102 protein-coding genes and 1 tRNA gene (2 of these 103 only partly in view) are annotated in these 114,326 nt (G+C 72.2%); 33 read left to right on the top strand and 70 right to left on the bottom strand.

Translation table 11 applies throughout. The annotated features are described in order from the left end of the window. From ACMCNK_RS27965 to ACMCNK_RS27900, 14 genes are all read right to left on the bottom strand, one after another. Window positions 1-727 carry the 5' portion of a ComF family protein gene (locus ACMCNK_RS27965; protein WP_412739322.1) on the bottom strand. The gene continues 104 nt to the left of window position 1, outside the view, so only the first 727 of its 831 coding nucleotides appear in the window; the start codon lies at window positions 725-727; its stop codon lies off the left edge, out of view. A gap of 1 nt (window position 728) precedes the next feature. Continuing rightward, window positions 729-2,552 (bottom strand): LpqB family beta-propeller domain-containing protein, encoded by a 1,824-nt coding sequence (locus ACMCNK_RS27960; RefSeq protein ID WP_412739321.1) that lies wholly within the window; start codon window positions 2,550-2,552, stop codon window positions 729-731. Beyond that, a complete protein-coding gene (gene mtrB, locus ACMCNK_RS27955; RefSeq protein ID WP_412741020.1) occupies window positions 2,549-4,369 on the bottom strand; it encodes an MtrAB system histidine kinase MtrB in 1,821 nt (606 codons plus the stop codon). Before mtrB ends, ACMCNK_RS27960 begins: the two co-directional genes overlap by 4 nt. A 78-nt stretch (window positions 4,370-4,447) precedes the next feature. Continuing rightward, a complete protein-coding gene (gene mtrA / locus ACMCNK_RS27950) occupies window positions 4,448-5,137 on the bottom strand; it encodes an MtrAB system response regulator MtrA (protein WP_412739320.1) in 690 nt (229 codons plus the stop codon). 66 nt (window positions 5,138-5,203) lie between these two features. Further along, window positions 5,204-6,487: an iron uptake transporter deferrochelatase/peroxidase subunit gene (gene efeB, locus ACMCNK_RS27945; protein WP_412739319.1), complete on the bottom strand. Its 1,284-nt coding sequence runs from the start codon at window positions 6,485-6,487 to the stop codon at window positions 5,204-5,206. A gap of 8 nt (window positions 6,488-6,495) precedes the next feature. Continuing rightward, window positions 6,496-7,629, bottom strand: a complete 1,134-nt coding sequence (gene efeO, locus ACMCNK_RS27940; protein ID WP_412739318.1) for an iron uptake system protein EfeO — start codon at window positions 7,627-7,629, stop codon at window positions 6,496-6,498. A 27-nt stretch (window positions 7,630-7,656) separates the two neighbouring features. After that, entirely contained in the window at window positions 7,657-8,607 is a 951-nt protein-coding gene (gene efeU / locus ACMCNK_RS27935) for an iron uptake transporter permease EfeU (RefSeq protein ID WP_412739317.1), read from the bottom strand. A gap of 202 nt (window positions 8,608-8,809) precedes the next feature. Further along, the gene (locus ACMCNK_RS27930) at window positions 8,810-9,061 is read right to left on the bottom strand and encodes a DUF397 domain-containing protein (RefSeq protein WP_412739316.1); all 252 of its coding nucleotides are present in this window, start codon (window positions 9,059-9,061) and stop codon (window positions 8,810-8,812) included. Window positions 9,062-9,081: 20 nt separating this feature from the next. Next, window positions 9,082-9,927 (bottom strand): DUF5753 domain-containing protein, encoded by an 846-nt coding sequence (locus tag ACMCNK_RS27925; RefSeq protein ID WP_412739315.1) that lies wholly within the window; start codon window positions 9,925-9,927, stop codon window positions 9,082-9,084. A 601-nt stretch (window positions 9,928-10,528) separates the two neighbouring features. Further along, the gene (gene manA, locus ACMCNK_RS27920) at window positions 10,529-11,719 is read right to left on the bottom strand and encodes a mannose-6-phosphate isomerase, class I (protein ID WP_412739314.1); all 1,191 of its coding nucleotides are present in this window, start codon (window positions 11,717-11,719) and stop codon (window positions 10,529-10,531) included. Window positions 11,720-11,772: 53 nt separating this feature from the next. Further along, window positions 11,773-12,753 carry a cation diffusion facilitator family transporter gene (locus ACMCNK_RS27915; RefSeq protein ID WP_412739313.1) on the bottom strand — a complete coding sequence of 327 codons (981 nt, stop codon included), beginning with the start codon at window positions 12,751-12,753 and terminating at the stop codon, window positions 11,773-11,775. Between the two features lie 46 nt (window positions 12,754-12,799). Next, the gene (locus tag ACMCNK_RS27910; protein ID WP_412739312.1) at window positions 12,800-14,023 is read right to left on the bottom strand and encodes an SIS domain-containing protein; all 1,224 of its coding nucleotides are present in this window, start codon (window positions 14,021-14,023) and stop codon (window positions 12,800-12,802) included. Further along, on the bottom strand, window positions 14,023-14,223 hold the full coding sequence (locus tag ACMCNK_RS27905) for a Trm112 family protein (protein WP_412739311.1): 201 nt from the start codon (window positions 14,221-14,223) through the stop codon (window positions 14,023-14,025). The genes ACMCNK_RS27910 and ACMCNK_RS27905 overlap by 1 nt, the downstream gene beginning before the upstream one ends. Window positions 14,224-14,268: 45 nt before the next feature. After that, complete coding sequence (locus ACMCNK_RS27900; protein WP_412741019.1) at window positions 14,269-15,648, bottom strand: phosphomannomutase/phosphoglucomutase; 1,380 nt, start codon at window positions 15,646-15,648, stop codon at window positions 14,269-14,271. A 206-nt stretch (window positions 15,649-15,854) separates the two neighbouring features. Here ACMCNK_RS27900 and ACMCNK_RS27895 point away from each other — a divergent pair, with 206 nt between their 5' ends. From ACMCNK_RS27895 to ACMCNK_RS27880, 4 genes are all read left to right on the top strand, one after another. Further along, window positions 15,855-17,153, top strand: a complete 1,299-nt coding sequence (locus ACMCNK_RS27895; RefSeq protein WP_412739310.1) for a GAF domain-containing protein — start codon at window positions 15,855-15,857, stop codon at window positions 17,151-17,153. A 66-nt stretch (window positions 17,154-17,219) separates the two neighbouring features. Next, the gene (locus ACMCNK_RS27890; protein WP_412739309.1) at window positions 17,220-18,743 is read left to right on the top strand and encodes an aldehyde dehydrogenase family protein; all 1,524 of its coding nucleotides are present in this window, start codon (window positions 17,220-17,222) and stop codon (window positions 18,741-18,743) included. Further along, a complete protein-coding gene (locus tag ACMCNK_RS27885) occupies window positions 18,743-19,099 on the top strand; it encodes a DUF779 domain-containing protein (protein ID WP_412739308.1) in 357 nt (118 codons plus the stop codon). The genes ACMCNK_RS27890 and ACMCNK_RS27885 overlap by 1 nt, the downstream gene beginning before the upstream one ends. Window positions 19,100-19,221: 122 nt before the next feature. Continuing rightward, a complete protein-coding gene (locus ACMCNK_RS27880) occupies window positions 19,222-19,773 on the top strand; it encodes a DUF3455 domain-containing protein (protein ID WP_412739307.1) in 552 nt (183 codons plus the stop codon). A 3-nt stretch (window positions 19,774-19,776) separates the two neighbouring features. Here the strand turns inward: ACMCNK_RS27880 and ACMCNK_RS27875 are convergent, their stop codons facing one another. From ACMCNK_RS27875 to ACMCNK_RS27860, 4 genes are read right to left on the bottom strand one after another with little or no spacing between them, the layout of a single operon-like run. Next, the gene (locus ACMCNK_RS27875; protein ID WP_412739306.1) at window positions 19,777-20,571 is read right to left on the bottom strand and encodes an ABC transporter permease; all 795 of its coding nucleotides are present in this window, start codon (window positions 20,569-20,571) and stop codon (window positions 19,777-19,779) included. After that, the gene (locus ACMCNK_RS27870; protein WP_412739305.1) at window positions 20,568-21,461 is read right to left on the bottom strand and encodes an ABC transporter permease; all 894 of its coding nucleotides are present in this window, start codon (window positions 21,459-21,461) and stop codon (window positions 20,568-20,570) included. Before ACMCNK_RS27870 ends, ACMCNK_RS27875 begins: the two co-directional genes overlap by 4 nt. After that, window positions 21,458-22,591 carry an ABC transporter ATP-binding protein gene (locus tag ACMCNK_RS27865; RefSeq protein ID WP_412739304.1) on the bottom strand — a complete coding sequence of 378 codons (1,134 nt, stop codon included), beginning with the start codon at window positions 22,589-22,591 and terminating at the stop codon, window positions 21,458-21,460. The genes ACMCNK_RS27870 and ACMCNK_RS27865 overlap by 4 nt, the downstream gene beginning before the upstream one ends. Further along, entirely contained in the window at window positions 22,588-23,802 is a 1,215-nt protein-coding gene (locus tag ACMCNK_RS27860; protein ID WP_412739303.1) for a spermidine/putrescine ABC transporter substrate-binding protein, read from the bottom strand. Before ACMCNK_RS27860 ends, ACMCNK_RS27865 begins: the two co-directional genes overlap by 4 nt. A 177-nt stretch (window positions 23,803-23,979) precedes the next feature. Here ACMCNK_RS27860 and ACMCNK_RS27855 point away from each other — a divergent pair, with 177 nt between their 5' ends. Continuing rightward, window positions 23,980-24,891, top strand: a complete 912-nt coding sequence (locus ACMCNK_RS27855; RefSeq protein ID WP_412739302.1) for a polysaccharide deacetylase family protein — start codon at window positions 23,980-23,982, stop codon at window positions 24,889-24,891. Window positions 24,892-24,919: 28 nt separating this feature from the next. On the opposite strand, the gene ACMCNK_RS27850 is transcribed toward ACMCNK_RS27855, so the two are convergent. Beyond that, window positions 24,920-25,285 carry a DUF3499 domain-containing protein gene (locus tag ACMCNK_RS27850; RefSeq protein ID WP_412739301.1) on the bottom strand — a complete coding sequence of 122 codons (366 nt, stop codon included), beginning with the start codon at window positions 25,283-25,285 and terminating at the stop codon, window positions 24,920-24,922. A gap of 333 nt (window positions 25,286-25,618) precedes the next feature. Here ACMCNK_RS27850 and ACMCNK_RS27845 point away from each other — a divergent pair, with 333 nt between their 5' ends. Next, a complete protein-coding gene (locus tag ACMCNK_RS27845; protein WP_015619225.1) occupies window positions 25,619-25,972 on the top strand; it encodes a metallopeptidase family protein in 354 nt (117 codons plus the stop codon). Between the two features lie 34 nt (window positions 25,973-26,006). Here the strand turns inward: ACMCNK_RS27845 and ACMCNK_RS27840 are convergent, their stop codons facing one another. From ACMCNK_RS27840 to ACMCNK_RS27830, 3 genes are all read right to left on the bottom strand, one after another. Beyond that, window positions 26,007-26,267: a WhiB family transcriptional regulator gene (locus ACMCNK_RS27840; RefSeq protein WP_412741018.1), complete on the bottom strand. Its 261-nt coding sequence runs from the start codon at window positions 26,265-26,267 to the stop codon at window positions 26,007-26,009. Between the two features lie 285 nt (window positions 26,268-26,552). Next, the gene (locus ACMCNK_RS27835; protein ID WP_412739300.1) at window positions 26,553-29,054 is read right to left on the bottom strand and encodes a bifunctional FO biosynthesis protein CofGH; all 2,502 of its coding nucleotides are present in this window, start codon (window positions 29,052-29,054) and stop codon (window positions 26,553-26,555) included. An 845-nt stretch (window positions 29,055-29,899) separates the two neighbouring features. Beyond that, complete coding sequence (locus tag ACMCNK_RS27830; RefSeq protein WP_412739299.1) at window positions 29,900-31,012, bottom strand: hypothetical protein; 1,113 nt, start codon at window positions 31,010-31,012, stop codon at window positions 29,900-29,902. Between the two features lie 118 nt (window positions 31,013-31,130). Between ACMCNK_RS27830 and cofD the strand changes: the two genes are divergently transcribed. Both cofD and ACMCNK_RS27820 read left to right on the top strand, forming a co-directional pair. Then, the gene (cofD, locus tag ACMCNK_RS27825) at window positions 31,131-32,087 is read left to right on the top strand and encodes a 2-phospho-L-lactate transferase (protein ID WP_412739298.1); all 957 of its coding nucleotides are present in this window, start codon (window positions 31,131-31,133) and stop codon (window positions 32,085-32,087) included. After that, entirely contained in the window at window positions 32,087-33,130 is a 1,044-nt protein-coding gene (locus ACMCNK_RS27820; protein WP_412739297.1) for a coenzyme F420-0:L-glutamate ligase, read from the top strand. Before cofD ends, ACMCNK_RS27820 begins: the two co-directional genes overlap by 1 nt. Here ACMCNK_RS27820 and ACMCNK_RS27815 read toward each other — a convergent pair. Both ACMCNK_RS27815 and ACMCNK_RS27810 read right to left on the bottom strand, forming a co-directional pair. Next, window positions 33,127-34,242: a mannose-1-phosphate guanylyltransferase gene (locus ACMCNK_RS27815; RefSeq protein ID WP_412739296.1), complete on the bottom strand. Its 1,116-nt coding sequence runs from the start codon at window positions 34,240-34,242 to the stop codon at window positions 33,127-33,129. The two genes, ACMCNK_RS27820 and ACMCNK_RS27815, sit on opposite strands and share 4 nt — an antisense overlap. Window positions 34,243-34,287: 45 nt before the next feature. Continuing rightward, complete coding sequence (locus ACMCNK_RS27810) at window positions 34,288-35,436, bottom strand: glycosyltransferase family 4 protein (protein ID WP_412739295.1); 1,149 nt, start codon at window positions 35,434-35,436, stop codon at window positions 34,288-34,290. A gap of 172 nt (window positions 35,437-35,608) precedes the next feature. On the opposite strand from ACMCNK_RS27810, the gene ACMCNK_RS27805 reads away from it, so the two are divergent. Beyond that, window positions 35,609-36,328, top strand: coding sequence for a TIGR03089 family protein (locus ACMCNK_RS27805; RefSeq protein WP_412739294.1), 720 nt, complete (start codon window positions 35,609-35,611; stop codon window positions 36,326-36,328). Between the two features lie 42 nt (window positions 36,329-36,370). Here the strand turns inward: ACMCNK_RS27805 and ACMCNK_RS27800 are convergent, their stop codons facing one another. Both ACMCNK_RS27800 and ACMCNK_RS27795 read right to left on the bottom strand, forming a co-directional pair. Further along, on the bottom strand, window positions 36,371-38,329 hold the full coding sequence (locus ACMCNK_RS27800; RefSeq protein WP_412739293.1) for an acetoacetate--CoA ligase: 1,959 nt from the start codon (window positions 38,327-38,329) through the stop codon (window positions 36,371-36,373). A 97-nt stretch (window positions 38,330-38,426) separates the two neighbouring features. Continuing rightward, window positions 38,427-38,939 carry an acyl-CoA thioesterase gene (locus ACMCNK_RS27795; RefSeq protein ID WP_412739292.1) on the bottom strand — a complete coding sequence of 171 codons (513 nt, stop codon included), beginning with the start codon at window positions 38,937-38,939 and terminating at the stop codon, window positions 38,427-38,429. Window positions 38,940-39,025: 86 nt separating this feature from the next. Between ACMCNK_RS27795 and ACMCNK_RS27790 the strand changes: the two genes are divergently transcribed. Next, a complete protein-coding gene (locus tag ACMCNK_RS27790; protein WP_412739291.1) occupies window positions 39,026-41,248 on the top strand; it encodes a hypothetical protein in 2,223 nt (740 codons plus the stop codon). A 55-nt stretch (window positions 41,249-41,303) separates the two neighbouring features. Here the strand turns inward: ACMCNK_RS27790 and ACMCNK_RS27785 are convergent, their stop codons facing one another. The 3 genes from ACMCNK_RS27785 to ACMCNK_RS27775 are packed head-to-tail and all read right to left on the bottom strand — an operon-like array spanning window position 41,304 to window position 44,586. Then, window positions 41,304-42,659: a dipeptidase gene (locus tag ACMCNK_RS27785; RefSeq protein WP_412739290.1), complete on the bottom strand. Its 1,356-nt coding sequence runs from the start codon at window positions 42,657-42,659 to the stop codon at window positions 41,304-41,306. Between the two features lie 14 nt (window positions 42,660-42,673). Next, window positions 42,674-43,108, bottom strand: a complete 435-nt coding sequence (locus ACMCNK_RS27780; protein WP_412739289.1) for a hypothetical protein — start codon at window positions 43,106-43,108, stop codon at window positions 42,674-42,676. Continuing rightward, window positions 43,105-44,586: an APC family permease gene (locus ACMCNK_RS27775; RefSeq protein ID WP_412739288.1), complete on the bottom strand. Its 1,482-nt coding sequence runs from the start codon at window positions 44,584-44,586 to the stop codon at window positions 43,105-43,107. The genes ACMCNK_RS27780 and ACMCNK_RS27775 overlap by 4 nt, the downstream gene beginning before the upstream one ends. A 278-nt stretch (window positions 44,587-44,864) precedes the next feature. Here ACMCNK_RS27775 and ACMCNK_RS27770 point away from each other — a divergent pair, with 278 nt between their 5' ends. After that, a complete protein-coding gene (locus tag ACMCNK_RS27770) occupies window positions 44,865-46,403 on the top strand; it encodes a two-component system sensor histidine kinase NtrB (RefSeq protein WP_412739287.1) in 1,539 nt (512 codons plus the stop codon). Between the two features lie 84 nt (window positions 46,404-46,487). Here the strand turns inward: ACMCNK_RS27770 and ACMCNK_RS27765 are convergent, their stop codons facing one another. Further along, the gene (locus tag ACMCNK_RS27765) at window positions 46,488-47,642 is read right to left on the bottom strand and encodes an acyl-CoA dehydrogenase family protein (protein WP_412739286.1); all 1,155 of its coding nucleotides are present in this window, start codon (window positions 47,640-47,642) and stop codon (window positions 46,488-46,490) included. A 181-nt stretch (window positions 47,643-47,823) separates the two neighbouring features. Between ACMCNK_RS27765 and ACMCNK_RS27760 the strand changes: the two genes are divergently transcribed. Continuing rightward, entirely contained in the window at window positions 47,824-49,263 is a 1,440-nt protein-coding gene (locus ACMCNK_RS27760; RefSeq protein WP_412739285.1) for a UDP-glucose dehydrogenase family protein, read from the top strand. Window positions 49,264-49,423: 160 nt separating this feature from the next. Then, window positions 49,424-54,874, top strand: coding sequence for an SCO7613 C-terminal domain-containing membrane protein (locus tag ACMCNK_RS27755; RefSeq protein WP_412739284.1), 5,451 nt, complete (start codon window positions 49,424-49,426; stop codon window positions 54,872-54,874). Window positions 54,875-54,915: 41 nt separating this feature from the next. Here ACMCNK_RS27755 and purE read toward each other — a convergent pair whose 3' ends face one another. From purE to mca, 6 genes are all read right to left on the bottom strand, one after another. Then, window positions 54,916-55,413, bottom strand: coding sequence for a 5-(carboxyamino)imidazole ribonucleotide mutase (gene purE / locus ACMCNK_RS27750; RefSeq protein ID WP_412739283.1), 498 nt, complete (start codon window positions 55,411-55,413; stop codon window positions 54,916-54,918). After that, window positions 55,414-56,559: a 5-(carboxyamino)imidazole ribonucleotide synthase gene (locus ACMCNK_RS27745; protein WP_412739282.1), complete on the bottom strand. Its 1,146-nt coding sequence runs from the start codon at window positions 56,557-56,559 to the stop codon at window positions 55,414-55,416. Between the two features lie 28 nt (window positions 56,560-56,587). Beyond that, complete coding sequence (locus ACMCNK_RS27740) at window positions 56,588-58,579, bottom strand: thioredoxin domain-containing protein (RefSeq protein WP_412739281.1); 1,992 nt, start codon at window positions 58,577-58,579, stop codon at window positions 56,588-56,590. 21 nt (window positions 58,580-58,600) lie between these two features. After that, complete coding sequence (locus tag ACMCNK_RS27735) at window positions 58,601-61,153, bottom strand: putative bifunctional diguanylate cyclase/phosphodiesterase (RefSeq protein ID WP_412739280.1); 2,553 nt, start codon at window positions 61,151-61,153, stop codon at window positions 58,601-58,603. Between the two features lie 283 nt (window positions 61,154-61,436). Next, window positions 61,437-61,685 carry a hypothetical protein gene (locus ACMCNK_RS27730; RefSeq protein ID WP_412741017.1) on the bottom strand — a complete coding sequence of 83 codons (249 nt, stop codon included), beginning with the start codon at window positions 61,683-61,685 and terminating at the stop codon, window positions 61,437-61,439. Between the two features lie 86 nt (window positions 61,686-61,771). Beyond that, window positions 61,772-62,653, bottom strand: coding sequence for a mycothiol conjugate amidase Mca (gene mca / locus ACMCNK_RS27725; protein ID WP_412739279.1), 882 nt, complete (start codon window positions 62,651-62,653; stop codon window positions 61,772-61,774). Window positions 62,654-62,777: 124 nt separating this feature from the next. Here mca and ACMCNK_RS27720 point away from each other — a divergent pair, with 124 nt between their 5' ends. After that, window positions 62,778-63,197 carry a DUF4307 domain-containing protein gene (locus ACMCNK_RS27720; RefSeq protein WP_412739278.1) on the top strand — a complete coding sequence of 140 codons (420 nt, stop codon included), beginning with the start codon at window positions 62,778-62,780 and terminating at the stop codon, window positions 63,195-63,197. Window positions 63,198-63,316: 119 nt separating this feature from the next. After that, the gene (gene greA, locus ACMCNK_RS27715) at window positions 63,317-63,811 is read left to right on the top strand and encodes a transcription elongation factor GreA (protein ID WP_412739277.1); all 495 of its coding nucleotides are present in this window, start codon (window positions 63,317-63,319) and stop codon (window positions 63,809-63,811) included. Between the two features lie 19 nt (window positions 63,812-63,830). On the opposite strand, the gene ilvA is transcribed toward greA, so the two are convergent. From ilvA to ACMCNK_RS27700, 3 genes are all read right to left on the bottom strand, one after another. Next, window positions 63,831-65,051, bottom strand: a complete 1,221-nt coding sequence (gene ilvA, locus ACMCNK_RS27710; protein WP_412741016.1) for a threonine ammonia-lyase — start codon at window positions 65,049-65,051, stop codon at window positions 63,831-63,833. A gap of 63 nt (window positions 65,052-65,114) precedes the next feature. Then, window positions 65,115-66,479: an amidase gene (locus ACMCNK_RS27705; RefSeq protein WP_412739276.1), complete on the bottom strand. Its 1,365-nt coding sequence runs from the start codon at window positions 66,477-66,479 to the stop codon at window positions 65,115-65,117. Between the two features lie 25 nt (window positions 66,480-66,504). Then, a complete protein-coding gene (locus tag ACMCNK_RS27700) occupies window positions 66,505-67,656 on the bottom strand; it encodes a cystathionine gamma-synthase (RefSeq protein WP_412739275.1) in 1,152 nt (383 codons plus the stop codon). A gap of 23 nt (window positions 67,657-67,679) precedes the next feature. Here ACMCNK_RS27700 and ACMCNK_RS27695 point away from each other — a divergent pair, with 23 nt between their 5' ends. The 8 genes from ACMCNK_RS27695 (at window position 67,680) to ACMCNK_RS27660 (ending at window position 75,787) form a co-directional block, all read left to right on the top strand. After that, on the top strand, window positions 67,680-68,093 hold the full coding sequence (locus ACMCNK_RS27695) for an HIT family protein (RefSeq protein WP_412739274.1): 414 nt from the start codon (window positions 67,680-67,682) through the stop codon (window positions 68,091-68,093). Between the two features lie 48 nt (window positions 68,094-68,141). Next, complete coding sequence (gene msrA, locus ACMCNK_RS27690; RefSeq protein ID WP_412739273.1) at window positions 68,142-68,804, top strand: peptide-methionine (S)-S-oxide reductase MsrA; 663 nt, start codon at window positions 68,142-68,144, stop codon at window positions 68,802-68,804. A gap of 410 nt (window positions 68,805-69,214) precedes the next feature. Then, entirely contained in the window at window positions 69,215-71,452 is a 2,238-nt protein-coding gene (locus tag ACMCNK_RS27685) for an ATP-binding protein (RefSeq protein WP_412739272.1), read from the top strand. A 159-nt stretch (window positions 71,453-71,611) separates the two neighbouring features. Further along, window positions 71,612-72,085 (top strand): hypothetical protein, encoded by a 474-nt coding sequence (locus ACMCNK_RS27680; RefSeq protein ID WP_412739271.1) that lies wholly within the window; start codon window positions 71,612-71,614, stop codon window positions 72,083-72,085. A gap of 163 nt (window positions 72,086-72,248) precedes the next feature. Continuing rightward, window positions 72,249-72,587 carry a hypothetical protein gene (locus ACMCNK_RS27675; RefSeq protein ID WP_412739270.1) on the top strand — a complete coding sequence of 113 codons (339 nt, stop codon included), beginning with the start codon at window positions 72,249-72,251 and terminating at the stop codon, window positions 72,585-72,587. A gap of 40 nt (window positions 72,588-72,627) precedes the next feature. Further along, complete coding sequence (locus tag ACMCNK_RS27670) at window positions 72,628-74,082, top strand: CHAD domain-containing protein (protein WP_412739269.1); 1,455 nt, start codon at window positions 72,628-72,630, stop codon at window positions 74,080-74,082. A gap of 306 nt (window positions 74,083-74,388) precedes the next feature. Continuing rightward, entirely contained in the window at window positions 74,389-75,318 is a 930-nt protein-coding gene (locus ACMCNK_RS27665) for a ribonuclease Z (RefSeq protein WP_412739268.1), read from the top strand. Beyond that, on the top strand, window positions 75,290-75,787 hold the full coding sequence (locus ACMCNK_RS27660; RefSeq protein ID WP_412739267.1) for an N-acetyltransferase family protein: 498 nt from the start codon (window positions 75,290-75,292) through the stop codon (window positions 75,785-75,787). The genes ACMCNK_RS27665 and ACMCNK_RS27660 overlap by 29 nt, the downstream gene beginning before the upstream one ends. A 280-nt stretch (window positions 75,788-76,067) precedes the next feature. On the opposite strand, the gene ACMCNK_RS27655 is transcribed toward ACMCNK_RS27660, so the two are convergent. Beyond that, window positions 76,068-76,454, bottom strand: coding sequence for a hypothetical protein (locus ACMCNK_RS27655; protein WP_412739266.1), 387 nt, complete (start codon window positions 76,452-76,454; stop codon window positions 76,068-76,070). A gap of 134 nt (window positions 76,455-76,588) precedes the next feature. Between ACMCNK_RS27655 and ACMCNK_RS27650 the strand changes: the two genes are divergently transcribed. Beyond that, window positions 76,589-77,587 (top strand): S1C family serine protease, encoded by a 999-nt coding sequence (locus ACMCNK_RS27650; RefSeq protein ID WP_412739265.1) that lies wholly within the window; start codon window positions 76,589-76,591, stop codon window positions 77,585-77,587. Between the two features lie 19 nt (window positions 77,588-77,606). Here the strand turns inward: ACMCNK_RS27650 and ACMCNK_RS27645 are convergent, their stop codons facing one another. Further along, window positions 77,607-78,965 carry a cystathionine beta-synthase gene (locus ACMCNK_RS27645; RefSeq protein ID WP_412739264.1) on the bottom strand — a complete coding sequence of 453 codons (1,359 nt, stop codon included), beginning with the start codon at window positions 78,963-78,965 and terminating at the stop codon, window positions 77,607-77,609. 19 nt (window positions 78,966-78,984) lie between these two features. Next, window positions 78,985-79,341, bottom strand: coding sequence for a YkvA family protein (locus ACMCNK_RS27640; protein WP_412739263.1), 357 nt, complete (start codon window positions 79,339-79,341; stop codon window positions 78,985-78,987). A gap of 277 nt (window positions 79,342-79,618) precedes the next feature. On the opposite strand from ACMCNK_RS27640, the gene ACMCNK_RS27635 reads away from it, so the two are divergent. The 3 genes from ACMCNK_RS27635 (at window position 79,619) to ACMCNK_RS27625 (ending at window position 82,906) form a co-directional block, all read left to right on the top strand. Continuing rightward, window positions 79,619-80,728 (top strand): SGNH/GDSL hydrolase family protein, encoded by a 1,110-nt coding sequence (locus ACMCNK_RS27635; protein ID WP_412739262.1) that lies wholly within the window; start codon window positions 79,619-79,621, stop codon window positions 80,726-80,728. A 64-nt stretch (window positions 80,729-80,792) separates the two neighbouring features. After that, on the top strand, window positions 80,793-81,599 hold the full coding sequence (locus tag ACMCNK_RS27630) for an SGNH/GDSL hydrolase family protein (RefSeq protein WP_412739261.1): 807 nt from the start codon (window positions 80,793-80,795) through the stop codon (window positions 81,597-81,599). Between the two features lie 62 nt (window positions 81,600-81,661). Further along, window positions 81,662-82,906: an acetyl-CoA C-acetyltransferase gene (locus ACMCNK_RS27625; RefSeq protein WP_412739260.1), complete on the top strand. Its 1,245-nt coding sequence runs from the start codon at window positions 81,662-81,664 to the stop codon at window positions 82,904-82,906. A gap of 103 nt (window positions 82,907-83,009) precedes the next feature. Here the strand turns inward: ACMCNK_RS27625 and ACMCNK_RS27620 are convergent, their stop codons facing one another. The 11 genes from ACMCNK_RS27620 to ACMCNK_RS27570 all read right to left on the bottom strand — a co-directional run bounded on the left by ACMCNK_RS27620 (window position 83,010) and on the right by ACMCNK_RS27570 (window position 91,573). Then, complete coding sequence (locus tag ACMCNK_RS27620) at window positions 83,010-83,324, bottom strand: hypothetical protein (protein WP_412739259.1); 315 nt, start codon at window positions 83,322-83,324, stop codon at window positions 83,010-83,012. Between the two features lie 88 nt (window positions 83,325-83,412). Next, complete coding sequence (locus tag ACMCNK_RS27615) at window positions 83,413-84,234, bottom strand: Bax inhibitor-1/YccA family membrane protein (protein ID WP_412739258.1); 822 nt, start codon at window positions 84,232-84,234, stop codon at window positions 83,413-83,415. Between the two features lie 107 nt (window positions 84,235-84,341). Then, window positions 84,342-84,423, bottom strand: a tRNA-Leu gene (locus ACMCNK_RS27610). A 134-nt stretch (window positions 84,424-84,557) separates the two neighbouring features. Beyond that, window positions 84,558-85,913 (bottom strand): NAD(P)/FAD-dependent oxidoreductase, encoded by a 1,356-nt coding sequence (locus ACMCNK_RS27605; protein ID WP_412739257.1) that lies wholly within the window; start codon window positions 85,911-85,913, stop codon window positions 84,558-84,560. A 180-nt stretch (window positions 85,914-86,093) separates the two neighbouring features. Further along, on the bottom strand, window positions 86,094-86,657 hold the full coding sequence (locus ACMCNK_RS27600) for a hypothetical protein (RefSeq protein WP_412739256.1): 564 nt from the start codon (window positions 86,655-86,657) through the stop codon (window positions 86,094-86,096). Window position 86,658: 1 nt separating this feature from the next. Further along, window positions 86,659-88,017, bottom strand: coding sequence for a DUF58 domain-containing protein (locus ACMCNK_RS27595; protein ID WP_412739255.1), 1,359 nt, complete (start codon window positions 88,015-88,017; stop codon window positions 86,659-86,661). Further along, window positions 88,014-88,991, bottom strand: a complete 978-nt coding sequence (locus tag ACMCNK_RS27590) for an AAA family ATPase (protein ID WP_412741015.1) — start codon at window positions 88,989-88,991, stop codon at window positions 88,014-88,016. The genes ACMCNK_RS27595 and ACMCNK_RS27590 overlap by 4 nt, the downstream gene beginning before the upstream one ends. Before the next feature lie 38 nt (window positions 88,992-89,029). Continuing rightward, window positions 89,030-89,617 carry a hypothetical protein gene (locus ACMCNK_RS27585; RefSeq protein WP_412739254.1) on the bottom strand — a complete coding sequence of 196 codons (588 nt, stop codon included), beginning with the start codon at window positions 89,615-89,617 and terminating at the stop codon, window positions 89,030-89,032. Continuing rightward, on the bottom strand, window positions 89,614-90,339 hold the full coding sequence (locus ACMCNK_RS27580; RefSeq protein WP_412739253.1) for a DUF4129 domain-containing protein: 726 nt from the start codon (window positions 90,337-90,339) through the stop codon (window positions 89,614-89,616). Before ACMCNK_RS27580 ends, ACMCNK_RS27585 begins: the two co-directional genes overlap by 4 nt. A 46-nt stretch (window positions 90,340-90,385) precedes the next feature. Then, complete coding sequence (locus ACMCNK_RS27575) at window positions 90,386-91,120, bottom strand: uracil-DNA glycosylase (protein ID WP_412741014.1); 735 nt, start codon at window positions 91,118-91,120, stop codon at window positions 90,386-90,388. A gap of 99 nt (window positions 91,121-91,219) precedes the next feature. Further along, window positions 91,220-91,573, bottom strand: a complete 354-nt coding sequence (locus ACMCNK_RS27570) for a VOC family protein (protein WP_412739252.1) — start codon at window positions 91,571-91,573, stop codon at window positions 91,220-91,222. Between the two features lie 239 nt (window positions 91,574-91,812). Here ACMCNK_RS27570 and ACMCNK_RS27565 point away from each other — a divergent pair, with 239 nt between their 5' ends. Continuing rightward, the gene (locus ACMCNK_RS27565; protein WP_412739251.1) at window positions 91,813-93,435 is read left to right on the top strand and encodes a methyl-accepting chemotaxis protein; all 1,623 of its coding nucleotides are present in this window, start codon (window positions 91,813-91,815) and stop codon (window positions 93,433-93,435) included. A 94-nt stretch (window positions 93,436-93,529) separates the two neighbouring features. After that, entirely contained in the window at window positions 93,530-94,885 is a 1,356-nt protein-coding gene (locus ACMCNK_RS27560; RefSeq protein ID WP_412739250.1) for an ABC transporter substrate-binding protein, read from the top strand. A gap of 28 nt (window positions 94,886-94,913) precedes the next feature. Here ACMCNK_RS27560 and ACMCNK_RS27555 read toward each other — a convergent pair whose 3' ends face one another. The 3 genes from ACMCNK_RS27555 to ACMCNK_RS27545 form a co-directional block, all read right to left on the bottom strand. Continuing rightward, window positions 94,914-95,171 carry a hypothetical protein gene (locus ACMCNK_RS27555; RefSeq protein WP_412739249.1) on the bottom strand — a complete coding sequence of 86 codons (258 nt, stop codon included), beginning with the start codon at window positions 95,169-95,171 and terminating at the stop codon, window positions 94,914-94,916. Window positions 95,172-95,194: 23 nt separating this feature from the next. Beyond that, window positions 95,195-95,545 (bottom strand): hypothetical protein, encoded by a 351-nt coding sequence (locus ACMCNK_RS27550; RefSeq protein ID WP_412739248.1) that lies wholly within the window; start codon window positions 95,543-95,545, stop codon window positions 95,195-95,197. Between the two features lie 216 nt (window positions 95,546-95,761). Beyond that, window positions 95,762-96,556, bottom strand: a complete 795-nt coding sequence (locus ACMCNK_RS27545; RefSeq protein WP_412739247.1) for a helix-turn-helix domain-containing protein — start codon at window positions 96,554-96,556, stop codon at window positions 95,762-95,764. A gap of 169 nt (window positions 96,557-96,725) precedes the next feature. On the opposite strand from ACMCNK_RS27545, the gene ACMCNK_RS27540 reads away from it, so the two are divergent. Further along, a complete protein-coding gene (locus ACMCNK_RS27540) occupies window positions 96,726-96,869 on the top strand; it encodes a hypothetical protein (RefSeq protein ID WP_412739246.1) in 144 nt (47 codons plus the stop codon). A 2-nt stretch (window positions 96,870-96,871) separates the two neighbouring features. Next, a complete protein-coding gene (locus tag ACMCNK_RS27535; protein WP_412739245.1) occupies window positions 96,872-97,063 on the top strand; it encodes a hypothetical protein in 192 nt (63 codons plus the stop codon). Window positions 97,064-97,144: 81 nt separating this feature from the next. Here the strand turns inward: ACMCNK_RS27535 and ACMCNK_RS27530 are convergent, their stop codons facing one another. The 9 genes from ACMCNK_RS27530 to eno form a co-directional block, all read right to left on the bottom strand. After that, a complete protein-coding gene (locus tag ACMCNK_RS27530) occupies window positions 97,145-98,038 on the bottom strand; it encodes a hypothetical protein (protein ID WP_412739244.1) in 894 nt (297 codons plus the stop codon). Further along, window positions 98,035-98,418 carry a PadR family transcriptional regulator gene (locus tag ACMCNK_RS27525; RefSeq protein WP_412739243.1) on the bottom strand — a complete coding sequence of 128 codons (384 nt, stop codon included), beginning with the start codon at window positions 98,416-98,418 and terminating at the stop codon, window positions 98,035-98,037. The genes ACMCNK_RS27530 and ACMCNK_RS27525 overlap by 4 nt, the downstream gene beginning before the upstream one ends. Window positions 98,419-98,475: 57 nt before the next feature. After that, window positions 98,476-99,423, bottom strand: a complete 948-nt coding sequence (locus ACMCNK_RS27520) for an HAAS signaling domain-containing protein (RefSeq protein WP_412739242.1) — start codon at window positions 99,421-99,423, stop codon at window positions 98,476-98,478. Then, window positions 99,420-99,749 carry a PadR family transcriptional regulator gene (locus ACMCNK_RS27515; protein WP_412739241.1) on the bottom strand — a complete coding sequence of 110 codons (330 nt, stop codon included), beginning with the start codon at window positions 99,747-99,749 and terminating at the stop codon, window positions 99,420-99,422. Before ACMCNK_RS27515 ends, ACMCNK_RS27520 begins: the two co-directional genes overlap by 4 nt. Window positions 99,750-99,830: 81 nt before the next feature. Then, window positions 99,831-100,739 (bottom strand): exopolyphosphatase, encoded by a 909-nt coding sequence (locus tag ACMCNK_RS27510; protein WP_412739240.1) that lies wholly within the window; start codon window positions 100,737-100,739, stop codon window positions 99,831-99,833. Next, a complete protein-coding gene (locus tag ACMCNK_RS27505) occupies window positions 100,736-101,239 on the bottom strand; it encodes an amino-acid N-acetyltransferase (protein ID WP_412739239.1) in 504 nt (167 codons plus the stop codon). Before ACMCNK_RS27505 ends, ACMCNK_RS27510 begins: the two co-directional genes overlap by 4 nt. A gap of 9 nt (window positions 101,240-101,248) precedes the next feature. Continuing rightward, window positions 101,249-101,749, bottom strand: a complete 501-nt coding sequence (locus ACMCNK_RS27500; protein ID WP_412739238.1) for a DUF501 domain-containing protein — start codon at window positions 101,747-101,749, stop codon at window positions 101,249-101,251. Window positions 101,750-101,754: 5 nt separating this feature from the next. Next, entirely contained in the window at window positions 101,755-102,399 is a 645-nt protein-coding gene (locus ACMCNK_RS27495) for an FtsB family cell division protein (protein ID WP_412739237.1), read from the bottom strand. A gap of 124 nt (window positions 102,400-102,523) precedes the next feature. Further along, window positions 102,524-103,807, bottom strand: a complete 1,284-nt coding sequence (eno, locus tag ACMCNK_RS27490) for a phosphopyruvate hydratase (protein WP_412739236.1) — start codon at window positions 103,805-103,807, stop codon at window positions 102,524-102,526. A gap of 169 nt (window positions 103,808-103,976) precedes the next feature. Here eno and ACMCNK_RS27485 point away from each other — a divergent pair, with 169 nt between their 5' ends. Then, window positions 103,977-104,597, top strand: a complete 621-nt coding sequence (locus ACMCNK_RS27485; protein ID WP_412739235.1) for a hypothetical protein — start codon at window positions 103,977-103,979, stop codon at window positions 104,595-104,597. Between the two features lie 12 nt (window positions 104,598-104,609). Here the strand turns inward: ACMCNK_RS27485 and ACMCNK_RS27480 are convergent, their stop codons facing one another. The 4 genes from ACMCNK_RS27480 to mfd form a co-directional block, all read right to left on the bottom strand. Next, a complete protein-coding gene (locus tag ACMCNK_RS27480; protein ID WP_412739234.1) occupies window positions 104,610-106,226 on the bottom strand; it encodes a DUF885 domain-containing protein in 1,617 nt (538 codons plus the stop codon). Between the two features lie 9 nt (window positions 106,227-106,235). After that, the gene (locus ACMCNK_RS27475) at window positions 106,236-107,366 is read right to left on the bottom strand and encodes a MazG family protein (protein ID WP_412741013.1); all 1,131 of its coding nucleotides are present in this window, start codon (window positions 107,364-107,366) and stop codon (window positions 106,236-106,238) included. A 29-nt stretch (window positions 107,367-107,395) separates the two neighbouring features. Next, window positions 107,396-108,121: a hypothetical protein gene (locus ACMCNK_RS27470; protein WP_412739233.1), complete on the bottom strand. Its 726-nt coding sequence runs from the start codon at window positions 108,119-108,121 to the stop codon at window positions 107,396-107,398. 118 nt (window positions 108,122-108,239) lie between these two features. Further along, window positions 108,240-111,854, bottom strand: coding sequence for a transcription-repair coupling factor (mfd, locus tag ACMCNK_RS27465; protein WP_412739232.1), 3,615 nt, complete (start codon window positions 111,852-111,854; stop codon window positions 108,240-108,242). Between the two features lie 210 nt (window positions 111,855-112,064). On the opposite strand from mfd, the gene ACMCNK_RS27460 reads away from it, so the two are divergent. Further along, a complete protein-coding gene (locus ACMCNK_RS27460) occupies window positions 112,065-113,840 on the top strand; it encodes a hydrogenase maturation protein (RefSeq protein WP_412739231.1) in 1,776 nt (591 codons plus the stop codon). 85 nt (window positions 113,841-113,925) lie between these two features. Here ACMCNK_RS27460 and ACMCNK_RS27455 read toward each other — a convergent pair whose 3' ends face one another. After that, window positions 113,926-114,326: the 3' portion of a lysyl oxidase family protein gene (locus ACMCNK_RS27455; protein WP_412739230.1), read on the bottom strand. 1,258 nt of this gene lie beyond the right edge of the window; the window shows 401 of its 1,659 coding nt (coding positions 1,259-1,659); its start codon lies beyond the right edge, outside the window; its stop codon occupies window positions 113,926-113,928.

The following is a 114,326-nucleotide window of genomic DNA, read 5'->3' as shown; positions in this document are numbered from 1 at the left end:
CCGATCGACGCAGCTGCGTCGCGGCCAGCACCGCAGCGCCCGCAACCTGCATGTTCGCCTCCGTGAGCCGAGTTGCCACCGCGGCGAGCGTGGCGCCTGTGGTGACGATGTCGTCCACCACCACCAGCGTGCCTCTCATCGTCGGTCGCCGCTGCAAAACGCCGATCCGGGTCTGGCGGATTCGCAGCGAACTCTCAGCCGCGACGGCCCGCTGCGCCGCGCTCAGCCCGGCGGAGTCGGGGCGTGGCATGGCCTGCAGCGGCCTGCGCAACTCGGCGTCCCAGCCCGCGGCCCGCAGCCGCCGCGCCGCGTGCCCGGCCAGCCGAACCAGATGGTCCCCCTGCCGCCTCCGGGCCGCCTTCGCGGTCGACGGCACCGGCACCAGAAGCAGCGCAGCGCCCGGCTGTGCCCCGGCGCGGACGGCCGCCGCGGCGGCCGCACCGGCCAGCAGGGCGCCGAGCGGCCGGGCCAGCCGGTGCCGGCCATGTTCCTTGTACGCCAGCAGCATCGCCCGCAGGGCACCGGCGTACGGGCCGACCGCGGTGCACGGCGGCAGGCCCCGCGGTGGCGGCACCGGCGCGGCCGGGTACGGGCTCAGCGCCTCCAGCTCGGCCACACACCGGGCGCACGCACCCAGTCGCAACGGCACCCGTACGGCGTCGCACCCCGCGCACGCCGTGGGCAGGATCAGATCGGCGAGCGCACCCAGCAGCTCGGGTGCGGGCATGTCAGTCGAGGAAGAACGGGGCGGTCGGGGCGACCCCCGCCGGCGGATTCTGCACCGGCTCGGCGAGGTCCGCCACGGTGATCCGGACCGCCTCGAACAGGGCGTCGTAGGCGGCCCCGTCCGCGACGTAGCTGACCGAGTCGGAGGTGGGCCGCCCGGTCGCCGGGTTCGCCGGGTACGCCGTCAGGTAGGTGACCTTCTCCGTGCCGAGGTCCTGCAGCCGGTCGTACTCCAGCGCACCGTCGATCGACACGTCCACGATCGCCACACGCCGGGTGTCCGCCCGGACGCCGGCGACCACCAGCCAGCCCTCGCTGCTCCAGTCCACCGCGGTGACCTCGCGCATCGGCGTACGGATCTGCCGTGGCGCGCTCAGCTGCGGCGCGTCTCCACCGGTCGCGAACACCGTGAGGTACAGCCGTCCACCCGCAAGGAACGCGACCCGGTGCCCGTCCGGGGCGACCGACACCGCGGTGACCGGGCCGGAGTCGACCGAGGCGTCGACGCGCCGGGCCGTGCCGCCGCCGGAGCCGAATGCGTACAGCGCGCCGCCTGCGGGGATCAGCCCGAAGCGCTCCGCATGCTCGTCCGCCGGGGTGACCGCCCAGGACGGGTGGCCGAGCTGGCCGGGCAATGCGACCCGGCGCAACGGGACCTGCGCGTCCGTACGGCTGACGCCCACCTTGAGGGTCGGTTCCTTGCCCGCCTCGCCGACCACCACAGCGGCGTAGTCCTCAGTGTCCGACCTGCTCATCGCGGCCCCGCGGACATTGCGGTTGTCCGCCCCGGTCAGCACGGGCAGCGGCTCCGTGGCCGCGGACGAGCCGGACAGCCGGCGGATCCGCCCGTCGTACACGACGAACCGCTGCGGACGGTCCGCCAGCCGGTACGCGAAGTTGCTGGTCAGGTAGTCCGTTCCGGTGTAGTCGATGGGGTCCCCGTGACCGATCCGCAGTTCCAGTACGCGCGGCAGGTTCGGCCGCAGCGACCACATGAGCTGGCGCCGGAGCCGGTCCACCGCGCGCTGGTCGTCCGGCGGGACGGCCTGGTCGCTGAGGGTGATCTGGAGCTTGTCGTTGCTGACCGCGGGTACGTTGCCGATCGCGGCGGTGCCCTCGGGCAGCGCGTCCACCGCGTCGGTGAGCCACGGCGCCGGCCCGGCGCTGAGCCACTTGAGGATCTCCGTTGGCTGCTGCTCGCTGGGCACGCTCAGCGGCATGTACCGGACGTCCGGCACGAGGCCGCTGTGCTCCGTGTTCCAGAAGTAGATCGTGCGCTGGATGTAGTAGTTGGTCAGCGCTTCGTCGCTGAGCATCAGCTGCGGGGGTGCCTTCTGCACGAACAGCCCGGACCGGCCGGGGACGTCACCGACCACGAGGTGGTGCTCGACGACCGGTTCGTTCGGGGTGGGTTCGAGGATGCCGTTGCGGCCCAGGATCCCGATCTGCTGCACCTTCACGGTGACGTCGTCACTGCCTGGGTTGACCAGCGGTTTCTCGATCTGGCGCACCACGTGGATGTCGGGTGACGGCTTGAACGTGATGGCGGCGGCCGGGGACAGGAACTGGCGGACCCGGTTCGTGGCGTCGTCGAACACGCCGGCCGCGGCCTGCAGGTAATACTGCACGAACAGCGACTTGTCGAGGGTGGCGTCGCGGTCGTTGCGGGTGGGCGGGACGTCGTTGCCCGACGACGTGCCGGTGGACGGGCCGGGGCCGATCGGCAGCACGGCGCTGTTGGCCGGAATACCGCACCCGCCGAGCAGCAGGGCGGCCAGTCCCGCGCCGGCCAGCAGCCGGCGCAGCGGACGCTGTCGTCGCCTCATCCGGTCACCTCGGCAGGGTCGGCCGACGCCGAAACCACCGGCGCCGGAGCGGAGACGGGATCCGGCTCGGGTGCGGGAGCCGGCTGGTCCGCCGCGGCCGCACCGGTGGCCGCCGCGGGTGAAGCAGGGACCGCCGTGGGCGCGCCGGCCGGCTCGGGCGGATTCGCGCGACCCGGCGACTCGGCCGGATCCGCGGACTGCGGGCCCGGGATGCAGTCACGGGGGATCAACGGCAACGGCGCGGCGACCAGCCGGTCCCCGGAGCGCACCGGCAGCGTGAGCCGGAACTGGGCGCCGCCGCCCGGGGCGCCCCACGCCTCCAGCCAGCCGCCGTGCAGCCGCGCGTCCTCCACGCTGATGGACAGGCCCAGGCCGGTGCCACCGGTCTGCCGGGCCCGGGAGGGGTCGGCGCGCCAGAACCGGTTGAACACCAGCCGCTCCTCCCCCGTTTTGAGACCCACGCCGTGGTCGCGCACGGTGACCGCAACGGCCGCGTCGTCGCAGGCCAGGGTCACCTCGACCGGCTTTCCTTCGCCGTGCTCGACCGCGTTGCCAACGAGGTTGCGCAGGATCCGCTCGACCCGGCGCGGGTCCACCTCGGCGATCACGGGCGTGTCGGGCAGGCGCACCTCGATCGGCACACCGGCCCGCTCGGCGAGCCCCGCGAGGCGCTCGGTGACGCGTTCCACGATCGGCACCAGGTCGGTGTGCTCGGCGTCCAGGGCGGCGAATCCGGCGTCGAACCGGCTGATCTCCAGCAGGTCGGTGAGCAGGCTCTCGAACCGGTCCAGCTCGGCCTGGAGCAGCTCGGCGCTGCGCGCCACCGCCGGGTCGAACTCCTCGCGCTCGGCGAAGAGCAGGTCGGCGGCCATCCGTACGGTGGTCAGCGGGGTGCGCAACTCGTGCGAGACGTCGGAGGTGAACCGGCGCTGCAGCCGCGACATCTCCTCCAGCCGGACGATCTGCCGCTGCAGGTTCGCCGCCATCTGATTGAACGACGCGGCGAGCAGGGCGAGCTCGTCCTCCCCCGAAACCTTCATCCGCTGGTCGAGCAGGCCGGCGGAGAGTCGCTGGGCGGTGCGGGCGGCATCCCGGACCGGGGTCACCACCAGGCGCGTCACCAGGGCGGCGACGACGCCCAGCAGCAGCACCAGGGCCAGGCCGGTGACCAGCACGGTCGTCCGGATCTGGTTCGCCGCGCGGTCCTCCGTGGTGAGCGGAACCAGGTAATACAGCTCGACGTGCCCGAAACTGGTCGGAACCGGAGAGCCGGACACCAGGAACTTCGTCTGCACGCCGCCGACCTCGGCCGTACGGATCTGCTGGTACTCGCCGCCGCGCCCGGCCACGGCCCGGACCATCTCCGGGGTGATCAGCAGCGAGGTGTCGATGTTGGCCGAGCTGACCGGCTTGAGGTCGGGGTACTCCGCGGCGCGCAGCGAGACGATCGCCCCGCCGTTCTCCGCCGGGTTTCCGTCGGCCAGGTGGTCGACCGTGGCGCGCATGGTGGAGGGCAGCTTGGGGTCCCGGGCCTGCCGGTGCACCGTGAGCTGCTTGTACGCATACTCCACCTTCGTGCGCGTCTGCGCGGAGACCTCGTCCTGGGCGCGGTTGAGCAGGATCTTGGCGCTGCGCTCCGCGACGAACCACCCGAAGCCACCGACCAGCAGGCTGGACGCGACTAGGGTGATGGTGATGACGCGGGCCTGCAGGGAGCGCCGCCAGGCGCGGCGGGCGGGCGCCGCGGTGCGGCGGGCCCACCGCATGACGACGCGCCAATACGCCCGGACGAACCGCAGCAGGCGGCGGGCGGGCATGGGGAGCCAGGTCGGAGCGCGCATCTCCCGGCCAAGGTTAGCCGGTCGGTGACCAACCCGGGACACCCTGTGGACGGCCTACCCGGTGCCCGCCTTGTAGCCGACGCCGCGCACCGTCAGGATGATCTCCGGACGCTCCGGGTCGGGTTCGATCTTGGCGCGCAGGCGCTGCACGTGCACGTTGACCAGGCGGGTGTCCGCGGCGTGCCGGTAACCCCACACCTGCTCCAGCAGCACCTCCCGGGTGAACACCTGGCGCGGCTTGCGGGCGAGCGCGACGAGCAGGTCGAACTCCAGCGGGGTCAGCTTCACCTCGTCGCCGTCGCGGGCGACCGTGTGGGCGGGCACGTCGATGGTGATCTGGTTGCCGGGCGGCCCGATCGTGAGCATCTCCGGAGCGGCGTCCTCCCCGCGGCGAAGCCGGGCCCGCATGCGGGCGACGAGCTCCTTGGGCTTGAACGGCTTGACCACGTAGTCGTCCGCGCCGGACTCCAGGCCCAGCACCACGTCGACCGTGTCGCTCTTGGCGGTCAGCATGACGATCGGGATGCCCGACTCCCCACGAATGGCCCGGGCCACGTCGATGCCGCTCATCCCGGGCAGCATCAGGTCGAGCAGGACGATGTCCGGCCGGTTCTCCCGAAAGGCGGACAGGGCACGCTCACCGTCGGCCACGAACGAGGGCAGGAAACCTTCGCTGCGCAGCACGATGCCGAGCATCTCGGCCAGCGCGGGGTCGTCGTCGACCACCAATACCCGGGCTCTCATGCGGTCCAATATTGCACTGCCTCTCCGGTTCCGGTGGAAGCGCCCCAGGCGATCTTGCCACCCGGGTCACGCGAAGAGGGTGCTCCCCCAGTAGTCGGCGGCGCCGGTGACGCCGGGTGGACAGGCGAAGATACCGCTCGACACATGCCGGATGTACTCGTTCATGTGGTCGTGTCGCGCGAGATTCGTCTGGACCGGGACGAACGCGGTACGCGGATCGCGCTGGTAGCCGATGAAGAACAGGCCCGCGTTGAGGCGGCCGAGGCCGTCGGAGCCGTCCACGAAGTTGTAGCCGCGCCGCAGCAGGCGGGCCCCGGAGTTGACCGTCGGGTGGGCCAGCCGTACGTGTGAGTCGACCGCGATGACCGGCTGGCCGTCGGGCCGCTTGGCGTCGAGGTCGGGCTCGTCGAACTCCTGCGCCTTGCCGAGCGGCGCCCCGCTGCCCTTGGTACGCCCGATGATGTCCTCCTGCTCGCCGAGCGACGTCCGGTCCCAGGTCTCGATGAGCATGCGGATCTTGCGGGTCACCACGTACGCGCCGCCGGTCATCCAGGCCGGACCGTCGCCGGACTGCACCCACAGGTGGTCGCGCAGCAGGTCGGTCTCCTCGGCCTTCAGGTTGGCCGTACCGTCCTTGAAGCCGAACATGTTGCGCGGGGTGGCCTGGTCCTTGGTCGTGGAGGAGGTACGGCCGAAGCCGAGCTGCGACCACCGCACCGTGACCACGCCCATGCCGATCCGGGCCAGGTTGCGGATGGCGTGCACGGCCACCTGGGGGTCGTTGGCACACGCCTGTACGCAGATGTCGCCGCCCGAGATGGCCGGGTCGATGGTGTCGCCCTGGAAGTGCGGCAGGTCCACGAGGGCGGCGGGTCGCTGGGCCGCGATGCCGAACCGGTCCTTGCCCGAGGCGTCGCGGAACAGCGTCGGGCCGAAGCCGACCGTCAGCGTCAGCCCGGAGGCCGGGAGCCCGATGGCCTCGCCGGTGTCGTCCGGCGGCGCCTCCAGGATGCCGCCGACCGCGCCGATCTGCCCGGCGTCGTGGCCCGCGGTCATCCGGGCGGCGGCCGCGGTCCAGTCCTTGAGCATCCGGACGAGCTGGTCACGGTCCTTCGTGACCACATCGAACGCGACGAAGTGCAGGCGGTCCTGGGCCGGGGTGACGATTCCGGCCTGGTTGGCGCCGGTGAAGGCGATCGCGTCCGCGGCGACACCGGCCCCGGCCGTCGTCTCGGACTGCTGCGCGGTACGCACGACGGCGCCGCCGACCGCGGCCGCCCCGGCGATTCCGGCCACCCCCGCGCCGGCGAGCGCCATGGCCCGCCGGCGGCTGATCGTGCTCTCAGTCATCGCAGTCCCTACTTCGCGGAGATGACGCCGGCGATCTTGCTGATCGGCTCGGCCAGCGCGTTGATCGCGTCGGACAGGCCTTTGAGCTCGGCCTCGGAGAGCTGGTTGTGCAGCTTCCAGCCGTCGCCGGCGCGGTGCTTGGCCAGCTCCGCGTCCACCTTGGCGAAGCCCCCGTCGATCGACTTCACGAGCTGCGGGTCACGCTTCTCCAGCGCGGGGCGCAGGGCGGCCACGGCCGCCTTGGAGCCCTCCACATTGGCCGCGAAGTCCCACAGGTCGGTGTGCGAGTACCGGTCCTCCTCGCCCGTGATCTTGCCGTTGGCGACCTCGTCGAGCAGTTCCTTGGCGCCGTTCGCGAGCTGCAGCGGGGACAGCTTCTCGGTCTGGGCCTTCGCCGCGACCGCGCGGATGTCCGCGTCGAGCTGGTCCGCGATCGCGCCGTCCTTGCTCACGTCACCGGTGATCCAGAGGTCCTTCTCCAGCTTGTGGAAGCCGGTGAACGGCAGCTCCTTGGTGGCGCCGTCCTCCCGGCCGTCGACCTTCGGGTCGAGGTCGCCGAAGGTCTCGGCCACCGGCTCGATCCGCTCGTAGTACGTACGGGCGACCGGGTACAGCGCCTTGGCCTTGGCCACGTCGCTCGCCTTCACCGCGGCGGCGAACTCCGTGGTCTTGTCGACCAGCGTGGTGGCCTGGGACTGGACGTAGCGGGAGTAGTCCGCGCTGGCCGCGGCCAGGGCGGCGTCCTCGGTCAACGGCGAGGCGGACCCGGAGACCGTGAGCGCGGTGCGGACGCCCTGCCCGACCATGCCGGGCTTGCACGCCGCCTCGTAGGTGCCCGCCGGAAGCTCGACGCGCAGCTCACGGGACAGGCCGGGGGTGATGTTCTCCACCTCACCCATCACCCGGTCGCCGGCCGCGTACACGTAGAACTCGGTGACCTTGGCACCCGAGTTCGTGATCTTGAAGTGCGTGGTGCCGGCGCCGAGCGTGGTGCGGCCGACCTCGCAGGCGGTGTCCGTGGCCTTGACGGAGATCGGGCCGCCGGCCGCCGCGGCGTCGTCGGTCTTGTCGCCGCTGCACGCGGCCAGGGCGCCGGTGAGGGTACCGACGGCGGCGAGGGCGAGGATTCGGGCGGTGCGCATGGTACGGGGTTCTCCTGTGGTCGCGGCTTACTGGTGCGGCGCGGGGGCCGGGGCGGACTGGGCCTGGGGCTCAGCGTGTGCAGGGGGTACCGCAGCGGCGGAGTCCGCCGTCGCGGGGTCGGTGGCCCCGGCGGCGGGGGCAGCGGATGCGCCGGCCGGGGCGGGTGCCGTGCGGCGGCGCGACGGCCAGAGGAACAGCACGAGCACCGGCACGCCGTAGGCGATCCAGGCGACGACCTCCAGCACGGTGGGCTCGGCGGTGATGTTGAACATCCCGGACAGCAGGGCGGCGTACCAGGTCGACGGGTCGAGGACGCCCGCGGCGTGGTAGGCGACCGTCGCGATGCCGGGCAGGACGCCGGATTCCTGCAGGTCGTGCACGCCGTACTTGAAGATGCCGGCGGCGACCAGAATGAGCAGCGCGCCGGTCCAGGTGAAGAACACCGAGAGGTTGATCCGGACCGCGGTCGCGAACAGCAGGTAGCCCAGCGCCACCGAGGTGGCGATGCCGCCGAGCAGGGCGTACAGCGGGCCGCCGTTGGTGTCGGCGCCCTGCACCGCGGCGTAGAAGATCAGAGAGGTTTCCAGGCCCTCGCGGACGACCGCGAGGAAAGCCATGATCAGTACGGCGAACGAGCCGACCGCGAGCGCGTCGGTCAACTTGTTGCGCAGTTCGCCCGCGATGCCCCGGGCGGCCCGGCGCATCCAGAAGATCATCCAGGTGACGAAGACGACCGCTGCGATGGACGTGATCGCCTCGAACAACTCCTGGTTGTGGTAGCCGCGCAGCAGCGTGGTCTCGGTGTAGCTCAGCAGCCAGCCGAAGAGGACGGACAGCACGACCGCCGCCCCGACGCCCAGCCAGACCTGCGGCAGGCGATCCTTGCGCTGGGACTTGACCAGGAACGCGATGAGGATGCTGACCACCAGGGTGGCCTCCAACCCCTCGCGCAGGCCGATGAGGTAGGTGGCGAGCATGGCACTCCGACTCCCAGGGCGTCGCCGGTCGACGGGTCGGCCGGGAGCACCGTTGTTAAGGCATTCCTAACTAAGGCTCGGCATACCTTACTCGGCACGACGGCGAATTCGTCAAGCCGCACGGCTATTCACCGGGTCACAGGACTGATGGCCCGGGCCGTGCGGGCCATCCGGCCGTCCACGCCCGACCTGCGCGGGGCCGTCAGTGCGTGCGGCGGTCGAACTCACCCGCGCGTACGCCGGAGAGGAAGGCGCGCCAGCCGGCGGCGCCGAACGCCAGTACCGGGCCTTCGGGATCGCGGGAGTTGCGGACCAGCACCTCGCCGGCCACCTGCGCGATCTCGACACAGTGGCCGTTGGCCGCACTGCGTGTGCTCTTGCGCCAGGCCGGGACGGTCCCGTGGTTCTGCGGCAACGCCACGCCCCTTTCGGAGGGATTTGACTGAATAGTCATCCGGTCCAACGCATGAGCAGTCAGTCCAGCCCCTCCCCCGTACGGGCGACCAGCGCACGGCTGGCCTCCGGGTCCAGCGCCCGGTCCCGCACGTCGGCGAAGAACTTGCGATACAACTTCACCTCGGCCGGCCGCTCCCGGAACACACCTCCCGTGGCGTCCTCGACGTGCGCCACCGCCGCCCGGCCCGCCTCGCCGAACTCGAAGACCATGAACGAGCCGGCCAGCGCCGCATGCTCACCGGCCGCGAACGGCAGCACCCGCACCTCGATCCCGGGCCGGCCGCACGCGTCGTACAGCCGGTGCAGCTGGCGCCGCATCACGGCCCGGCCGCCCACCCGGCGGTGCAGCACCGCCTCGTCGAGCACCGCGGACAGCCGGGGCGGGACGTCGCGGCTCAGCACCGCCTGACGCGCCATCCGCAACGCCACCCGCCGCTGAACCGTCTCCGGGTCGGTCCGGTCGGCGCCGACCGCGATCACGGCACGGGCGTACTCGTCGGTCTGCAGTAGACCGGGCACGACCTGGGACTCCCACTCGCTGATCGCCGCGGCTTCCGCCTCCAGCGCCACGTACTCGTCGTACGGGTCGGGGACCGCGGAACGGTAAGCGCTCCACCACACCCGGGCCCGCCCGCGCCGGGCCAGCTCCTGCAACCGGATCCGTTCACCCTGCGTCACCTCGTACGCGGCGAGCAAGCGGTCGAGGTCGGCGTCGCGAATGCCCGTACGGGCGGTCTCGATGCGGCTCAGCTTGGACTCGGACCACCCGAGAGCCGCGGCCACCGCGGCGCCCCGGCGTCCGCCCCGGAGCCGGCGCAGCTCACCACCGAGCTCCCGGCGGGCGGTGGTGGTCGGCCTCGGCACGGCCTCACCGTACCGGGATTCCGGTAACTTTCCGCAACTTGCAGATCGCCTTCTGCACTTGCAGAGCAGGACCCGACGTGGGCTAATGGACATATTGACGGGCCCCATGGTGGTCGGGCCCCGGCCCAGGCCGGGGTGGTGGCGCCGGTGGCGGCAACCGCCGGCCCGCCGACGAAAATCGAGCCCCGTCCGACGATGGACGGGGCTCGATGCCGTCGAATCCCCCCGATCGGGTGCCCCCGGCGCGAGGGCACAGCGACCCACCCCGGACAGCGAACGAGGCGGCAGGTCCGTGACCCACCGCCCCGTTCATCCCCCCGGTTTGGTACCGCGCGCGTCCGTGGGACCCCCCGATCACCAATGACGCTGCGTGGTTATAGATTCACACTCCGCATACGGCCATGTCAAGCAAATCCAGAAATTTCCGATTTGACTGTCTGACAACATCCGGAACACGGCTCTGGACGCAGCGTTGCTGAACCGCCGCAGCGACACTGGACCGCCGTGGCCGGTACTGACCCGCCGTGGCGTCACTGGGCCGTGGCGTCACTGACCCCGCCCCGGCGTTAGTGAGCCGTGGCGTTACTGAGCCGCCGTCGGGTTACTGAGCCGCCGTGGCGACGAACGCCTCGCCCACCCCGGACAATGTGATCGGCCCCGCGGCAGCCGGCGCGTACGCGGCAGCACCCGGAGTCACCGCCACCGCGGTCGCATCCGGTGACCGGCCGGCGACGGTCACCTCGCCGCGGACCCCGAGCACGATGCGGGGACCGCCCACCGGCGGCGTCACCGGGGCACCGTCGAGGGTGACGCGGTACAGCTCGAACTCCCGGACCGGGACCGGCCAGGTCACCACGCCGGGCGCGACCTCCGTGAAGGACTGCACCGGCTCGGACAGCACCTCGAAGCGCAGCACCCGGAGCAGCTCGTCCACGTCCACCCGCTTCGGGGTGAGACCACCGCGGAGCACGTTGTCGCTCGCCGCCATGATCTCCACGCCCGTCCCCTTGAGGTAGGCGTGCAGGTTCCCGGCAGGCATCCAGATCGCCTCGCCCGGCGCCAGCCGTACGTGGTTGAGCAGCAGTGACACCAGCACCCCGGGGTCACCGGGGTAGTGCTCGGCCAGACCGGCGGCCAGCGCGAACTCACCGGCGTACCGATGATCGTCGGCCACGGTCAGCGCCGCGCCGACCACCGCCTCGATCAAGGCCGGGCGGTCCGCGACCGGCCAGGTCAGCAGCGTCTGCACCGCGTCCCGCAGGCCCACCGGCCCGGCCCGCAACGCGGCCACGACCGGAGCGAGCTGCGGCAACGCCATCTCCTCCAGCACGGCCGCGGACACCTGCGGCGCCCGGAAGCCACACAGCGCGTCGAACGGCGTCAGCGCGACCAGGACCTCCGGCTTGTGGTGCGGGTCCGTGTAGATCCGCGGCGCGTCCGGGTCGGCCATCTGCCTCGCGTACGCCGCCCGGGCGTACGCCGCGTCCGGGTGTGCCTGCAGAGACAGCGGGGCGTCCGCGGCGAGCACCTTCATCAGGTACGGCAGCCGCCCGTCGAACTCGGCCGCGACCGGCTCCCCGAGCTGGCCGGCCGGGTCGGCGGCGATCAGGTCGGTCAGGCTCGCCGGGCCGTCGGGACCGGTGACGGTCGACGGGTCTCCCGGGTGTGCGCCGAGCCACAGCTCGGCCTCGGGGGACTCGGACGGCACCGGCCGCCCCTGAAGTCCGGCGAGGGCGGTCCGGGACCCCCAGGCGTACGGGCGGATGGCGCCGGTCAGCGGAAGGATGCTCATCGGTGGGGCACCTTATACGAGTGGCCCGGGAACGTCACATCGGCGCGGAGCCGTCACGCCAGCGCGGGAGGTACGGGGCTGACCGGCTCGGCGACCGCCGGGCCGTCGGCGGCAGAGCGGCCGGGGCGGTAGATGTCCGGTTCGAGGTAGATGACCCGGGCGATGGGAACCGCCGCGCGGATCCGCGCCTCGGTCTCGTCGATGTGCCGCGCGACCTCCTCGGCCCGGTCCGTCCGCGGCACGGCGATCTTCGCCGCGACGAGCAGCTCGTCCGGACCGAGGTGCAGCGTTTTCATGTGGATGATCCGGTCGACGCCGGGCCCGCTGAGCACCGCCTCTTCGATCTTGTGCAGGTCCTCCGGGTTGGCCCCTTCGCCCAGCAGCAGGCTCTTCGTCTCGACCGCCAGCACGACCGCGATCGAGACGAGCAGCAGACCGATCATCGCGGTGCCGATGCCGTCCCAGACCCCGTTGCCGGTGATCAATGTCATGGACACACCGAACAGCGCGAAGACCAGGCCGACGAGGGCGCCCGCGTCCTCGAGCAGCACCACGGGAAGCTCCGGGGCCTTGGCGCGGCGGACGAAGTCGACCCACGACGTCCGGCCGCGGGTGTGGTTGGACTCCTCGATCGCCGTCTTGAAGGAGAAGCCCTCCAGGGCGATCGCCACCAGCAGCACGGTCACCGGCACCCACTGCCAGCTGTGGATACCCTCCGGGTGCTGGATCTTGTGGTACGCCTCGTACAGCGCGAACAGGCCACCGACCGAGAACAGCACGATCGACACGATGAACGCGTAGATGTAGCGCTCCCGCCCGTACCCGAACGGGTGTTCCGGGGTGGCCTGGCGTTGCGAACGGCGCCCGCCGATCAGCAGCAGCGCCTGGTTGCCGGAGTCCGCGACCGAGTGAATCGCCTCGGCCAGCATCGACGACGAACCGGTGAGCAGCCACGCCAGGAACTTGGTCACCGCGATGCCCAGGTTCGCGCCCAGGGCCGCCACGATCGCCTTGGTACCCCCGCTTGCGCTCACCGCTGCCCTCCGCCGTGCTGTTCCAGGATCCACGCCGGAGGCGTGCTCACGACAGCGCCTCCGGCAACGGGTTGCTCAATTCCTTCATCTCGCTGATCGCGGGCACCGCCATCGGGTCCAGCCCGTGCGCGAGCGCCAGGTACAGCGAGGCGAAGTCGGGTACGGCAACCAGCGACGCCAGCCGCTCCAACGTCGAGCCGCCCTCGGCCGTGATCACATCACAGCGCACCCCGCGCCGGTCGGCGAGGGTCTGCACCGCGTCGGCACGGCGTTCCTCGACCGCGACCGGCTCGTCCGCCTCGTCCTCGGGGTTCAGGCCGCCGTCGCGCAGCAGGACCAGCCGCAGCCGGGTCTCGTCGGAGGTCTCCTCGTCGGGGTCGGCGAAGATGTCGCGCGACGACTCGGCCAGGCCGCCGAAGACGCCGTCGAGCAGGCCGACCCGGCCCCGGCCGGCCTCGCCGAGCGCCCCGGCCATCACCGGGTAGCGCGCGTTGGCGGCCAGAGTGTCGGCGAACCGGCGCGCCGCGACCGTGGCCAGCGGCGACGAGCCCCACACGATCGGGATCGAACCGGCCAGGTCCAGCGCCAGCGACTTCGCCGGGTTGACGAACGACTCCGCCCCCGGTCGGCAGCGCTCGGCGTCCGCGTCGAGGCGGATCGCGGTCTCCGCCAGGTCCGCCTCCGCGAGCTTGACCAGCCCCAGCGCGCGGCCGGCGAACAGCACCGGGACGGTCAGGCCCCACAGGCTGGCCCGGGCGGGGGCACGGCGCGGCACCGGGATGAACGGCGCGCGGGCGCGCTCCGCCATTGCCTGCAGCTCCGAATCCGGGTTGCCGATCGCGACCAGCCGGGCGCCGCGGCGGGCGGCGGCGTCCGCGGCGGCCAGCGCCTCGGGGCTGCGGCCGCTGGCGGACACCGCGATCACCACGTCGGCGGCGCCGACCCAGCCGGGTACGCCGGAACTGCGGTGCCCGATGATCGGCACGGGGCAGCGGTGCCCCGCGACCGTGGCGAGGATGCTGCCGGTGAGCCCAGCCGTACCGATGCCGGCGACGACGACCGCCCGCGGCCGGCCCTCGTCCTCCAGCATGCCGAGGTCCGTCTCGGCGGCCAGCGCGGCCGACTCGCGGACCTGGGCGCCCGCGGACGCGGTGGCGCGCAGCATGCCGCCCGGGTCGTTGCCGAGCATGACCTGTTCGTCGTCCAGCAACGACTCGTCGGCGTGGCGGTGGCCGTGCACCCCCGCGGTGCCGTCCCTCGTCGGGCCCATCAGGACTCGCTTTCCGCGGCCGGACCGCTGTCGGGCTGCCTGGCCTCGTCGAGCAGCAGGACGGGGATGTCGTCGCGGATCTCGAAGATGCGGCCACACTCGGTGCACGTCAACGTCTGTGCGTCCGCGTCATGGGTCAGCGGCGCGTGATGCGTGTCCGGGCAGGCCAGAATCTCCAGCAGCTGCGGATCGAGAGCCACCGATCGGCTCCTTCGGCTCGGGTGCGGTGAACGGGCCAGAGGATCCTATCCGCGCACGATGGCGAGTACTTCGTCCCGGAGGGCCGCCATGCGGTCCGGTTTCGCCGCCTCGACGTTGAGCCGCAGCAAGGGCTCGGTGTTCGAGGCGCGCAGATTGAACCAGGCGCCCCCGCCGACGTGCACCGTGAGGCCGTCCAGGTCGTCGGTCTCGGCACCCGGGAAGGCAGCCCGGACCTGGGCCATCTTGGCCGCGGCGTCCGGCACGGTCGAGTTGATCTCCCCGGAGGCGCTGTACCGCTCGTACTCGGCGGCGAACTCCGACAGCGGGTGGTCCTGACCACCCAGCGCGGCCAGCACGTGCATCGCGGCCAGCATGCCGGTGTCGGCGTACCAGAAGTCGCGGAAGTAGTAGTGCGCCGAGTGCTCGCCGCCGAAGACCGCGTTCGTCCGGGCCATCTCGGCCTTGATGAACGAGTGGCCGACCCGGCTGCGGACCGGCTTGCCGCCGTGCTCCGTGATGATCTCCGGCACCGCGGCCGAGGTGATCAGATTGTGGATCACCGTGCTGCCGGGGAACTTCGCCAGCTCGCGCGTCGCCACCAGGGCCGTGATCGCGGACGGGGACACCGGCTCGCCGAGCTGGTCGACGACGAAGCAGCGGTCCGCGTCGCCGTCGAACGCCAGGCCCAGGTCGGCACCGTGCTCGCGCACCGCGGCCTGCAGGTCGACGAGGTTCGCCGGGTCGAGCGGGTTGGCCTCGTGGTTCGGGAACGAGCCGTCCAGCTCGAAATACAGCGGCACGATGTCCAGTGGCAGCCCCGGCAGGACCCGGTCGCCGAGCACGGCCGGCACGGTGTGCCCACCCATGCCGTTGCCCGCGTCCACCACCACCTTGAGCGGGCGGATACCGGACAGGTCGACCAGCGAGCGCAGGTGCGCGGCGTAGTCGGCGAGCACGTCGCGCTGCTCGATGCGTTCCACGCCGTCGGCGACCGCGGCGAGCGAGGCGAGCAGATCGTCCGCGTACTGCCGGACGAAGACCAGGCCGCTGTCCTGGCCGACCGGCCTGGCGCCCGCCCGACACAGCTTGATGCCGTTGTACTGGGCCGGGTTGTGGCTGGCGGTGAACATCGCGCCGGGCAGGTTCAGCGCTCCCGAGGCGTAGTACAGCTGGTCGGTGGAGGCGAGGCCGATGTGCAGCACGGCCGTACCGGCGGCGTTGACGCCCTGGGCGAACGCGGCGGCCAGCGCCGGGCCGGAGTCGCGCATGTCGTGGGCCAGGACGACCGTGTCCGGGTCGTCGCCGGACTCCCGGAGCATCTCCACGAACGCGGTGCCCAGTGCCCGGGCCACCGGCTCGTTGAGCTGGTCCGGGACGATGCCGCGCACGTCGTACGCCTTGACGATCTGCGACAGATCAAACAAATTGCTCACTCCTCAGGCGTGCCCGTCTCTGCCCGAGCGTATCGGAGCGGCGGTACCGGGCATGCCGCAACGGCTGGGCTCCACCGTCTCGGACCGTTCACCCGGCCGTCCGGCTTCCCACGCCCCGTACGCCGTCCATCGACCGTCGCCTCTTTCTTGTGGTGCGCAGCGGTCCGGGCCAGGATTGGGTGCGATCGGAGGTGTGCATGTCGAACCCGTGGCTCGCCCTGCACGCGGGCGCTGACCCGGCCGCCCGCATCAGCGAGGTCGGCCGCGCGTACGAGCGGTTCGTCGCCGGGGAGCCCGGCGTGGGGCCGACGCCGGTGCGGCCGGTCGTCGCGGAGTCGTGGCGCCGGTCGGCGGACGCCCGGTTCGACCCGGAGGGCACCGCGCCGATCGAGCTCACCGACGGCGAGCTGGAGGCGTACCGGGCGGCCCACCCGCTGACGTGCGTGCTGCCGATCTTCCGGGACCTGCTGGGCGGCCTGGCCGACGACGGCGACCACCTCGTCGCGGTGTGTGACGCGCACGGGCGCCTGCTCTGGGTCGAGGGCACCCCGGCCGTGCTGGACGGCGCCGCCCGGATGAACTTCGTCCCCGGCGCGCGGTGGGACGAGGCGCACGCGGGCACCAACGCCCCCGGCACCGCGCTCGCGGTCGACCACCCGCTGCAGATCTTCGCCACGGAACATTTCTGCCGTCCGGTCCAGGACTGGACCTGCGCCGCCGCCCCGATCCACGACCCAGCCACCGGGCGGCTGCTGGGCGCCATCGACGTGACCGGCGGGGACCGGCTGGCCAACCCGCACAGCCTCGCTCTGGTCCGGGCCACGGCGCTGGCCGCCGAGGCGTACCTGAGCACCCACCGGCCCGCGCCCCACGCCGGGGTGGCGGTCGCCGCGCTGGGCCGCGACGAGGCGCTGCTGACCGTCGCTGGACGCCGGATCCGGCTCGGGCGGCGGCACTCCGAACTGCTCGTACTGCTGCTGGCCCACCCGCACGGCCGCACGGGCGACCAGCTCGCCCTCGACCTGTACCCGGACGACACGAACCCGGTGACGGTCCGGGCCGAGCTGTCCCGGCTGCGCCGCATCCTCGGGCCCGAGCTGCTGGACTCGCGCCCGTACCGGCTGCGCTCCGAGGTGGACGCGGACTTTCGCGCCGTGCCGCGGCTGCTGGAGCAGGGGCTCGTGGCCGAGGCGCTGGCCGCGTACGCGGGTCCTCTGCTGCCTGCCTCGGACGCGCCCGGGGTGGTCCGGCTGCGCCGCCTGGTCGAGGACCCGCTGCGGGTGGCCGTGCTGGCCCGCGGCGACCGGGGCCTGCTGCAGACCTGGGTGCGCTCCCCGTGGGGCGCCGACGACCTGCCGATGTGGCAGGCGTACGCGGCGGCCCTGCCCGCGGGCGCCCCCGCCCGGCCGCTGGCGTTGAGCCGCGTCGCCCACCTCAGTGCCGAGTTCGGCCTGCCGGGCAGCGATGCAACGTCGATGCAACGTCGCCTGTCCTAGCGTCACCGCACCCCCTTGCCGCCCGGGTCCGCGGGGCCCGGGCGGTTCCCTGGTTCGGAGGTGCGCATGACCGTCTACTCCCCACCCGGCACCGACGGCGCGATCATGAGTTACGCGTCCCGGTACGACCACTGGATCGGCGGGCAGTACGTGCCACCGGCCCAGGGCCGGTACTTCACGAACCCGTCGCCGGTCACCGGCCAGGACTTCTGCGAGGTCGCCCGCGGCACCGCCGAGGACGTCGAGAAGGCGCTGGACGCCGCGCACGCCGCCGCGCCCGCGTGGGGTCACACCCCCGCCGCGGAACGGGCCGCCGTGCTGCACCGCATCGCCGACCGGATGGAGGCGAACCTGGAGAAACTGGCCATCGCGGAGAGTTGGGAGAACGGCAAGCCGGTACGCGAAACCCTGGTCGCCGACATCCCCCTGGCGATCGACCACTTCCGCTACTTCGCGAGCGCCGTCCGGGCCCAGGAGGGTGCGCTCAGCGAGGTGGACGACGACACGGTCGCGTACCACTTCCAGGAGCCGCTCGGGGTGGTCGCACAGATCATCCCGTGGAACTTCCCGATCCTCATGGCCGCGTGGAAACTGGCCCCGGCCCTGGCCGCGGGCAACGCGGTGGTGCTCAAGCCGGCCGAGCAGACCCCGGTGTCGATCCACTACCTGATGTCGCTGATCGCGGACCTGCTGCCGCCCGGGGTCGTGAACATCGTCAACGGCTTCGGCGTCGAGGCGGGCAAACCGCTGGCCTCGTCGAACCGGGTCGCCAAGGTGGCGTTCACCGGCGAGACAACCACCGGCCGCCTGATCATGCAGTACGCCAGCCAGAACATCATCCCGGTGACGCTGGAACTGGGCGGCAAGAGCCCGAACATCTTCTTCGACGACGTCAGCGCGTCCGACGACGACTTCCTGGACAAGGCGCAGGAGGGCTTCACCATGTTCGCCCTGAACCAGGGCGAGGTGTGCACGTGCCCGTCACGCGCGCTGATCCAGCAGGGCCACTACGCGGACTTCCTCGGCGCCGGTCTCAAGCGGGTGGAGAACCTGAAGCAGGGCAACCCGCTGGACACCGACACCCAGGTCGGTGCGCAGGCCTCCAACGACCAGCTGGAGAAGATCCTGTCGTACGTGGACATCGGCCGTCAGGAAGGCGCGAAGGTCCGCATCGGCGGCGCCCGCGCGGAGCTGGGCGGCGACCTGTCCGGCGGGTACTACATGCAGCCCACGGTGTTCGAGGGCAGCAACACGATGCGGGTGTTCCAGGAGGAGATCTTCGGTCCGGTGCTCGCGGTGACCTCGTTCACCGACTACGCCGACGCGATCAGCATCGCCAACGACACCCTGTACGGCCTCGGCGCGGGCGTGTGGACCCGGGACGGCACCACCGCGTACCGGGCCGGGCGGGCGATCCAGGCGGGCCGGGTGTGGACGAACTGCTACCACGTGTACCCGGCGCACGCCGCGTTCGGCGGGTACAAGCAGTCCGGCATCGGCCGGGAGAACCACAAGATGATGCTGGATCACTACCAGCAGACCAAGAACCTGCTGGTCAGCTACTCGCCGAAGGCCCTGGGCTTCTTCTGATGGGCGACCGTGTCGACGTGACCCCCGCGGCCGCGGAGCTGATCCGCGCGCTGCGGGGGCAGCACGGGCCGCTGATGTTCCACCAGAGTGGCGGCTGCTGCGACGGCAGCGCGCCCATGTGCTACCCGCAGGGCGAGTTCCTGACCGGGGACGCCGACGTGCTGCTGGACGAGCTGCGCATCGACGGGGTGGCCGAGCCGGTGCCGTTCTGGATGAGCGCGGCGCAGTTCGCGGCGTGGAAGCACACCCATCTGACCGTCGACGTGGTGCCGGGCCGGGGCAGCGGCTTCTCGCTGGAGTCGCCCGAGGGGGTCCGGTTCCTGATCCGCAGCCGGGTCATCACCCCACCGGGTTAGGCCGTCCGTCCCTCCACTGTGCACGAATGTGCCAACCCTCCGGCCGAACCGATCCGCCCTCTGCCGCGTTCCGTACGCGACAGGGGGCGGCACCGCGCCGCCCGGCAACGGAGGAGATCTTGATGCTCAGCACCCGCAGGTCCCGGGTACGCGCGGCAGCGGCGACCGGAATGGCGGCGGTCGTGGTCGCGGTCGGCGCCGTGACGTTCAACGCGTCCGCGCAGGAGGTCCAGGCGGCCCATCCGATCCCGAGTCCCAACCCGACGCTCGCCCCGCCGCCGGGATCGACGAAGGTCGCGGAGGTGCACGTGCAGAAGGGCACCCAGACCTACACGTGCGCCGGCGGCGTGTTCGGCCCGACGTCCACGCCCGAGGCGCGGCTGGTCGGCCAGGGCGGCCCGATCCACCACTTCGCGGGCCCGAGCTGGCAGTCGGAACGCGACGACTCCCTGGTCACGGCCACGCGGATCGCCGCCGGACCGCCGTCACCGGACGCCATCCCGGAGCTGCTGCTGGGGGTCAACAGCCACACCGGCAGCGGCATCCTCAGCCCGGTGACGCACATCCAGCGGCTGCACACCTCGGGCGGTGTCGCCCCGACGCGTAGCTGCACGGACGGCGAGACGGCGTCCGTGCCCTACGACGCCACGTACGTGTTCTGGGCCGCTCCCTGACGGTCAACGGGGCTGGCGGCGGCGCACCGTCGTCGCCAGCACCACCAGCAGCGACACCCCGAACAGCACGGTCGCGATCACGTTGACCTGCGGCGGGATGCCCCGCTGGGCCGCGCCCCAGATGTACATCGGGAACGTGGTGGTGGTGCCCGCGGTGAAGTTCGTGACGATGAAGTCGTCGAACGACAACGAGAACGCCAGCAGAGCCGCCGCCACGATGCCGGGCAGCGCCAGCGGCAGGATCACCCGGCGGAACGCGGCCCACGGGCCCGCGTACAGGTCGGCGGCGGCCTCGGGCAGGCGCGGGTCCAGGGTGGCCAGCCGGGCCCGGACGGTCACCACCACGAAACTCACGCAGAACATCACGTGCGCGGCGACCACGGTCCAGAAGCCGAGCGGCACCCGCGTCGCGGCGAACAGGGCCAGCAGCGACGACCCCATCACCACCTCGGGCGTGGCCATCGGCAGGAACACCAGCGCGCCGGTCGCGCCCCGGCCCCGGAAGCGGTACCGGGTCAGCGCGAACGCCATCAGCGTGCCCAGCACCGTGGCCACCACGGTCGCCACGAAGCCGATCTGCACGCTGCGCACCAGCGACGCGCACATGCCCGGAGCGCCGCACGGGTTCTTCCAGTAGTCCAGCGTGAACGACCCGAAGTCGTACGACAGCCGCGACGTGGGCCGGTAGAACGACAGCGCGACGATCACCGCGATCGGCAGCAGCAGGTACGCGAGCACGAGCAGCCCCAGCCCCAGCACGAGGTGGTCGGCGACCCACCGCCCCGCCCGGGCGCTCACAGCGCCTCCACCGCGGTCGCCCCGACCCTTCGCAGGTAGGCCACCACGAGCACCAGGATCATCGCCATCAGCACGAACGACAGCGCCGCCGCCTGCGGATAGTCGAGCCGTACCAGGAACGCCGAGTCGATCACGTTGCCCGCCATCGCGGTCCGCGGCGTGCCGAGCAGCTGGGCGTTGATGTAGTCGCCCGCCGCCGGGATGAACGTCAGCAGCGTGCCCGCCACGATCCCCGGCGCGGCCAGCGGCAGCGTCACCGCCCGGAACGTCGCGGCCGGGCCCGCGTACAGATCTGCGGCGGCCTCCAGCAGGCGGCGGTCGAGCCGTTCCAGGCTGGCGTACAGCGGCAGCACCATGAACGGCAGGACGTTGTAGGTCAGCCCGGCCACCACCGCGAACGGCGTGGCCAGCAGCCGCCCGTCCGGGGCGAGCACGTGCAGGTCGCGCAGCACGCCGACCAGCGCGCCGTTGTCCGACAGGATCGCCTTCCAGGCCAGCGTCCGGATCAGGAAGCTGGTGAAGAACGGCGCCACCACCGCGACCAGCAGCACGTTGCGCCAGCGTCCGGCGCGCAGCGCGATCGCGTACGCCAGCGGGAAGCCGAGCAGCAGCGACGCGGCCGTCGCCACCCCCGCGTACGCCAGCGACCGCAGCAGTTGCTCCCAGTACTCGGCCAGCGCGGCCGGGTAGTTCCCGAACGCCCAGGTCATCGCGTACCCGTCGACCAGCGACCCGGCCGGGTCGTACAGGCTGGTGGCGAACAGCTCCGCCGCGGGCACCGCGAAGAACACGATCAGCCACAACCCCGCCGGAAGAATCAACAGGTACGGCACGAGCCGCCCCCGCCGGCGCCCGGCGCGGGCCGCCTCACGGGTGACGGTCGCGGTCACGCGGACACGCCCAGGCTCACGTCGGCCGCGCCGGTCCGGTCACCCTCCCCCGGCGAGCGGTCCAGCAGGAACGCGTGCCGCGGATCCCAGTGCGCGATCACCTCCGCGCCCAGCGGCACCTGCCGGTGCGCACCGGTGTTCGCGGCGAACACGGTCAGCTCGGTCCCCCACGCCGTGCGCACCAGGTACTGGCTGCTGACCCCCACGTACGAGCTGTCCGTGACCACGCCGGTGAGCTGCTGATGCCCGTTGGGCACCGCGTCGGCCGTGGCCGCCAGGTGCAGCTTCTCCGGGCGTACGCCCAGAAAGACCGGCTCCCCCGCGGCCCGCGACCGGATGGCGGGCACGGTGAACCGCCCGCCGTACGCGCTGACCGCCACGTCGTCGCCGACCTTGCCGACCTGCTCCCCGGCGAGCAGGTTGGACTGTCCCAGGAACGTCGCCACGAACGGCGTGGCGGGCAGGTCGTAGAGCTGCGCGGGCGGGCCGAGCTGCTCGATGCGGCCCGCGTTCATCACCGCGACCGTGTCGGCCATCGTCATGGCCTCCTCCTGGTCGTGGGTGACGTGCACGAACGTCATCCCCACCTCGGTGTGGATGCGCTTGAGCTCGATCTGCATCCGGCGGCGCAGCGTCAGGTCCAGGGCACCCAGCGGCTCGTCGAGCAGCAGCACCCGCGGGTTGTTCACCAGCGCCCGGGCCAGCGCCACCCGCTGCTGCTGGCCGCCGGAAAGCTCGGCGGGGCGGCGCTTGCCGTACCCGTCGAGCTGGACCAGGGTGAGCATCCGCTCGACCTGCGCCCGCACGTCGCCCTGCCGGCGGCGGCGCAGCCCGAACGCGATGTTCTCGTGCACGTCCAGGTGCGGGAACAGCGCGTAGCTCTGGAACACCGTGTTGACCGGCCGGCGGTACGCGCGCAGCCCGGTGATGTCGTCGTCGCCGAGCAGGATCCGCCCGGCCGTGGGCTCCTCCAGCCCGGCGACCATGCGCAGCGTGGTGGTCTTGCCGCAGCCGGACGCCCCGAGCAGCGCGAAGAACGAGCCCGCGGGCACGGTCAGGTCGAGGTCGTCGACCGCGGTCACCGCGCCGAAACGCTTGGTCACCCCGGCGAGCTGCAGGTCGGTGCTCAACCCGCGATCACCGCCTGGAACTTGTCGTTGTACAGACGCGACTCGGGCTGGGTGAGCGGCATGAATTCCCTGGCCTTGGCGAGCAGTGCGCGGGTGGGGAAGATCAGCGGGTTCGCGGCCAGCTCCGGATCGATCTTCTCCATCGCGGCCTGCGCCCCCTCGACCGGGCAGATGTAGTTCACGTACGCGGCCACAGTCGCCGCCACGGTCGGATCGTAGTAATAGTCCATGAGCCGCTGCGCGTTCGCCCGGTGCGCCGCCTGGTTGGGCACGACCATGTCGTCGGAGTACAGCATCACGCCCGAGTCCGGCGCCACGAAGCGAATCCGCGGATCGTCGGCCGCGAGCTGGATGATGTCACCCGACCAGCCGATGCAGGCGGCGATGTCGCCACGCTTGAGGTCGGGCGCGTAGTCGTTGCCGGTGAACCGGCGGATCTGCCCGGCGTCGACCGCCCGGCGCAATGGCTCCAGCGCGTCGTCGAATTGCGCCTCGGTGAAGTCGCCCGGATCGTGGCCACGGGCCAGCAGCAACAGCCCCATCGTGTCGCGCAGCTCGCTGAGCAGCGTCACCCGGCCCTTCAGGTCGGGCCGGGTGAGCAGCTCGTCGACCGTACGGATCTCGGAGGTGACCTTCCCGTTGTAGGCCAGGCCCGCGAGCCCGCCCTGCCACGGCACCGCGTGGGTGCCGGTGGGGTCGACGGCCCGGCCGCGCAGTGAGGGCAGCAGATTGCGCTGCACGTTCGGCATCGCGGCCGGATCGAGGCGCTGCATCCAGCCCAGGTCGACGAGACGGCCGACCAGCCAGTCGCTGACCACCATGATGTCCCGGCCGGTCGGGCGGCACTCCGCGAGCTGCGGCTGGATCTTGCCGAAGTACTGGTCGTTGTCGTTGATCTCCTCCAGGTACGCGACCCGGATCCCGGTCTTTCGCTCGAACGCCTCCAGCGTGGGCCGGCTCCCGTTGCGGTCGTCCACGTCGATGTACGTCGGCCAGTTCGCGAAGACCAGACGGTGCTCGGTCGCCGACAGGTCCGTGCTGGGGCAGCTTGCCTCGCTCTGCCGCGTGCCCTCGATGCCACAACCGGCCAGTGCCGCGGCGCCCACCGCCACCGCCCCGCCGAGCAGCGTCCGCCGCGACCCGGCAAACCGCGGCCCGGAGTACGCCGAGACGACGGCGGCGGCCTCGGGCATCAGCTGAGGGCGGCGCATCACGGCTCCTGCCTGCCAGAACACGTACGAACGGGATCATGTCACGCCAGGCGCCGCAGCATCAAAACGGCGGGAATCCTCCCGGATGAATGCCATCCCGATGGGTGGGCATACCTCGATGTCGCGCACTCCAGCCATAGTGGTGGTGTCGAGTTCGGACGCGGGACGGAGAGAACGATGGGTTTCCCTGACAGGCGGGCCATCCGCACGGTCGCTTCGGCGCTGGTCGTTGCGGCCTTCGCCTGGTGCGGCACGGCCATGGCCATGGCCTCCGACGGGACGCCGTCCTCGACCCCGCCGCATGCCGCCGCCACGAGCGCCGCGCCGCCCCGGCCCTCATCCACCGTGGACGCCCGGCCGGGCCTGCCGGCGTTCCACGGCCCGACCCGGCCGCCCGCGCCCGGCCCGGGCCTGCCGGGCGCCGCCATGCTCACGCGCCCCCAGCCCCCCGGGCCGCACGGCTCGACCGGGCGGATGCGGCTCGGCGGCCCCGCGCACAGCGCCACCGGCACCGGCACCTCCGCGGTGGCCCTCACGTTCGACGACGGGCCCGATCCGGCGCAGACCCCGAAGCTGCTCGACCTGCTCGCGAAATACCACGTCAAGGCCACGTTCTGCCTGGTGGGCCAGAACGTGGCGGCACACCCCGAACTGGTCCGCCGGATCGCCGCCGAGGGTCACACCCTGTGCAATCACACCTGGCGGCACAGCCTCACGCTGGGCCGGCAACCGGCGGCCGCGATCAGGGCGGACCTGCAGCGTACGAACGACGCGATCCGGCGCGCCGCGCCCGGGGCATCGATCAGGTTCATGCGGGCCCCCGGCGGGAACTTCACCCCCACGTTCGTGTCCGTGGCGGCCGACCTGGGGATGGCGTCGATCTACTGGTCGGTCGACCCGCGCGACTGGTACCACCCGGCCGGAGAGGGCGATGCCGCACACCGGGCGCGGGTGCAGCACGCGGTGCAGCGGCACACGGGTCACGGGGCGATCGTGCTGTCCCACGACTACGCACAGCCGGACACGATCGCGGCGTACCGCTCCCTGATCCCGTGGCTGAAGTCCCGTTACCAGCTCGTGGCGCTGTGACCGCCGGGGCGTGAAGCCGATGTGCAGGTCAGTGGGCGGGCGGGATGACGCGCAGGTGACCGCGGCGGCCGGTCTGGTGGCCGGGCAGGTTGTCGTGTTCCTCGGGGCGCGGGGGCGGCGCCGGGCGGGCGGCCTCCCGGACCGCGTCGGCCAGGGCGACCAGATCGTCCGTGGTCGGCGGGGGCGGGCCGAAGTCGCCGTCGTGACGGACCAGCTCCCAGCCGCGGGGCGCGGTGAGGCTGCGCGCGTGCGGCTCGCACAGGTCGTACGTGTGGGGCTCGGCGAACGCGGCGAGCGGCCCGACGACCGCGGTGGAATCGCTGTAGACGTAGGTCAGGGTGGCAACCGCCTGCCGGGGACAGCCGTTACGGGAGCAGCGCCGTGGTGACCTCACGGCGGCACGTTATCGTCCCGGCGCCTCGCGCGGGGCCGATGGGGTCGCGACACGCCGACCCGCCATGCATCACGATTCCGTCAGGGCGCCGAAGACACGCCGCCCCGTTGGGGCGAATTCGCGCGACGCAACGCGCGGGGCTGCGCCGCCCCCGCCCCGCGCGGCGGGAGGGCTAGGCTTGGGTACGTGACGACCAGCCCCGACCGCCGCCGCGCCGCCGAGCCGGGCCGTGTCGCCGAGCCTGGTCGGGCCGCGCGTTCCGCTGGTCCCGGGCGTCCCGCCCGCCGTGACCGGCACGGCCGTGGCCTCCGCGGGCGGCTCGTCCCGGCAACGGTGCCGCTGGCCCGCACGAAAGCGGAGATCTTCGACGATCTGGTGCTGGACACAGTCGAGGGCCTGGAGCGCCGGTATGCCAAAGAGCTGGCCGGCGTCGAGTTCGCGGTCGAGGACGTCCCGCCGGAGCTGAACGTCTACGACTCGGATGTGCTGGAGGACGGCGAGGTGCCGCTCGCCCGACTGCTGCCCGGCCGGCCGGGCAGGCAGGAGCTGCCGCCGCGGATCGTGTTGTACCGGCGGCCGCTGGAGTTCCGGGCGATGGATCGCGAGGATCTCGCCGACCTGGTGCACGACGTGATCATCGAGCAGGTCGCCAACCTGCTGGGTGTGGATCCTGACGAACTGACCTGACGGGCCGCCCCCGGCGCCGCAGGAGAAGTCGCGGTCAGGCCACCCGGCGCTTGAGTTTGCGGCGCTCGCGCTCCGACAGCCCGCCCCAGATGCCGAAACGCTCGTCGTGGCCGAGCGCGTACTCCAGGCATTCCGCCTTGACGTCGCACCGGCCACAGATCCGCTTGGCCTCCCGGGTCGAGCCGCCCTTCTCCGGGAAGAATGCCTCCGGATCGGTCTGCGAACACAGGGCCCGCTCCTGCCACTCGGGGGCGTCCCCGAGCAGGTCGATGCCCTCAACCTGCGCTTCCACCATCATCGGCGTGCCTCCTTTTCCGCGCCGGCGGCAATGCCGGCACTGACCCCCCACGCACGCGGCGTGTTTCTTGCGGAACCGGTGCATTTCCCCAGCACCTGTCCCACAACCCCACCGAAATTACACGCGTGTAAGACGTGCGTCGTCAAGCCGAACCTGATAAATAGGCCCGTTTCCCCGAGGTGCCCAGGACGCCTCGGAGTCCCGTTCCTGCCCTATCTCCCAAAGACACCCGAAAGTAACGGCGCGTCGGCGCGTCGCGTCCAATTTAGCCCGATTTGTTATCTAGCGTCGCCCGTATCCCGTCGTGCGCTCCACCGCCGGGCGACCGGCCGCCGCGGCCAGCTCCTTCAGCTGCGCAACCGTACGGGCCGAGCCGTGCTCGGACCCCGCCATCCGGGAGATCGTCTCCTCCATCAGGGTGCCCCCGAGATCGTTGCAGCCGCCGTCGAGCATGACCCGGGTCCTGTCGTCGCCGAGTTTGACCCACGAGCACTGGATGTTGGGGATCCGGCCGTGCAGCAGCACCCGGGCCATCGCGTGCACCACGCGATTCTCCCGCCACGTCGGGCCGGGCCGGGCGATGCCGGCCAGATAGATGGGTGCGTTCGTGTGCACGAACGGCAACGCCACGAACTCGGTGAACCCGCCGGTCCGGTCCTGGATCCCGGCCAGCACCCGGAAATGGCCCAGCCAGTGGCGCGGGTGGTCGACGTGGCCGTACATCATCGTGCTGCTCGAACGGATGCCCAGCTCGTGCGCGGTGGACACCACTTCCACCCAGGTGGCGGTGGGCAGCTTGCCCTTGGTCAGCACCCAGCGCACCTCGTCGTCGAGGATCTCCGCCGCGGTCCCGGGGATCGTGCCCAGGCCCGCCTCACGCAACCCGGTCAGCCACTCCCGCACGCTCACCCCGGCCTTCGCGGACGCGGTGACGATCTCCATCGGGGAGAACGCGTGCACATGCATGCCCGGCACCCGCTGTTTGATCGCCCGAACCAGCTCCGCGTACGCGGTGACCGGCAGCTTCGGGTCGATCCCGCCCTGCATGCACACCTCGCTGGCGCCGTCGCGCCACGCCTGCTCCGCCCGGTCCGCGACCTGCTCCACGGACAGCCGGTACGCGTCCGCGTCCCGCTCACGCTGGGCGAACGCGCAGAACCGGCACCCCACGTAGCACACGTTCGAGAAGTTGATGTTGCGGTTCACCACGTACGTGACGTCGTCGCCGACCGCGTCGCGGCGCAGGTCGTCGGCGAGGCGGGCCAGTTGGTCCAACGCCGGACCGTCGGCGTGGAACAACGCCAGCGCCTTGTCCTCGTGCCGCGGATCCAGCAGTGCCGCCGGATCCTCGGCGGCCAGCCGCAGCCCCGCCAGCACGTCCGAGTCCACCCGGTCCGGTGCGGTGGGCACGTGCGCGGCCACCTCGGACCAGTCGCCGTACACGCTGTCGAAATCGCCGCGCCGGTCGCCCGTACGGCCCGCGGTGTCGATCGTGGCGAACAGGTCGGTACGCCCGCCCGCCGCGTACGCCTCGTCCGGCTCCTGCCACGGCAGGCCCTTGGGCAGCACGTCGGGGCGGGCCAGCCCGGTCTCGGGGTCGGCCAGCGCGGCCACGTGCGCCGCCAGCCGCGGGTCCAGCCAGCTCTCGCCGCGCCGGACGTACTCGGGGTAGATCGTCAGCCGTTCCCGCAGCTCGAAACCAGCGGCGGCGCTGCGCCGGGCCAGCTCCTGGATCTGCGGCCACGGCCGCTCCGGGTTGACGTGATCCGGGGTCACCGGCGACACGCCGCCCCAGTCGTCGATTCCGGAGCGCAGCAGCAGGTCGTACTCGGATTCGATGAGGTTCGGCGGGGCCTGCAGCCGGGCCCGCGGCCCGAGGACCAGCCGGGCAACGGCCACGGTGGCGGCCAGTTCACGCAGCTCCGCGTCCGGCATGCCACGCATCGCGGTGTCCGGCTTGGCGCGGAAGTTCTGCACGATGACTTCCTGGATGTGACCGAACTCGCGGGCCGTCCGGCGCATCGCAAAGATGGCGTCGGCCCGTTCCGCCCGGGTCTCGCCGATGCCGATCAGAATCCCCGTGGTGAACGGCACCCCGACCCGGCCCGCGTCGTCGAGCACTCGCAGCCGCACCGCCGGCTCCTTGTCGGGTGATCCGAAATGCGGGCCGCCCGGCTCCGACCACAACCGGGTCGCGGTCGTCTCCAGCATCATCCCCATGCTGGGCGCGACGGGCTTGAGCCGCTGCAGTTCCCCCCAGCTCAGCACGCCCGGGTTGAGATGCGGCAGCAGGCCGGTCTCCTCCAGCACCGCGATCGCGCAGGAGCGCACATAGTCCAGGGTGGAGTCGTAGCCGCGCTCGTCCAGCCACTGCCGCGCCGCGGGCCAGCGCTCCTCGGGCCGGTCGCCCAGCGTGAACAGCGCCTCCTTGCAGCCCTGCTCCGCGCCCTGGCGGGCGATCGCGAGCACCTCGTCACGCTCCAGGAACGCCGCGGGCAGCCGGTGCGGCACGGTCGCGAAAGTGCAGTAGTGGCACCGGTCCCGGCACAGCCGGGTCAGCGGGATGAACACCTTTTTCGAGTACGTCACGACGCCGGGCCGGCCGGCCTCCCGCAAGCCCGCATCGCGGACACCACCCGCCAGCGCCAGCAACTCGTCGAGCGCCCCACCGCCCGCGGCGAGCAGCGTCGCGGCCTCGTCCACGTCGAGCGCCCTGCCGTCGGCGGCCCGGCGCAGCGCCCGCCTTATGCTCGCTTCGGTGGGTACCGGTTCCACGTCTGCCACCCGTGCAGCCTAGGCCGTATCGCGGGCCGACCGCCGGACAGTCGTGGACGATTGCGCAGTGTCCTGGACCACGTTTGCCCGTGTCGCGGACCACGTCAGCCGGCGGCGCGCCCGCAGCCGAGCAGTTGTCGGGTTCCGGCCGCCGTCGTGCCGGATCACGCGGCCCGGAGCCGGTAGGCCACTGTGGTCCGCGAACCGGAGGTCAGGGCGCGTCGGGTCGGCGCGAGGCGCTACAGCTCTGATCCATCCATGAACCGGAGGTCAGGGCACGTCGGCTCGGCCCGAGACACTACAGCTCTGATCCATCCATGAACCGGCAGCCACGACACGACCGCTCGGCCCGAGACACTACAGCTCTGATCCACCCATGAACCGGCAGCCACGACACGACCGCTCGGCCCGAGACACTACAACTCTGATCCACCCATGAATCGGGAGGCCAAGGCACCACGGGCGACCGATTCGCCAGGACGCGAGGTGGGCCGCCTGATCCATCCGTAGTGACCCGCCGACTCGGACCTTCGTGATCCACGTGCGCCATCGGAGCGATCGGTGATCCACCTGCGTCATCAGAGCTAAAGGCAACTCGTCGGCGTCAGCTGCCCGCCCGACGACCGGCGGCACACGGCCGACGACGCGACGAACCTGCGACGCAACAGACCAGCAGGGCGGCGTACCAGCCGGCCAGTACCGGCGAGCCGGTACCCGACGGCCGGCAACCGGCGAGCCCGCGGGGCAGCGACCCGGCGAGCCGACTGACCGCGGGGCAGCGAACCGGGCGATTCGACTGACCCCGGGGCAGCGAACCGGGCGAGTCGACTGACCCGCGGGGCAGCGGGTATCGCTCAGCGGCGTGGCGGGTCCTCGCCTGCGGGGCCGAAGCCGGGACGCTCGTCCGAGACCACGTGCGTATGGTCGTCAGGCGTGTCCGTCGCGTCGACCTGGGTCGGGTCGGCGAAGGTCTGCGGCTGGGGGCTGCCGTACATCGTCGGCGGAGGGCTGCCGTATGTCGTCGGGCGGCCGAGCTCCGGTGTGAACCCCACGGCCGGCTGAGCCGGCACGGACGGGGCAGCGGCCGGATAGATGGTCCCGGGATAGGCCGACGCGGGCTGGGTTGCCACGGGCGCGCCCGGCACGGACTCGCCCGCGGTCGCACCCCACGGCTGAGCGGCGCCGCCCTCGGCCACACCCCACCGCATGGTCGGACTCACCGAGGTACCGCCCGCCTGCGCCGATACGGGCGGGGCGGGACTGAACTGGGCCGAACTCGGCGCCGCCGGACTGGATTGGGCCGGACTGAACTGGGCTGGGGCGGGCGGGGCCGGACTGAACTGGGCGGGGCTCGGCGCCGCCGGACTCGTCTGAGCCGGACTGAACTGGGCCAGGGCGGGCGGGGCCGGGGCGGGGCCGTAGCCGGGCTGGCCGGGGTACGTGCCGGGGACGCCGTACACGGGCTGGCCGTACACGCCGGGCTGGGGCTTGGGGGCCGCGAACAGGTTGCGCCACAGCTCCCAGACCGCGTACGTGGCGATGGTCAGCACCGCCAGCCACGCCACCCGCACCAGAAGTTCCTCGAACGCCGACCGGACGCTGAACCCGGCAATCTTGACAAGTCCGACCAGGATGCCGAACACCACGCCGAGGAATCCCGCGATCGCGTACTCGACCAGGGCGACCAGCGTGATCAGTCGCGCCTTGGGATGCCGCGGCCCGATCAGCGCCAGCAGCACCGCCCCGATGGGGAACAGCAGCACGGGCAGGTTCACGAAATCGTAGAAGCTGCCCTGGGTACGGCTCGTGAACTGCTCCCCCACGTCCGACGGGATCAGCCGCAGCAGCGCCACGAACAGCAGCACCACCGGCAGGCCCACCAGGGCGTACACGGCCAGATCACGTAAGGGCCGCAGGTGCGCGAGGGCCGGGCGTACCTCGCCCGGAGGCTCGGATTGGCTGGTCACGGCGACTCCTGACGAGGGGGAACGCGGGCGGGGACGGCGCCCACTCTAAACGGGATACGCACGTCACACCGGTCCCCCGGGTCCGGTGAATCGGACGGTCGTGCGCAATCATGGTCGGATGCGGATCGTGGTCCTTACCGGTGGCATCGGCGGCGCGCGTTTCCTCGTCGGGGTGCGCGCGCATGCCCGGGAGATCGGCGCCGAGGTGACCGCAGTCGTCAACGTCGGCGACGACGTACGGCTGCACGGCCTGCAGATCTGCCCCGACCTGGACAGCGTCATGTACACGCTGGGCGGGGCCGCCGAACCCGAGCGGGGCTGGGGGCGCACCGGCGAGACGTGGGTGGTCAAGGACGAACTGGCCAAGTACGGCGCCGAGCCGAGTTGGTTCGGGCTGGGCGACAAGGACACCGCCACCCATCTCGTACGCACCACGATGCTGACCGCGGGCTACCCGTTGTCCCAGGTCACGACCGCGTTGTGTGACCGCTGGCAGCCCGGCGTCACGCTGCTGCCGGCGACCGACGAGCGGCTGGAGACCCATGTGGTGGCCGACGTCGACGGCGAGCGCAAGGCGATCCACTTCCAGGAGTGGTGGGTGCGCTATCGCGGCGACGTGCCGACGCATCGGTTCGTCTTCGTGGGCGCCGAGGCGGCCAAGCCCGCCCCGGGAGTCACGGAGGCGATCGGGGCGGCCGACGTGGTGTTGTTGGCGCCGAGCAATCCCGTGGTGAGCATCGCGCCCATCCTCGCCGTACCTGGAATCCGGGAGGCCGTGGCGGACGGCCCGGCACCGGTGGTCGGGGTCTCCCCGGTGATCGCGGGCGCGCCGGTGCGCGGCATGGCGGACCGCTGCCTGGCCACGGTCGGTGTCGAGGTGAGCGCGGCCGGGGTGGGCGGCCTGTACGGCGCGCGCACCGGCGGCGGCCTGCTCGACGGCTGGCTGGTCGACACCGCGGACTCCGTAGCCGAGGTGGCGGGGGTCCGCACCCGGGCGGTGCCGCTGTGGATGAGTGACGAGCGGGCGACGGCCGCGATGGTCGCCGCCGCCCTGGACCTCGCGGGGGTGAGCTGATGGACGGCGAGCGCGGGCCGATCGGCGGCCTCGAGATTCTGCCGGTGCACGGCATCGGCGACGTGATGCCCGGCGACGACCTGGCCGCGCTGATCGTGGGCGCGGCGCCCTGGCTGCGCGACGGCGACATCCTCGTCGTCACCAGCAAGATCGTGTCGAAGGCCGAGGGGCGGCTGGTCGAGGTGCCCGCGGACGGCCCGGAACGCGAGGCCGCCCGGGCGGACGTGCTGGCCGCCGAGACCGCACGGGTGGTGGCCCGGCGCGGGCCCACCGCGATCGTGCAGACCCATCACGGGTTCGTCATGGCGGCCGCGGGCATCGACGCGTCCAATATCGACAAGACCCACCTGGTGCTGCTGCCTGCCGACCCGGATGCCTCGGCCCGCGCGCTGCGCGCGGCGCTGGCCGGGCGTGGCCTGGACGTGGCCGTGATCGTGTCGGACACGATGGGCCGGGCGTGGCGCAACGGCCTCACGGACGTGGCGCTGGGCGCGGCGGGGATCGCCCCGGTGCGGGACCACCGCGGCGAGATCGACCCGTACGGCAACGAGCTGCAGCTCACCGAGATGGCGGTCATCGACGAACTGGCCGCCGCCGGGGAACTGGTCAAGGGCAAGTGCGCGCAGGTCCCGGTCGCGGTCGTGCGGGGCTTCCCGGGTACGGGCATCGCGGACGGCCCGGGCGCCGCCGCCCTGGTCCGCGACCCGGACAGCGACATGTTCTCCCTGGGTACGGCCGAGGCGCGGGCGGCGGGGCTGCGAGACGCGGCCCGGCTCGCCGACGCGCCCGCGGGTGGCGTGCCGGCCGACCCGGCTGCCGTGGCCCGCGCGCTGGCGGCGGTTGAGGACATGCTCGCGCCGGGCACCCACGTCGGGGAGTCCGCAGGGGTGCTGCGCTTCGCCGCGCCGGACGCCTCACCCGCCGCGTTGCTGCGTCTCGGCGCGGACGTACACCGGGTCCGGGCCGCGCTGGCCGCCGAGGGGCTGGGCTCGACGGCCGTGCCGGATGGTGCGGCCCTGACGTTGACGCTGACCCGGGCCTAGATGTAGCCGAGCTCGCCTTTGTCCTTCAGCTCGTCGACCAGCGACTTGACCTCCTGGGCGCGATCGCGGGGGCAGACCAGCACCGCGTCCGGAGTGTCCACGACGATGAGGTCGCGCACCCCGAGTGCGGCGACGAGCCGGCCGGAGTTGGGCACCACGACCAGGTTCTCCGTCTCGCGCAGCAGGACCCCGGGCTTGGCGTCCGTGTCGTGGCCGACCACGACATTGCCGGCGGTGTCCGCGGTCAGCACCTCGCCGAGGGTGTGGAAGTCGCCGACGTCGTTCCAGCCGAAGTCGCCCGGGACGGTGCCGACCCGCCCGGCGGCGGCCGCGCCTTCCATCACCGCGTAGTCGACGGAGATCCGCGGCAGGGTCGGCCAGACCTCGCCCAGGACCTCCTCGCGGTCCGGGCCGTCCCACGCCTGGGCGATCCGGGAGACCCCGGCGGCCAGCTGCGGCTGCTGCCGGGACAGCTCGGACAGGAACGTGTCCACCCGCCAGACGAACATGCCGGCGTTCCACAGGTAGCGGCCGGACTTCACGTAGCCCTCGGCCACGTCGTACGACGGCTTCTCCTTGAATTCCTCGACCGAGCGCACCGGGCCGGCGCCGACCGGGTCGCCGCACTGCAGATAGCCGTACCCGGTCTCGGGGCGGGTGGGGGTGATGCCGAGCGTCATCAGCAGGCCCTGCCGGGCACCGGCCATCGCGTGCCGGATCACCTCGATGAAGTGGTCGGAGTCCGCGATGAGGTGGTCGGCGGCGAAGGCGCCCATGATCCCCTCGGGGTCGTGCCGGGCGATCACGGCGGCCGCGAGCGCGATGGCCGCGCACGAGTCGCGCGGGGACGGCTCGACGAGGATGTTTTCCTCGGGCACGGCGGCGAGCTGCCGCGAGACCGCGGCCGCGTGCCCGACGCCGGTGACCACGTACACGTGCTGGGAGTCGCTCAGCGGGGCGAGCCGGTGCACGGTCGCCTGCAACAGCGACGCGTCGGTCCCGGTCAACGGATGCAAGAACTTTGGGTGACCTGCGCGGGACAGTGGCCATAGACGTGTGCCACTGCCACCTGCGGGAATTACGGCGTACAGGCCGCCCTGCTCGTCAGTCATGTGCACGCAGTGTAACGAAGTTTGTCTAGGCAGGCTGCCCCGCCCTCACCCGCCGGCCACTCGCAGCCAGGCGTTGACATGAACCTCCGCGCTGGAGGCCCAGGTGAACTCCTTCGCCCGGTCGAACCCGGCCTTGGCCAGGGTGAGCCGGCGCGGCTCGTCGTGCAGCAGGTTCGCCAGGTCCTCGGCGATCCGGTCCGGGTCCTCCGTCGTGTACGCGACGGCGTCGCCGCCCACCTCCGGCAGCGACAGGCGGGGTGTCGTCAGCACCGGGGTCGCACACGCCATCGCCTCCAGGATCGGCAGCCCGAACCCCTCGCCGAACGAGGGATAGCAGGCCACCGCGGCCCCGCCGAGGAAGCCGGGCAGGTCGGCGTACCGCAGGTAGCCCGGGCGCAGCAGCCGCAGGTGGGAGGGCACCTCGGCGACCGCCCGGTCGATGTCGTCGTCATGACCCTGGCCGCCCGCGATGACCAGCGCGGGCGGGGTCGGCCAGTCGCCCACCGCGCGGGCCCAGCCGCGGATCAGGTTGGGCACGTTCTTGCGGGGCTCCTTGGCGCCCAGAAACGCCACGTACGCAGAGTCGCCGAGCCCCAGCCGGGCCCGCACGCGCGCCTTCTCCTCATCCGTGGGCGCATGGAACGCCGCCGCGTCGACCCCGTGATACGCCACGTCGATCTTGGTCGGGTCGGCGTCGAGGAGCCTTATCAGCTCGTCGCGGGTCGCCTTGCTCGGCACGATCACCCGGGCGGCGCGGCGCAACGACGTCTTGATCGCGCTGCGGAAGAACGTCCGCCGGGTGTTGTCGTAGTGCTCGGGCTCGGTGAAGAACGTCGCGTCGTGCACGGTCACGGTCACGGGGCAGCCCGCCCGCAGTGGGCAGGTGTAGAACGGCGCGTGCAGCACCTGCGCGCCGACCTGCTGGGCCAGGAGCGGCAGGCCGGTCTGCTCCCAGGCCAGCCGGGCAGGGCGGTGCGCCACCGCCGCGGGACCCGCGATGACCTCGGCGTCGCCGAGCATCCGGGAGTAACGCTCCGCATCCGTACGCTGGGCCACGACGGCCAGGTCGAACCGGTCCGTGCCCATGGCGCCGAGGGCACCGAGCAGTCCGTCCACGTATCTGCCCACGCCACCGCGATCGGCGGGGACGCTGGTGGCGTCGACGAGGACTCGGGGCGCTCGACCGGCGGTCACGAGGCGACTCCTTGGGGGGTGTGGGCCTGGCCACTGGCAAGCCTACGCCGCACCCGCACCGCCGCGTGGACCGCGACACCGGGGTGTTATCCGGTTTGGCCGCACCGGCACACGGATCCGTCACGGCGAGACCGCAACGCTACGCAGAGTGACGCCAGTATCGTCGAGGGCGATGAATACCACGATCCCCGCGGGCCTCGCCGATGCGGTGCGACGCGACCCGACGGTGCCGCTGCTGACGTTCTACGACGACGCCACCGGCGACCGGGCCGAGCTGTCCGGCGCCACCCTGGACAACTGGGTGGCCAAGACCGCGAACCTGCTCTGCGACGGCGTCGGAACCGGGCCCGGGGACGCCGCCGCCGTCCTGCTGCCGCCGCACTGGCAGACCGCCGCCGTCCTGCTCGGCTGCTGGTCGGCAGGGCTCACGGTGGCCTCCGGAGACGGCCCGCAGCCCGTGGAGGTCCTGTTCGCGACACCGGAGCGGGCCGCGGAGGCCGAAGCCTGGACCGCCGGGGAACGGTACGCGACCGGGCTCTTGCCGCTCGCCATGCCGCTGCGGGAACTCCCCGCCGGGTTCGCCGACTACGTGACCGAGGTACGCCAGTACGGCGACCGCTTTGCCGCCGTGGCCCCGGTGCGCCCCCCGGACGCCGCCGTCGGGGACCTCGGACACGACGCCGTCTGCCGGGCGGCCGCGGGGCGCGCCGTCGAACTCGGGTTCGGCGCGGGCGACCGGGTCCTGATCGACGCGGCCGTCCACCCGGACCCGGTCGACTGGCTGCTCGCCCCGCTGCTGGCGGGTGCCTCGGTGGTGCTGTGCGCCCACCTCGACGCCGAGCGGCTCGCCGCCCGGGCCGACACCGAGAAGGTCACGGTCACCCTGGCCTGACCGCCGCGCCCTCCTGGACGCCAGCCGCGCCGAGCGTGCCGGTCAGGACTGATCGGCGCCGCGTTCCTTGGCGAGCTGCGCGAAGGCCTCCAGCGACTCCGGGTTGACCAGTGCGCCCTTGGCCGCGGCCGACTCCACCGGTGTGCCGGTCAGGATGCGCTTGACCGGCACCTCCAGCTTCTTGGCCGACAGGGTGCGCGGCACCGCACGCACCTGGTGGATCTCGTCCGGGACGTGCCGCGGGGACAGGCTGGAACGCAGCTCCCCGCGGATCCGGCCGCGCAACGCGTCGTCCATCTCGAGGCCGTCCGCCAGCACCACGAACAGCAGCAACTCGCCGTTGGGGTCGCCGGCGCGTTCCAGGTGCACGACGACCGAGTCGACGATCTCGGGCAGGCTCTCGACGACGGAATAGAACTCGCTGGTGCCGAGCCGGACGCCGCCGCGGTTCAGCGTCGCGTCGGAGCGGCCCGTGATCACGCAGGTGCCGTCCTCGGCGATCGTGATCCAGTCGCCGTGGCGCCACACGCCGGGGAACACGTCGAAATACGCCTCCCGGTACCGGCGGCCGTCCGGGTCGTTCCAGAACCCGACCGGCATGCTCGGCATCGGCGCGCTGACCACCAGCTCGCCCAACTCACCGATGACCGGGTTGCCCGCCGGGTCGAACGCCTCCACCTTCGAGCCCAGGCACCGGCAGGAGATGACGCCCTCGATCACCGGCAGCAGCGGGGCACCGCCGACGAAGCCGGTGCACACGTCCGTACCGCCGGACAGCGACTGGAGCTGAAGGTCCGCGCCAACCGCCTCGTACACCCACGCGAAGCCCTCGGGCGGCAGGGGCGCACCGGTCGAGCCGAGCCCGCGCAGCCGCAGGTCGGCCACCTCCCGCGGCACCAGCCCTTCCTTTCGGCAGGCGAGCAGGAACGGCGCGGAGGTGCCGAAGTAGGTGACGCCCGCCTCCGCGGCGAGCCGCCACAGCCCGTCCAGACCCGGCCAGCCCGGATTGCCGTCGAACAGCACGATCGCCGCACCCACCGCCGGGCCGGAGACCAGGAAGTTCCACATCATCCAGCCGGTGGTGGTGAACCAGAAGAACCGGTCCCCCGGGCCCAGGTCGTGGTGCAGGGCCAGCATCTTCAGGTGCTCCAGCAGGATGCCGCCGTGGCCGTGGACGATCGGCTTGGGCAGCCCGGTGGTGCCGGAGGAATACAGCACATACAGCGGGTGGGCGAACGGGACCGGTGCGAACGTCAGCGGCTCGTCCGTGTCGGCGGCCAGCTGGTCCCAGTCGCCCCCGCCGTGCAGATAGCCGATGGTGACCAGGTGCTCGACGCTGGGCAGGGCCGCCCGGATCGCGGCCACCTCGTCGCGGCGGTCGATCGCCTTGTCGCCGTACTGATAGCCGTCGACCGCGACCAGCACCTTCGGCTCGATCTGCGTCCAGCGGTCGGTGACGCTGCGGGCGCCGAACTCGGGGGCACAGGACGAGAAGATCGCTCCCAGGCTGGCCGTGGCCAGCAGCAGCACATACGTCTCCGGGATGTTCGGCGCGTACGCCGCGACCCGGTCGCCCGGGCCGACGCCGAGGCGGCGCAGCCCGGCGGCGACCCGCCGCACCTGCTCGCGCAACTGCGCGGCGGTGAGCGTGATCGGGTCGCGGGACTGTGAATACGCCAGCACGACCGGGTCGTCGTCGGCCAGGCCGGGCTGGCGCAGCACGTGCTCCGCCCAGTTCAGCGTGGCGCCGGGGAACCACGGCGCACCCGGCATCGACTGGTCGGGCAGCGTGGCGGTGGGCTCGGTGTGCGCGATGACCTCGAAGTAGTCCCAGATCGCGCGCCAGAACGCGGGCAGCTCCTCCACCGACCAGCGCCACAACGCAGCGTAGTCATCCGTCTGCACACCGCGCTCCGCGTGCAGCCACGTCTGAAACCGGCCCATGCGGGAGGTCTCCCGCACGTCGGCCGGTGGCGTCCACAGCACCCTGCCAGTCACCACAGCTCTCCGCCCGTCAGCCAGCTCCCCGCGGGACTCGCGACCCTCGGGCCCTCCGACTTAATCATGATTCAGGTCGGCGCCGGAACCCCTGTGGAAATCACCCATGATCGGCCCTTGCTCGTTGGATGGCGGCACGGCGGGCCAGCCGGTGCTCGCGCCGGATCAGCGCCTCGCGGAACCGCCGCTCGTTCTCGGGGCCGTCCGGCTCCACCGGCGGGACCGGCCGCGGGTGCCCAGCCACGTCCACCGCCACGAACACCAGATACGCCGTCGCCACGGTCAGCGGCTCGCCGCCCACGGCGTCCCAGCGCTCCGCGGTCACCCGCACGCCCACCTCCATGGACGTGGTGCCGGTCCAGTTCACCTGAGCGGAGGCGTGCACCAGGTCGCCCACCTTCACCGGCTCCAGGAAGATGATCTCGTCGATCGAGGCGGTGACCGCGGTGCCGCCGCTGTGCCGGGCCGACGCCGCGCCCGCCACGTCGTCGATGAACTTCACCAGCACCCCGCCGTGCACCGTGCCGTACAGGTTGACGTCGATCGCGGTCATGATCCGGCTGAGGGTGACGCGCGAGTGCGCCGTGGGGCGTCCGTCCAGCTTGTCGGTCATGAACCTCACCGTACGGCGACGCCTCCCCTGCGCTGGCGGGACCCGGGTAGCGTGCCGGGCAGCGAAGACAGCGGGAGAGGGAAATTTTGCGACATCTCAGGTCGATTCTGTACGCCCTGGTGCTGGCTCCCGCGCTGTGGACGCTGTGCGGCGTCGGATTCACCGGCGCACTCACCAGCCGGGCGCGCGACGGTGGCGGCGGCAGTGTGGAGTCCATCACAGGACTGGTCGTGCTGCTGCTGGCCGGTACGGCGTACGGAATCCTGCTGTTCGCCCCGATCTCCCCGGCCGGACCCTCCGCGGCGGGCCTGGTCTTCCTCGCGGTCAACACCTGGGCGCTGACCTCGCCCACGTCGTACGCCGATGTATGGCCCGCGGAGGTGGCCCGCAAGGGCTTCGACCTGAGCCTGCCCGGCTACGGTCTGGCGGCGTTGCTCGGCGTGCCGCTGGTGTGCACCGCCCTGAGCGCGCGCCGGTGGGCCCGGTACGAGCCACCCCAGTTGCCGATCATCGGGACGCTGGGCCGGGCCCGCGGGGCCGCGCCGGCCGTGGGGACGCCGCTGGCCGCCGTGCGCACCACGGTCCTGCCCCCGATGGCGGGCGCACAGTCCGCGGACACGACGACCGTGATGCGGCTGGGCGGGCCGACCGGCACCACCACGGTGCTGCCGACCGGCCGGCCCGAGGACACGACCACGGTCCTGCCGACCGGCCATCCGGCCGACACGACCACCACGTTCCTGCCGACCGGCCAGTCCGCCGACACCACGACGTTCCTGCCGACCGGCCAGTCCGCCGACACCACGACGTTCCTGCCGACCGGCCAGCCTGCCGACACCACGACGTTCCTGCAGACCGGCCAGCCTGCGGATGCGACCATGGCCCTGCCCCTCGGCGCGGCCACGGACACCACCACGGTCCTGCCGACCGGCACGGACTCGGACACCACCACGGTGTTGCCGACCGGCACACCGGCGGCGACGCCCCCGATCGACCGGGCCGCGGGTCAGCCGGCGCCGGCGACAGCGGTGAGCACCGGGCCCGGCAAGGCACAGACCTCGCCACGACCGGCGGACGCCGATTCCGGCGACGAGCCCACGACGGCCTTCCGGATCGACGAACCCGCGGTAGCTGCGACCTCGGCGGGGCCGGCCGCTGCGCCGCCGTCGGACGAACCCACCGCCGAGATCTCCTCGGACCAACCGGCCGCTGAAACAGCCCAGGAACAGCCGATCACTGAGACGGCCCAGGACCAGCCAGCCGCCCAGGCGGCCCAGGACCAGCCGAACACGGAGACTACCCAGGACGAGCCGGCCACGGAGACTGCCCGGGACCAACCCGCCACCGACATGGCTCAGGCCCAGCCAGCAAAAGACGCGGCTTCGGCCCAGCCAGCAAACGACGAGGCTCAGGACAAGCCAGCGAAAGACGCGGCTCAGGACCAGCCAGCAAAAGACGCGGCTCAGGACCAGCCGACCAGCGCAGCGGCCATTGACCAGCGAGTCGCCGAGGCGGCCTCCGGGAAGCCCGCCGCCAAGACAGTCCCGGACGAGGCCGAGGTGACGGTCGCGACCGACGAGCCGACCGCCCCGATGCCGGGCGGCCCCCTGGTCGAGGCTGACTCGTCCGAGGAGCCGACCGTGGCGGCCGCCGCCGCACCGTCCACGGCGGCCCCCGAAACCGGGCAGGCCGGCGCCGACCCCACGGAGGAGCCGACGACGACCGTCATCCCGGCCCCGGCGGGCAAGGCGACCGACACCGACGAACCCACCACCACGGTCATCGCCGCCGGACAGGACGACACGTCCGCGGAAGGCCGGCCGAGCGATGCCCCGGCCACCGCGGAGGCCACCGCTCCGGACGGCGAGGAGAAGACGCACCTCCTTCAGCTGCCCGGTGACTCAGTCCGCGAGGAACTCACCGAGGAACTCACCGACGACCTGACCGCGTACGCCGAGGCGCTGCGTCGCCTCGACGTGGGTGAGAAAACCCAGGTCATCGCGCGGGATCCCGGCGAGAAGACCCAGGTGATCAAGGCGCGCTCGGGTCACGTCTATCCACTCGTGGGTGAGAACACGCAGTCGATTCCGGTCGGCGCCCCGGGGAAGGGGCCCGAGCCCGACGCGAAGGCCCCTGATCCGCAACCGACGAAGGCGCCCGTCGCAAAGTCCGACGGCAAGGCCGCGGACAAGCCCGTGAAGTCGAATCCGGCACGTGAGACCACAAGCGACACCCCTGATCCGGGTGCCGGGGACAGTGCAGCAGCGGACAAGGTGGAGCCGCCGACGGACGCGGCGCCCCAGCCCTGAACCGTGGCGGGTCAGAGGTGATGGTCCGCGGAGAGGGCGGCTGCCCCACGTACGGTCACGTCGCGGCGTACCGCTGCAGGAACAGCGCTTCCGCGAGGGCCATGTGTGCGATCTCGGCGGGGTCGACGCTCTCGTTCGGGGCGTGCATGAGCGTGCGGGGTTCCTCGACCCCCATCAGGATGATCTCGGCGTCCGGGAACGTGTCGTGGAAGACGTTGCACAGCGGGATCGACCCGCCCTGGCCCGCGGTGGTCATGTCCCGCCCGTACGCCTCGCGCATCGCGTCACCGAGCGCCTGGTACGCGGGCCCGCCGGTGGAGGCCCGGAACGGCTCGCCGTGCGATTCCCGTTCGATGTCGACGTGCACGCCCCAGGGTGCGACGGCCTGCAGGTGCGCCACGAGCGCGTCCTGGGCCCGGGTGGCGTCCATGCCGGGCGGGACGCGCAGGTTGAGCCGGGCCCGGGCGGTGGGCTGGATGGCGGCGGCGGAGCCGACGACCGGCGGGCAGTCGATGCCGAGGATGGTGACGGCCGGGCGGGCCCAGACCATTTCCGCGACCGTTCCGTCGCCGAGAAGTTGCACCCCGTCGAGGACGTTGGCGTCGGTGCGGAACTGGTCCGCCGGGTAGTCGGTGCCCTGCCAGCCCTGGTCGGCGCTCAGCCCGGTGATGGTGGTGTTGCCGTGTGCGTCGCGCAGCGAGGCGAGCATGTGGACGAGGGCGGCCAGCGCGTCGGGGGCGGCGCCGCCGAACATCCCGGAGTGCATCTCGGAGCGCAGCGCGGACACGGTGACCACGACGTTCGCGAGGCCGCGCAGCGTGGTGGTGACGGTCGGTACGCCCGCGGCGGCATTGCCGGTGTCGCAGACCAGGATGGCGTCCGCGGCGAGCAGGCCGGCGCGCTCGGGCACGTACGCTTCGAGTCCGCCGGTGCCCTGCTCCTCGGAGCCTTCGACGATGAGTTTGAGGTTGACCGGTACGTCGTCGCCGAGCGCCCGCAGCGCGGTCAGGTGCATGAGGATGTTGCCCTTGCAGTCGGCGGCGCCCCGGCCGTACCAGCGGCCGTCCTGTTCGGTCAGCTCGAACGGGGGCGTGCGCCAGGCGGAGGCGTCCAGTGGGGGCTGCACGTCGTAGTGGGCGTACAGCAGCACGGTGCGGGCGCCGTCGTGGCCGGGCGCGGCGGGGCGCTCGCCGTACACTGCTTTGCTGCCGTCCGCAGTCGTGACCAGCTCCAGTTTGCCGAACCCGACCTCGGCGAAGTGGTCCTTGACCCAGTTGGCGGCGCTGTCGCATTCCTCCGGCGGGAACTGCCGGGGGTCGGCCACGGACCGGTACGCGACCAGTTCGGCGAGGTCGGTGCGGACTCTCGGCATCAGTGCGGAGATCTTGTCGCGCAGGCCGTCGACACCCATGGCCGCCTCCGGGCTCACTTCGCGGTGTTCGCGACCTTCAGGTCCGCGACGAACTTCTCAAACTCGGCCGCCTGGTCGGGGCAGTAGATGTTGATGATCTGCTGCATCCCGTTGACCGCCTGTTCGTCCGCGACCACCGGGCGGGTGCCCGGACCGCCCGCGCCGTTGGACAGCGAGGCGAGCAGTTCGGATCGGGCGAGCGGGTCGTTGGGCGCGGCGCAGACCATGCCGCCGTCGTCGCCGAGGACCTTGGCGACGCGGTCCTCCGCCGATGCGGGCAGGCCCAGCGCCGCGACAAGCTGGTCGGCCTGCGCGTTGGCCTGCTGGTTGGTCTTTCCCGTACGGAATGTGGCCAGCCCGATGCCCAGCAGGGCAATGAACGCGAACCCGAGGATCAGGTACGTGCCGATGCGGGTGGCCCGCGATGCGGACGCGTCTTCGGTGGTCACGACGGGCTCCCCTGCTCGGCCTCGGCCAGGCGCCAGCTCGGTTTGCGCGACCGGTAGAACAGGTACGGAACGAGCAGCCCGAGCCCGAGCGCGCCGACCGCGATGATCGAGATGTAGAGCGCGGTGCTGCCGCCGCCGAACTGCGACGACGGGACGAACCCGATGATCAGCGCGGCGGACGAGGCGGCGAAGCCGACCACGCACAGCGTGCCGAGCAGTGGCGCCTTGTAGCCGCGCGGGTGGTCGGGCTGGTTGCGCCGCAACCGCATCGCGGCCACGAACACCAGCAGGTACGCGATCAGATACACCTGTGTGGTGATCACCGAGAAGATCCAGTACGCGCTGGAGACGTCCGGGATGAACGCGTACGCCAGCGCGATGACCGACGTGACGATGCCCTGGGTGACCAGGATGTTCTGCTGCACGCCGTGCTTGTTGAGGCGCTGCAGGAACGGCGGCAGGTAGCCCTCCTGCCGGGAGATGAGCAGCAGCCCCTTGGACGGCCCGGCCAGCCAGGTGAGCATGCCGCCGAGTGACGCGGCGACCAGCATGATGCCGATGACCGGGGTCGCCCATTGCATGCTGAACTGGGCGAAGACGGTGTCGAACGCCTGCATCACCCCGGCCGTCAGCGACAGTTCCTGCGACGGGATGAACCACGAGATCGCCAGCGCCGGCAGGATGAAGATGGCCAGCACGAGCCCCATGGCCAGGAACATCGCCCGCGGGAACTCACGGCTCGGGTTCTTCAGCGAGCCGACGTGCACCGCGTTCATCTCCATGCCCGAGTAGGACAGGAAGTTGTTCACGATCAGCACCAGGCTGGAGATCCCCGCCCAGGCGGGCAGCAGGTTGCTCGCGGTCATCGGCGCGGCGGACGGGTTGCCCTGGCCGAGGAACACCGCGCCGAGCGTGACGAGCAGCGCGCCCGGGATGAGCGTGCCGATGATGAGCCCGGCGCTGGAGAGCCCGGCCACCGATTTGGTGCCCTGCGAGGAGACCCAGACGCCGGTCCAGTAGCAGACCATGATGACCAGCGCGGTCCAGGTGCCGCTGGAGGCCAGGGCCGGGTTGAACACGTACGCGAGCGTGCTGGCGACGTACGCGAGCAGGCTCGGGTAGTAGAAGATCGTCATGGCGAACTGGCACCAGACCGCGAGGAAGCCCATCGGCTTGGAGATCCCCTCGGCCACCCAGTTGTAGACGCCGCCGCTCCAGCCCGAGGCGAGCTCGGCCGAGACCAGCGCGGTGGGCAGCAGGAAGACGACGGCCGGCACCAGGTACAGGAAGATCGCGGCGAGCCCGTACACCGCCATGGTCGGTGCGGGTCGCAGGCTGGCGACCGAGCTGGTGGTCATCAGCGCCAGCGCCACCCACGAGATGTACGCCGTGGTGGGCACTGCGGCCGCCTTCGACCTGGCCTGCGCCTTCGCCCGCCTCGCCGGTTGACCGGCCGCGGCCGCACCCATCGCGCTCATCGCGTCTCCGCTCTCACGTACGGCCCTGCGCCGGAGCCCCTCCGCTGGCTTGAGGGTAATTCCGACCAACGTCGATCAACGGTCGTTCGGGAGAAATTCGGCCAGAGTGCACCAACCCGGAAGCCGGGCGACGGCGGTCAGCGCAATGCGGGGTATCGGCGGGACGGTCATCGCACCACAGGACAGACTTCAGCAAAAGTCCGGAATGTCACGTAGATCGGCGGGGTGGGTGAAGCTGATGAGTGAGGCGCGATCGCTCGCCCGTTCCAGGGGGCTGCATGCGGTACGAGGCTTGGCGGCAGGAGCACGGCTCGCTCACCCATGGCTGGTGGCGGGCGTGGGTCGTGTCGCTGTCCGTACTGATCATCATTTTGACCAGCGTGGTGGACCTGGCGACGCCGCGGGAGCTGACCGCGTTCGGGCTGGTCATCGTGGTCGGGCCGGTGCTGGCGGCGGCCGCGGCCCGGCCGTGGGCGGTCCTCGCGGTCGGGGCGTTCGGCATGGCCATGGCGTGGGCCACCTCGACTTGGCAGGGGCTGGGCGGCACCGCGTACCAGGAGGTGCGCCTGTGGGTGATCGGCGGGATGACCGCGCTCAGCGCCGGAGTCGCCTACAGCCAGTACGCGCTGGAACGCCGCGCCAACCGCTCAGCCGAGGACGAGTCGAAGCTCGCCGCGATCGTCGAGTCGTGCGAGGACACGATCATCGCCACCGACCTGCACGGCAACGTTGTGTCGTGGAACCCCAGCGCCGAGCGGATGTATGGCTGGACCGCCGAGGAGATGGCCGGCGAGAACATCATGAAGGTGATACCGCAGGCGGAGCGCACCAACATGTCCAGGTCCATGGATCGCATCCGGCAGGGCTGGAGGGTCTCGCATTTCCGCACACAGCGGCAGCACAAGGACGGCCATCTGGTCGATGTGTCGACCAGCATCTCACCGATCTACGACGGGCACGGCAGCGTGATCGGCCTGGGTTCGATCACCCGGGACATGAGCGCCGTCAAGCGGGCGGAGGACGAACGGGCGCGGATCCTCGACCGCTCCGCCAGCGCCGAACGCCTCGAAAGCCTCGGCCAACTCGCCGGCGGCATCGCCCACGACTTCAACAACCTGCTCGCCATCAACCTCAACTACCTCGAATTCGCCCTCGAACAAACCACCGACCCCGACACCCACAACGACCTCACCCGCGCCAAAGCCAGCGCCGAACGCGCCCGCGACCTCACCCGCCAACTCCTCGTCTTCGCCCGCAAACAACCCACCACCGCCCAAACCATCGACCTCAACACCATCATCACCGACACCCGCACCCTGCTCGACCGCACCATCGGCACCCACATCGAACTCATCACCCACCTCCACCCCCACCCCCTCCCCATCCGCGCCGACCGCAGCCGCATCGAACAAGTACTGCTCAACCTCGTCATCAACGCCCGCGACGCCATGCCCGACGGCGGCATGATCATCATCGAAGACGGACCCACCACCTTCACCCCCGACACCAACCCCCCACCACCCCTACCCTCCGGCCACTACGCCCACCTCAACATCACCGACACCGGCACCGGCATGCCCGAAGACATCGCCACCCACGTCTTCGAACCCTTCTTCACCACCAAAACCAAACACCACGGCACCGGCCTCGGCCTCGCCACCGTCTACGGGATCATCACCGAAGCCCAGGGCACCATCACGCTCACCACCCAACCCGGCGTCGGCACCACCTTCCGCATCCTCCTACCACTGACCACCGAGGACGCCCCCAGCACCGTCGCCGCGCCGGCCGATCCCGACCACCTCCGGACCGGCTGAGGCCGCACCGGGCCGGGCGGGCACAAAGCAACGCGCCCGTCCCGGGGCGGCGGGACGGGCGCGTTGGGAGCGCAGCGGCTCTGATCAGTCCTTGAGCAGCTGCCGGGCCATCACGATGCGCTGGACCTGGTTGGTGCCCTCGTAGATCTGGGTGATCTTGGCGTCGCGCATCATGCGCTCGACCGGGTAGTCGCGGGTGTAGCCGTACCCGCCGAGGAGCTGCACCGCATCCGTGGTGATCTCCATGGCGGCGTCGGAGGCGAAGCACTTCGCGGCCGCTCCGAAGTAGGTCAGGTCCGCGTCGCCGCGCTCACTCTTGCCCGCCGCCACGTACGTGAGCTGGCGCGCGGCCTCCAGCTTCATGCCCATGTCGGCGAGCATGAACTGCACGCCCTGGAAGTCGGCCACCGGCTTGCCGAACTGGCGCCTCTCCTTCACGTACCCCTTGGCGAAGTCCAGCGCGCCCTGCGCGATGCCGATGGCCTGCGCGGCGATCGTCACCCGGGTGTGGTCCAGGGTCTTCATCGCGGTCGCGAAACCGGTGCCCTCGGCGCCGATCATGCGGTCCAACGGGATGCGCACGTTGTCGAAATACACCTCGCGGGTCGGCGAACCCTTGATGCCGAGCTTCTTCTCCGGGGCGCCGAAGCTGACCCCCTCGTCCGCCTTCTCCACCACGAACGCGGAGATGCCGCGCGAGCGCGAGGACGGGTCCGTGGTCGCGAAGACCGTGTAGTACTCGCTGACCCCGGCGTTGGTGATCCACCGCTTGACGCCGTTGAGCACCCAGTAGTCGCCGTCGCGGACCGCCCGGGTGGTCATGGCCGCGGCGTCGCTGCCCGCCTCAGGCTCGGACAGACAGTACGAGAACATCGCCTCGCCCGCGGCGACCGGCGTCAGGTACTTCTGCTTCAGCTCCTCGGACGCGGACAGCAGCAGCGGCATCGTGCCGAGCTTGTTCACCGCGGGGATCAGCGAGGACGAGGCGCACGCCCGGGCAACCTCCTCGATGACGATCGCGGTGGCCAGGGCGTCCGCCCCGGCGCCGCCGTACTCGGCCGGGATGTGCGGGGCGTGGAAGTCCGACGAGCGCAGGGCCTCGTACGACGCCTTCGGGAACTCGCCGCTCTCGTCCGCCTCGGCCGCATTCGGCGCCACCCGGGCGTCACAGATCTCGCGTACCGCCGCGCGGATGGTCTCGTGGTCCTCCGGCAGTTGGTAGACGTCGAACGCGCTCATGTACTGGGCCCTCTCTTCAGCGACTGGGCAAATGTTACTGGTGCGTAGGGTACGACCGCTATCCTCTCCGCTGCCAGCTCGGCCGGCGCTTCCCCCAAAGCGCCGGGCGGCTCACGATGGGCGACAGCTCAGACCCGCCGTGAGACAGTGAATGCCCCCCAGCATGTGAGCGGAGACACGCGTGACCATCCCCTACCCGACCAAGCAGACAGCAACGGCGTTCACCGAGGTGGAGCCGCCATCCGGCGCCCCGCGGCCGCGGCTGTCCTTCCTCGGGACGGGCTACCTGGGCGCCACGTACGCGATCTGCTTCGCGGAGCTGGGCTACGAGGTCCTCGGATTCGACGTCGACGAGGCAAAGATAGCCAAGCTGGCGGGCGGGCAGGTGCCGTTCCACGAGCCCGGCCTCGACGAGCTGCTGCGCCGCAACCTGGCCGGGGGGCGGTTGCGGTTCACCACGTCGTACGCCGAGGTGGCGGACTTCGCGGACGTGCACTTCATCTGCGTGGGGACCCCGCAGCGCGCGGACGGCATGGGCGCCGACCTGGCGTACGTGGAGACATCCGTCACCAGGCTGGCCCGGCATCTCACCCGCCGTGCCCTGATCGTGGGCAAATCGACCGTGCCGGTGGGGACCGCGGACTGGGTCGAGCAGCTCGTCGCCAAGCACACCGACCCCGCGCTGCGGGTGGAGGTGGCCTGGTCGCCCGAGTTCCTCCAGGAGGGCTTCGCGGTGGAGGACGTGTTGCGTCCCAACCGCATCGTCGTCGGGGCGAAGACGGACTGGGCCAACGGCCTGCTGTACGCCGCGCACAAGGGTGTGTTCGACCTGGCCGCGACCGAGGACCGGGAAGTGCCGCTGGTGGTCACGGACTTCGCGACGGCCGAACTGGTCAAGGTCGCCGCGAACGCATTCCTCGCCACCAAGATCAGCTTCATCAACGCGATGGCCGAGGTGTGCGAGGTGGCGGGCGGTGACGTCACCCAGCTCGCCCGCGCGATCGGGTACGACCCGCGCATCGGCAACCGCTTCCTGCAGGCCGGGGTGGGCTTCGGTGGCGGCTGCCTGCCCAAGGACATCCGCGCGTTCCAGGCGCGCGCCCAGGAGCTCGGCGCGGGCGAGGCACTGCGTTTCCTGCACGAGGTCGACCTGGTCAACCTGCGGCGCCGCGGCCGCGTCCTGCAACTCGCCGCCGAACTCCTGGGCCGCCGGGCCGGTCCGGCCGGGCCGGACCTGTCCGGCACCCGCATCGCGGTGCTCGGCGCCGCGTTCAAACCCAACTCCGACGACGTACGCGACTCGCCGTCGCTCGCCATCGCCGCCACCCTCACCAAGGCCGGCGCCGACGTCCGGATCTACGACCCACAGGGCATCGAGAACGCCCGTACCGCCCAGCCCACGCTGACCTATGCCGGCACGATGGCCGAGGCCGTCACGGACGCCGAGCTGGTGTGCGTACTCACCGAATGGGCGGAATTCCGCAACGCCGACCCGCAGGCGCTCGGCGAGCTCGTCGCGCAACGCCTCGTCATCGACGGCCGGAACTGCCTGGACTCGGCGTTGTGGGCCCGCGCGGGCTGGCAGTACCGCGGGATGGGGCGCCCCCACCCACAGGTGTAGCCCGCCGCGCTGTCGGGTTCGCCGTCGTTTCCACGGATCTCGACCCGGTTGAGCCTGTTCTAATGAGGTGTCGTACCGGCATGCTCTAGTAAGGACGTGCGACCGGCGGGGCACGCGCGCTGATCCCGAGTACCCGTCGCCGGTCGGTCGAGGAGGTGCCGTGGCGCAGGGGCAGCAGCCGGACAGCTACGACGAGGAGCTGGCCCGCATCGACGCCTCCATCGCGGAGCTGAAGGTCCGCGACATGGCGGCGGCGAAGGAACGCACCCAGATCGCCGCGAAGCTGCAGGCGGCCCAGTTCCAGCGGGACATCCTGGCGCACGCCGACGCGCAGAAGGCGAAGAAGGCCGCCCGCAAGCAGCGGCTGCGGCGCCGGCCGCCGGCCGATGCCGGTCCCGCCACCCCGGTCACCGGTCCCCCGGCTCCGGGCGCCCCCGGGGCGCCTCGCGCGGGAGCCACCACGGCTGAGCCGTCCGCTGCCGCCCCCGGTCAGCCCGGCTCCGGTCCGCCCGCCGCGGGGCCTCCCGGCTCCGGGCCTCGCCCACCGGCGCAAGGCCCGGAGAGCCGCCCACCGGGCCAGGGACCGGTGGGCCGCCCACCGGCGCACGGCCCGGAGGGCCGGCAAGGACGAGGTCGAGGCGCCACCGGCCCGGGCCCAGGGGTCCGGGCGGGGTCCGGGCGGCCACACCCGGGGACCGCCCGGGGGGCCCGCGCGGCGGGCGACGGGCGTACCGCGCTACTCGACAGTCCTCCGCCCGCGGAGCGCCGGGAGCCCGCGCCGCATGCGGAGCACCCGCACGAGCACCCGCCGGAAACCTCCACCCAGTCGGTACAGAACATCCTGCTCGGCCTCGGCGCACTGCTGCTGGGTGTGGCCGCGGTCGTGTTCGCGGGCGTCGCGGTCAGCAACCCGATCGCCCGCGCGCTCGTGCTCGGGCTCGCCACCGCCGCCGCGCTGCTCGTCGCCCCGCGCATCGCGAAGAGCGGCCTGACCTCGACCGGCGAGACGGTCTCCGCGGTCGGCCTGGTCCTGCTCCCGATGTCGGTGTATGCGCTGCACGACAGCGTGCTGGTCGGCAGCGGCGCCATCCCGGTGACCTTGTATCTCGGCGTCACGTTCGCCATCACCGCCGTGGCCGCGTTCCTGTACGCGGGCACCACCCGGCTCAGCGCTCCCCGGTACGGCACGGTCGTCGCCCTGCAACCGGTCGCGCCGCTGCTGGCGTACCCGGCGATCCAGAGCCCGGCCGGCTGGGGCGTGGCGCTGACCGCGGTCGCCGGCATCGACCTGCTGCTTCTCACCACGGTCATCCGGACGGGGCCGCTGCTGCCCCACTGGCCGCTGGTCCGCCTCGGGCCGGCCGGCGAGCAGGCGGCGGCCGACGCCAGGGCTGCCGGGGCCGGTGACTTCGCCGACCGCGCGGCGGCGCCGCCCGGGTCGGCCGAGCCGGACTCCGACGCCTCCGAGACGGGCGCACCGGAGTCCGGTGAGTTCGGCGAGGACGCGCCGCCACGGCCGGAGTCCCAGCCGGAGGAACCGGATCTGATCATCGGGGCGCTCGCCGGGCCACGCCGTCCCCGATGGGCGCCCACCCGGCTGTTCCCCGCACCCCCGCCGGCAGCCACGGCGGGCGGCCCGCGCCCGCTGGAGTCCACCGGCCCCTCGCCGTCGGTCGGGTGGCTGCGCGAGCTGACGTACGCGCTGCTGTGGGCGGCGGTCGCCGGCGCCCTGGCGTACGCCGGCGCAGCCCTGATCAGCGCGAACGCCGTGGCCGACGCGGTCCGCTCCGGGGTCGTCCTGGTGCTGGCCGCCACCGTGGCGGCCGCCGCCGCCCGGCTGCTCGACAACGTCACCGCCCGCAACATCGCGGGCGGCGTGCAGACCCTCGCGATCATCGCAGCGTGCGCCCGCATCGCCGATGTCGCGGCACCCCCGTGGATGCTGGCCGTGGCCGCCGCCGCGGTGGCGATCACCGGCGCGACGGTCCGGCTCATGCCCGAGGAGGTGCGGCGCGGACCGCAGTTGGCCTCGGCGGGCGCGCTGACGCTCATCGGGCTGTTCGTGGCCGTGGACGCGCTGCGCGCGGCACTCGCCCCGGTGCAGGCCGCCCGCCCCGTGTGGAACGCGGACACGGCCGGGTACGCGGAAGCCATCGCCCGCGCCGCGCCGGCCGGGTGGCTGCTGGCGCTCAGCGCACTGCTGGTCACGGTCGCCGCTGCCGTGGCGCTGCCCGCGGACGTCCGCCACGAGGGCGCGGTTGCGGGCATCGCGGTGACGGCGCTGGCCGTACCGGCGTCGTTGGGGCTGCCGTGGGCGGAGGCACCGTGGCCGCTGATCCTGGCCGCGATCGGGCTCGGCGCGGCGGGCCTCTCCGCCCGTACCCGGCGGATCGCGATCGCGCACGTCGCCGGGGCCGGGGTCGTGGGGCTGTTCGGCGCGGCTGCCGCCCTGAGCGCGTCGTGGCTGACCGCCGCGGTGCTGACCGCGCTGGCCGGTGCCGGGATGATGATCGCCATCGGCGCCCGCCAGGTCCCGGTGGACCGGTTCGCGTGGCTGGTCGGCGACTGGGCCTCCGCAGCGGCGGCCCTGGCGCTGCCCGGTGCGGTGGTGACCGCCGTGCTGGCCATGCACGACCACGGCGGCGGCCCGCCCGCGACCGAGGCCGTCACCGTCCCGGCGCTGGCGGTCGGGTTCCTCGCGGTCGCCGGGACACTCACGTACGCGGCGGTGTTCCAGGTGGCCCGGCGGGAGATCAGCCTGCCGCTGACCGTCGGCACCGGGCTGGGCGCGGTCGCGCTCGCCCTGGCCGCGATCCTGGCGCCGGGTGCCACGCCGCCCGACGTGTGGGTGGGCGCGCTCCTGCTCACCGCCGCGGGCCTGTTGTTCTTCGCCAAGTCCATCGACTCCGGGCGGCGCTCCGACCGGATGCTCGACGGCCCGGACATCGCGGCGGCCGCCGCCACGGTGGCCATCTGCGGCGCGCTGGCGCGGGTGACCGCCCTGGCGTTCCCGAACGCCCCGCTGGTCGTCGCGGCCCTGGTCGTCCTGCTCGTGGCGCTCGGAGTGCGGGCGCTGCCGGAGGACTGGCGCCGGGGCCCGGTCCGCGGGCTGGGTCTCGCCGGCGCGGTGGTCGGCGCGATCGCCGGATGGCAGGCGCTCAGCGCCGGAGTACGGGTCATCGCCGCGCCCGGTCCCCTGTGGGCGTCCGACCTGAGTCACCACGCGGCCGTCCCGCCCGCCGGGGCGTGGCAGGCGCCGATCGCCCTGGTACTGGTCGGGATCGCGGCCGCGGCGGCACTGCCTCACCCGCTGTCGTACGACGTCGCGGCCGGGTGCGCGGCGCTCGCGACGATCGGCGCCCCGGCGTGTTTCGGCCTGCCGTGGTGGGCGCCGCTGCTGGTCGGCGGCGCGGTGGCGCTCGCGTACGGGATCGCCGCGGTCGCCGCCACCGATCCCCGTGCGGCGCTCGCCCGCGCCGTCGTGGCCGCCGTGGTCGCGCTGCATTTCGTCGCCGTGGGGCTGGTCCGGCCGTGGTCCACCGCGATCGCGCTCGCGTTCGTCGCGCTGATCGGGCTGGTGGTCGCCACGCTGTGCCGCACGGACACGGCCCTCACGGCCACGACGCTCGCGTTCCCCGCCGACCACTCCCGTATGCCGCCCGCCGAGTCCACCGGCTCCACGGCGCCCATTGCGGATCCGGGGCCGACCGACGTCGCCGACTGGCCGGTGGCCGGGGTGGCCGACGAGTTCGCCCTCGCCCGCGACGACACCGGGATGCCTCGGCACCGGGCTCAGATCGGCGGCGCGTCCACCGCCGCGGTGCTGCTGGCCGCGCCGGGCATGCTGGCCGCGCTCACCGCCGAGCAGTCCCACTCCGCGCCGGTCGTCCTGACCGCCGCGCTGGCCGCGTCCTGCCTCGGCCTGGCGGTGCTCGCCCTGGTCGCGCCGTGGATTCCGCAGTACCTGCCGTGGGCCACGATCGGCCTGGTCGGCGGCGCCACGATCACCGCTCTCGTGTCGTTCCCGACCGGCTACCCGACCGCGCTGTACGCCGCCACCGCCGCCCTGCTCGGCGTGCTGGCGGAGCTGCTACGCGGGGCCACCCCGGCACCCGGCATCACGGTCGCCCCCACGAACTTCTGGTACGAGCACGGCCACCGCCGCCCACGCTGGACTTCGGTCCGCCCCAGCGGGCTGCGCGGGCGCTGGCTCGTAGACCCGGCCACCGGTGCCGTGGCGGTCGCGCTGGTCCCCACGCTGCTGGCGCTGATCTCGCTGGCCCCCGCCCTGGTCGGCGCGCTGTTCGACCCGATGAAGCAGCTCAACGCGATCTGGCAGGGACCGGTCGCGGCCCTGACGAACCCGACGCAGGGCAACGTGGACGCGACCGGGGTCCTCGCCGCGGTCCTGCTGACGGTCGCGGCCGCGCTCGCCGCGACCGGGTTCGGCGGCCGTCCCGCCGAGTCCGTCCCGGTCGTCCTGCCCGGGCTGGCGATCACGTTGCTCATCGCGCCGATCGGGCTCGACGCGGCCTGGCCGGCGTCCACCACGGCCGCCCTGGCGGTCTTCACGATCTCGATGCTGGGGCTCGCGCTGACCCCGCCGCCCGCGCCGACGCAGGCGAGCATGCTGCGCCACACCCGCACGATCGTGTTCGTCATCGGCCTGCTCGCCGGCGGGGCCGGCCTGGCCGGCAGCCTTGCCACCCAGCAACTCACGCTGTTCACGCTCGGCAGCGCCGTGGGTGTCGGGCTGGTCGGCGCCATCGTCGGGCGTACCGCCCACGCCCGCATCCTGGGCTGGCTGTTCGCCGCCGTGATGGCGCAGTTCTTCGTGCTCACGGTGGCGCTGGTCGCGGGGCTCACCCCGGCCTGGGCGGCGTTCGGCGTGCTGGCGGTCGGCGCGGTGCTGCTGATCCTGGAGGCCACGCTGCCGCGGCTCGGCCGCCCCGAGTCGGCACGCGAGGCCGCCACGGTCGAGTGGAGCGGCTACGCGTCGGCGCTGCTCGCCGGGGCCCTGGCGTTGAACTCGCCCCGGCATCTGGCCGCTCTGCTCGCGGCGTGGGGCGCGGTGCTCGGCCTGGCCGCGTCCCGCCCCGGGCGCACCCCGGGCAACCGGCGGACGCTGTTCTGGCTCGCGGTCGGCTTCGAGATCGTCGGCTGGTGGCTGTTCATGACGCTGGCGGATGTGGCGCTGCCGGAGGCGTACACGCTGCCGTTCGCGGCGCTCGCGCTGCTGGTGGGCGTGCTTGAGGTGCGGATGCGCCCGGAGCTGAGCAGCTGGGCGGCGTACGGGCCGTCGCTGCTGGCCGCGTTCGTGCCGACCACGGGCATCGTGCTGGCCACGGACGCGGGCGACCTGCGCGAGCTGGTGCTGCTGCTCGGCGGGGTCGTGACGCTGATCATCGGCTCGCGGATGCGCCAGCAGGCCCCCGTGGTGGTCGGCGCGGTCGTCACGGCGATCGCGGCGCTCCACTTCGCGGTGACGCTGGTCGGGCCGTGGCTGGTGCTGGTGCCGCTCGGCGTGGGGCTGCTCTTCCTCGGCGCGACGAACGAGAACCGCCGCCGCACCCAGGAACGCCTCCGCGGCGCCCTGGTCCGCCTGCGCTGAGGCCCCAGGCCGTCGGCCTCAGCACCCCCGGGCCGTCAGCCTCAGCCCATCAGGCGCTGGCGCAGCGAGGCGTCCTTCTCGGCCACGAGCTGTTCCAGGCCCGCCTGGAACTCCGCCATCCGCTTGCGCAGCGCCTCGTCCGAGGCCCCCAGCATCCGGACGGCCAGCAGGCCGGCGTTGCGGGCGCCGCCGATCGACACGGTCGCCACGGGCACCCCGGCGGGCATCTGCACGATGGACAGCAGCGAATCCATGCCGTCGAGGTGCTTGAGTGGCACCGGCACACCGATGACCGGCAGCGGCGTGAGTGCCGCCACCATGCCCGGCAGGTGGGCGGCGCCACCCGCACCCGTGATGATCACCTGCAGGCCGCGGTCGGCGGCGGTTTCCGCGTACGTCACCATCTTGCGAACCGTGCGGTGCGCGGAGACGACCCCCACCTCGAACGGGACGTCGAACTCTGCGAGCGCGACCGCGGCCGCCTCCATCGTGGGCCAGTCGGAGTCGCTGCCCATGATGATGCCGACGCGGGGTGCCATCTACTCGCCTTCCTGCAGCCATCGGGCGGCGCGCGCGGCCCGGGCGCGCACCTCGGTCATGTCGTCGCCGAGCACGGTCACGTGGCCGATCTTGCGGCCGGGGCGGACCTGCTTGCCGTAGAAGTGCACCCGCGCGCCGGGGTCGGCCGCGAACAGGTGATGCAGCCGTTCGTCGATGGACATGCCGCCGGGCGCGCCGCCGAGCACGTTCGCCATCACCACGGCGGGCGCGGTCAGCGCGGTCGAACCCATCGGGTAGTCCAGCACGGCCCGCAGATGCTGCTCGAACTGCGAGGTACGGGCACCCTCGATACTCCAGTGCCCGGAGTTGTGCGGGCGCATGGCCAGCTCGTTGACCACGATGCCAGCGTCCGTCTCGAACAGCTCGACCGCGAGCAGCCCGACCACCCCGAGCGCGTGTGCCAGGTCGATGGCGAGCTGCTGGGCGGCCACGGCACGCTCGTCGCTGAGGTCCGGCGCGGGAGCCAGCACCTCCACGCAGATGCCGTCGCGTTGCACGGTCTCCACCACCGGGTACGCCGCGACCTGCCCGAACGGCGAACGCGCGACGAGCGCGGCGAGCTCGCGACGCAGCGCCACCTTCTCCTCGACGATCAGCGGGGTGCCGGTGGCGACCAGCCGCTGCGCCTCGTCCGGGGAGGACAGCACCCACACGCCCTTGCCGTCGTACCCGCCGCGGGTGGCCTTCGCGATCACCGGCCAGCCGGTCTCGGCGGCGAACGCGGCGATGTCCGCCGTGTCGGTCACCGGCCGCCAGCGCGGCACCGGGGCACCCAGCTCGGCCAGCCGCTGCCGCATCCGCCCCTTGTCCTGCGCAAACACCAGGGCCACCGAGCCCGGGTAGATCCGGACGCCCTCGCTCTCCAGCGCCTCGATGTGCGCGGTGGGCACGTGTTCGTGGTCGAAGGTGACCGCGTCGCAGTCCTTCGCGAACTCGCGCAGGGCGGCCAGGTCGGTGTGGGAGCCGATCCGCACGTCCGCGATGACCTGGGCCGCGCTGTCGTCGGGTGACTCGGCGAGCACGCGCAGCGACTGGCCGAGGGAGATGGCAGCCTGGTGCGTCATGCGGGCCAACTGGCCGCCGCCCACCATGCCGACTACGGGCAGACCGGTTCTGGTATCCATGTCGGCGCCAGCGTAGCGAGCACCCTGCTCAACCGGCGAGTCGGGCGACCAGCTCAGCCTCGGAGGTAACGGGCAGGTCACACACGAAACCCCGGCATACGTACGCGGTGCCGGCCCCGCCGATCAGCGGCCGTCCCGCAAGCAGCGGCACCCCCGGGCGGTCCGGTGCCCCCGCGACCACGACCGTGCCAGGCGGGGCGTGCCGGTGCGCGGCCGCGACCAGCGGATCGGTGGCCGGGGCGGTGGTGGCGATCGCGATCTCGTACGGCCCCGCGAGGGCGGCCTCGGCGGCGGCGGCGGAGTACCCGGCGAACCGGGGATGCCCGCCGATGACCCGCCCCACGGTGGCCAGGGCGGCGTCGGCCGCCTCCCGGTACCGGGTCTGCCCGCTGAGCGCCGCGTACGCGATCAGGGCGGCGCACGCCGCGGCCAGCCCGGACGGTGTGGCGTTGTCCGTGGGGTCCGCGGGCCGGGTGACCAGCTGTTCCGCGTCGTCGGCGGTGTCGTGGAAGCCGCCGCCGGGTGCGCCGAAACGGGCCAGCACCACGTCGAGCAGGCGTCCCGCGAGCTGCAGCCACCGCCCGTCGGCGGTGATCTGGTGCACCGCGCAGAACGCCTCCGCCACGCACCCGTAGTCGTCCAGCACCCCGGCCGGGGCGCCGGCCACCCCGTCGCGGGAGACCCGGCGCAGCCGCCCGTCCACCAGGTGGCGGTCCGCGAGCACTCCGGCCAGCGCGACCGCGGCCTCGCGGGACGAGGAGGCGCCGGTGACGGCGCCGTGTTCGGCGAGGGCGGTGACGGCGAGGCCGTTCCAGGCGGCCACCACCTTGTCGTCGCGGGCGGGTTGCGGGCGCGCGGCCCGGGCCGTGAGCAGCCGGGCCCGTACGTCACGCCAGCGCCGGACCAGCTCCGGGTCGGCGGCGTCGATGTCGCGGCCGAGCACCAGCACGCTGGTGCCGTGCTCGAAAGTGCCCGTGCCGGTGACCCGGAACAGGTCGGCGGCCCAGGCGCCGTCCCGCTCCCCCAGCACCTCGGTCAACTGCGCGGGCGTCCACGCGTACGTGAGTCCCTCGACGCCGTCGGTGTCGGCGTCCAGTGCGGACGCCAGCCCGCCGGACTCGGTGCCCAGGTCACGCAGCAGGAACGCGGCGGTCTCGTCGGCGATGCGCCGCGCGAACTCGTCCCCGGTGAGACGCCAGAGCTGGGTGTAGACGCGCAGCAGAAGCGCGTTGTCGTAGAGCATCTTCTCGAAGTGCGGAACGGTCCAGGTCTGGTCCACGGCGTAGCGCGCAAAACCGCCGGCGAGCTGGTCGTAGATGCCGCCGCGGGCCATCTGCTCGCAGGTGTGCCGGACGATTTCGAGCGCCTCGGCGGAGCCGGTGCGCTGGTGGTGCCGCAGCAGGAAGAGCAGGGCCAGGTGAGGCGGGAATTTCGGGGCGCCGCCGAATCCGCCGTACTGGCGGTCGTGCTCCGTGGTGAGCCGTTTGGCCGCGGTGTCGAGCAGGTCCGCCGAGATCGGCGCGTCCGTGCCACCCGCCGGGTGGGCGCGGCCGATCGCCTGAACCACCGCGGCGCCCTGCTGGAGTACGCCGTCGCGTTGCTCGTCCCACGCGGTGCAGACCGAGGCGAGCAGGCGCAGGAAGTTCGGCTTCGGAAAGTACGTGCCGCAGAAGAACGGCTCGCCGTCCGGCGTGGCGAAGACGGTCATGGGCCAGCCGCCCTGCCCGGTCATCGCCTGGGTGGCGGTCATGTAGACGGCGTCGACGTCCGGCCGCTCCTCGCGGTCCACCTTGATCGCCACGAACCCGTCGTTGACCAGCGCGGCGACCTCGTCGTCCTCGAACGACTCGTGCGCCATGACGTGGCACCAGTGGCAGGCCGCATACCCCACCGAGATCAGGACCGGCACGTCGCGCCGCTTCGCCTCGGCGAAGGCGTCATCGCACCAGGGCCACCAGTCCACCGGGTTGGCGGCGTGCTGCAGCAGGTATGGCGAGGTCGCATCCCCGAGCCGGTTCACGCCTGCAGCCTCTCACACGGGTCAGGACGCGTCGTCGGCGCGCAGCGGAACGATCTTCGCCTGGGTGGCGGCCTCGCCCAGCCGGTGCAGCGTCCCGACGATCTTGTCCGGTGGCATCGGCTGGCAGAAGTGGTAGCCCTGCGCGGACACGCAGCCCAGGGCCAGCAGCGCCGCCCGCTGCTCGGCGGTCTCCACCCCCTCGGCGACGACCCGCGCGTGCAACCGTCCGCCCAGTTCGACCGCGCCGCGGACCACCGCCTCGGCGGACGGCGAGTCGATCATGTTGTCCACGAAGGACCGGTCGACCTTGAGCTCGTCGACCACCACCCGGGTGACGAACGCGAGCGACGAGAAGCCCGTACCGAAGTCGTCGACCGACAGCTGCACCCCGGTCTCGCGGAGCGCGGCCAGCACCTCGTCGACGATCTCCAGGTCGCTGATCGCCACGGTCTCGGTGATCTCCAGGACCAGGTGCCGGGCGGGCACCCGGTGCCGGAGCAGGGCGTCCGCGACCTGACCGGGGAAGGTCGGGTCGAGCAGGCTGCGGGCCGACACGTTGACCGAGACGGGCACGTCGATGTCCGCGGCGATCCATCCGGCCGCGGCGGCCAGCGACCGGTCCAGGACGTACCGGGTGAACGGGCCCAGCAGCTCGCTGTGCTCGACCGCAGCGATGAACACGGCCGGGGACAGCGGCCCGCGGCGGGGATGTCGCCAGCGGGTCAGCGCCTCCACCCCGACCGGCGCCCCGCTGGCCAGGTCGACCGCCGGCTGCAGCGCGAGCACGATCTGGTCCTCGGCGGTGAGCGCGTCGCGCAGCTCGGCCAGCAGCGCGAGGTGGTCGGTGCTGCTGGCGTCCCGGCTGCTGTCGTACGTGGCGACGCCGACCCGCAACTGCTTGGCCTGCTTCAGGGCGACCGCGGCGCGGCGCAGCAGCTCGGCGAGATCCGCCGAACCGGCCGTGGCCACGGCCACTCCGACGGCACCCTCGACCGCCAGCCGTACCCCGCCGACCTCCATCGGGGCGGCGAGCCGTTCGACCACCTCCCGGGCGCGGCGCAACGCCTGAGACAGCGGGGTCGGCACGTCCCTCAGCGCGGTCGGTGCATCGGCCGCCGCGGCAACGGTCGGCAGCAGCACCGCGAACTCGTCGTCGCCGAGGCGGGCCACGACGTCGTCCTCGCGGGCCAGATCGAGCAGCCGCTGAGCGACCACCCGCAGCACGTCGTCGCCCGCCCGGTAACCCAGGGTGGCGTTGACCTCCCGGAAGTCGTTCAGGTCGAGCAGCAGCAGGGCGACGGGCCGGTCGCGGTCCACCGCGCGCAGCAGGGCGTTGGTCTCGGCGAGCAATGCGGCCCGGTTGGTGAGCCCGGTGAGCGGATCGCGGACCGCGTCGTACGCCACCCTGGCCTCCAGCGCGGTCAGCCGCTCCCGCCCGGCCGCGCCGTGCAGCGCCCCGGCCAGCGCGTCGCCGTACGCGGAGACTGCCAGCTCGTCGCGGCCCGCGGGAAGCGTCGGCTCGGCCAGCCACACCGTCAGCTCGCCGACCGGCGTGCCCGCGACCGCCATCGATCGGGTGATCACCGGCCCGGGCAGCCCGTCCGCGGCGACCTCCGGGCCGGGCCCCTCGCCGGTGTACCGGCGGTGGCCGCCCTCGGGCAGGTGCACCTCGATCTCGACGCGGCGGGCCTCGAACACGTCGAGGGCGCCGCGCACCCCGGCGTGGGCCACCTCGGCCTCCGACGCCCCGGGCAGCGCTGCCGTGGCCCGGGCGAACGCGGCCCAGATGCGCCGCTCCTGCGCGGCCCGCAAGTGGTACCGGTAGGTGCGTTGCAGCAGCCACAGGGCGGGCGCGAAGGACAGCAGCCACAGCGGCGCGCGGGTCAGCACGAACACCGCGGCGAGGCCGATCACCACGTTGCCGACAAGCATCGGGCCTTTGGCGTGCAGGGCGCGCGCGACGATCTGCCCGGCCGGCGCGTCCCGGCGCAGCGCCAGGGTGATCACGGCCAGTCCGAACGTGACCGCGAGGTAGGTGAGCGCGCCCGCGACCAGGGCCGCCTGGACGCGCGTGGTCTGCAGGCCCGCGGATCCGGCGACCACGGCGGTGACCGCTGCACCGGCGGCGGCGCCGAGCGTGAGCGATCCGGCCAGGTGCAGGATCTCGATGCGGCGGCGGTGGTCGTCGAGCCACGACATGAGCGCCCAGGCGCCCGCCGCGCCGACGAACACGGCCGCCGGGAGCCAGCCCGCCGGGGCGGTGGCGAGGCCGATGACCATGGCCGCCTCCCCCCAGGACAGGCTGACGATGGCGCCGCCCAGCCGGAACCGCAGCCGGGCGATCTGGCCCGCGGCCACGGCCAGCGCGGCGAGGACCGTCCCGGCGGCGGCCGTGAACGGGGCGCCCGCCGGGCGGTGGGCGGGCAGCAGGGCGGCGAGGGCGGCGACGACCAGCGCGCTGCCGACGACGGTCGCGGTCCAGGCGCGTACGGCGCCGCGCCGGGCGGATCGCAGCGGGCCGGAGCCCGGCGTCCGGGACCGGGCGGCCTGTTTCAGCGCCGACGGGGCGATCATGCAGCTCTCCGGGTGGCCGCCGGAACACGCGGATGCACGTGCATCCGTTGTGGACGAGGGGTCTGGCGGAAAGTGGTCGGCATGCGGAGCCCCCTTCCGCGCAGGGTCGAGGGGCGCAAAAGCCCCCGGCGGAAGGCTAAGCCAATCCCGATGAACGCAACAGGGGTTGACGTCGGGCGGCTGTCGATGTTCAGACCGGGCGCGACCACCCGGTCGGCCGATCGAGTCCACTTGACACAGTCCACACACACCCGCCCCTGGGGCGGCGGAGGCGGCGCACCGGTCAGGAAGGGTCGGGGGTGGGCGGGTGCTGACCGGCACCGCGCCCCGGCGTCTCGCCGCCGTCCTTGCCGGGGTGGAGCGGCTCGGCGGCGGGCAACCGCAGGTCCGCGTCGAGCCGCGCGATCTCGGCATCGCGCTGGGCCACATCGGCGTCACCGAAGGTATCCGGAAGGTGGCGGATGCGCTTGTTCATGTTACGGATGAGCAGGACCGTGGCGACGCTCATCAGCACGATGATGAACAGGCCCATCGGCCCCGCCAGCCCGCCGGAGCGGGTGTCGCCGAAGTTGTTGACCGCCACCACGATGTTCACAAGCTCAACCGTACGCCACCGGCTCAGTGGGTCTCGACCGTCTCCCGCACGCCCGCGAACAGGTCGGACTCGGGGATCGGGCTGTCGACCAGCGAGCGCACCAGCTCGAAGTCCTCGGTCGGCCACACCTTCTGCTGCATCTCCAGCGGGACGTGGAACCAGAAGCCGTCCGGATCCACCTGGGTCTCGTGGGCCCGCAGCGCGTCGTCGCGGATTCCGAAGAACTCACCGCACTCGACCCGGGTGGTGATCTTGTCGCCGCGGTCCTCCCGGTCGTGCCACTTCTCCAGCCACTCCCCGTACGGCGACTCCAGCCCGGCGGCGAGCATCCCCTCGTGCAGCGCCAGCATCCGGGCCCGGGTCCAGCCGGAGTTGTAGTACAGCTTCAGCGGCTGCCACGGCGCGCCCAGCTCGGGGTACAGATCCGGATCCCCGGCTCGGTCGAACGCCGCCACCGTGATCTTGTGGCACATGATGTGGTCGGGGTGCGGGTACCCACCGTTCTCGTCGTACGTCGTCACGACGTGCGGGCGGAACTCGCGCATCAGCTTGATCAGCGGCTCGGCGGCCACCACCGGGTCCATCAGCCCGAAGCAGCCCTCCGGCAGCGGAGGCAGCGGGTCGCCCTCGGGCAGGCCGGAGTCGACGAAGCCGAGCCAGGCCTGGCTCACCCCGAGGATCTCGCGCGCCCGGTCCATCTCCTTGCGGCGGATGTCGGCGATGTCGGCCCACACCTCGGGGCGGTCCATCTTCGGGTTGAGCACGCTGCCCCGCTCACCGCCGGTGCACGTGGCGACCAGGACCTCGACACCCTCGTCGACATAGCGGGCCATGGTGGCGGCGCCCTTGCTGGACTCGTCGTCGGGGTGCGCGTGCACCGCCATCAGGCGCAACTGCTCAGCCACTGCTTCTCCCTCGACCGGGCCGCCGCACTCCGGCCCGCAGCTGCTCGGCTCCGGACCTGCTGCGAAGATTGACTTTGCCATTCTGGCCGATACCACTGACAACTGTTGCAGGAGACGGAACACGGTGAGCGAGACGCACGCCACAACCCCGGTCTTCCCGCCGGGCCGCTACGGGCGGCGGCGCGCCGGACGACGCCTCCGGGTCCTGCCGATCGTCGTGGCGGCGCTGGTCATCGTGGCGTCCGTGGCGCTGTCCGTGCGCCTCTACCACCAGTACGGCGATCCGGACTATGACGCCCAGATCGTCCGTTGGACCGACGTCACCGACACGCGGATCACGATCGAGTTCACCGTGCGGGTGCCCGCGGGCGGTTCGGCCACCTGCGCGCTGCGCGCCCGCGCGTACGACGGCAGCGCGGTCGGGCAGCGCAGCGTGACCGTGGCGGCCACCGGCGACGCCACCACGATCCGGGCCGCCGAGACCGTCGACACCACGGCCCGGGCGTACGTCGGTGAGGTGTTGCACTGTCAGCCGCCCGGCTGACCCACTGTCGCCGCCAGGGTCGAATCGGGCAAGATCCAACAATCCGGTCGGTGCGCACACCGCTGGTAAGCTTGGTGATTCGCTCAGTTCCCTTGCCTCACACCTCAAGGAGATCGTCTGTGTCCAGTTCAGAAGCGTCGCGGACCTGGCTCTCCCAGGACGCCCACGACCGCTTGCAGAGCGAACTCGACGCGCTGATCGCCGGTCGGCCCGTGATCGCCGCGGAGATCAACGCCCGTCGCGAGGAGGGTGACCTGCGCGAGAACGGCGGCTACCACGCCGCCCGCGAGGAGCAGGGCAAGCAGGAGTTCCGGATCCGCCAGCTCCAGGAGCTGCTGCGCACGGCAACGGTCGGCGACGCGCCGACCGCCGACAAGGTCGCCCCGGGCACGGTCGTCACGATCTACTTCGACGACGACCAGACCGACACCGAGACGTTCCTGCTGGGCTCTCGCGAGATCTCCTCGACGACCGACCTGACCGTTTACAGCCCGGAGTCGGCGCTCGGCAAGGCCATTCTGGGCGCCGGGACGGGCCAGACCGTCACGTACACCGCCCCCAGCGGCGCCGACATCAAGGTGACGATCGTCACGTTCGAGCCGTTCGGCGGCTGAACGCCTCACCCAGCACCTACTACGGGGTGCCGGCCGCCAGCGTCACGGCGTAACCGGCATCCCGCAACGTGGCGATCAGCGCCGCCGAGTGGTCCGGCCCCCGGGTCTCCACCGAAAGCTGCACCTCGACCTCCCCGAACGCGAGCCGCGGGTTCTGCCGCGAGTGCAGCACGTCGACGATGTTGGCCCGGGTCTTCGCGATCTCACCGAGCAGCCGGGCCAGTTCCCCGGGCTGGTCCGGGGTACGTACCGACAGCCGCAGGAAGCGGCCCGCAGACGCCAGACCGTGCTCGATCACCCGCAGCAGCAGCATCGGGTCGATGTTCCCGCCCGACAGCACCGCCACCACCGGCGGCTCCACCGCCACGGCGCCGCTGAGCAGCGCGGCGACCGCGGCGGCCCCGGCCGGCTCCACGACCTGCTTGTGCCGTTCCAGCAGCACCAGCAGCGCCGCGGACAGCTCCTCGTCGGTGACCGTGACGACCTCGTCGACCAGCTTGCTGACATGCGCGAACGTGAGATCACCCGGGCGCTGCACCGCGATGCCGTCCGCGATCGTGGCGCACCGCTGCAGCTTCACCGGGGCACCCGCCGCCAGTGACGCCGGGTACGCGGCCGCCCCCGCCGCCTGCACCCCGACGACCTTCACATCCGGGCGCATCGCCTTGACCGCCACCGCGACCCCAGAGATGAGCCCGCCGCCGCCGACCGCGGTCACGATCGTGCCCACGTCCGGGCACTGCTCCAGGATCTCCAGCGCGACCGTGCCCTGCCCGGCGATCACGTCGGGGTGGTCGAACGGGTGGATGAACACCGCACCGGTCTTCTCCGCGAACGCCCGCGCGGCAACCAGCGCGTCGTCGACGCTGGTGCCCGCGTACTCGATCGCGGCGCCGTACCCCTTCGTGGCCGACACCTTGGGCAGCGGCGCGCCCTCCGGCATGAAGACCGTGGCGCGGATGCCGAGCAGACCCGCGGCCAGGGCGACGCCCTGCGCGTGGTTGCCCGCGCTGGCGGCCACCACCCCGCGCTCACGCTCGGCCTCCGGCAGCCGGGAGATCCGCGTGTACGCCCCGCGCACCTTGTACGACCCCGCCCGCTGCAGGTGCTCGCACTTGAGGAACGCCGGCTGCCCGAGCAGCCGGGTCAGCGGCCCGGAGCGCTCCAGCGGAGTCCGGCGCACGATGCCCGTGAGCAACTCCCGCGCCGCTTCGATGTCCGAGAGTTCCAGCAGATCCATGCCGCTCATGGCTTGATCGTGCCACCGCGCGGGCCGGCGCACGAACCGGCCCGGTGCACAAGATCAGGCCAGTACGTGCCGCCGCCACGGATTACGCATCTCGAACTGGCCCGCGACCGCAAGCAGCAGCAGTTCGGAGTCGGGCGGCCCGACCAGTTGCACCGCCAGCGGCAGCCCGTCCGGGCGCACCCCGACAGGCACCACGATCGCGGGCAGGCCGGCAACGTTCCACGGCGCCGCGTACGGGGCGTAGCGCATGTTGGTCAGCATGTTGCGCCCCCACCGGGCGCCCGCGTGCCCGGACGCGGCCGGGGGCGGGCCGGCCAGCGCCGGGGTGAGCAGCAGATCCACCCGGTGCTCCGCGAAGAACCGGATCGACCGCGCCCGCCAGCCGTCGCGCTGCTCCTGCCGCACGTACCCGCGGCGCCACGCCCACCGGCCCAGCCGCACGTGCCGGCGGGTCCGTGGCTGCAGGTCCTGCGGGTCGACCCCGGACGCCTCCGCCTCCCGGTACGCGCAGGCGAACCACGTCGCCAGGCCCGCCAGGCCCAGCGTGGTCGGATAGACCGGGTCGGCGGTCACCGTGTCGTGGCCCGCGCCGCCCAGCAGCCGCGCGGCGGTCGAGACCGCGTCGACGTTCGGCGCGTCCGGGCGCACACCCAGCACGGGCGAGCGCAACGAGACCCCGACCCGCAGCCGGCCCGGTTCGACCAGCTTGGCGGGCCGCCGACCGGCGAGGACGCTGAAGCCGAGCGCCGCGTCCGCGACCGTGGTGGCCAGCAGCCCGTGCTCGACCAGCCCGAACCAGCCGTCCACGCCCAGTTCGCGGGGGACGACACCGCTGCCCGGCTTCAGACCGATCAGGCCGCAGCACGCGGCCGGGATGCGGACCGAGCCGAGACCGTCGGTGCCGTGCGCGATCGGCACCAGCCCCGCCGCCACGGCCGCGGCGGCGCCCCCCGAGGAGCCGCCCGGCGTACGGTCCTGATCCCACGGATTGCGGGTCGCGCCGCCCGGGTCGTCCGTGGTGGCCCACAGGCCCAGCTCCGGCATGCGGGTGCTGCCGACCACGATCGCGCCCGCGCCGCGCAGCCGGCGCACCACCTCGTGGTCCTGCTCGGCGACGGCCGCACGGACCGCACCGCCCTGCGACGTCGGCAGCCCAGCCACCGGGGTGTTCTCCTTGACCGCGACCGGCACCCCGGCCAGCGGCAGATTCGCCAGGTCGTCCTGCTCGTCGACCTTCTCCGCCTCGACGATGGCCTCGCCCGCCCGCACCACCCGGAACGCGTCCAGCGACGGGTCCGTGACCGCGATCTGTTCGAGGTGGTCGGCGACGATCTGGGTGGCCGACGCGTCACCGCGCCGGACCGCACGGGCGATCTGCTTCGCCGTCGCGCCCACCCAGGTCGTCGTTGCGTTGTCCATGACCCGATCTCCGTCCGGAAAGGACCTAGCCGAGCGCCTGCTCCAGATCGGCGAGCAGGTCGTCAACGGTCTCGATGCCGACTGACAGTCGCACGAGATCGGCGGGGACTTCAAGCGGGGAGCCCGCGGCGCTCAGGTGTGTCATCTGACCCGGGTGCTCGATCAGCGACTCGACCCCACCCAGTGACTCGGCGAGCACGAACAGTTTCGTCCGGTTGCAGATCGCGATCGCCTGCTCCGGGCCGCCCGCCGCCCGGAACGACACCATGCCACCGAACCGGCGCATCTGCTTGGCGGCCGTCTCGTGACCCGGGTGCGACTCGAGGCCGGGGTACAGGACACTTGCGACAGCCTTGTGGGTCTGCAGGTAGGCGACGATGCGCTCGGCGTTGTCGCAGTGCCGGTCCATCCGTACGCCGAGCGTCTTGATGCCGCGCAACGTCAGCCACGCGTCGAACGGGCCGTTGATCGCGCCCATCGCGTTCTGGTGGAACGCGAGCTGCTCGCCCAGGTCCTCGTCCGCGGTGACCAGCGCGCCACCGACCACGTCGGAGTGCCCGCCCAGGTACTTCGTCGTCGAGTGCACCACGACGTCGGCGCCCAGGCCGAGCGGCTGCTGCAGGTACGGCGACGCGAACGTGTTGTCGACCGCCAGCAGCGCGTCGTACTCGTGCGCGAGCGCGCCCAGAGCGGCGACGTCGGCGATGCCGAGCAGCGGATTGGTCGGGGTCTCCGCCCAGATCAGCCGCGTGTGGCCGGGCCGGAACGCCGCCCGCACCGCGTCCAGGTCACCCAGTGACACCGCCGTCCAGTCCAGCCCCCAGTTCTCGGCGACCTTCGCGAACAGCCGGTACGTGCCCCCGTACGCGTCGTCCGGGATGACGACGTGATCGCCGGGGCGGCACACCGTACGCAACAGGGTGTCCTCGGCCGCGAGGCCGCTGGCGAACGCCAGCCCGCGGCGGCCCCCCTCGATCGCGGCCAGGCACTCCTGCAGGGCATCCCGGGTGGGGTTACCCGACCGGCTGTATTCATAACCGAGGCGCGGGGATCCCACCGCGTCCTGCGCGTACGTGCTGGTCTGGTAGATCGGCGGCACCACCGCGCCGGTCCGCGGCTCCGGCTCCTGGCCGGCGTGGATGGCGAGAGTGTCGAAGCCGTACTGGTTACCCGTCATGCCGGCCAAGGCTAGTCTGCGGTGTGCCCGACTGCCTGTTCTGCGGGATCGTGGCGGGGACCGTGCCGGCATTCACGGTCGTCGACTCTCCCGACGCGATGGCGTTCCTGGACGTCCGCCCCGTGTTCAAAGGCCACGTGCTGGTGGTGCCGCGTCCGCACGTCGGCCAGCTCGGCGACCTGGGCCCCGACCTGCTGCCCGGCTTCTTCGCGCTCGTGCAACGGGTGGCCCGGGTGATTCCAGATGCTCTGGGGTCGCACGGCACCTTCGTGGCGATGAACAACGTGGTGTCCCAATCCGTCCCGCATCTGCACGCGCACGTCGTGCCGCGCACTAAGGGCGACGGCCTGCGCGGCTTCTTCTGGCCGCGGCACAAGTACGCCTCCGACGACGAGGCGGCCTCCTACGCGGCCCGCATCACCGCAGCTCTCGGGTAAGGATGGCGGGAGGCCCGGCGTTACGCACTGCGGATGAAGGGAGTTGCCGTGTTCCTGCGGAACAAGAAGGTTGAGCTGCCCACAGCCGAGCAGGCCCTGCCGGGCCGCCTGCTGGCGATGCCAGTGGCGGCGGAACACACCGTGCTGGGGACCTCGCTGAAAGGGCCGTGGCCGGCCGGTTACGAGACCGCCGTCTTCGGGATGGGCTGCTTCTGGGGCGCCGAGCGCATCTTCTGGCGCCTGCCCGGCGTCCACTCGACCTCGGTGGGCTATGCGGGCGGCACGACGCCGAACCCGACGTACGAGGAGGTCTGCTCCGGGATGACCGGGCACGCCGAGGTCGTCCAGGTGGTGTACGACCCCGCGAAGATCAGCTACGAGCAGGTGCTCAAGACGTTCTGGGAGAACCACGACCCGACCCAGGGCATGCGCCAGGGCAACGACGTCGGCACCCAGTACCGTTCGGCGATCTACACGACGACCGACGCCCAGATGCGTACGGCCGAGGCGTCGCGGGAGGCATTCGCGCCGGTGGTGCGCGCGGCCGGGCACGGCGAGATCACCACGGAGATCACGCCGCTGGAGACGTACTACTACGCCGAGGACTACCACCAGCAGTACCTGTCGGACGCGAAGAACCCGGGCGGCTACTGCAACCACGGCCCGAACGGCATGACCTGCCCGGTAGGGGTCGCACGGCTCGCTGAGTAGCTGCGTGCCACGGCCCGAAGTGTCTCGGAAGCTCGCGCCCATCGGCACCCAGCCAGGCTGATAAACGGTGGCCCCACTCCGGAAGCGCTCTGGAGTGGGGCCACCGAGGTCGGGATTCGTCGGAACAGCACCCGGCCACCTGTGGCGGTCACCTGGTGCTCCACCACTCGCGCGGTAGCGCGGGTCGTGTTCGGCGGCTTCAACCGCGAGCACTCATGAGTTGCCCGGGAGGGATCGGGTGGGCCGCTGGACCCCTGCGAGCGCCCGGCACCGACCCAATAACTTCGTGAGTGTTCCATATGTCCGCTTGAGGACCTTGGTCCTTATCTTCTCTCGAGGTGCGGGGACGCGCTCAGCGGATCGGTGGGGCAGACGATTCGTAACGAGTAGAGGTCTGGGGAGGAGGTCGGATGGCAGCGCCGGTGGCGGTCGACAAAGAGCGCGGCAACGGGGACTCGTTGGCGCCGGAGCAGCACGCCGACGTGCCGGGCACCCCGCCCCTGGCTGCGCACATCGGGCGGGGGCCGGCGACCGGCGTCCTGGGCTCATTGCTGCGTACTGGCGGCTTCGCCGCCCTCTTCCTCTTCGCGGAGGTGTGCGGACGGGTCGAGTGGTCCGCTGCTGCCGGTGCTTGGGTGGTGTGGCCTGCAGCCGGTGTCGCCGCGGCGTGGTTCACCGCGCAACGTGCCGCGCGGACTCGCCGCGTGGACGCGGTCGCGCTGGTGGCGGTGATCGTGGGCGTCAACCTTGCCGTCGGCGCGAGCGTGGCGGTGGCCGTGGCGTGCGTGGTGGTGGGGCTGACCCAGGTCGGTGTGTTCCTGCGCCTGCTGTCCGCCGGGTACCCGGGGTCTGACGACCTGCCGCAGCTCGGTGGGCCGCGGGACCTGTGGCGTCTGCTGGCAGCGGTCGGCGGGGCCACGGTGTGCGGCGCTGCGGTCGGCGCGGTGGGGCTGTGGCTGGTGACCGGCACGGTTCCGTGGTCGATGATCGCCGCGATGTGGACCGGTGACTTCGCCAACATGCTGCTGTTCGCGGCCGTCGCGATGCACGTCATGGCGATGGTGTCCGGCCGCCGGGTGCACGGATCCCTGGCCGCCGGATGGTCGCGGGCGTCCCGAGCCCGGAAGTGCACCCGCGTGGGCGAGTGCCTGGCCGTGACCGTGTGCTCGCTGGCCGGGTACGGGATCGCGTTGCGCACGCCCGGGGTGTCCATGGTGTTCCCGCTGATCGTGCTGACCGTGTGGGCCGCGGTTCGGCTGTGCACCTCCTATGTCGCACTGCACAGCCTGGCCGCCATGGTCGCCACGTCCATGGTCACCGTGCACGGCAACGGCCCGTTCGCGCACGTCGGCTCGCTGCTGACCGCGACGATGGTCGGGCAGGTGTTCATCGCCACGATCACCCTCATCGGCCTGGCCCTGGCCCTGGGCCGCGACGAACGGGAGGCGCTGACCGAGGCGCTGGCCGAGGAGAAGGATCGGGCATTCCAGCAGGCGGGGCTGCTGAACGCGGTGGTCAACTCCATGGCCGACGGCCTGGCCGTCGTCGGCCCGGACGGGCAAGCCGTGCTGCGCAACCCCATGATGCAGTCCCTGCTCGGTGACCGTCCGGCCCAAACCACCGAGCCCGACGTCATTGGCCACTACGGGCTGCACGACATCGACGGCAACCCGGTCACCGACGTCGACCTGCCGTCCCGCAAGGCGATCGCAGACGGCCGGACACACGCCGCCGACATCATCGTGCGCGACCCCGACCTGCGTGAGGACCGGATCATCCGCAGCACGGCGTCCCCGTTGGCCGACGCCGACGGCCGGATCCGGAGCGCCGTGGTCCTGCTGCGCGACATCACCGCCGAACGCCGCCATCGCGACGAACTCGCCAGCTTCGCCGGCGTGGTCGCCCACGACCTGCTCAACCCACTCGCCACCGTCGAAGGCTGGACCGAAGCCGTCGGCGACGCCCTCACCGACGCCCCCGAACACCCCGCTGTCGCCGAGGCCCACGCCGGGCTGATCCGCGTCACCCGCGCCTCGGCCCGCATGCGCGGACTCGTCAACGACCTGCTCGCCTACACCACCACCCGCGACGCCGCGATCACACCCGTCCCCGTCGACCTCGGCCACCTGGTCGCTGACATCACCGAGGCCCGCATCGACGCGGCCATGGCAGCCGACAAACCCGTGCCGGACTTCACCGTCGGCGACCTGCACCCCGTACAGGCCGACCCGATCCTGCTACGGCAACTGCTCGACAACCTCGTCAGCAACGCCGTCAAATACACCGCCCCCGGCGTCACCCCGCACCTGACGATCACCAGCAACCTCGACGGCGACACTGTCGGCGTCACCATCGCCGACAACGGCATCGGCATCCCCGCCGGACACCACGACGCCGTCTTCGACACCTTCCACCGCGCCCACCGCGGAAACGGATACGGCGGCACCGGGCTCGGCCTGGCCATCTGCAAACGCACCGTCGAACGCCACGGCGGCACCATCACCGCTACCGACAACCCCGGCGGCGGCACCCGCTTCACCTTCACCCTGCCCGCCGCCACGATCACACCAGCCGGGACGATCTCACCGCCGGCCCTGTCCGCGATCCCCGGTACCGGCACGCGCCACCCGGCTGCTCTCGCCGCATAGCAGTCGGGAACGCACCGCCGGCGGCCCACGGGGCACCCCAGCCCCCTCACCCTGTGTGATCGGAGCGCTGAGCGGCACCGTACGCCGGAATGGCACCCCACCATCGGCTCGCACTGCCGAACCGGCCCCGTCAGCCTCACAGTCAGTACAGAATGAGTCGTGCGCAGCCGATTGCAGGTGGTCGCGGCCCTCGCGTCGGCAATCACCGTGAGCTCCGTCCTGGGCGCCTGCACCGCAGACCACGCGAAGACACCGGCGGAACCGAAGGCGTCGATCACCGCCCCCTCGGATGCCGGCGCGTCGAGCGCCTCGGCCGCCGACAATGAGCTACTTGAGCGTGCCGTCAAGCAGAGCACCGACGCGTCCGACATCGTGTCGTGGGCCTGGAACGGAACCGAGGTGCACGTCGGAGTATGGGCCGACACCACCACGGCGGCCGAACATCTGGCGATCTGCGAGAACGTCGTCGACGCGGTACGGCCGACCGGCCAGGCGACCCAGGTGATTGTGACCGCACACAGCAGGCACCCCAGTTCAGACCCCGTGACCGGCGAGTCCGTCGAGACCGCGCCGCCGGAGGTGTCGTGGCAATCCCCGGATCCCCACTGCCACGCTGACAAGCCGGCCGGCTGACCCTCGCCGCGACGGGAGCGGCCCGCCTACCGGATGCGGCACGGTGTTGCCGCTGCCGCCGGGGGTCCACCACCCGTGTGGGCGAAAAAGATCGCCTATCCCCGGGGCGCCACCGACACTGGACGTGCGGACAAACCAGGAGGTTGCGCCACCGGAGGGGCACATGACGGAGTTCATCATCAGCGACGACGTGGACGTGGACGAAGAGGACGCATGGACGGTGGCCGAGTCGCTCCTCCAGAAGGCGCGCGCCATGATGCAGGAGGCCGAGACCGCGCTCGATTCGTTCGTGACCGGGAAGGAACTGAATCGCCAGTTGTGCTCGACCCGCGGCATCGGCGAGTCGGACGCCGAGATCCGCTGGAACGAGACCGCGAGCGCCCGCAAGGCCCTCGCCGACACCACGTTCAACGTCACCCAGGCCACGATGTACTACGGCGCAGCGACCGCGAACTTTTCCCGCGCGATGTACCTGCGCAGTCGTGGCCGCGCGCCCGTGTGAGCCCTGTCCGGGAAGCGGGCGGGCAGGCAAGATAGACAGAATGGAGAGCGCCACTGAAACTGAGCGCAAATACGACGTCCCCGCGGATTTCGAGCTCCCGCCCCTGACCGGTGTCGGTGGCGTGAGCCGGGCCAGCGATGCCGAGACCCATGACCTCGACGCCACCTACTTCGACACCGAAGATCTCCGTCTCGCCCGGCACCGGCACACCCTGCGCCGTCGTACGGGCGGTTCGGACGCCGGCTGGCATCTCAAGACGCCCGGTGACGGCGCGACGCGCACCGAGCACCGGCTCCCGCTCGACTCGGGCACGGACGAGGTGCCCGGCCCCCTGCAGGCCGAGGTCCGGGCGATCGTCCGCGACCGTGCTCTGCGTCCCGTGGCCCGGCTGCGTACCCGGCGGCTGGAGACTCCGCTGCGCGACGCCGACGGGCACACACTCGCGCTGGTCGCCCAGGATGTGGTCACGGCCGAGACCGACACCGGCGAGCAGCACTGGACCGAGGTGGAGGTCGAGCTGGTCGACGGCGGCCGCAAGGTGCTCACCGCTGTCGAACGGGCGCTGCTCGCGGCCGGCGCGACCCCGGCGAGCGGCCCGTCGAAGCTGGCCCGCGCGCTCGGCGACCAGCTGCCCGGCACAGGCGCCCCCGAGGACGGCGCGCCCGATCCGGTGCTCGGGTACGCGCGGGACCAGCGCGACGCGATCGCCGCGTTCGACCCCGGGGTGCGCCGGGGGGAGCCCGAGGCGGTGCACAAGATGCGGGTCGCGACGCGGCGGCTGCGCAGCACCCTGCGTACGTTCCGGAAGTGGTTTCCGCCGCAGACCGCCGGCCCGGTCGTCGACGAGCTGAAGTGGCTGGCCCAACTGCTCGGCGACGTCCGCGACGCGCAGGTGCAGTCGCACAAGCTGCTGGCGCCCCTGGACCGGGAGGGCCTGGAGTTCACCGGGGTCGGGCAGCGGATCCGGGCGCGCCTGGAGGATCAGGAGACGCGCGGCCGGGCCGCGCTGACCGAGGCCCTCGACGGCGAGCGGTACCTGCGCCTGCTCGACGTGCTGGACGCCCTGGTGGACGCCCCCGCGGGCGGTGACGGGGATCCGCGGCGCCGGACCCGCAAGACGCTGGCCAAGGCGGACGGGCTGCTCGACCAGGCCCGCGCCGACGGCGTCGACGCCGAGTTGCACGACGCGCGCAAGGCGTACAAGCGGGCCCGGTACGCCGTGGAGGTGGTGGCCCCCGCCGCCGGGCGGCCCGGCGCCAAGCTGGTCAAGAAGCTGACCGCGCTGCAGGACGTGCTGGGCGCCCACCAGGATTCCGTGGTCGCGCGCGAGCTGCTGCGCGAGCTCGCCGGCGCCGCCCACGCCGCGGGCGAGGACGGCTTCCCGTACGGGCTGCTCTACGCCCGTCAGGAGCGGGTCGGCGAGGAGACCCTGGAGGACCTGCCGGCGGCCGTGGCCGCGTCCCGGCGCCCCAAGCTGCGCCACTGGCTGGGCTGAGCCCGGCCGGCGGCTTCACAAAAACCGTTGTCGCGTTTCTGCGCCGTGACTACGGTGGGCGGTACACGCGAAAGGAGGTGGTCCGACGTTGTATAGCTACGGGACTCGTGAGGTGGCTGTCCGCTAGGCCGCTGTCCTCGACAGCAAGCAACACCCGATGTCGAGACCGTGTGGCAGCGGTCCCGGCCGAATACCAGACAGCCACCCGACCCCCGGGGTTCCGGCCTTGTCCGACCGGACCGCGCTCCTCGTGAGCGCGGAAAACCCCGGGGGTCGCTTCATGTCCCCGGAAGGCGGACGCACCCGATGCGCGAACTCGTGGTCCTCGGGACTGCCAGCCAGGTGCCGACCCGGCACCGCAACCACAACGGGTACGTGCTGCGCTGGGACGACGAGACGATCCTGTTCGACCCGGGCGAGGGCACCCAGCGCCAGATGCTGCTCGCGGGGCTGGCGGTCAGCCCGCTGACCCGGATCTGCATCACCCACTTCCACGGCGATCACAGCCTCGGCCTGCCCGGCGTCATCCAGCGGATCTCCCTGGACCGGGTGCCCCACCCGGTGGCGGTCACGTTCCCGTCCGGCGGGCGCGAGTACTTCGACCGGCTGCGGCACGCGACCAGCTTCTGGGACAACGCCGAGCTGCAGCCCGAGCCGGTGGGCGCGGGCTTCGCGGTGCAGACGACCGCGGGGCGGCTCACCGCGCTGCCGCTGCGGCATTCCATCGAAACGTACGGGTACCGCCTGGCCGAACCGGACGGGCATCGCATGTTGCCGGACCGCCTCGCCGCCCACGGCATCACCGGCCCCGCGGTCGGCGAGCTGATGCGGACCGGCCGTCTGGGCGGGGTCACGCTGGCCGAGGTCAGCGTGCCTCGGCCGGGCCAGCGGTTCGCCTTCGTCATGGACACCGGACTGTGCGATTCCGTGTACGCCCTGGCCGAGCGCGCCGACCTGCTGGTCATCGAGTCGACGTTCCTGGCCTCCGACGCGGCGCTCGCCGCCCAGGTCGGCCACCTGACCGCCGGTCAGGCCGCGGCCGTGGCCCGCGAGTCCGGGGTACGCACCCTGGTGCTGACCCACTTCTCCCAGCGCTACCCGGACCCCCGCCCGTTCCTGGAAGAGGCCGGCGCGGAGTTCTCCGGTGAGATCGTGCTGGCCGAGGACCTGATGCGGGTGCCCGTGCCGCCCCGGCTACCGTCGGGCGATGACCGTCGTTCTGCGTCCCGCCGCTGATCCCGACCTGTCCGCCATCGGCGCCCTGCACTACCGCTCCCGGCGCGACGCGTACGCGGGCCTGTTCTCGCCGGCCGCGCTGGACTTCGGTTCGCCCGAGGCGCTGGGTGAGTGGTGGGCGGAGCGCTGGCGCTGGGAGCGGGAGACGCACCGGCTCACGGTCGCGGGGGTCGACGGCGAGCTGGTCGGCTTCACATACCTCGGTCCGACCCCCGAGCCCGGCGTCACCGAGTTGTACGCGATCCACGTCGCCCCGCAGTGGGTGGGCCGGGGCGTCGGACGGGAATTGATGGAGGACGCGCTACGGCATCTCGGCGACCGGGCGGTGCTGTGGGTGATCGCGGGCAACACGCGGGCCCAGCGCTTCTACGAGCGGGGAGGCTGGGCGCCGGACGGGACGACCCGCGACGTGCCGATGGGCGAGGGCACCGCTCACCAGCTTCGGTATTCGCACCGCCCGGAACAGTAGGAGGGCGGGAACGCGTGACCGAGTGAATGCGGGGGAACCTGTGGTCACGCGCTCCCGCCAACCGCGCCCGCCCAAACCGGGGGTTTGCGCCTGGCCGGAGGCGCTGACCGGCGGAGGCGTGCCGGTCGTTCCAGTTCTCTGGGCGGGTCTGGCGCGGGATGCCGGTGTGCTGGCGGGGCACAGCGGCGTCACCGCCGGGGCGGCGTCGCACGTGCCGGGGAGGGCTGAGCCTGCCGGGGGACGGTCAGGCCGCCGTACGACGTCGCGGTTTCAGTTGTGGTCAGCCGAAGGCCCCCCGGTTGCCCCATCCACTGCGCGGACGGGGTTCGTGCAGCACGCGGTTGGCCGCCCGTCGTGCCCGCCGGTCGGATCCGGCCGGGCCCGCCGCGCGGCGGTTGTCGAGGTTGTCACGCAGTCCGGCGGCCAGCCCCGTGGGCCGGATGCTGTTGAGGTCGTGCCGCAGAGTCCACGCCTCCCGCCAGGGGCGGCGGGACACGGTGTTCGCTCGTTCGGCGAGCCGCCGGGGCGCGCACGGCCAGAGCCGTCCACACCCGACACACTTGAGTTCGGCGTCCGGCCGTTCGTGGCGGCCGAGCAGTTGCTGCGCGTCGCGCCAGAGCAGCCGATCCACGATGTCGGCCGGTTCAGTCTGGTCGACAGAGACCATTCCTTACCCCTCCGTCAGCAGTGGCGTATGTCCGTCACGACACATACAACTCCGGTCACCGGCCCACCGGTCGGACTTTCTGTGCGATTGCCCCCACTATCCGTAACAGGTGCTGCCAGACCGCGGTGTTCGCCGTGGGCGGACGACCGGCGGGCATGGCGGTGACGGGCGCCGACGTTGTGGGCGGCATGGACATCGAACACCCGGGCGCCGAGGCGGACGCACTCGACGCCTACAGCCGGGTGGTGACCGGCGTGGCCACCCGGCTCCTGCCGTCCGTGGCCGCCCTGGCCGTGCGTACGCCGCGGGGCGCGGGCGCCGGCTCAGCGGTCACGTTCACCGACGACGGGTTCCTGCTCACCAACGCGCACGTGGTGTCCGGGGCGGACGAGGGCACCGCGGAGTTCGCCGACGGCACCGAGACCGCGTTCGACGTGGTGGGCTCGGATCCGCTGTCCGACCTGGCGGTGGTGCGGGTGCACCATCGCGGGGCGCCCGCGGCTCCGCTGGGCGACGCCGACCTGTTGCGCATCGGCCAACTCGTGGTGGCGGTGGGTAACCCGATGGGCCTGGCCGGTTCGGTCACCGCCGGGGTGGTCTCCGGGCTGGGCCGTTCCCTGCCGGTCCGCGACGGCCGCCGGGCCCGGATCATCGACAGTGTCATCCAGACCGACGCCGCCCTCAACCCGGGCAACTCCGGCGGGGCGCTCGCGGACGCCACGGGCACGGTGGTCGGCATCAACACTGCGGTCGCCGGGTACGGGCTCGGCCTGGCCGTACCGGTCAACGCCACGACCCGGCACATCGTCGGTGAGCTGATGTCGCACGGCCGGGTCCGCCGGGCGTGGCTGGGCGTCGCCGGGGTGCCCGTCCCTCTGCCGCCGCCGGTCGCCACGCGGCTGGGGCAGCGGATCGGGCTGCGCGTCGTCGAGGTGGTCCCGGGCAGCCCGGCCGGGACGGCCGGGATCTACCTGGGCGACATCGTGGTGAGCGCGGGCGGCCAGCCGGTGCAGAGTGTCCAGATGCTGCAACGGCTGATGCTGGGCCCGGCCATCGGCACCCGGCTGCCGGTGACCGTGCTGCGTCGTGACGCGTTCGTCGACGTGGTGACCGTCCCGGCCGAACTGGCGTAGCCGGCTCGGCGGCGACCGCTCAGGTCAGGTGCGCCAGCAGGTCCTGCCGGGTGAGGACCCCCGCAGGCTTGCCGTCGACGAGCACCATGGCGGCGTCGGCGCGCTCCAGCAGGGCCACCGCCTCGCTCACCGGCTGGCCACCACCGATCATCGGCAACGGCTCGCCCATGTGCCGCTCGATCGTGTCGTGCAGGTGCGCCTGGCCGGTGAACAGCGCGTCCAGCAACGCCTTCTCCGCGATCGAGCCCGCCACCTCGCCGGTGACGACGGGCGGCTCCGCTTTGAGGACGGGAAGCTGGCTGACGCCGTACTCGCGCATGTAGTCGATCGCGTCCCGGACCGTCTCGGTCGGGTGGACGTGGACCAGGGGCGGGATGTCGCCGCTCTTGCGCCCGAGCATGCTCGCCACGGTCGGCTCGTCGCCGCCGGTGGCCAGGAAGCCGTAGCGGGCCATCCAGCCGTCGTTGAAGATCTTCGACAGGTAGCCGCGGCCACCGTCGGGCAGCAGGACCACGACCACGTCGTCCGGCCCGGCGCGGCGGGCCGCATCCAGCGCGGCCACCACGGCCATGCCGCAGGAACCGCCGACCAGCAGCCCTTCCTCGCGGGCGAGGCGGCGGGTCATCTCGAACGAGTCCTTGTCGGAGACCTCGATGATCTCGTCGCAGATGTCTCGGTCGTACGTGGTCGGCCAGAAGTCCTCGCCGACACCCTCCACCAGGTACGGCCGCCCGCTGCCGCCGGAGTACACCGACCCCTCGGGGTCGGCGCCGACGATCCGCACCGGCCCCTGTTCCTTGAGGTAGCGGCCGATCCCGCTGATCGTGCCGCCCGTGCCGACGCCGGCCACGAAGTGGGTGATCTTCCCGGCGGTCTGGGTCCACAGCTCCGGGCCGGTCTGCTCGTAGTGCGAGCGCGGGTTCGCGGGGTTGCTGTACTGGTCCGGCTTCCACGCGCCCGGGATCTCGCGGGCCAGCCGGTCGGAGACGTTGTAGTACGACCGCGGATCCTCGGGCGCGACCGCGGTCGGGCAGACCACGACCTCCGCGCCGTACGCCCGCAGGACGTTCTGCTTGTCCTCGCTGACCTTGTCGGGGCACACGAACACGCAGCGGTAACCGCGCAGCTGGGCGACGAGCGCCAGGCCGACGCCCGTGTTTCCGCTGGTGGGCTCGACGATCGTGCCGCCGGGCTGGAGCGCGCCGGATTTCTCGGCGTCCTCCACCATCCGCAGCGCGATCCGGTCCTTCACGGACCCGCCGGGGTTGAAGTACTCGACCTTGGCAAGGACGGTCGCGGCGATGCCCTCGGTCACGCTGTGCAGCCGGACCAGGGGCGTGTCACCGATCATCTCGACGACGTTGTCGTAGTAGCGCACGCCTTAGCCTAACGACGACTCAGGACACGACCGAGCCCGGGATCACCGCGGCCCGGTCCCGTTCCCATTCCAGGAACCGTTCCGTCTCGGCGAGCACGGTTCCGGCCAGCCAGGTGATCATGATGGCGTCGTCCGCGAGCCCGAAGATCAGCAGGAACGCCTCGGGAACGAGGTCGATCGGTGACACCACGTACGCGGTCGCCGCGACCATCATCGCCAGCCGAGCACCGCCGTCGTACTCCCGGCGTACGGTGGCCATGACCATCCGGGGCAGGGCGGCGAGGCGGGCGCCGATGGACGGGCCACCGCGGGCACCGCTCATCAACGCCCGGGCGAGTGCGGTGAAGGCTGCCGTACGCTTCAGGGTCTTTGCCATGGTCGGTCCCCTCTCCTGCATCCAGGATGACGCGCCCTCGCCACCAGGTGTCCGGTGATGGCGGTGTACCGGACGGTTTCGTGCCTACTGAGTGAACTCTGCGTCGGGTACGCGGCGACCCGGCCACGGTGTCGTACCCGCGCGCTAGCCTCTGAATTCCCACCATCGCGGGACTTGTTTCGATCCACCCGGATCGGGCACCTCCCACCCAGCGACCGCGAGGGAGACTGTGGAACAGGTGTTCAGAGCCGCACGCGGCCCCGCCCGGCGCCGTGGCATGACGGACGACGACTGGCGTCGGGTCCGGCGGGCCGGTCGCCTCATGGGCGGCGTGACCGGCGCGGCCGCCGGCCTGACCCTGATCTCGCTCGGCGTGCTCGTGCGCCAGGCCGCGGAGGCACGGCGGGTCATCCCGCTGGCGGAGGCACCGCCACCGCGCGGCGACGGTCTGTACGGCGCGAAGTTCCCGGGCAAGCCGCTGACCATGGTGATCCTGGGCGACTCCTCCGCCGCGGGCTACGGCGTGCACCGCCCCCGCGAGACCCCGGGCGCCCTGTTCGCCACCGGGGTGTCGCGCCGCCTGCACCGCCCGGTCCGGCTGTACCGTCTCGCGGTCGTCGGCTCGGTCTCGGCCGGCCTGCCGTACCAGGTCGACGCGGCCCTGGAGTACGAGCCCGACGTGGCGATCATCCTGGTCGGCGGCAACGACGTCACCCACGTGTCGGCCCGCGCGTCCGCGGTGCGGCATCTCGCCACGGCGGTGCGCCGGATGCGCGCGACCGGCTGCAAGGTCGTCGTGGGTACCTGCCCGGACATCGGCGCGATCCAGCCGATCAAGCCGCCGCTGCGGTGGGTGGCCCGGCGGCTGAGCCGCCAGCTCGCCGCCGCGCAGACCGTCGCGGTGGTCGAGGCGGGCGGGCGGACGGTCTCGCTGGTCGACCTGCTGGGGCCGGCGTTCGAGGCGGACCCGGTGCGGATGTTCAGCTCGGATCGGTTCCACCCGTCGGTGGAGGGGTATGCGCGCGCCGTCGCGGTCATGATGCCGACCCTCATGGCCGCGCTGGGCGAGGACGACGAGGACCGGCCGCCGGTGGTGAGCCCGCAGGGCGTGTGCAGCCTGGCCGAGGCCGCGCAGGAGGCGTCCCGCGCCGCGGGGACGGAGGTCAGCGCCGCCCGGGTCGACGGGCACGAGCGGGGCCCGGCGGGTCGCTGGGCGCAGTTGCGCCGACACCCTTGGTTCGGCGAGCAGCGGCTCTGGTTCGGTCACCGCGCCCCGGCCAGACCGGCGAATCCGGCACTGGGTGCACCGGTTCCGGGCGGGCAAGCTGGAACCCCGCCCGGCGCCGTAGGGTGGACGTCTGAGGATCATCAGGCGGCGGTGGACTGACCCCGTCACCGGCTGCCGGTCCTCGGGCACCGGCGACGGCCGGGGAGTGACCCAGGGAGGCGACATGACGAGCTTGGCGGGACGCATCGGCAAGGCAACGGCGACGACGCTGCTCGCCGGCGCCGTGGGTGGTTTCGCTCTGCTGGCCGGTGAGGCGATCGCGGCCAGGAGCAGGCGGTACGCCAAGCCCACCATGGGCCTCGCCCTGCGGACGTCGATGGGCCCGACGACGGCGCCCCGGCTTCGGCTGGTGCTGCTCGGCGATTCCGGTGCGGTCGGCGTGGGAGTCGAGTGGCTTTCCGAGACGGTCGGCGGCCAGCTGGCGCGGTTGCTCGCCGACGGCACACCCGACACCGGCGAACGGCACGTGCTGCTGTCCAGCGTCGGGGTGGCGGGTTCCCGTTCCAGCGATCTGGCCACCCAGGTGGCTCGGGCGTTGCTGGGCGACCAGCCGGACGTGGCGGTGATCCTGATCGGCGCCCACGACGCCACCTCGCTGCGCGGCCCGGAGGATTCCGCGGAGCATCTGGGCGCGGCCGTGCACCGGCTGCGGGAGGCGGGCGTGCAGGTGGTCGTCGGCACGTGTCCCGACCTGGGGGCGTTGCGGGCGATCGCGCAGCCGCTGCGGCAGGTGACCGGCTGGCTGGGCCGCCGGATGGCCCGTGCCCAGGTCCACGCGGTGCTGGAGGCGGGTGGCGCGGTCGTCGACCTGTGCGAGGAGACCGGGGCGGTGTTCCGCGCCGACGCGGGGACGTTCTGCTACGACGGATTCCACCCGTCCGCGGACGGGTACCGGGTGTGGGCGCACGCGCTGTATCCGGCGGTCGAGGAGGCAGCGCTGGCCGCAGGCCGCCCAGCCGCGGAGAAGTAGGACATTTCGGTGTGACGAGTTTCCACTACCTCGCCAAGTTACCGTTCAGTTAACGTAGGCGAATGCCGGAAGCTGTCATCGTTGCCACCGCCCGCTCCCCGATCGGTCGCGCCGTCAAGGGCTCGCTGCGGGAGCTGCGCCCGGACGATCTCACCGCCACGATCGTCGACGCCGCGCTGAACAAGGTCCCCCAGCTGGACCGCACGCTGATCGACGACCTCTACCTGGGCTGCGGCCTGCCCGGCGGTGAGCAGGGCTTCAACATGGCCCGCGTCGTGGCCACCCTGCTCGGGCTGGACGGGCTGCCGGGCGCCACGCTGACCCGGTACTGCTCGTCGTCGCTGCAGACCACCCGGATGGCGTTCCACGCGATCAAGGCGGGCGAGGGCGACATCTTCATCTCGGCCGGCGTGGAGACCGTGTCGCGGTTCGCCCGCGGCAGCTCCGACGGCCTGCCCTCCGAGGCCCAGGCCCTGGTCGGGGGCGGCTGGGAGAACCCGAAGTTCGCGGACGCCCAGGCGCGTTCCGCCGTCGCCGCCCAGGGCGGCACCACGTGGCACGACCCCCGCGAGGACGGCAACGTGCCGGACATCTACCTCGCCATGGGCCAGACCGCGGAGAACCTGGCCCAGCTCAAGGGCGTGACCCGCGAGGACATGGACGAGTTCGGCGTACGCAGCCAGAACCTCGCCGAGAAGGCCATCGCGGACGGCTTCTGGGAGCGCGAGATCACGCCCGTGACCCTGCCGGACGGCACGGTCGTCTCGACGGACGACGGCCCGCGCGCGGGCGTCACCATGGACGCGGTCTCCCAGCTCAAGCCCGTGTTCCGGCCGGACGGCCGGATCACCGCGGGCAACTGCTGCCCGCTCAACGACGGCGCCGCCGCCGTGGTGATCATGAGTGACACCAAGGCCCGCGAGCTGGGGATCACCCCGCTGGCCCGGGTCGTCTCCACCGGCGTCACCGCGCTGTCCCCCGAGATCATGGGGCTGGGTCCGGTCGAGGCGTCGAAGCAGGCGCTCAAGCGGGCCGGCATGACCATCGACGACGTCGACCTGGTCGAGATCAACGAGGCGTTCGCCGCGCAGGTCATCCCGTCGTACCGGGACCTGAACATCCCGATCGAGAAGCTGAACGTCAACGGCGGTGCCATCGCGGTGGGCCACCCGTTCGGCATGACCGGGGCGCGGATCACCGGCACGCTGCTCAACTCGCTCGACTGGCACGACAAGAGCATCGGCCTCGAGACCATGTGCGTGGGCGGCGGCCAGGGCATGGCGATGGTGCTGGAGCGCCTGAGCTGAGTTTCCGCCGGGTCCGGGTGCCATAGGGCGGCCGGGCTCGGCGGGTTTCACCACCCACCCGTGGCGTGTCACCGGGAAGTTCCGGCGGCACGCCACAGGTGTGTCAGAGGGCCTTACGGAGTGAGTCCACCTCCGCGCAGGCCTGCGCGAACACGTCCGCGGCGGGCGCGGCGATCAACAGGTCGTCCGCGGTCACCCGGAGCTGGTCCGGCAGCACCGGGTCGACGAGGCGTGGCACGGCTCGGCGCTGCCTGCCCTCCGCGTCCGCGCCGAGGTCGGCGAGGAGCTGGACCAGACCGTACGCAAGATCGGCCCTGGTGGGCCCGGCCGGTGTGTGCACCCACCAGCGGCCCTGCTCCCAGTGGCCGACCTGATTGAGCAGCCGGTCGATGCTCGTGGCGAACTCTTCGGCGCTCACGACGGCGACCCTACCGGGGCGCTGGGACGGAACAGCGCCCGGTCCGTGGCGACACGGACCCGGGCGCTGTGCGACGGATGACGAACCGTCAATCGTCGCCTTGCAGGATGCTCAGCAGGCGCAGGATCTCGAGGTAGAGCCAGATGAGGCTCACCAGGATGCCGAACGCGGCGGTCCACGCGTACCGCTGCGGCAGGCCCATCCGCACGCCCTCCTCGACCTCCGCGAAGCTCAGGATGAAGCTGAGCGCGGCGACGATGATGCAGACGATGCTGAACCCGATGGCGAGCGGCCCCTGGCCGCGCAGGCCGGTGTGGACACCGAACAGCGACAGCACCCAGTTGATCAACATGACCGCGAACAGGCCCGCCATCACGGCGATCATGCCGCGGACGAACTTCGGCTTGGCCCGGATGATCCGCGCCCGGTACAGGATCGCCATCAGGAAGAACACGCCGAACGTGGCGACGACCGCCTGCAGCACCACGCCCGAGTAGCCGGCGATCTCGTCGAAGTACTTGCTGACCATGCCGAGGAACACGCCCTCGACCACCGCGTACACCAGGACGAGCGCCGGGTTCGCCACCCGCGAGAACGAGATGATCAGGCCGACGACGAGGCCGACCATCGCGGCGCCGATCCATGCGACGCGCAGCAGCGAATCCGGGATCAGGTTCCAGGCGGCGACGGCCGAGATACCGGTGATGCCCAGCAGCAGCACCGTCTTGACCACGACGTCGTCGATGGTCATGGGTTGCACGGCGGGCGGAGCGGCAGGGTACCCGGCGGCCGTCGGGTACGGCTGCCCGTACCCCGGCTGACCGGCGGGCCCGTACGCTCCGTACCCGGCCGTCCGCTCGCGCTCGGCCGCCTGGCCGAGGCGCGACAGCACCGGGTTGGAAGTCTTCACTGTGTCCAGCCTCCCCTGAGGTTGAGGCACGTGTGTGCGTGCCTTTCCAGAGTAAGCGCTGCACACACCCCCAGGGCGCGGCACCACCTGTGAGCAGGCTGAGAGCGTGCCCGGGGCGGGTCTCGAACCCGCACGCCTCTCGGGCAGCCGCTTTTAAGGCGGCCGTGTCTGCCGTTCCACCACCCGGGCAATTGCCAGCCCTCACCGTAGCGAACGCCGCCCGCCGAGGGTCGGCCCGGACGGGCAGAAACCGCCGGGACGTCCGGGCCGAACACGCACGCGGCCGCGCCGCCACGATGGCGGCGCGGCCGGATGCGGTCGGGTCAGCGGGTGCCGGCGCCGACCGGGGTGGTCTCCCGGTCGTCCGTCAGCGGCGGCGTCACCTCGGTGAACTCCTCGTGCGGCTTGTGCAGCTGGCCCAGCGAGACGACCTCCCGCTTGAAGATCAGGGCCAGCGTCCAGTCGGCGATGACGCGGGTCTTGCGGTTCAGCGAGGGGATCCGGCTCATGTGGTACGTGCGGTGCATGAACCACGCCGGGTAGCCCTTGAGCTTGATCCCGTACACCTTCGCCACGCCCTTGTGCAGGCCGAGGCTGGCGACGCTGCCCGCGTACTTGTGCCGGTAGTCCTTGGGGGCGCCGCCGAGGACGACCTGGCGGATGTTGTCCGCCAGGACCTTGGCCTGACGCACCGCGTGCTGCGCGCTGGGCGAGCAATACGCGCCCGGGTTGGCCAGGTCGGGCACCTGGGCGCAGTCGCCCGCGCTCCACGCCCCGTCCAGCACCGTGTCGCCGTCGACGACCTGCAGCGTGGGCAGGCAGGTGACGTGCCCGCGCGGGCCGCGCGGCAGGTCGGTGCGGTCCAGCATCGGCGACGGCTTGACTCCGGCCGTCCACACCAGCGTCTCGGTGCGGAACTCGTCGCCGTCGGAGAGCCGCACGACCCCGCCCACGCACGATTCCAGGCGGGTGTCGAGCCGCAGGTCGATGCCGCGGCTGGCGAGCTGGCGGGCGGCGTACGCGCCCATGTCCGGGCCCACCTCGGGCAGGATCCGGTTGGTCGCCTCGACCAGGACGAAGCGGACCTCGTCCTGCCGCAGCTCGGGGTAGACCTTGAGGGCGTCGCGAACCACGTCCTCCATCTCGGCCAGCGCCTCGATGCCCGCGTACCCGCCGCCGACGAAGACGAACGTCAGGGACGCCTTGCGGACCTCCGGGTCGGGCGTGACCGCGGCCACGTCGAGGCGGTCGAGGATGTGGTTGCGCAGGAAGATGGCCTCACCGATGGTCTTGAAGCCGATGCCGTGCTCGCGCAGGCCGGGGACCGGCAGCGTACGGGACACGGAGCCGGGCGCCACGATGATGTGGTCGTACGTCAGCTCGGCGACGGGACCCTCGATCGGCTGGACCGTGACGGTCTTGCGGGCGTGCTCGATCCGGGTGACCTCGCCGGAGATGATGCGGCACCGCTTGAGCTCGCGCCGCAGCGGCACCACGGAATGACGCGGGGAGATGTTGCCGGCCGCCGCCTCGGGCAGGAACGGCTGGTACGTCATGTGCGGCTGGGGGTCGATGACGACCACCTCCGCCCGGCGCGCAGAGAGCTTCTTCGACAGGCGCAGGGCCGCGTACAGCCCCACATGTCCTGCCCCTACGACGACGATGCGCTGCGGTTTCACGTGTTTATTGTCGCCCGTTGGCGTCGGGAGTGCCTCGGGATGTGACGTATCACAAAGCCCCCTGTCAAGAGGCATTACGCACGTGTTTCGGGGAAGCTACCCCTGATGGCCGGACGGTTTCCGACCACCGCGGGGTCGGACCGCAATTTCTTCGTGTGGGGCAGCGGGGCGGCGGAGCGCCTACGGGCGGCGCAGCAGGCGGGCGAGCAGCATGGTCAGGCCGACCGCGGCGGTCAGCCCGGCCAGCGTGGCCACCAGGAACGCACCCCCGGCCAGGTCGGCGGTCAGGCCAAGGGCCAGCACCGTGAGCACCGCCGACACCAGTACGACCGCGCCGGCCCGCAGCAGCCAGCCGGTCACCACGTCCGTGTCGACCTCGGCGTCGGTGGGCAGCGCCGCGGCCAGCGCGGTCAGGGTGTGCGCCAGATACAGCAGGGTGGCCAGGGCGAGTACGCGCCACAGCGCGATCCGTGAGTCGTACCAGGCGGTGTCGAGGATCCAGCCGCCGACCGTGACGACCGCGGCGACCGTGGCGCCGCGGCCGCGCGGGGCGAGGGCCGGGTAGATCGCGACCGCGGCGAGCGGCAGCGCAAACCGCCCGGTCATCACCGGCACCGGCCAGGCCACGGTGAGCGCGAGCAGGCCGCACACCGCGATCCCGGCCCGCACCAGCATCGGTACGAGCGTGGCGCGGCGTACCGCGGTGCGGGCCCGTTCGATCCGGCGAGTCAGGGTGGCGAGCATGTCAGCGCCCCCTCGGCGCGGACGCCGTCCGTGCCACGTCGCGCAGGACCAGGTCGAGGCTGCCCGCCCCGGCCCAGGTGACGACCGGCACCCCGTGCTCGCGCAGGCGGCCCAGGACGTTCTCGCGTTCGATGCGCCACAACCGGGTGGCCAGCGGCGTCCACTGGCTGCGCCGCGGCGGGGTTGCGTCGGCGGGCAGGGTGTCCACCGCGACCGTGAACCGGCCGGACTGGGCGAGCTGGGCGAGCATGTCGGCCGAGCGCGGGTCGACCAGCGGGGTGAGCACCACGACCAGCGCGTCGGACGAGATGTGCTGGGTGCCCAGCACGTGTTCGTGCGACTCGGTGTCGGCGATGTCCGGGCGTACGTCCAGCAGCCACTCCAGGGCGGTCAGGTACTGGCGGCGGCCGGTGGCGGGACGCAGGCGGCGGGCGGCGTGGCCGTACTCCAGCAGCGACACCCGGTCGCCGCGCTGCAGGTAGTGCTCGGCGATCGCCGCGGCCGCCCTGACCGTCGTGTCCAGCACGGACGCGCTGCCGCGTACCCCGCCGGAGGCACCGGCTTCGCCGAGCACGTCGAGCAGCAGCAGCACCTCGGCGTCGCGGTCCGACAGGGTGGCCGCCACGTGCAGGTCGCGGGTGCGCAGCGACACCCGCCAGTCGATGCGGCGCAGCCGGTCCCCCGGAGCGAACGGGCGTACCCCGGCCAGCTCGCCGCCCTCGCCGGGGCGCCGGGACCGGTGGCCGCCGACCAGGCCGGCCGCGGCCGGCATCGCATCGACCGCCGCGAACGGCTCGGTGACCGGGTAGACGCGGACCGCGCGGGCCGGGGTGAGCACCGGACGGCAGGCGAGCAGCCCGCCGCACGCGGAGACCCGCGCGGCGGCCGGCCCGACGTCGTGGCGGCCCCAGCGCAGTGCCTCCCCGGGCAGGTCGATGGCCCGCCACCGCTGCGGGCGCACCGTGATCCCGAACGGCCGGTCCGCCTTCTCCAGCCGCAGCCACGACGACGTCCGGGTACGGACCACGACCAGGTCGTACGTGATGCCGTCGGGGTTGGCGACCGTGAGCCCCGCGGCGACCCGGCCGCCTTCGACGAGATGTTCCTCGTCGGCCTGGATGGTGACCTCGGGGGCGGCGCGCGGCATCCGGCGCAGCCCGACCGCGGCCCCGATCGCGAACGGCGCCGCGAGCAGCACCAGATCCACCCGGCCCAGCGCGACCCCCAGCACCATCAGCAGGCCGGTGAGCAGCACGGCCCGCCCGAGTGCCCGGGTCGGTACCCATTCCGCGCCCGGCCAGCGCTCGTCCGCCGCAGCCCCGGTGGGGGCGGCGGCAGGCTGGTCGGCCGCGGCGCTCACTGCCCCGGGTAGCCGCTCGGCACGGCGCCGCTGGCCGGGGCGGGCACCGCGGCCAGGACCTCGTGCACCACGAACGACGGGTCGACGCGGCGCAGCCACATCTCCGGGCGCAGCGTGATCCGGTGCGCGAGGGCGGGCACGGCCACCTCCTTCACGTCCTCCGGCACCACGAAGTCGCGGCCCGCCATGGCGGCGCGGGCGCGGGCCAGAAGCAGCAGCGCGAGGGAACCGCGGGGTGACGAGCCGACCAGCGCGGAACCGTGCTCCCGGGTGGCCGAGGTCAGCGCCACGATGTACCGGCCGATCGAATCCTCCACGGCCACGGTCTCCAGCGACGCCTGCATGGCCGTCAGCGTGCGGGCGTCGACCACGGGGGCGAGCTGCGCCTCCTCCTGGCGGCGGCGCATCCGGCGGCGCAGTACGTCCCACTCCTCCTCGGCGGTGGGGTAGCCGAACGACACGCGGAGCAGGAACCGGTCGAGCTGGGCCTCGGGCAGCGGGTACGTGCCCTCGTACTCGATCGGGTTGGCGGTGGCGAGCACGTGGAACGGTGGTTCCAGCCGGTACGTGACACCTTCGACGGAGACCTGCTTCTCCTGCATCGCCTCCAGCAGGGCCGCCTGCGTCTTCGGCGGGGTGCGGTTGATCTCGTCGGCGAGCAGCATGTTCGTGAAGACCGGGCCCGCCCGGAACGCGAAGTCGCCCTTGCGCTGGTCGTACAGGAATGAGCCGGTGACGTCGGCGGGCAACAGGTCGGGGGTGAACTGCAGCCGCCGGAAGTCCAGCCCGAGGGCCTGGGCGAACGACCGGGCGGTGAGCGTCTTGCCGAGCCCGGGCAGGTCCTCCAGCAGCACGTGGCCGCCCGCGAGGATGCCGGCCAGCACCAGTTCGAGGGAGTCCCGCTTGCCGACCACCACGGTGCCGACGGAGTCCAGGACCGCACCCGCCAGCCGTCCCACCTCGTACGGCGGCATCACCTCCACGTGCGCGTCGGTCACGAAATCCGCCCTTCTCACAGTCGTTCCAGCGTTTCCACGTACGCGGCCACCTCGCGCGCCTTGGGCGGGCGGCGGCCGGGCTCCTCCAGGGTGCGCCACAGCGCCTCGCCGAGCAGCTCGCGGGCCCGGCGCGGGTCGGACGCCCGGGTGATGCCGTGCCGCAGCCGCAGCCGCTCGTCGGTGAGCTCGGCGATGACGGGCAGGACGTTACGCGAATACTGGTCGGCGTCGCTCTGCGCCCAGTCGAGACGAAGCTCCCAACGGCGTACCGCGGTGCGCAGCGCGTCGCCGCCCTGACCCGCCCCATGATCACGATCACCCGGACGGGTGGAGCGCTTCGGCGGCGGGGGCGGCGCAACCTGGGAGACGGCCAGCATGAGCAGCCGCAACGCCACGAACGCGGTGACGACCAGCAGCAGCGGGACCGACACCCCGGCCGATCGCAGCCCGGCCACGGTCACCGTGGTCGCGCCGGCGATGAACAGGACATTGCGGATGATCCAGGCCGCCCGCGAACGCGGACGCCGCACCTCCGGCAGATCCGGTACGGGCTCCGCCGAGCTGGCGAACAGGTCGTCGAGCCCCCCGTCCCGTTCGCTCATGTGCCCACCCCCGCGCCCAGGTCCGCGCGCAATTGCTGGAGCGCGGCGCGGGCCTGGACGCGCATCCGCTCGTCGACCGTGTGGGTGGTCGCGTACCGGGCCTCCCGGTACACCGCGGCCAGCGCGGCCAGCACCTGGGCGTCGAGGTGCTGCTCGGCCAGCAGCCGGGCGATCAGATCGGTCGGAGTGTCGCCCGGATGCCGCGGGGTGCCGGCCGCGGCAGCGGCCTGCTCCAGGCGTACCCAACAGGCGATGACCGCCCGCCGCGGGTCGCGGTCGGCGTCGGACAGCTCGTCGAGGCCCGCGTCGAGAACGGCCACGAGATCCTGGGCAGTGCGGGGCTCGGCCTGCCGGGGCGCCCGGCGCCCGCCCCGCCGGGCGCGGCGGCGCTGCTGGTCGCGGACCAGCGCCCACACGATCAACGCCGCGACGATCAGGCCCGCGACGGCCAAGACCGCGACCGCCAGCGTGCCGACCCAGTCGGGCAGGCCGCTCGCCGCTTCCGGGGTGGGCGCCGCGGTCGCCGTCGCATCGGCGCCAGACTGCTCCGGGGTGGGCTGGGTGGTCGGCGGCAGCAGGGGTGCCGCGCTGACCGTGGCCGTGGTCTCGGGGGTGATCTGCTCCAGCTGGGGCGCCGACCGAGTGGCGGCCAGCGCGGCGAGGAACAACAGCCCGAGGACGGCGGCTACGGGCCACCAGCGGCGCAATGCGGCGACGTCCAATTCAGGCTCTGTTCCGAAGGCTCGGGGGTCGGCGGTCGAGGACGAATCATGCCAGGCCCGCGAGCTCTTTGGCACGACCGAAGACCTGGTCCAGCATGGCGGGCGTCAGCCGACCGGTGAACGTGTTCTGCTGGCTGACGTGGTAACAGCCCAGCAGATCGGGCATTTCAGGCAGCGCGACGTGGGCGCCGTGGCCGAACACCGGGCGGGGGCTGGGCGGCCGCTGACCGTACGCGGCGCGGGCGGCGGGCCACCACGCCGCCCAGGCGAACGCCCCGAGCGCCACCACCACCCGTAGCGTCGGACGGATCAGCGCGAGTTCGCGGTGCAGCCACGGGGCACACGTGTCCCGCTCGGCGGGCAGGGGCTTGTTGTCGGGCGGCGCGCAGCGTACCGCCGCGAAGATCCGGGTGTGCGCGAGCGTGAGGCCGTCGTCGGCGGCGACGCTGGTCGGCTGGTTGGCCAGCCCGGCCCGGTGCAGCGCCGCGAACAGCACATCCCCCGAACGGTCGCCGGTGAAGATGCGGCCCGTGCGGTTACCGCCGTGCGCGGCCGGAGCCAGACCGAGAATGCCGATGACCGCATCCGCGGCCCCGAAGCCGGGCACCGGCCGGCCCCAGTAGGTCTGGTCGCGAAACGCCGCCCGACGCTCGGCGGCGACCCGCTCACGCCAGGCGACCAGGCGGGGGCAGGCGAAACAGTCGGCGACGCCCGCGTCGAGCGCAGGCAGGTCGGCCGCCTCGGCCGCGTGGGCCACAACCTCATCCGGAGTACGGGTGATCACCGCACCAGCAGAGCACTCCCCGGGTACGCCGGAGCGGGCGGGTGCCCGGGCGGGTCGTCATTCTCGGACGATGCGCGGTGTATCGAAGCGAGCCGGCTAATGGGCGAGCGCGGAATCCTTGGGCTGGGCAAACGCGATTGAGTTGCCGTCCGGATCCTTGATCATGACGGTGTCGACACGATCATTGCGCGCGGGCTCGGCGTCGGGCGCAATCCCCGTCCCGTGCAGGTGCTGCACGGTTTCGTCGATGTCCGTCACGATCAGCGTGCAGGAGCTGTGCCCGGCGCGATCGGGCGCACGGTAGATCTGCAGTCCACCTCCACGCTCAAGTTGCCACTCAAAGACTTCCGGCATCGGCCAACTTCCCGGACCAAGCAGCTTCTCGTACCACCCGGCAGATGCTTCGAGGTCGCGAACCGCGACGCTCGCGAGCGCGTTAGCAATGGTCATGCCTTGTCCGTACCCCCAGGCGGGAATGGACTAACGAACGCCGCCGGCCGTCAGCACGCGTTGATCATGCCTGAGCTCCGTCAGCCCACCCGGCTGGAGAGTCTCTTCCCTCGATGAGGCGACGGAGTTCCGTCTCGGTGCCGATCGCCGAGCATCCGCCCGGGTGTGGGTCATCGGCTCCCGGACCGCACCCGTAACTCAACGCTCGGCCTCCTCATCGGGGCACCGGCGTCACCGATGTGAAGAAGCGTAGAAGTAGGTCTGCGAGGAGGCGACCCGTGCGTCGTTGGTGGCGAAACCGTGGTATCCGAACGAAGCTGTTGCTGGTTACTGCCCTCGCCGGTGTGGCGACGGCGGCCGTGGGCACCGGCGCGATCGTCCAGTTGAACTCGGTGGCGTCCACCGCGCGGACCATCACCGACGAGCGCACCCAGCAGGCGCTGCGCATCAACGAGGCGCGCACCGAGCTCCTGCAGGAGGACGCAACCCTCCTGGAGCATGTGGCGCTCACGGATGAGGTCTCCCGCAAGCGGGCCGAGGACGAGATCAAGGCCAGCGACGTTGCGTACGACAAGGCGTGGGCCGCGTACCGGCAGGGCGACACCGCCCACCGGGGCACGCTCGCCGCCACCGAGGCGCTGATCGCCACGTACCGTCGCCTGCGCGACGAGACGATGCTGCCGGCCAGCCGCAAGCACGACGCCGACACGTTCCAGAACACCCGCTACACCCAGGGCGCCGCCCTGGTCATGGCGAAGCACAACCTGGACGACCTGGCGACCTACCAGACCAACGCGGTGGTGGCCGGTGGGCGCGCCATCCAGCACGCGAAGTCGCAGGCCCTCCAGATGATCCTCGGCCTGCTGATCGGCGGGCTCGCGCTCGCCGGGGCGGCCGCGGTGTACCTGGCCAACGCCATGCTGCGGCCGGTACGCCAGGTCGAGCAGGCCCTCGCCGCCATGGCCGCGGGTGACCTGACCAGCCCCGCGAAGGTCGACTCGGACGACGAGATCGGCCGGATGGCGGCCGGCTACGAGCGGGCCCGGCAGGCGATGCGCGAAACAGTGGAGGCGCTGTACGCGGCTGCCGACACGGTGAGCGAGGCATCCGGCCAGGTGCACAACTCGGGCACCCGGCTCGGTGAGTCGACCACCGACACCGCACGGCAGGCCCGTTCGGTCACCGAGGCGGCCGGGATGGTCTCCGGCAACGTGCAGATGCTGTCCGCGGCCGGCGTGGAGATGGGCTCCTCGATCGAGTCGATCTCACACAGCGCGAACGAGGCCGCCCGGGTCGCGTCCGCCGCGGTCGACGTCGCCGCCAGCACCACGGACATCGTCACCAAGCTCGGAAAGTCGTCCACAGAGATCAGTGACGTGGTCGAGGTGATCACCGCGATCGCCGAACAGACCAACCTGCTGGCGCTCAACGCCACGATCGAGGCGGCCCGCGCGGGCGAGAGCGGCAAGGGCTTCGCGGTGGTGGCCGGCGAGGTCAAGGAGCTGGCCCAGGAAACCGCCCGGGCCACCGACGACATCACCCGGCGAGTCCGGACCATCCAGTCCGACACCGGCGGTGCGGTCGAGGCTATCGCGCAGATCAGCGACATCATCACGCAGATCAACAACTTCCAGCTCACCATCGCCTCGGCGGTCGAGGAGCAGACGGCTACGACCAACGAGATGAACCGCAACGTGTCCGAGGCGGCGAGCGGCTCGCAGGAGATCGCCACCACGATCGAGATGCTGTCGGCCTCGGTGGACACCGCCGCCCAGGACGCGGTGAGCACCAAGGCGGCCGCCGGTGATCTGGCACAGACCGCGGCGGAGCTGCGCGAGGCCGTACACCGGTTCCGGATCTGAGTCACCGCACCTCGCCGACCGGGCCGCCGCGCGCCCGGCACCGGCCGTCCGGCGCGGCGACCCGTTGACACACCACTACACGCAGGGGATGAAGATGACAGGCTCGTTCAGGCGCCGCGGGGTTGCGGCAGCGGGCGTCGCCGTGGCGTTGTGCCTGGCGGCGGCCGCGTGCGGAAGCACGGCCATGATGGGCGGCGACACCCTGACCGATGCGAAGCAGTGCGCCCCCTACCAGCAGTATCTCGGCCACGCGGGCACCAAGGTGCACGTGTACGGCTCGATCGGTGACTTCGAGGCCAACCAGCTGCAGCAGGCGTTGCGCCACTTCGGTGACTGCACCGGCATCGACGTACGGTACGAGGGCAGTTCGTCCTTCGAGACCGACGTTCGCAAGCGGGTGGCCGACGGCCAGTCCCCCGACCTGGCGATCTTCCCCCAGCCGGGGCTCATGAAGGACTTCATCGCCCAGGGCAAGGTCAAGCCCGCCTCGGCCGCAACCAAGGCGAACGCCGAGAAGGGCTGGTCCAAGGACTGGCTGAACTACGGCTCGGTGGACGGCAAGTTCTACGCGGCGCCGCTGGGCGCGAGCGTCAAGTCGCTGGTGTGGTACTCACCGAAGACCTTCGCCGCCAAGGGCTACAAGGTGCCGCAGAGCTGGGACGAGATGATCGCGCTCAGCGACAAGATCGTCGCGGACGGCGGGAAGCCGTGGTGCGCCGGCATCGAGTCCGGCGACGCCACCGGCTGGCCCGCGACGGACTGGATGGAAGACGTCACGCTGCGGTTGGCCGGGCCCGAGACGTACGACAAGTGGGTCAACCACCAGATCCCGTTCAACGACCCGCAGATCGCCGCGGTCACCGACAAGGTCGGGACGATCCTGAAGAACCCCAAGTACGTCAACGGTGGTTTCGGCGGCGTCGACAGCATCGCGACCACGTCGTTCCAGACCGGCGGCCTGCCCATCCTGTCGGGCAAGTGCGCCATGCACCGCCAGGCGTCGTTCTACGCCGGCCAGTGGCCGCGCGGTACCAAGGTGGCCGAGGACGGCGACGTGTTCGCCTTCTACTTCCCGTCGATCGATCCCGCCAAGGGCAAGCCGGTGCTGGTCGCGGGCGAGTTCGTGGCCGCGTTCGCGGACCGGCCGGAGGTGCAGGCCGTGCAGGCGTTCATGGCCAGCGGCGAATACGCCACCAACCGGGCCGCACTGGGCGGATGGGTGACGGCGAACAAACTCGTCGACATGAAGCTCTTCACCAGCCCGGTGGACAATCTGTCGGCGGAGATCCTGCGCGACGACAAGACCGTGGCCCGGTTCGACGGCTCCGACCAGATGCCGGGCAGCGTGGGCGCGGGCACGTTCTGGACGGGCATGACCGCCTGGATCAAGGGCGCGAGCACGAAGGACACCCTCGACAGCATCGAGGCGTCCTGGCCGAAGTCCAACTAGTGAACCCCAGCAGGCGGGGAGTGGCTGCTCAGCGGTGAGCAGCACTCCCCGGCTGCTCAAGCCGGCGTTGTTCGCGCAGGGAATCCACGCCCGGCTGCCAGTGGGCGCGCTCGTCGGCATCGAGGTCGTCCACGGGCGAGCTGGTGATCTCCCACGGGATCGGACATGATCCCGAATGCGCCAAGTCAGGGCAGATCGCCTTCCCGATGCGATCGACCACGGAGTCGATCTCGGCCTCGTTCGCCAGGACCGTGACCCGGATCGCCCAAGCTCGCTGTTCACCCATGACCGCAGGGTAAGCGGCGGTGATCAGCCGCCGAGGCCACTGCGGTAGAAGTGGTCCGGCAGACGATCAGCGATCCACACACCGAACAGTCCGATGCCCAGGCCGACCAGGACCCCGGTCCATGAGCCCCACCCGGCGAGGATCACCACGCCGCTGGGCGCGAGGGAGAACAGTCGCGCGTCTCTGACCTGGGCGGCACGCCGTTCAGCGGCTTTCTCCTGCTCACGCAGTTGCGCCGAGGCCCGCCCGATCTGGCGGCGAAGACTCCGATATGCCGAGGACTGAGCATTCAAGGACGCGAGCCGACCCTCGGCTTGCTCGATCCTCCCGCGTAGATCACCGATGGCATCGCCGCCTGATTCGGCGTTGATCACAACCCCCCTACCCTCCGACGAACTCGGCCCGGAGCGTCTCCGGGCCGTGATCCCCATCGTATGACGGCGCGACCCCTGACGCAGCCACGCAGGATGGCGAGGTCCGAGTGCGGGAGGGAGGCTGTTGCGCGGTCAGTCGGCGGGCGAGGTCGAAGTCGCCGTTCTTGACACCGTCGAGGAGCTTCCTCGAGTGTCGCTGCGTATCGACGGCGCCGGTCAGGTCTGCCAGGTCTTCGCCACTTCTCTCATCAGTTCCAGCGATTGGGGTCGAGACAACGCCTCACCACGAATCGCCTCCCACTTCCTGACGAGTCTGTCGATGTCTCCCCTCTGGTCCACCAATTCGCCCCGCAGCGCATTGTCCAAATGCCCCACCTCGAACTCCGGACCTCTCGCGAGAATGAACGGTCCCGCAAGGCCGGTATGGGATCCGGCCGTCGATGGCAGTACATGGATGCGAACATGAGGTTGCTCCGCGCACCACAAGAGATGCTCGAACTGCTCCGCCATGACCGCAGGGCTTCCGGCAAGACGATGCAGTACAGGCTCGTCAACGACAGCGATCAACTGTGGCGGTGAGGACTTGGCGAGGATCGCCTGCCGCGACATGCGCGCCGCGATAAGGCGCTCTGCTTCCGCTTGGGGACGAAGGCTCCCCCAGCTCATCACAGCGCGCGCATAGGCCTCGGTCTGCAGCAATCCCGGTACAAGCATGGGTTGGAACCACCGGATCAGTGTTGCCTCGCGCTCGACCATGATCCAGTCACGGAACCACACGGGCGCCCATTCGACAGTCGCCAGCATGCGCTCGAAGAGACCGCCCGTTTGCAGCGCTTTGTCCGCCGCAAGCAGATACTCGCGGGTCGGTGGGCGCTGGCCGTTTTCCACGGCGCTGACCAGCGATGACGAGTAGTTGATGGCCTTGCCGAGGTCTTCCTGGCTGAGGCCGGCGGCGGAGCGCGAGCGCCGCAGCTCGTTCACCAGGAAGTTCGACGCTGACAACTCGGTCATCCACACTCCCGCCACACGTCAGCCGGGCTCCGCCACACGTCCCCACGCGCGGGACACCGCCTGCACGGCGCCGCCGGGAACAGGCGCGAGAGCTTCCGAGCGTATCGATGCCGTCAGCAGACTGTGAAGACACGCAGGAATGATGCGGGAGGCGCAGATGGAGTTGGTGATGGCGATCGGTCCGGCGCTGGTCGTGGGGTTTCTCGCGGGGCTGTTGACGTTCCGGCAGAAGAGCCGGTGGTGCCCGGCGTGCGGCGCAACGCTCGCCTGTCCCGAGGCCGGCCGCCACGCCGCCCAGGGGCGGAGGGTCTGACCATGGTGGACGTTCTGGAACTGCTGCACCTGCTGCTCGGCCACCCCGACGGCGCCGTGCTCGCGGACGTCGGTGGGCGCGTGGTGGAGGTGGCCGATGTCAGATACGAGGCCGAGCGCGAGGCTGTGGTGCTGCTGCTGGGCGGGGACCTTGCCACGACGTACGGAAGTGATCGAGACTCGGCCCGGCCCTGACCTTGCCGTCGGCTGGTGGGGTCCCTGGCGTCCGGTCCGGCCGAAGCGATCGGACCGGACGCCGCCGTGAAACGATGACTGTCAGGCGCGGGCCTGTCGCCGTCGCGTCGCCACCACCGCGGTGGCGATCATCGCGGCGCCGACGATCAGCGACGGCAGGGCCAGCGACGGGTAGAACGACGTCATCGACGACGGATCCACCGTGATCTGGTGCAGTGCGTCCAGGGCGAACGTGGGCGCCGCCGCGATCAGCATGCGCTGGTCGGCCGAGGCGGCCCACAGGAAGACCCCCAGCACAGCGACGACGACGAGCGCCGCCATCCCCTGTTGCACCGGGTTGACGAGCATCAACCGGCCGACCGGCATGAAGTGGAGCGCCAGCACGGCGAGCGTGACCAGTACGGCGTTGCCGCGATCGGGCAGCGGGACGTCGGCGGGGCGGCGCAGACCGGCGATCACCAGGGGTGCCGCCACGACGGGCGCCCACCACTGCGGCAGGCCGTTGGCGAACATGACCTGGTCGGCGGCGGTCTGCACGACGATGGCGGCGACCACCAGGCCCGCGGCCAGTCGCTGCCGGCCGAGGACCAGGGTCACGAGGGCTGCGGCGCTGAGCACCAGGTTCGGGCCGTGGACCCGGAGCATGTGCAGCGGGTCGTCGAGCCCTCCGAACTGGAAGGACTCGATGAGGTCGTCCAGTCCGATCAGGACGCCGAGGGCGAGTACGGCGATGGCGGCCAGTTGCATGCCCTGCCAGAGCAGGACGGCGGTCGGGCGGTCGGCTGCGCTGCCCGCGCGTACTTTCAGGCCGCCGCGCACCAGGGCGATCGCCTGCCGCCATTCCGGCCATCGGCGGGTCGGCGGGGTGTCGCCGACCAGGATCTCCAGCAGTTCGTCGTTGCGTTCGTGGCGGTAGTCGGCCGGGTAGGACCGCAGCAGCGCGCGATAGCGGCGCTCGAGGATGTCGTTGCTCATGCCGGCAAGGTCCTCCAGGTGGATCGTTGGCCGGTTTGCGGCCGGGGGGAAGTCGGGGTCGGCAGCCGGTCGTGGACGACTCGGGCTGCGGTGGCGAGCCGGTCCGCCTCTTCGGCGAGCATTGCCTGACCGTCGTCGGTGAGGCGGTAGTAGCGCCGGGCTCGGCCGTTGACGATCTCCTCGCCGTCGGCGATGACGAGACCTTCACCGAGCAGCCGGTCGATCACCGAGTACAGCGAGCCGGCGGCGAGCTTCACACGCCCGTCGGACAGCTCCTCCACGCGCTTGACCACGGCGTACCCGTGAAGCCGTCCGTCGAGAAGCGCGGCCAGGACGAAGTATGAGGGCTCTCGCAGGGTGACGCGCGAACTTGATCTCATGGCTGCCGAATATACAAGTAACTTGTATATGCAGCAAGACTCCTGGTCGTGAGCCCTCTACTTGGCAGGGCTGGGTTGCGCCACCGGAGCCGACGACGAGGCCCGGGGCGCGGGTGCGGCCGGGGCGGACGAGCCCGTCGAGGGCATCACGAACGGCGCGTTCTGCGGGCAGTACGGATACACCGAGTCGTTCGCCGCGTCCGTCCCGCCGCCGTTCGCCTCGTCGGCGCACCACGCGTTGCCCAGGTGGATCGGGGTGCCGTCCTGGTCGAACAGCCGCGCGCCCTTCACCAGCCGCCCCTCCTGGTCATACACGAATACATCCTGGACATTTCCGTACGGGTCGCTGTAGCCGACGTCGGCGTACTCGGAGCCGCGGGTGCTGCTGTCGGCGAGCATGAATCCGCCGAACGCCACCAGCACCAGCACGACGGACCCGGCGTACAGCGCGTACCGGGGCCAGCGGGCGAGGCGGACCGTGCGGCGGCCCAGCCAGATCGAGCCGAGAATCCCGGCGGCCAGCAGCACCAGCGCGACCGCCTCGCTGCCACCGATGCGGGGCAGCAGGCCGATCGGCTGGCCACTGTCGTCCAGGAGCGCGGCCACCACCATCGCGACGAGGTATCCGCGCAGCACCCACCACGCCGGGCGCAGCAGCATCAGGAACTCACTTGCCCGGGCGGCGCCGACCAGCGGGCCGAGGCGCTCGTCGGCCACGCGCAGCCCGCGCAGCACCTCCTGGCGCAGCTCGCCGTAGCGGTTGGGGCTGGGCGGCGGGTCGGGGAAGCCGCCGACGAAGCCGGCGCTGGAGCGCAGCTCGGCCGCGTACGCGCTGGGCAGCCCGAGCCGGTCGACCAGGGTGCCGTCGCCCTCGGCCAGCACCTCGGCCAGGTGCTCGGGCAGGTCTTCCAACAGCTCGTCGCGCAGGGACTCCGGAAGGTCACCGAGCGCCGCGCGGACCGCGAAGACGTACGCGGTGATCTCGTCCTGTGCCGTGCTGTTCACAGCGCCCCCCGGTCACGCAGCAGATCGTTCATGGTGGATGCGAACCCGTACCACACCTTGCCACTGTGCTGCAACTCCGCTCGGCCCGCGGGGTTCAGTGCGTAGTACTTGCGGTGGGGGCCCTCGTCGCTCGGCACGACGTACGTGGTCAGGAAGCCCGCGTTGAACAGGCGCCGCAGCGTGCCGTACACGGAGGCGTCGCCGACGTCGGTGAGACCCGCGGCGCGCAGCCGCCGCAGGATGTCGTAGCCGTAGCCGTCTTCGTCGCACAGCACCGCGAGCACGGCGAGATCCAGGACCCCCTTGAGGAGCTGGGTCGTATCCACGCGATGCACGCTAGTCCGCAGTGCGAAATACCGTCAAGCTGAGTCGCACGCGGCGAGTCGCACAGGGCCACCACCCCGGCACTAACCGGCGAGGCCGAACGCGATGCCGTCGAGGATGTCGTGTTCGCTGGCGACCACGGCGGACGCGCCCGCACGTTCCATGATGGTGCGCAGGATCAGCGCCCCCGCGCCGATCACGTCGGCCCGGCCGGGATGCATCACCGGCAGCGCGCGGCGCTGCGCGACCGTCGCGGCCAGCAGGTCCGCGGTCACCTTCGCCACCGCCTCCTGTGACACGCGGGCGTGGTGTATGCGCCGGGAGTCGTACTCGGGCAACCCCAACGCCAGCGCGGTCACGGTCGTGACCGAACCGGCCAGCCCGACCAGCGTGGCCGCCTGACGGCCGGGCACGGCCGCCAGGGCGGCGTCCACCGCGTCGGCGACGTCGCGCTCGGCGGCCGCGATCTGGTCGGCGGTCGGCGGATCCGCGTGCAGGTGCCGCTCGGTCATCCGCACACAGCCGATGTCCACCGAGATCGCGGCGCCGACGGTACGGTCGCCCGTCACGAACTCCGTCGACCCGCCACCGATGTCCACCACCAGGTACGGCGCCTCGGCGGCGAGGCCACGCACCGCGCCCGTGAACGACAGCCGGGCCTCCTCCTCGCCCGTGATCACCTCCGGGTCGACGCCCAGCACGGCACGCACCATCGCCCGGAACTCCTCGGCGTTGGAGGCGTCGCGCGAGGCGGACGTCGCGCACATGCGCACCCGCCCGACGCCCAGCCCGGCGATCTCGGCCGCGTACCCGAGCAACGCCGTACGGGTACGGGCGATCGCCTCGGGTGCGAGGCGGCCGGTCCGGTCCACCCCCTCGCCGAGCCGGACGATCTCCATCCGGCGGGCCACATCGGTCAGCGAGTCACCCACGACGTCCGCGATGAGCAGGCGGATCGCGTTCGTGCCGCAGTCGATCGCCGCGACCCTCATAGGTGCAGCAGCATTCTCGTGTTCCCCAACGTGTTCGGTTTGACCCGCTCCAGGTCCAGGAACTCGGCGACACCCTCGTCGTACGAGCGCAGCAACTGCTCGTACACCGCGTGCGGGACCGGGGCACCGTCGATCTCGGCGAACCCGAACGAGCCGAAGAAGGCGGTCTCGAACGTCAGGCAGAAGACCCGGGCCACGCCCAGCTCCCGCGCCATGGCCAGCAACTCGGTCACGATCCGGTGGCCGATCTTCTGGCCGCGGCAGGACGGGTCGACCGCGACCGTACGGATCTCGGCCAGGTCCTCCCACATCACGTGCAGCGCACCGCAACCCACCACCTGCTGGTCCGACGCCCGCACCGCGACCCAGAACTCCTGGACGCTCTCGTACAGCGTGACCGTGGCCTTGCTGAGCAGCCGGCGGTCGGTGGTGTACGTGTCCACCAGCTGCCGGATGGTCCTGACGTCGGACGTCCGCGCCCGGCGAATCTCCACCTGCATCCGTCGAGTCTAGGAAGGGTCCGGCGCCACGCACGGACCGCCCGCCCACCACGGGCCCACGGTCTCGCGCACCTCGTCGCCGAACGGGTTCACTCCCGGCCCGGCGGCCAGCGCGTGCGCGAGGTGCACGTGCAGGCATTTGACCCGCTCCGGCATGCCGCCCGCGGACACGTACGCGATCTCCGGCACGTGCATCACGGACTCGCGCCGGGTCAGGTAGTCCTCGTGCGCGCGGGCGTACCGGTCGGCGAGCTCCGGGTCGGCGGCGAGCCGGTCCTGCATCTCGCGCATCACGCCGCCCGACTCCAGGCGGCTGCACGCGGCGGTCGCGTTCGGGCAGGTCAGGTAGAACATCGTGGGGAACGGGGTGCCGTCGTCCAGCCGCGGCGTGGTCTCCACCACGTCCGGGTTGCCGCAGGGGCAGCGGTGCGCGACCGCCCGGGTGCCGCGCGGGCGGCGCCCGAGCTGGGCTTCGACCGCGTCCAGGTCGGCCTCGGTGGGTGAATCCATCTCCGTCATTTCTTCGGCGGGGTGTCGGCGGCGGCGACGCTCGACCACAACGTGTCGTACCAGCGGTCGGGGGCGGGCGCCGTAGCCGGCTTTCCCGCGTCGCGAGCGGCACCGGCCGGGTCGTTGAGCACCAGCAGCGGCACCTCACCCGGGCGGACGTAGAACAGGCGGTCGCGGGCCTGGATCCGGACGTACTCCGGGTCCTGCCACTTCTCGACCTCCTCGGTGAGGCCCTGGATCTTCGCCTGCTGGGCGGCCTGCGCCGCCTCCATCCGGGCGATCTGCGACTCCTGGGCCAGGTAGACCCGCACCGGGTACGTGTATGCCAGCGCCAGGATGACCAGCACCGCGACCAGCACCGTGGCCCGGCCGGTGAAGGCCCGCGGGCGGGGGGCCACCGTACGTTTCGTGGCGCCCGTCGTGGCGGTGCGCCGGGCGGCCGCCGGGCGGCTACCCGCGCGGTCGACGCCGCGCCCGGCGCGGGCGGCGGGGATCCGGGTGGCTGCGCTCGCACGCGGCTCGATCCGGGTGGCTCCGGTGTCGCGGGTGGTGGAACGGGTGGGCCGGGCGGTGGCGCGCCCGCCCGGGCGGCCCGCCTGCCCGGGGCGGCGGGACGGACCCTGCCCGCTGGGCGTGCGGCGCTGCGTCATCCGTGCCCCTCCCCCGAGAACGCTCGCCGTGCCGCTCGCCGTACCTCTCGTGCTGTGGAGTCGCGGCACCGGCTCCCGCCGAAACCTATGCCGGGCGCAGCCGGTGCCACAACTCCGTCTCCCGTTACGCCGAGCGGTAGCGCGGGAACGCGCCGGCACCCGCGTAACGCGCGGCGTCGCCCAGCTCCTCCTCGATGCGCAGGAGCTGGTTGTACTTCGCCACCCGGTCCGAGCGGGCCGGGGCGCCGGTCTTGATCTGGCCGCTGCCGACCGCGACCGCCAGGTCGGCGATCGTGACGTCCTCGGTCTCGCCGGAACGGTGGCTCATCATCGTCGTGAAGCCGGCCCGGTGCGCCTTGTCCACCGCGTCCAGCGTCTCGGTGAGCGAACCGATCTGGTTCACCTTGACCAGCACGGAGTTGGCGGCACCCTCGGCGATGCCGCGGCCGATCCGGGTCGGGTTCGTGACGAACAGGTCGTCGCCGACGATCTGGATCTTGTCGCCGAGCTGGGTGGTCATCGCGGTCCACCCCGCCCAGTCCTCCTCGGACAGCGGGTCCTCGATGGAGACGATCGGGTACGTCTCGGCCAGCTTGGCGTAGTAGTTGATCATCTCGTCGGTGGACTTCGGCGAGCCCTCGAAGACGTACGCCCCGTCCTTGTGGAACTCGGTGGCCGCCACGTCCATCGCCAGCACGATGTCCGAGCCCAGCGTGAAGCCCGCAGCCTGCACCGCCTCGGCGATCAGGTCCAGCGCCGCCGCGTTGGTCGGCAGGTTCGGCGCGAAGCCACCCTCGTCGCCCAGGCCGGTCGACAGACCCTTCTTCTTCAGTACGGACTTCAGCGCGTGATACACCTCGGCGCCGGCACGCAGCGCCTCACGGAACGACGGCGCGCCGATCGGGGCGATCATGAACTCCTGCACGTCGACGTTCGAGTCGGCGTGCGCCCCGCCGTTGAGGATGTTCATCATCGGCACCGGCAGCACGTGGGCGTTCGGGCCGCCCACGTAGCGGAACAGCGGCAGCTCCGCGGAGAGCGCGGCGGCCTTCGCCACCGCCAGCGAGACGCCGAGGATCGCGTTCGCGCCCAGCTCCGACTTGCTCGGGGTGCCGTCGATGTCGAGCATCTTCTCGTCGATGAGGCGCTGCTCACTCGCCTCGTACCCGATCAGCTCGTCGGCGATCTTGTCCTCGACGTTGCTGACCGCCTTCTCGACGCCCTTGCCCAGGTAACGGCCCTTGTCTCCGTCACGCAGCTCGATGGCCTCGAACGCCCCCGTGGAGGCGCCGGACGGGACCGCAGCGCGGCCGATGGTGCCGTCGTCGAGACCGACCTCGACCTCCACGGTCGGGTTGCCCCGCGAGTCGAGGATCTCTCTGGCGACGATCGCTTCGATGGTGGCCATGTGTCGTGTCGCTCCTTGCGCTCGTACGGATGAGATTCCAGACCGCGACCCTGCGGCCGACCACGGCCCTGAGCGTATCGAGCCGGGGTGTCCGCCGTACCGGGGGCCGGGGAACTTCGCCCCGCGGATGTCTCAGGAGCGGCCCGCGCCTGCCGATCAAGGCTTCACCATGACCACCACCGTGCTTCCCGAAACCGGCACCCGCGTCGAGATCAGCGCCTCCGCGGCGGCCGACCCGCTGGGCTGCGTACGGGTCCTCGAGAGCGAGGGCTCCGTACTCACCCTGGCGCTGCCGCACAGCCTCGCCCCCCGCCCGGGCGCCTTCGTCACGGTGCGCTGGCCCGCCGGCGCCCGCGGGCGATTCGTGCTGCCCGCCGTGGTGGTCGGCGGGGACGAGAACAAGATCGAGCTGCAGCCCGCCGGCGATCCGACGATCGAGCAGCTGCGCCGTTACGTCCGCGGTGGCGGCGGCGAGCAGGTGCTGCTGCGCCGCCCCGGCGAGATGGACACGCTCGGCTGGATCCGCGACATCAGCGAGCACAGCGTGCGGGCCCACTTCTCCGGGGTGGAACTGCACCGCGGCGACGAGATCAGCCTGCTGATCGACCTCGACGGCGAGATCATCGAGGTACGGGCCACCGCGGTGAAGGCGGCCAGCCTGCGGCAGCGGGTGCCACCGGGGCCGATGTCGGTCGAGGTGGTCGCCGTGTTCTCCACGGACGAACCGCAGGCCCGGCTCATCCGCCGCTACGTCATGCGCCAGCAACTGCTCAACCGCATGCACGCCTGACGTCGTCGTGCGTCAGACGCCGAGCAGGGTGCGCAGGTGGCGGGGCGGCGGTGAGCCGTGCGCCAGCATCGCGTCATGCCAGGCCTTCGGCGTGGCGCCGAACGGACGTGCCGCCGCGATCGCGCTCACCTCGGTGTAGCCGACGAAATACGTCGAGAGCTGCGTGGACGTGAGCAGTGAGCGGCGCCACTTGCCGGCCGCCTCACCCTCCTCCTGGAAGCCGCGCCCGGTCAGCAGCGCCATGGCGTCGCCCTCGGCCAGGCCCTCGCAGTGCACGAGCTGGTCGAGGATCGCGTTGAGGCTCATCCGCAACTGCATCTTGAGCTGTTGCATGCGCACCGGGAGGCCCCCGAACCCCAGCCCGGCCATCAGCTCCTCCGCATACACCGCCCAGCCCTCGGCGAACGGGTCGGACTCACCGAGCGCGCGCACCCGCGTGTCCGCCCGGAACCGGCGGGAATGGGCGAGCTGCAGGAAATGGCCGGGCATCGCCTCGTGCACGGTCAGGTTGCGCAACATGTGGTTGTTGTACTCCCGGTAGAACGACTCGACGCGCGACGCGGGCCAGTCGGACGGGGCCGGGGCGATGCAGTAGAACGTCGGCACCTCGGCCGTCTCCAGCGGGCCGGGCGGGTCGCAATACGCCACCGCGACACCGCGGGCGAACTCCGGCATCTCCTCGATCACACACGGGTCGTCGAAGATCGTCAGCAGGTCCTGCGCGCGAACGAAGTCGGTGGCCTCGGTCATGGTCGACCGTGCCAGGCCGACGATCGTCGTGGCGTCGGGGTGATCGGCGGCCAGCAAATCCAGCGCACGCCGCACCGAGTCGTCGGTGGCCGGGCCGCCCGTGAGCTCCGCCGCCACCGCGCGCAGCTCGCCGGTGACCTCGTCGAGATTGCGCTGGGCGCGGGCCAGGACCTCCGCCGCGGGCAGCTCCGTGTCGAGCGCATGCCACAGCCGGGCCTCCCACAGCGGGCGACCCAGCCGCGGGTCGCGCCCGGGCTCGCCGCGGTCCAGCCGGTCCTGCAGCCAGGCACCGAACTCGGCCAGAGCGGCCAGGGCGCCCTCGGCGGCGGGCTCGACCACCGGACGCAGACCCGGCTCCTGGGCGAGCAGCGCGGGGATCTGGTCGCGGATCAGCGCAGCCGTCCCGGCGAACTGGCCGACCGCGGTCTCGGCGTGGATCCGGGGCACGTCGCGCAGCACCGCCCGCGCGGTCGCCAGTGCGTCCGGAATCGCGGCCAGCCTGGCCCCCAGGCTGGCGAGCCGCTCCGCCACCGGCGCGAACGGGCGGCTGATCAAACCGTCGAGCAACGGGCCGGGATTGTGCCGCAACGGATTCCACTCGTGCTCGCGCAGGTCGGACAGCTCGAACATCGCCCGCTCCACCCTCGCCGTGAGGATCGCGTGGTCGACCTGCTCCTGTGGACCGGACTCCTCCGGGTCGACACCGGACAGCGCGTCGGCGGCGTCGCGCAGCATGGCCACCTGCTCGGCGACCGCCGCGAGCGACAGATCCGGCAGCCGGTCGTCGGCGCGATGATCGCCCGCCCGGGCCGCCGTCGCCGGGTCAGCGTCGAGCAGGGCGTCGACGATGCGGTCGGCGAGTGGCACGAAATCCGGCATGCGAGAAACCTACTCGGGTGGTGCGACGTTTCCGGTTTCCGCCGCCCGCACCGCGTCGGCGTACGCGAGCGTGGCGTGGCGCAGCGCCGCCTCCGCGTCCAGGCCCGCGGCGCAGGAGTCCGCGACGACGCGCAGCAAAGCGGCACCCAGCTCCGACTCCGATCGCGGCGCGGCACCCGGCGCCGTCCCAGGCAGCGCGGCACCCAGCTCCGACTCCGATCGCGGCGCGGCACCCGGCGCCGTCCCAGGCAGCGCGGCACCCAGCTCCGACTCCGATCGCGGCGCGGCGGCGCCCGGCTCCCCCGGCAGCGGCACGGTCAGGCCCGCGCGGCCGACGCGTTGCAGCACCTCGGCCGCGAGCGCGAGTGCGGGCTGGCTGCGGGCCACACCGTCCAGAACGGAACCGCGGGCCTTCTCCGCGGCCTTGATCCGTTCCCAGTTCGCGATGATCTCCTCGACGCCGGCAACCTCCTCGCCCGCGAACACGTGCGGGTTGCGCCGGACCATCTTGTCGACCAGACCGCCCGCCACGTCATCGACACTCCACCGCTCGCCCTCGGTACGGTCCTCGGCGAGCCGGGCGTGCAACACGACCTGCAGCAGGACGTCGCCAAGCTCCTCACGCAACGCGTCCAGGTCACCGTCCACGATCGCGTCGTACGCCTCGTACGCCTCCTCCAGCAGGTACGGCGCCAGGCTGGCATGGGTCTGCTGCCGTTTCCAGGGGTCGCCGCCGGGCGAGACGAGCCGGTCCATCACCGCCACCGCGTCGAGCAGCCGCGCCCCGGGCGGATCCCAGGAGCCGTAGCAGAGCTCCAGCTCCGCCAGGGCGGGCTCGCGGGCCAGCCGCAAACCGAGCTGACGGGCGAAGTCCTGGTCGCCGCCCGGCCCGGAGAGCCAGACCACGACGGCGTCGCGGCCGGACGGGCCGTCGACCGGGCCGCTCAGAGCCGCGAGCAGCGCCTCCGGATCCGGCGCGAGCACCGTGACCCCGACACCGGCGGCCCGCAGCGCGTCCACCTGCTCACTGTCGGCGGCGGTGAACACCGGATGGGCCCGGACCAGATCCCACGCGGCGGCGCTGAGCAGCCCGGCGGGCAGCCGTGGCGAGGTCACCAGCAGGACGATGCGGGCGGTCACCGCGCCCGTGGGTTCGGCGGCGTCCGCCGTCACGCCGCGTTGGTGACCGGTACGGCGGCCCCGCCGGACGTACCGAAGATCACGTCGATGAGCGGGAGCGCCTCGCCCTTGCCGCCCTGGATGGTGTACAGCGGCAGCGTCGGGACCGGGTAGCGCGGGTTCACCTTGATGTGCAGGGCGTCGATCCGCGGCTGCAACGCGTTGCGCATCCCGACCGCGGGCGCGAGCGCCGACTTGATCTGCTCGGTGATGCTGGCGGAGAACTGCTCGAACGTCGGGTTGCCCGGCAGCGGGCCGGTGGCGGTCAGCCGCTTGAAGATGTCGTGCATGTCCGCGTCGGTCAGCGGCGCGGGCGTGGCCTTCTCCTTCAGCAGGTCCAGCCACGCCTGGGACTCCGCCACCAGGCCCACCAGCTCCGCATCCGGGGAGAGGTTGAACGACTGGGCGATCTCCGCGGCGGACTGCGCCGTCACGGTCAGGCCCTGGTCCCGGCCCACCGCGCGCAGCGCGTCGAGGCGGACCAGCAGGTTCGTGATGTCCTTGCGCTCGAACGGCATCGTCTTCTGACCCGTCCGCGGATCCGGCTGCAGGTGCGCCTCGGTGTCGTCCCACACCTGCTGCACGTCGGCCTCGGTGACCGCCTTGACCTTGCCGAAATACGCCACCGCATCCGGCGCCGACTGGCAGGCGGCCATGCCGCTCACGGCAAGGACGGCGACGGCGACGAGGGCGACGAGTCGGCGAGCACGTGGCATGGTGAGAACTCTCTCATGCGGAGGTCGCAAAGCGCTGGCGACCCCCGCGAATCAGGTCACCCGGCAGAGCTGGTCAAGGCATGCCCTCCCGGCCCTTGCTCCGCCGCGGTGCAGTCGGTCATGCCGGCACCGGCGCGGGCACCTCGCCCAGCACGTCGGAAAGCAGCTGCGCGCACCACTGCAACAGCGCCTGGTCGCGCAACGGCTCCCCACCCACCCGCCGGGTGCTCGGCCGGGGCACGCTGACCTGGTCGGTGGCGAGCTTGTAGACCGAATCCGGGTGGTAGCGCTTGAGCCGCAGCTGCTTGGAATCCGGCAGTGACAGCGGCGAGAACCGCACGTGCTTGCCCTGCACGGAGACATCGGTCAGACCGTACGCGCGGGCCAGCAGCCGGAAGCGGGCCACCGCGATGAGGTTGGCGACCTGGGCGGGGGGTTCGCCGTACCGGTCGGTCATCTCGGCGACGACCTCGTCGAGGCGGGCGCCGTCGCGGGCCTCGGCGAGCTTGCGGTACATCTCCAGGCGCAGCCGTTCCACCGCGATGTACTCCGTGGGCAGGTGCGCGTCGACCGGCAGGTCGATCTTGACTTCCGGCTCCTCCTCGGGCCGCTCCCCCTTGAACGCGCTGACCGCCTCGCCGACCATCCGCACGTACAGGTCGAAGCCGACGCCCTCGATGTGGCCGGACTGCTCCCCGCCGAGCAGGTTGCCCGCGCCGCGGATCTCCAGGTCCTTCATGGCGACATACATGCCCGCACCCAGCTCGGTGTGCTGGGCGATGGTGGCCAGCCGCTCGTGGGCCTGCTCGGTGAGCGGCTTCTCCCGCGGGTACAGGAAGTACGCGTACGCCCGCTCCCGGCCCCGGCCGACCCGGCCCCGGATCTGGTGCAACTGGGCCAGGCCGAGCAGGTCGGCACGTTCCACGATGAGGGTGTTGGCGTTCGGGATGTCGATGCCGGACTCCACGATGGTCGTACAGACCAGGACGTCGAACTCCTTCTCCCAGAAGCCGACCATCACCTTCTCCAGCGCGTCCTCGCCCAACTGCCCGTGCGCCACCGCGACCCGGGCCTCGGGCACCAGCTCCCGCAGCCGGCGGGCGGCCTTCTCGATCGACTCGACGCGGTTGTGCAGGTAGAACACCTGGCCGTCGCGGAGCAGCTCGCGGTGGATGGCCGCGGCGACCTGCTTGTCGTCGTACGCCCCGACGAACGTGAGCACCGGGTGCCGCTCCTCCGGCGGGGTGGCGATCGTGGACATCTCCCGGATACCGGTGATCGCCATCTCCAGCGTCCGCGGGATCGGGGTGGCGGACATGGTGAGCACGTCCACCGAGGCACGCAGCGTCTTCAGGTGCTCCTTGTGCTCGACGCCGAAGCGCTGCTCCTCGTCGACGATCACCATGCCGAGGTTCTTGAACCGGGTCGCGTTCTGCAGCAGCCGGTGGGTGCCGATGACGATGTCCGCGGTGCCGTCCGCGGCATGCTCCAGGGTCTGCTTCGCCTCGGTCGGCGTCTGGAACCGCGACAACTGCCGGACACTCACCGGGAACTGGCTCATCCGCTCGGAGAACGTGTTGTAGTGCTGCTGGGCCAGCAGCGTCGTGGGCACCAGCACCGCGACCTGCTTGCCGTCCTGCACCGCCTTGAACGCGGCCCGCACCGCGATCTCGGTCTTGCCGTACCCCACGTCGCCGCAGATCAGCCTGTCCATCGGGACGGCCTGCTCCATGTCGTGCTTGACCTCGTGGATCGCGGCCAGCTGGTCCGGGGTCTCCGTGTACGGAAACGCGTCCTCCAGCTCGCGCTGCCACGGCGAGTCCGGCGCGAACGCGTGCCCCTTGGACGCCTGCCGGGCCGCGTACAGCTGGATGAGCTGGGCGGCGATCTCGCGGACCGCCTTGCGGGCGCGGGCCTTGGCCTTCTGCCAGTCCGAGCCGCCCATCTTGTGCAGGGTGGGCGACTCACCGCCGACGTAGCGGGACAGCTGGTCGAGCTGGTCGGTGGGGACGAACAGCCGGTCGCCGGGCTGGCCGCGCTTGCTCGGCGCGTACTCGATCACCAGGTACTCCCGGTCGGCGCCGTTGACCGTACGCTGCACCAGCTCGATGTAGCGGCCGATGCCGTGCTGCTCGTGCACGACATGGTCGCCCATCTTGAGTTCGAGCGGGTCGATGGTGTTGCGGCGGCGGCTGGGCATCTTGCGCATGTCCTTGGTGGACGCACCGCGGCCACCGGTGATGTCGTTGCCCGTGATGACCGCGAGCTGCGAGCCCGCGTCGACGAAGCCGTGGTTGAGCGGGCCACACGTGACCAGGAGCTGACCCGGCTGGGCTGCGGCGGTTATCGCGTCGACCGGGGTGACCCCGAGCCCCGCGTCGCGCAGCAGCTCGGTGGCCCGCTGCGCGGTGCCGTGACCCTCGAAGACCAGCGCGACCGCCCACCCCTGCCCGATCCATTGACCCAGGTCGGCGGCGAGCCGCGCGGTGTCGCCGTGATACAGCGGGACGGGCTGGGCGGCCAGGCTGATCGCGTCCCCGGCGTCGGGGCTCACTTCGACCGGGGCGGACTCCAGCCACGGCGTGTCCGACCCGGCCTCCTCCTCGGCCTCGGCCAGGCCGAACGGGGAGACCGTCCACCACGGCTGGCGCAGCGTGGCGGCGTGCGCGCGCACGTCGGCCAGGGTGCGGAACGCGACCGCGCCGACGTCGATCGGGGCCTGGCCGCCGACCGCGGCGGCGGCCCAGCTCGCCTCCAGGAACTCCGCGGACGTACGCACCAGGTCGTGCGCGCGGGTGCGGATCCGCTCCGGGTCGCACAGCAGCACCTGGGTGCCCGCGGGCATGCAGTCGATCAGCAGCTCCATGCTGTCCGTGCCGGACAGCAGCGCGGGGGCCAGCGACTCCATGCCCTCGACCGGGATGCCCTCGGCGAGCTTGTCGAGGATCTCCGCCAGCTCCGGGTGCTGGGCACCCAGCGCGGCGGCGCGCTCGCGCACCTGCGGGGTGAGCAGCAGCTCCCGGCACGGCGGGGCGAACAGCGTCTCGACCGGGTCGATGGTGCGCTGGTCGGCCACCGCGAACGTACGGATCTCCTCGACCTCGTCGCCCCAGAACTCGACCCGCGACGGGTGCTCGTCGGTGGGTGGGAAGACGTCGAGGATGCCGCCGCGCACCGCGAACTCGCCGCGCTTGGTGACGAGGTCGACCCGGGCGTACGCCATGTCGGACAGCCGGCGGGCGACGTCCTCCAACTCGGCCTCACCGCCGGTGGCCAGCTCCACCGGGCTCAGGTCGCCCAGGCCCTTGAGCTGCGGCTGCAGCAGGCTGCGCACCGGCGCCACGACCACCGACAGCGCGCCGGCCTCGGGGTGGGCGAGGCGGCGCAGCACCGCGAGGCGGCGCCCGACCGTGTCGGAACGCGGGGACAGCCGCTCGTGCGGCAGCGTCTCCCAGGACGGGAACACCGCGACCCGGTCAGGGTCCAGCAGGCCACGCAGCGCGTCGGCGAGATCGTCCGCCTCGCGGCTGGTGGCGGTGACGGCCAGGACGGGACGATCGGCGCCCCCGGCGTCGGCGGGTGCCGCCACGGCCGCCACGACGAACGGGCGCAGCGCTGCCGGGGCGGTCAGGTCGAGGGCGTCCGCGTCCACGCCACCCTTGCGGGCCAGGTCACGGGCACGGGCGAGGCCACGGTCGCGCAGGGCGGCCGGAATCAGGCCGGCGAGTTGCATGAACGCTCCTTGGGTCCGCTGCGTTATCCGGGCGGAAGGCACGCCGGAAAGCCCCGGTCGTCCGGTAGGACGGGGGTTCGCGACCCTCAGGATAGTCCGGGCCACCGACACGGCCGGGGCCCGACCGTGTCGCACACCCCGTCCGACATAAGCCTTCTGACACGCCCAAGACTCGCGAACCGGTCTTGGGACCACGTCTGGGGAGGCGATGTGCGGGTTCTGCTGCTGGTGTCGGCGTTCAACGGGCTGAGTCAGCGCGCGTGGTGCGCGCTCACCGAGGCGGGCCACGACGTGGGGGTGCTGCTCGCGACCGGGCCCGAGGAGATCGTCGACGGGGTCCGGGCGGCGCAGCCCGAGCTGATCGTCTGCCCGTACCTGAAGCACCGCGTGCCCGCGCAGGTGTGGCAGCAGTGGCGCACCGTGATCATCCACCCCGGCCCGGTCGGCGACCGCGGCCCGTCGTCGCTGGACTGGGCGATCACCGAGGGCGCGACCACGTGGGGGGTCACCGCGCTGCAGGCGGTCGAGGAGATGGATGCGGGCCCGGTCTGGGCGCACCGCACGTTCCCGATGCCCGCGGCGGCGCCGCGCAAGTCCGCGCTCTACCAGGGGCCGGTCGCGGACGCGGCGCTGGAGTGCATCACCGAGGTGCTGGCCAAGGCCGCCGACCCGGACTTCACCCCCACGCCCGCGGACGAGATCGAGCCGGCCCGGGCGCGGCCCCTGATGACCCAGGCCGACCGGGCGTTCGACTGGACCGCACCCACGGAACACATCGTGCGGCGCATCCGCGCCGCCGACGGCTTCCCGGGGGTACGGACCGAGGTGGCCGGGCTGGCCGTGTTCGCGTACGACGCGCACCCCGGGCTGGCCCTCGGGGTCCGGCCCGGCGCCGTGCTCGCCCGCCGCCAGGGGGCGGTGCTGGTGGGCACCGGCGACGGCGCGGTGTGGCTGGGGCATCTGCGCGCAGCCGACCCTGCTTCGGGGCCGCGGTTCAAGCTGCCCGCCACGACGCTGCTCGGGCAGCGGCTGCGCGGGGTGCCGCACGCCCCGGTGGGCCCCGGGGGCGACGCGGAGCACCCGTCGTACCGGCAGATCCGGTACCGGCGCACCGGCGCGGTCGGCTGGCTGATGTTCGACTTCTACAACGGCGCGATGTCCACCGGGCAGTGCCGGCGGCTGCGCGCCGCGCTGCAGCACGCGGCCACCCAGGACACCCGGGTGCTGGTGCTGCGCGGCGGCACGGACACGTTCAGCAACGGCATCCATCTGAACCTCACCGAGGCCGCGGCCGACCCGGCCGGGACCGCCTGGGCCAACATCAAGGCCATCAACGAGGTGTGCCGGGAGATCATCGCGTGCACCTGGCAGACCGTGGTCGCCGCGTACGCGGGCAGTGCGGGAGCGGGCGGCGCCATGCTCGGTCTCGGCGCGGACGTGCTCGCCGCCCGGGCCGGGATCGTGCTCAACCCGTACTACGACATCGGGCTGTACGGCTCCGAACTGCACACCTACACGCTGCCGAGGCGGGTCGGCGCCGAGACGGCCCGGCGGCTGCTGGACGAGCGGCTGCCGGTCAGCGCGGAACAGGCCGTCGGACTGGGCCTGGTCGACGAGGTCGGGCCGCGCCACCCGCAGGACTACACGCAGTGGCTGACCGAGCTGGCAGCGCGGCTGGCCGATCCGCGGGCGGCGCGGGCCCGGCGTACCGCCAAGGCGCGGGCGCTGGCCGGCGAGGCGGTGCCGCTGGACGCGTACGAGGCGCAGGAACTGGCCGAGATGAGCCTGGACATGTTCGCCGACCGGTCCGGTTTCGCCGCGGCCCGCCGCGCGTTCGTCACCAAGGCCGCCCCGGCGGGCACCCCGCAGCGGCTGGCCGCGCGGTCCGCCGAGCCGGGCCGGGGAGCGCGGGTGTCCCGGCCGCGGGCCGCCGCGGACGACGCGCCCGCCGCGCAGGTCCGCCCCGCCGTACCGATGTCGGCCTGATCCGGCCGGAACGGCCGGACGCCCGGGCGGGTCCGGGGTGCGAAACCCCTGACTCGCCCGGGCGCCGGTCGCCGCGAGGGCCGGGTCAGCCGTCGATGCCGAACACCGGCGGGACCGTCAGCGTGCGCGCCTTCGGGGTGCCGCCGAGGACGATCTTCCGCAGCGAGGTGTTGTTGCTGGTGCTGACCTCGGCGAGCTTGTTCGCCGGGTTCGCCTTCACCTCGATGTAGTACGTGCCGTTCGGCAGGTCGGTCACCTCGAACGACTGGCCCGGCCGGGCCTGGCTGTACGTGTCGCCGTTGCCCGCGTCGAGCACCTCACGCACCGCGACCGCGGTGTTGCCGCCGCACGCCGTGGACAGGTCGGTGTTCTCGGGGCGCCACTTGGCGTTGGGCACGGTGTAGTCGACCGCGTCCGTGTTGGCCAGGCAGAACGCCTCCTTGCCGCTGCGCACGGCGAGCTTCTTGTCCGCCTTCAGCAGGTTGT

It is taken from the genome of Krasilnikovia sp. MM14-A1259, from assembly GCF_047159535.1.
Lineage (GTDB): Bacteria > Actinomycetota > Actinomycetes > Mycobacteriales > Micromonosporaceae > Actinoplanes.
This window is presented reverse-complemented; position numbering and strand designations above follow the sequence as displayed.

What these genes read in the sequence shown, in the direction of transcription:
- ACMCNK_RS27960 (WP_412739321.1), bottom strand. Translation starts at nt 2,552, where the DNA reads ATGAGGCGACGACAGCGTCCGCTGCGCCGGCTGCTGGCCGGCGCGGGA.
- mtrB (WP_412741020.1), bottom strand. Translation starts at nt 4,369, where the DNA reads ATGCCCGCCCGCCGCCTGCTGCGGTTCGTCCGGGCGTATTGGCGCGTC.
- mtrA (WP_412739320.1), bottom strand. Translation starts at nt 5,137, where the DNA reads ATGAGAGCCCGGGTATTGGTGGTCGACGACGACCCCGCGCTGGCCGAG.
- efeB (WP_412739319.1), bottom strand. Translation starts at nt 6,487, where the DNA reads ATGACTGAGAGCACGATCAGCCGCCGGCGGGCCATGGCGCTCGCCGGC.
- efeO (WP_412739318.1), bottom strand. Translation starts at nt 7,629, where the DNA reads ATGCGCACCGCCCGAATCCTCGCCCTCGCCGCCGTCGGTACCCTCACC.
- efeU (WP_412739317.1), bottom strand. Translation starts at nt 8,607, where the DNA reads ATGCTCGCCACCTACCTCATCGGCCTGCGCGAGGGGTTGGAGGCCACC.
- ACMCNK_RS27930 (WP_412739316.1), bottom strand. Translation starts at nt 9,061, where the DNA reads ATGACTATTCAGTCAAATCCCTCCGAAAGGGGCGTGGCGTTGCCGCAG.
- manA (WP_412739314.1), bottom strand. Translation starts at nt 11,719, where the DNA reads ATGAGCATCCTTCCGCTGACCGGCGCCATCCGCCCGTACGCCTGGGGG.
- ACMCNK_RS27910 (WP_412739312.1), bottom strand. Translation starts at nt 14,023, where the DNA reads ATGGGCCCGACGAGGGACGGCACCGCGGGGGTGCACGGCCACCGCCAC.
- ACMCNK_RS27895 (WP_412739310.1), top strand. Translation starts at nt 15,855, where the DNA reads ATGTCGAACCCGTGGCTCGCCCTGCACGCGGGCGCTGACCCGGCCGCC.
- ACMCNK_RS27890 (WP_412739309.1), top strand. Translation starts at nt 17,220, where the DNA reads ATGACCGTCTACTCCCCACCCGGCACCGACGGCGCGATCATGAGTTAC.
- ACMCNK_RS27885 (WP_412739308.1), top strand. Translation starts at nt 18,743, where the DNA reads ATGGGCGACCGTGTCGACGTGACCCCCGCGGCCGCGGAGCTGATCCGC.
- ACMCNK_RS27880 (WP_412739307.1), top strand. Translation starts at nt 19,222, where the DNA reads ATGCTCAGCACCCGCAGGTCCCGGGTACGCGCGGCAGCGGCGACCGGA.
- ACMCNK_RS27860 (WP_412739303.1), bottom strand. Translation starts at nt 23,802, where the DNA reads ATGCGCCGCCCTCAGCTGATGCCCGAGGCCGCCGCCGTCGTCTCGGCG.
- ACMCNK_RS27855 (WP_412739302.1), top strand. Translation starts at nt 23,980, where the DNA reads ATGGGTTTCCCTGACAGGCGGGCCATCCGCACGGTCGCTTCGGCGCTG.
- ACMCNK_RS27840 (WP_412741018.1), bottom strand. Translation starts at nt 26,267, where the DNA reads ATGGTGGAAGCGCAGGTTGAGGGCATCGACCTGCTCGGGGACGCCCCC.
- cofD (WP_412739298.1), top strand. Translation starts at nt 31,131, where the DNA reads ATGCGGATCGTGGTCCTTACCGGTGGCATCGGCGGCGCGCGTTTCCTC.
- ACMCNK_RS27820 (WP_412739297.1), top strand. Translation starts at nt 32,087, where the DNA reads ATGGACGGCGAGCGCGGGCCGATCGGCGGCCTCGAGATTCTGCCGGTG.
- ACMCNK_RS27815 (WP_412739296.1), bottom strand. Translation starts at nt 34,242, where the DNA reads ATGACTGACGAGCAGGGCGGCCTGTACGCCGTAATTCCCGCAGGTGGC.
- ACMCNK_RS27805 (WP_412739294.1), top strand. Translation starts at nt 35,609, where the DNA reads ATGAATACCACGATCCCCGCGGGCCTCGCCGATGCGGTGCGACGCGAC.
- ACMCNK_RS27795 (WP_412739292.1), bottom strand. Translation starts at nt 38,939, where the DNA reads ATGACCGACAAGCTGGACGGACGCCCCACGGCGCACTCGCGCGTCACC.
- ACMCNK_RS27785 (WP_412739290.1), bottom strand. Translation starts at nt 42,659, where the DNA reads ATGGGTGTCGACGGCCTGCGCGACAAGATCTCCGCACTGATGCCGAGA.
- ACMCNK_RS27775 (WP_412739288.1), bottom strand. Translation starts at nt 44,586, where the DNA reads ATGAGCGCGATGGGTGCGGCCGCGGCCGGTCAACCGGCGAGGCGGGCG.
- ACMCNK_RS27770 (WP_412739287.1), top strand. Translation starts at nt 44,865, where the DNA reads ATGCGGTACGAGGCTTGGCGGCAGGAGCACGGCTCGCTCACCCATGGC.
- ACMCNK_RS27765 (WP_412739286.1), bottom strand. Translation starts at nt 47,642, where the DNA reads ATGAGCGCGTTCGACGTCTACCAACTGCCGGAGGACCACGAGACCATC.
- purE (WP_412739283.1), bottom strand. Translation starts at nt 55,413, where the DNA reads ATGGCACCCCGCGTCGGCATCATCATGGGCAGCGACTCCGACTGGCCC.
- ACMCNK_RS27745 (WP_412739282.1), bottom strand. Translation starts at nt 56,559, where the DNA reads ATGGATACCAGAACCGGTCTGCCCGTAGTCGGCATGGTGGGCGGCGGC.
- ACMCNK_RS27735 (WP_412739280.1), bottom strand. Translation starts at nt 61,153, where the DNA reads ATGATCGCCCCGTCGGCGCTGAAACAGGCCGCCCGGTCCCGGACGCCG.
- ACMCNK_RS27730 (WP_412741017.1), bottom strand. Translation starts at nt 61,685, where the DNA reads ATGGGCCTGTTCATCATCGTGCTGATGAGCGTCGCCACGGTCCTGCTC.
- ilvA (WP_412741016.1), bottom strand. Translation starts at nt 65,051, where the DNA reads ATGGATCTGCTGGAACTCTCGGACATCGAAGCGGCGCGGGAGTTGCTC.
- ACMCNK_RS27705 (WP_412739276.1), bottom strand. Translation starts at nt 66,479, where the DNA reads ATGGACAACGCAACGACGACCTGGGTGGGCGCGACGGCGAAGCAGATC.
- ACMCNK_RS27700 (WP_412739275.1), bottom strand. Translation starts at nt 67,656, where the DNA reads ATGACGGGTAACCAGTACGGCTTCGACACTCTCGCCATCCACGCCGGC.
- ACMCNK_RS27685 (WP_412739272.1), top strand. Translation starts at nt 69,215, where the DNA reads ATGGCAGCGCCGGTGGCGGTCGACAAAGAGCGCGGCAACGGGGACTCG.
- ACMCNK_RS27675 (WP_412739270.1), top strand. Translation starts at nt 72,249, where the DNA reads ATGACGGAGTTCATCATCAGCGACGACGTGGACGTGGACGAAGAGGAC.
- ACMCNK_RS27670 (WP_412739269.1), top strand. Translation starts at nt 72,628, where the DNA reads ATGGAGAGCGCCACTGAAACTGAGCGCAAATACGACGTCCCCGCGGAT.
- ACMCNK_RS27665 (WP_412739268.1), top strand. Translation starts at nt 74,389, where the DNA reads ATGCGCGAACTCGTGGTCCTCGGGACTGCCAGCCAGGTGCCGACCCGG.
- ACMCNK_RS27660 (WP_412739267.1), top strand. Translation starts at nt 75,290, where the DNA reads ATGACCGTCGTTCTGCGTCCCGCCGCTGATCCCGACCTGTCCGCCATC.
- ACMCNK_RS27655 (WP_412739266.1), bottom strand. Translation starts at nt 76,454, where the DNA reads ATGGTCTCTGTCGACCAGACTGAACCGGCCGACATCGTGGATCGGCTG.
- ACMCNK_RS27640 (WP_412739263.1), bottom strand. Translation starts at nt 79,341, where the DNA reads ATGGCAAAGACCCTGAAGCGTACGGCAGCCTTCACCGCACTCGCCCGG.
- ACMCNK_RS27635 (WP_412739262.1), top strand. Translation starts at nt 79,619, where the DNA reads ATGACGGACGACGACTGGCGTCGGGTCCGGCGGGCCGGTCGCCTCATG.
- ACMCNK_RS27630 (WP_412739261.1), top strand. Translation starts at nt 80,793, where the DNA reads ATGACGAGCTTGGCGGGACGCATCGGCAAGGCAACGGCGACGACGCTG.
- ACMCNK_RS27625 (WP_412739260.1), top strand. Translation starts at nt 81,662, where the DNA reads ATGCCGGAAGCTGTCATCGTTGCCACCGCCCGCTCCCCGATCGGTCGC.
- ACMCNK_RS27600 (WP_412739256.1), bottom strand. Translation starts at nt 86,657, where the DNA reads ATGCTCGCCACCCTGACTCGCCGGATCGAACGGGCCCGCACCGCGGTA.
- ACMCNK_RS27590 (WP_412741015.1), bottom strand. Translation starts at nt 88,991, where the DNA reads ATGCCGCCGTACGAGGTGGGACGGCTGGCGGGTGCGGTCCTGGACTCC.
- ACMCNK_RS27585 (WP_412739254.1), bottom strand. Translation starts at nt 89,617, where the DNA reads ATGAGCGAACGGGACGGGGGGCTCGACGACCTGTTCGCCAGCTCGGCG.
- ACMCNK_RS27570 (WP_412739252.1), bottom strand. Translation starts at nt 91,573, where the DNA reads ATGACCATTGCTAACGCGCTCGCGAGCGTCGCGGTTCGCGACCTCGAA.
- ACMCNK_RS27560 (WP_412739250.1), top strand. Translation starts at nt 93,530, where the DNA reads ATGACAGGCTCGTTCAGGCGCCGCGGGGTTGCGGCAGCGGGCGTCGCC.
- ACMCNK_RS27555 (WP_412739249.1), bottom strand. Translation starts at nt 95,171, where the DNA reads ATGGGTGAACAGCGAGCTTGGGCGATCCGGGTCACGGTCCTGGCGAAC.
- ACMCNK_RS27545 (WP_412739247.1), bottom strand. Translation starts at nt 96,556, where the DNA reads ATGACCGAGTTGTCAGCGTCGAACTTCCTGGTGAACGAGCTGCGGCGC.
- ACMCNK_RS27540 (WP_412739246.1), top strand. Translation starts at nt 96,726, where the DNA reads ATGGCGATCGGTCCGGCGCTGGTCGTGGGGTTTCTCGCGGGGCTGTTG.
- ACMCNK_RS27535 (WP_412739245.1), top strand. Translation starts at nt 96,872, where the DNA reads ATGGTGGACGTTCTGGAACTGCTGCACCTGCTGCTCGGCCACCCCGAC.
- ACMCNK_RS27530 (WP_412739244.1), bottom strand. Translation starts at nt 98,038, where the DNA reads ATGAGCAACGACATCCTCGAGCGCCGCTATCGCGCGCTGCTGCGGTCC.
- ACMCNK_RS27525 (WP_412739243.1), bottom strand. Translation starts at nt 98,418, where the DNA reads ATGAGATCAAGTTCGCGCGTCACCCTGCGAGAGCCCTCATACTTCGTC.
- ACMCNK_RS27510 (WP_412739240.1), bottom strand. Translation starts at nt 100,739, where the DNA reads ATGAGGGTCGCGGCGATCGACTGCGGCACGAACGCGATCCGCCTGCTC.
- ACMCNK_RS27505 (WP_412739239.1), bottom strand. Translation starts at nt 101,239, where the DNA reads ATGCAGGTGGAGATTCGCCGGGCGCGGACGTCCGACGTCAGGACCATC.
- ACMCNK_RS27500 (WP_412739238.1), bottom strand. Translation starts at nt 101,749, where the DNA reads ATGGATTCACCCACCGAGGCCGACCTGGACGCGGTCGAAGCCCAGCTC.
- ACMCNK_RS27495 (WP_412739237.1), bottom strand. Translation starts at nt 102,399, where the DNA reads ATGACGCAGCGCCGCACGCCCAGCGGGCAGGGTCCGTCCCGCCGCCCC.
- eno (WP_412739236.1), bottom strand. Translation starts at nt 103,807, where the DNA reads ATGGCCACCATCGAAGCGATCGTCGCCAGAGAGATCCTCGACTCGCGG.
- ACMCNK_RS27485 (WP_412739235.1), top strand. Translation starts at nt 103,977, where the DNA reads ATGACCACCACCGTGCTTCCCGAAACCGGCACCCGCGTCGAGATCAGC.
- ACMCNK_RS27480 (WP_412739234.1), bottom strand. Translation starts at nt 106,226, where the DNA reads ATGCCGGATTTCGTGCCACTCGCCGACCGCATCGTCGACGCCCTGCTC.
- ACMCNK_RS27470 (WP_412739233.1), bottom strand. Translation starts at nt 108,121, where the DNA reads ATGCCACGTGCTCGCCGACTCGTCGCCCTCGTCGCCGTCGCCGTCCTT.
- mfd (WP_412739232.1), bottom strand. Translation starts at nt 111,854, where the DNA reads ATGCAACTCGCCGGCCTGATTCCGGCCGCCCTGCGCGACCGTGGCCTC.